Annotated in this window: 105 protein-coding genes, 1 tRNA gene and 1 pseudogene; 52 read left to right on the top strand and 55 right to left on the bottom strand. The window is 69.5% G+C overall.

Translation table 11 applies throughout. From position 1 onward, the window contains the following. The first annotated feature begins 184 nt into the window (after window positions 1–184). On the top strand, window positions 185–1,009 hold the full coding sequence (locus CHB84_RS17845; protein ID WP_089302775.1) for a tRNA (adenine-N1)-methyltransferase: 825 nt from the start codon (window positions 185–187) through the stop codon (window positions 1,007–1,009). A 35-nt stretch (window positions 1,010–1,044) separates the two neighbouring features. On the opposite strand, the gene CHB84_RS17840 is transcribed toward CHB84_RS17845, so the two are convergent. Continuing rightward, window positions 1,045–1,551 (bottom strand): hypothetical protein, encoded by a 507-nt coding sequence (locus tag CHB84_RS17840; protein ID WP_141134722.1) that lies wholly within the window; start codon window positions 1,549–1,551, stop codon window positions 1,045–1,047. A gap of 19 nt (window positions 1,552–1,570) precedes the next feature. Next, window positions 1,571–2,470, bottom strand: coding sequence for a hypothetical protein (locus CHB84_RS17835; protein ID WP_089302773.1), 900 nt, complete (start codon window positions 2,468–2,470; stop codon window positions 1,571–1,573). 405 nt (window positions 2,471–2,875) lie between these two features. Here CHB84_RS17835 and arc point away from each other — a divergent pair, with 405 nt between their 5' ends. The 17 genes from arc (at window position 2,876) to CHB84_RS17745 (ending at window position 21,244) form a co-directional block, all read left to right on the top strand. Next, window positions 2,876–4,705: a proteasome ATPase gene (arc, locus tag CHB84_RS17825; RefSeq protein WP_089302771.1), complete on the top strand. Its 1,830-nt coding sequence runs from the start codon at window positions 2,876–2,878 to the stop codon at window positions 4,703–4,705. A gap of 157 nt (window positions 4,706–4,862) precedes the next feature. After that, window positions 4,863–5,801, top strand: a complete 939-nt coding sequence (locus CHB84_RS17820; protein WP_089302770.1) for an aldo/keto reductase — start codon at window positions 4,863–4,865, stop codon at window positions 5,799–5,801. A 232-nt stretch (window positions 5,802–6,033) separates the two neighbouring features. Beyond that, the gene (locus CHB84_RS17815; RefSeq protein WP_089302769.1) at window positions 6,034–6,714 is read left to right on the top strand and encodes a hypothetical protein; all 681 of its coding nucleotides are present in this window, start codon (window positions 6,034–6,036) and stop codon (window positions 6,712–6,714) included. A 24-nt stretch (window positions 6,715–6,738) separates the two neighbouring features. Then, a complete protein-coding gene (gene dop / locus CHB84_RS17810) occupies window positions 6,739–8,232 on the top strand; it encodes a depupylase/deamidase Dop (RefSeq protein WP_089302768.1) in 1,494 nt (497 codons plus the stop codon). Between the two features lie 98 nt (window positions 8,233–8,330). Further along, on the top strand, window positions 8,331–8,525 hold the full coding sequence (locus CHB84_RS17805) for a ubiquitin-like protein Pup (RefSeq protein ID WP_089302767.1): 195 nt from the start codon (window positions 8,331–8,333) through the stop codon (window positions 8,523–8,525). Window positions 8,526–8,643: 118 nt separating this feature from the next. Beyond that, a complete protein-coding gene (gene prcB / locus CHB84_RS17800; RefSeq protein WP_089302766.1) occupies window positions 8,644–9,495 on the top strand; it encodes a proteasome subunit beta in 852 nt (283 codons plus the stop codon). 81 nt (window positions 9,496–9,576) lie between these two features. Continuing rightward, complete coding sequence (gene prcA, locus CHB84_RS17795; RefSeq protein WP_089302765.1) at window positions 9,577–10,395, top strand: proteasome subunit alpha; 819 nt, start codon at window positions 9,577–9,579, stop codon at window positions 10,393–10,395. A 76-nt stretch (window positions 10,396–10,471) separates the two neighbouring features. Beyond that, window positions 10,472–11,830: a Pup--protein ligase gene (gene pafA / locus CHB84_RS17790; protein WP_089302797.1), complete on the top strand. Its 1,359-nt coding sequence runs from the start codon at window positions 10,472–10,474 to the stop codon at window positions 11,828–11,830. A 188-nt stretch (window positions 11,831–12,018) separates the two neighbouring features. After that, a complete protein-coding gene (locus CHB84_RS17785) occupies window positions 12,019–12,999 on the top strand; it encodes a helix-turn-helix transcriptional regulator (protein ID WP_089302764.1) in 981 nt (326 codons plus the stop codon). Further along, entirely contained in the window at window positions 12,996–13,973 is a 978-nt protein-coding gene (locus tag CHB84_RS17780) for a helix-turn-helix transcriptional regulator (RefSeq protein WP_089302763.1), read from the top strand. Before CHB84_RS17785 ends, CHB84_RS17780 begins: the two co-directional genes overlap by 4 nt. Window positions 13,974–13,996: 23 nt before the next feature. Beyond that, complete coding sequence (locus tag CHB84_RS17775; protein ID WP_089302762.1) at window positions 13,997–14,218, top strand: hypothetical protein; 222 nt, start codon at window positions 13,997–13,999, stop codon at window positions 14,216–14,218. A 72-nt stretch (window positions 14,219–14,290) separates the two neighbouring features. Next, window positions 14,291–14,650, top strand: coding sequence for a Sec-independent protein translocase subunit TatA (tatA, locus tag CHB84_RS17770; protein ID WP_089302761.1), 360 nt, complete (start codon window positions 14,291–14,293; stop codon window positions 14,648–14,650). A 189-nt stretch (window positions 14,651–14,839) separates the two neighbouring features. Beyond that, entirely contained in the window at window positions 14,840–15,805 is a 966-nt protein-coding gene (gene tatC, locus CHB84_RS17765) for a twin-arginine translocase subunit TatC (protein ID WP_089302760.1), read from the top strand. A 55-nt stretch (window positions 15,806–15,860) separates the two neighbouring features. After that, entirely contained in the window at window positions 15,861–18,662 is a 2,802-nt protein-coding gene (locus CHB84_RS17760) for a DEAD/DEAH box helicase (protein WP_245818813.1), read from the top strand. A gap of 124 nt (window positions 18,663–18,786) precedes the next feature. Beyond that, window positions 18,787–19,557 carry a DUF4333 domain-containing protein gene (locus CHB84_RS17755; RefSeq protein ID WP_089302759.1) on the top strand — a complete coding sequence of 257 codons (771 nt, stop codon included), beginning with the start codon at window positions 18,787–18,789 and terminating at the stop codon, window positions 19,555–19,557. A 40-nt stretch (window positions 19,558–19,597) separates the two neighbouring features. Then, window positions 19,598–20,809: a GNAT family N-acetyltransferase gene (locus tag CHB84_RS17750; protein WP_089302758.1), complete on the top strand. Its 1,212-nt coding sequence runs from the start codon at window positions 19,598–19,600 to the stop codon at window positions 20,807–20,809. Window positions 20,810–20,836: 27 nt separating this feature from the next. Further along, window positions 20,837–21,244, top strand: a complete 408-nt coding sequence (locus tag CHB84_RS17745; RefSeq protein ID WP_089302757.1) for a DUF4333 domain-containing protein — start codon at window positions 20,837–20,839, stop codon at window positions 21,242–21,244. A 12-nt stretch (window positions 21,245–21,256) separates the two neighbouring features. Here CHB84_RS17745 and CHB84_RS17740 read toward each other — a convergent pair whose 3' ends face one another. Next, window positions 21,257–22,207: a 5'-3' exonuclease gene (locus tag CHB84_RS17740; RefSeq protein ID WP_245818812.1), complete on the bottom strand. Its 951-nt coding sequence runs from the start codon at window positions 22,205–22,207 to the stop codon at window positions 21,257–21,259. A gap of 148 nt (window positions 22,208–22,355) precedes the next feature. Between CHB84_RS17740 and CHB84_RS17735 the strand changes: the two genes are divergently transcribed. Next, complete coding sequence (locus CHB84_RS17735) at window positions 22,356–23,510, top strand: M24 family metallopeptidase (RefSeq protein ID WP_089302755.1); 1,155 nt, start codon at window positions 22,356–22,358, stop codon at window positions 23,508–23,510. Continuing rightward, complete coding sequence (locus CHB84_RS17730) at window positions 23,507–23,959, top strand: Lrp/AsnC family transcriptional regulator (RefSeq protein WP_089302754.1); 453 nt, start codon at window positions 23,507–23,509, stop codon at window positions 23,957–23,959. Before CHB84_RS17735 ends, CHB84_RS17730 begins: the two co-directional genes overlap by 4 nt. A gap of 50 nt (window positions 23,960–24,009) precedes the next feature. On the opposite strand, the gene CHB84_RS17725 is transcribed toward CHB84_RS17730, so the two are convergent. Then, window positions 24,010–25,089 (bottom strand): GDSL-type esterase/lipase family protein, encoded by a 1,080-nt coding sequence (locus CHB84_RS17725; protein ID WP_089302753.1) that lies wholly within the window; start codon window positions 25,087–25,089, stop codon window positions 24,010–24,012. A gap of 78 nt (window positions 25,090–25,167) precedes the next feature. Then, on the bottom strand, window positions 25,168–26,556 hold the full coding sequence (locus CHB84_RS17720; RefSeq protein ID WP_089302752.1) for a KamA family radical SAM protein: 1,389 nt from the start codon (window positions 26,554–26,556) through the stop codon (window positions 25,168–25,170). A gap of 217 nt (window positions 26,557–26,773) precedes the next feature. Between CHB84_RS17720 and CHB84_RS17715 the strand changes: the two genes are divergently transcribed. The 3 genes from CHB84_RS17715 to CHB84_RS17705 all read left to right on the top strand — a co-directional run bounded on the left by CHB84_RS17715 (window position 26,774) and on the right by CHB84_RS17705 (window position 30,979). Then, entirely contained in the window at window positions 26,774–28,411 is a 1,638-nt protein-coding gene (locus tag CHB84_RS17715; protein WP_217898615.1) for an amidohydrolase, read from the top strand. Window positions 28,412–28,562: 151 nt separating this feature from the next. Beyond that, entirely contained in the window at window positions 28,563–30,212 is a 1,650-nt protein-coding gene (gene lnt, locus CHB84_RS17710; RefSeq protein ID WP_245818811.1) for an apolipoprotein N-acyltransferase, read from the top strand. An 8-nt stretch (window positions 30,213–30,220) separates the two neighbouring features. Then, window positions 30,221–30,979, top strand: a complete 759-nt coding sequence (locus tag CHB84_RS17705; RefSeq protein ID WP_089302750.1) for a polyprenol monophosphomannose synthase — start codon at window positions 30,221–30,223, stop codon at window positions 30,977–30,979. Window positions 30,980–31,053: 74 nt separating this feature from the next. Here the strand turns inward: CHB84_RS17705 and CHB84_RS17700 are convergent, their stop codons facing one another. Further along, window positions 31,054–31,398 carry an RNA polymerase-binding protein RbpA gene (locus CHB84_RS17700; protein ID WP_089302749.1) on the bottom strand — a complete coding sequence of 115 codons (345 nt, stop codon included), beginning with the start codon at window positions 31,396–31,398 and terminating at the stop codon, window positions 31,054–31,056. Between the two features lie 446 nt (window positions 31,399–31,844). Continuing rightward, complete coding sequence (locus CHB84_RS17690) at window positions 31,845–33,269, bottom strand: MFS transporter (protein WP_089302747.1); 1,425 nt, start codon at window positions 33,267–33,269, stop codon at window positions 31,845–31,847. A gap of 263 nt (window positions 33,270–33,532) precedes the next feature. Here CHB84_RS17690 and CHB84_RS17685 point away from each other — a divergent pair, with 263 nt between their 5' ends. Continuing rightward, on the top strand, window positions 33,533–34,258 hold the full coding sequence (locus tag CHB84_RS17685) for a transglycosylase family protein (protein ID WP_089302794.1): 726 nt from the start codon (window positions 33,533–33,535) through the stop codon (window positions 34,256–34,258). 54 nt (window positions 34,259–34,312) lie between these two features. Here the strand turns inward: CHB84_RS17685 and CHB84_RS17680 are convergent, their stop codons facing one another. Continuing rightward, entirely contained in the window at window positions 34,313–35,101 is a 789-nt protein-coding gene (locus CHB84_RS17680; RefSeq protein ID WP_245818810.1) for a glycerophosphodiester phosphodiesterase family protein, read from the bottom strand. A gap of 79 nt (window positions 35,102–35,180) precedes the next feature. On the opposite strand from CHB84_RS17680, the gene CHB84_RS17675 reads away from it, so the two are divergent. Beyond that, on the top strand, window positions 35,181–35,543 hold the full coding sequence (locus CHB84_RS17675; protein WP_089302792.1) for a hypothetical protein: 363 nt from the start codon (window positions 35,181–35,183) through the stop codon (window positions 35,541–35,543). 215 nt (window positions 35,544–35,758) lie between these two features. Here CHB84_RS17675 and CHB84_RS17670 read toward each other — a convergent pair whose 3' ends face one another. The 3 genes from CHB84_RS17670 to CHB84_RS17660 form a co-directional block, all read right to left on the bottom strand. Then, the gene (locus tag CHB84_RS17670) at window positions 35,759–36,634 is read right to left on the bottom strand and encodes an RNA polymerase sigma-70 factor (RefSeq protein WP_089302746.1); all 876 of its coding nucleotides are present in this window, start codon (window positions 36,632–36,634) and stop codon (window positions 35,759–35,761) included. Then, the gene (locus CHB84_RS17665; RefSeq protein WP_089302791.1) at window positions 36,631–37,221 is read right to left on the bottom strand and encodes a carboxymuconolactone decarboxylase family protein; all 591 of its coding nucleotides are present in this window, start codon (window positions 37,219–37,221) and stop codon (window positions 36,631–36,633) included. Before CHB84_RS17665 ends, CHB84_RS17670 begins: the two co-directional genes overlap by 4 nt. 154 nt (window positions 37,222–37,375) lie before the next feature. Beyond that, the gene (locus CHB84_RS17660; protein WP_089302745.1) at window positions 37,376–38,008 is read right to left on the bottom strand and encodes a TetR/AcrR family transcriptional regulator; all 633 of its coding nucleotides are present in this window, start codon (window positions 38,006–38,008) and stop codon (window positions 37,376–37,378) included. A gap of 126 nt (window positions 38,009–38,134) precedes the next feature. Here CHB84_RS17660 and CHB84_RS23020 point away from each other — a divergent pair, with 126 nt between their 5' ends. Genes CHB84_RS23020 through CHB84_RS17645 form a run of 4 tightly spaced genes read left to right on the top strand, consistent with a single transcriptional unit; the run spans window position 38,135 to window position 40,372 of the window. Continuing rightward, window positions 38,135–38,545: a hypothetical protein gene (locus tag CHB84_RS23020; RefSeq protein ID WP_176440022.1), complete on the top strand. Its 411-nt coding sequence runs from the start codon at window positions 38,135–38,137 to the stop codon at window positions 38,543–38,545. Further along, a complete protein-coding gene (locus CHB84_RS17655; RefSeq protein WP_176440021.1) occupies window positions 38,529–38,996 on the top strand; it encodes an ester cyclase in 468 nt (155 codons plus the stop codon). The genes CHB84_RS23020 and CHB84_RS17655 overlap by 17 nt, the downstream gene beginning before the upstream one ends. Further along, window positions 38,996–39,475, top strand: a complete 480-nt coding sequence (locus CHB84_RS17650; protein WP_089302743.1) for a nuclear transport factor 2 family protein — start codon at window positions 38,996–38,998, stop codon at window positions 39,473–39,475. Before CHB84_RS17655 ends, CHB84_RS17650 begins: the two co-directional genes overlap by 1 nt. Window positions 39,476–39,478: 3 nt before the next feature. Beyond that, window positions 39,479–40,372, top strand: coding sequence for an alpha/beta fold hydrolase (locus CHB84_RS17645; protein WP_089302742.1), 894 nt, complete (start codon window positions 39,479–39,481; stop codon window positions 40,370–40,372). Between the two features lie 129 nt (window positions 40,373–40,501). On the opposite strand, the gene CHB84_RS17640 is transcribed toward CHB84_RS17645, so the two are convergent. Further along, window positions 40,502–41,200, bottom strand: a complete 699-nt coding sequence (locus CHB84_RS17640) for a hypothetical protein (protein WP_089302741.1) — start codon at window positions 41,198–41,200, stop codon at window positions 40,502–40,504. A gap of 327 nt (window positions 41,201–41,527) precedes the next feature. Between CHB84_RS17640 and CHB84_RS17635 the strand changes: the two genes are divergently transcribed. Further along, on the top strand, window positions 41,528–41,848 hold the full coding sequence (locus CHB84_RS17635; protein WP_089302740.1) for a hypothetical protein: 321 nt from the start codon (window positions 41,528–41,530) through the stop codon (window positions 41,846–41,848). A gap of 108 nt (window positions 41,849–41,956) precedes the next feature. Here the strand turns inward: CHB84_RS17635 and CHB84_RS17630 are convergent, their stop codons facing one another. Next, window positions 41,957–43,000 carry a site-specific integrase gene (locus tag CHB84_RS17630; RefSeq protein ID WP_089302739.1) on the bottom strand — a complete coding sequence of 348 codons (1,044 nt, stop codon included), beginning with the start codon at window positions 42,998–43,000 and terminating at the stop codon, window positions 41,957–41,959. 101 nt (window positions 43,001–43,101) lie between these two features. Between CHB84_RS17630 and CHB84_RS23015 the strand changes: the two genes are divergently transcribed. Continuing rightward, window positions 43,102–44,289 carry a coiled-coil domain-containing protein gene (locus CHB84_RS23015; RefSeq protein WP_176440020.1) on the top strand — a complete coding sequence of 396 codons (1,188 nt, stop codon included), beginning with the start codon at window positions 43,102–43,104 and terminating at the stop codon, window positions 44,287–44,289. A 90-nt stretch (window positions 44,290–44,379) separates the two neighbouring features. On the opposite strand, the gene CHB84_RS17620 is transcribed toward CHB84_RS23015, so the two are convergent. The 13 genes from CHB84_RS17620 to CHB84_RS17560 all read right to left on the bottom strand — a co-directional run bounded on the left by CHB84_RS17620 (window position 44,380) and on the right by CHB84_RS17560 (window position 55,445). Continuing rightward, entirely contained in the window at window positions 44,380–45,018 is a 639-nt protein-coding gene (locus CHB84_RS17620; RefSeq protein WP_089302737.1) for a LysE family translocator, read from the bottom strand. A 109-nt stretch (window positions 45,019–45,127) separates the two neighbouring features. Then, window positions 45,128–45,769 carry an SRPBCC family protein gene (locus CHB84_RS17615; protein WP_089302736.1) on the bottom strand — a complete coding sequence of 214 codons (642 nt, stop codon included), beginning with the start codon at window positions 45,767–45,769 and terminating at the stop codon, window positions 45,128–45,130. Window positions 45,770–45,848: 79 nt separating this feature from the next. Next, window positions 45,849–46,259, bottom strand: coding sequence for a PPOX class F420-dependent oxidoreductase (locus tag CHB84_RS17610; protein ID WP_089302790.1), 411 nt, complete (start codon window positions 46,257–46,259; stop codon window positions 45,849–45,851). Between the two features lie 88 nt (window positions 46,260–46,347). Then, complete coding sequence (locus tag CHB84_RS17605) at window positions 46,348–47,535, bottom strand: amidohydrolase (protein WP_089302735.1); 1,188 nt, start codon at window positions 47,533–47,535, stop codon at window positions 46,348–46,350. Between the two features lie 79 nt (window positions 47,536–47,614). Next, window positions 47,615–48,430: an ABC transporter permease gene (locus CHB84_RS17600; protein ID WP_089302734.1), complete on the bottom strand. Its 816-nt coding sequence runs from the start codon at window positions 48,428–48,430 to the stop codon at window positions 47,615–47,617. Continuing rightward, complete coding sequence (locus tag CHB84_RS17595; RefSeq protein WP_089302789.1) at window positions 48,427–49,389, bottom strand: ATP-binding cassette domain-containing protein; 963 nt, start codon at window positions 49,387–49,389, stop codon at window positions 48,427–48,429. Before CHB84_RS17595 ends, CHB84_RS17600 begins: the two co-directional genes overlap by 4 nt. Before the next feature lie 231 nt (window positions 49,390–49,620). After that, the gene (locus CHB84_RS17590) at window positions 49,621–51,039 is read right to left on the bottom strand and encodes an SPFH domain-containing protein (RefSeq protein ID WP_425432315.1); all 1,419 of its coding nucleotides are present in this window, start codon (window positions 51,037–51,039) and stop codon (window positions 49,621–49,623) included. 76 nt (window positions 51,040–51,115) lie between these two features. Beyond that, window positions 51,116–51,544: an NfeD family protein gene (locus CHB84_RS17585; protein WP_089302733.1), complete on the bottom strand. Its 429-nt coding sequence runs from the start codon at window positions 51,542–51,544 to the stop codon at window positions 51,116–51,118. Window positions 51,545–51,656: 112 nt separating this feature from the next. Next, window positions 51,657–52,085: an NfeD family protein gene (locus CHB84_RS17580; protein ID WP_089302732.1), complete on the bottom strand. Its 429-nt coding sequence runs from the start codon at window positions 52,083–52,085 to the stop codon at window positions 51,657–51,659. 23 nt (window positions 52,086–52,108) lie between these two features. Then, window positions 52,109–52,930 carry a DUF3097 domain-containing protein gene (locus CHB84_RS17575; RefSeq protein WP_089302787.1) on the bottom strand — a complete coding sequence of 274 codons (822 nt, stop codon included), beginning with the start codon at window positions 52,928–52,930 and terminating at the stop codon, window positions 52,109–52,111. A 104-nt stretch (window positions 52,931–53,034) separates the two neighbouring features. Further along, on the bottom strand, window positions 53,035–53,967 hold the full coding sequence (locus CHB84_RS17570) for an MBL fold metallo-hydrolase (protein ID WP_089302731.1): 933 nt from the start codon (window positions 53,965–53,967) through the stop codon (window positions 53,035–53,037). Between the two features lie 99 nt (window positions 53,968–54,066). Next, complete coding sequence (locus CHB84_RS17565; RefSeq protein WP_245818809.1) at window positions 54,067–54,861, bottom strand: SCO1664 family protein; 795 nt, start codon at window positions 54,859–54,861, stop codon at window positions 54,067–54,069. Window positions 54,862–54,869: 8 nt separating this feature from the next. Next, the gene (locus CHB84_RS17560; RefSeq protein ID WP_089302730.1) at window positions 54,870–55,445 is read right to left on the bottom strand and encodes a DUF3090 domain-containing protein; all 576 of its coding nucleotides are present in this window, start codon (window positions 55,443–55,445) and stop codon (window positions 54,870–54,872) included. A gap of 139 nt (window positions 55,446–55,584) precedes the next feature. Here CHB84_RS17560 and CHB84_RS17555 point away from each other — a divergent pair, with 139 nt between their 5' ends. Continuing rightward, window positions 55,585–56,025 carry a TIGR03668 family PPOX class F420-dependent oxidoreductase gene (locus tag CHB84_RS17555; protein ID WP_089302729.1) on the top strand — a complete coding sequence of 147 codons (441 nt, stop codon included), beginning with the start codon at window positions 55,585–55,587 and terminating at the stop codon, window positions 56,023–56,025. A 247-nt stretch (window positions 56,026–56,272) separates the two neighbouring features. Beyond that, a complete protein-coding gene (locus CHB84_RS17550) occupies window positions 56,273–57,262 on the top strand; it encodes a malate dehydrogenase (RefSeq protein WP_089302728.1) in 990 nt (329 codons plus the stop codon). A 77-nt stretch (window positions 57,263–57,339) separates the two neighbouring features. Here CHB84_RS17550 and CHB84_RS17545 read toward each other — a convergent pair whose 3' ends face one another. Further along, a complete protein-coding gene (locus tag CHB84_RS17545) occupies window positions 57,340–58,041 on the bottom strand; it encodes a histidine phosphatase family protein (RefSeq protein ID WP_089302785.1) in 702 nt (233 codons plus the stop codon). A 150-nt stretch (window positions 58,042–58,191) separates the two neighbouring features. On the opposite strand from CHB84_RS17545, the gene CHB84_RS17540 reads away from it, so the two are divergent. From CHB84_RS17540 to CHB84_RS17530, 3 genes are read left to right on the top strand one after another with little or no spacing between them, the layout of a single operon-like run. Further along, window positions 58,192–59,163: an aldo/keto reductase gene (locus CHB84_RS17540; RefSeq protein WP_176440025.1), complete on the top strand. Its 972-nt coding sequence runs from the start codon at window positions 58,192–58,194 to the stop codon at window positions 59,161–59,163. 50 nt (window positions 59,164–59,213) lie between these two features. Beyond that, the gene (locus tag CHB84_RS17535) at window positions 59,214–60,266 is read left to right on the top strand and encodes a YncE family protein (RefSeq protein ID WP_245818808.1); all 1,053 of its coding nucleotides are present in this window, start codon (window positions 59,214–59,216) and stop codon (window positions 60,264–60,266) included. After that, entirely contained in the window at window positions 60,263–60,514 is a 252-nt protein-coding gene (locus CHB84_RS17530) for a DUF5703 family protein (protein WP_089302727.1), read from the top strand. Before CHB84_RS17535 ends, CHB84_RS17530 begins: the two co-directional genes overlap by 4 nt. On the opposite strand, the gene CHB84_RS17525 is transcribed toward CHB84_RS17530, so the two are convergent. Both CHB84_RS17525 and CHB84_RS17520 read right to left on the bottom strand, forming a co-directional pair. Beyond that, on the bottom strand, window positions 60,507–61,454 hold the full coding sequence (locus tag CHB84_RS17525) for an alpha/beta fold hydrolase (RefSeq protein WP_089302726.1): 948 nt from the start codon (window positions 61,452–61,454) through the stop codon (window positions 60,507–60,509). The two genes, CHB84_RS17530 and CHB84_RS17525, sit on opposite strands and share 8 nt — an antisense overlap. Beyond that, window positions 61,454–62,773 carry a M20/M25/M40 family metallo-hydrolase gene (locus CHB84_RS17520; protein WP_089302725.1) on the bottom strand — a complete coding sequence of 440 codons (1,320 nt, stop codon included), beginning with the start codon at window positions 62,771–62,773 and terminating at the stop codon, window positions 61,454–61,456. Before CHB84_RS17520 ends, CHB84_RS17525 begins: the two co-directional genes overlap by 1 nt. Window positions 62,774–62,921: 148 nt before the next feature. Here CHB84_RS17520 and CHB84_RS17515 point away from each other — a divergent pair. Then, window positions 62,922–63,005 (top strand) — tRNA-Leu (locus CHB84_RS17515). Between the two features lie 88 nt (window positions 63,006–63,093). On the opposite strand, the gene CHB84_RS17510 is transcribed toward CHB84_RS17515, so the two are convergent. From CHB84_RS17510 to CHB84_RS17500, 3 genes are all read right to left on the bottom strand, one after another. Next, window positions 63,094–64,248 (bottom strand): DUF1015 family protein, encoded by a 1,155-nt coding sequence (locus tag CHB84_RS17510; RefSeq protein WP_089302724.1) that lies wholly within the window; start codon window positions 64,246–64,248, stop codon window positions 63,094–63,096. Further along, window positions 64,245–65,258 carry an NAD(P)-dependent oxidoreductase gene (locus CHB84_RS17505; protein WP_089302723.1) on the bottom strand — a complete coding sequence of 338 codons (1,014 nt, stop codon included), beginning with the start codon at window positions 65,256–65,258 and terminating at the stop codon, window positions 64,245–64,247. The genes CHB84_RS17510 and CHB84_RS17505 overlap by 4 nt, the downstream gene beginning before the upstream one ends. A 167-nt stretch (window positions 65,259–65,425) precedes the next feature. Next, window positions 65,426–66,004 carry a TetR/AcrR family transcriptional regulator gene (locus tag CHB84_RS17500; RefSeq protein WP_342743977.1) on the bottom strand — a complete coding sequence of 193 codons (579 nt, stop codon included), beginning with the start codon at window positions 66,002–66,004 and terminating at the stop codon, window positions 65,426–65,428. An 89-nt stretch (window positions 66,005–66,093) separates the two neighbouring features. On the opposite strand from CHB84_RS17500, the gene CHB84_RS17495 reads away from it, so the two are divergent. Then, window positions 66,094–67,131 carry a zinc-binding dehydrogenase gene (locus CHB84_RS17495; protein WP_089302722.1) on the top strand — a complete coding sequence of 346 codons (1,038 nt, stop codon included), beginning with the start codon at window positions 66,094–66,096 and terminating at the stop codon, window positions 67,129–67,131. 6 nt (window positions 67,132–67,137) lie between these two features. On the opposite strand, the gene CHB84_RS17490 is transcribed toward CHB84_RS17495, so the two are convergent. The 5 genes from CHB84_RS17490 to CHB84_RS17470 form a co-directional block, all read right to left on the bottom strand. Next, window positions 67,138–67,458, bottom strand: a complete 321-nt coding sequence (locus tag CHB84_RS17490) for a hypothetical protein (protein ID WP_089302721.1) — start codon at window positions 67,456–67,458, stop codon at window positions 67,138–67,140. 211 nt (window positions 67,459–67,669) lie between these two features. Then, window positions 67,670–68,314: a dienelactone hydrolase family protein gene (locus CHB84_RS17485; RefSeq protein WP_089302720.1), complete on the bottom strand. Its 645-nt coding sequence runs from the start codon at window positions 68,312–68,314 to the stop codon at window positions 67,670–67,672. A 286-nt stretch (window positions 68,315–68,600) separates the two neighbouring features. Then, window positions 68,601–69,221 carry a hypothetical protein gene (locus CHB84_RS17480; RefSeq protein ID WP_089302719.1) on the bottom strand — a complete coding sequence of 207 codons (621 nt, stop codon included), beginning with the start codon at window positions 69,219–69,221 and terminating at the stop codon, window positions 68,601–68,603. Further along, window positions 69,212–69,472 carry a DUF3040 domain-containing protein gene (locus CHB84_RS17475; protein ID WP_089302718.1) on the bottom strand — a complete coding sequence of 87 codons (261 nt, stop codon included), beginning with the start codon at window positions 69,470–69,472 and terminating at the stop codon, window positions 69,212–69,214. The genes CHB84_RS17480 and CHB84_RS17475 overlap by 10 nt, the downstream gene beginning before the upstream one ends. Before the next feature lie 44 nt (window positions 69,473–69,516). Beyond that, window positions 69,517–69,696 (bottom strand): hypothetical protein, encoded by a 180-nt coding sequence (locus tag CHB84_RS17470; protein WP_089302717.1) that lies wholly within the window; start codon window positions 69,694–69,696, stop codon window positions 69,517–69,519. Window positions 69,697–69,895: 199 nt separating this feature from the next. Between CHB84_RS17470 and CHB84_RS24060 the strand changes: the two are divergent. Continuing rightward, window positions 69,896–70,075, top strand: a pseudogene (locus tag CHB84_RS24060) (BCCT family transporter); the annotation flags it as partial. Then, window positions 69,987–70,328: a BCCT family transporter gene (locus CHB84_RS17465; RefSeq protein ID WP_425432314.1), complete on the top strand. Its 342-nt coding sequence runs from the start codon at window positions 69,987–69,989 to the stop codon at window positions 70,326–70,328. The pseudogene CHB84_RS24060 and the gene CHB84_RS17465, both read left to right, overlap by 89 nt. Here CHB84_RS17465 and CHB84_RS17460 read toward each other — a convergent pair. Next, entirely contained in the window at window positions 70,325–70,792 is a 468-nt protein-coding gene (locus tag CHB84_RS17460) for a hypothetical protein (RefSeq protein ID WP_089302716.1), read from the bottom strand. The two genes, CHB84_RS17465 and CHB84_RS17460, sit on opposite strands and share 4 nt — an antisense overlap. Window positions 70,793–70,942: 150 nt before the next feature. After that, window positions 70,943–72,163, bottom strand: coding sequence for an ROK family transcriptional regulator (locus tag CHB84_RS17455; RefSeq protein WP_089302715.1), 1,221 nt, complete (start codon window positions 72,161–72,163; stop codon window positions 70,943–70,945). 189 nt (window positions 72,164–72,352) lie between these two features. On the opposite strand from CHB84_RS17455, the gene zwf reads away from it, so the two are divergent. The 5 genes from zwf to CHB84_RS17430 all read left to right on the top strand — a co-directional run bounded on the left by zwf (window position 72,353) and on the right by CHB84_RS17430 (window position 78,255). Next, a complete protein-coding gene (gene zwf, locus CHB84_RS17450) occupies window positions 72,353–73,831 on the top strand; it encodes a glucose-6-phosphate dehydrogenase (protein ID WP_089302714.1) in 1,479 nt (492 codons plus the stop codon). Next, window positions 73,828–75,714 carry a phosphogluconate dehydratase gene (edd, locus tag CHB84_RS17445; protein WP_217898614.1) on the top strand — a complete coding sequence of 629 codons (1,887 nt, stop codon included), beginning with the start codon at window positions 73,828–73,830 and terminating at the stop codon, window positions 75,712–75,714. The genes zwf and edd overlap by 4 nt, the downstream gene beginning before the upstream one ends. A gap of 20 nt (window positions 75,715–75,734) precedes the next feature. Beyond that, window positions 75,735–76,364 carry a bifunctional 4-hydroxy-2-oxoglutarate aldolase/2-dehydro-3-deoxy-phosphogluconate aldolase gene (gene eda, locus CHB84_RS17440; RefSeq protein WP_176440019.1) on the top strand — a complete coding sequence of 210 codons (630 nt, stop codon included), beginning with the start codon at window positions 75,735–75,737 and terminating at the stop codon, window positions 76,362–76,364. Window positions 76,365–76,588: 224 nt separating this feature from the next. Beyond that, window positions 76,589–78,121: a sodium-dependent transporter gene (locus CHB84_RS17435; protein WP_089302712.1), complete on the top strand. Its 1,533-nt coding sequence runs from the start codon at window positions 76,589–76,591 to the stop codon at window positions 78,119–78,121. After that, window positions 78,121–78,255, top strand: a complete 135-nt coding sequence (locus CHB84_RS17430) for a methionine/alanine import family NSS transporter small subunit (protein ID WP_089302711.1) — start codon at window positions 78,121–78,123, stop codon at window positions 78,253–78,255. Before CHB84_RS17435 ends, CHB84_RS17430 begins: the two co-directional genes overlap by 1 nt. Before the next feature lie 34 nt (window positions 78,256–78,289). Here the strand turns inward: CHB84_RS17430 and CHB84_RS17425 are convergent, their stop codons facing one another. After that, window positions 78,290–79,285, bottom strand: a complete 996-nt coding sequence (locus CHB84_RS17425; RefSeq protein WP_089302710.1) for an LLM class flavin-dependent oxidoreductase — start codon at window positions 79,283–79,285, stop codon at window positions 78,290–78,292. A gap of 152 nt (window positions 79,286–79,437) precedes the next feature. Between CHB84_RS17425 and CHB84_RS17420 the strand changes: the two genes are divergently transcribed. The 3 genes from CHB84_RS17420 to CHB84_RS17410 are packed head-to-tail and all read left to right on the top strand — an operon-like array spanning window position 79,438 to window position 81,794. Continuing rightward, a complete protein-coding gene (locus CHB84_RS17420) occupies window positions 79,438–80,139 on the top strand; it encodes an acetoacetate decarboxylase family protein (protein WP_089302709.1) in 702 nt (233 codons plus the stop codon). Window positions 80,140–80,177: 38 nt separating this feature from the next. Further along, window positions 80,178–81,161 carry a helix-turn-helix transcriptional regulator gene (locus CHB84_RS17415; RefSeq protein ID WP_089302708.1) on the top strand — a complete coding sequence of 328 codons (984 nt, stop codon included), beginning with the start codon at window positions 80,178–80,180 and terminating at the stop codon, window positions 81,159–81,161. A 36-nt stretch (window positions 81,162–81,197) separates the two neighbouring features. Beyond that, a complete protein-coding gene (locus CHB84_RS17410) occupies window positions 81,198–81,794 on the top strand; it encodes a TetR/AcrR family transcriptional regulator (RefSeq protein ID WP_089302780.1) in 597 nt (198 codons plus the stop codon). Window positions 81,795–81,851: 57 nt separating this feature from the next. Here CHB84_RS17410 and CHB84_RS17405 read toward each other — a convergent pair whose 3' ends face one another. The 8 genes from CHB84_RS17405 to CHB84_RS17370 form a co-directional block, all read right to left on the bottom strand. After that, window positions 81,852–82,484, bottom strand: coding sequence for a TetR/AcrR family transcriptional regulator (locus CHB84_RS17405; RefSeq protein WP_245818806.1), 633 nt, complete (start codon window positions 82,482–82,484; stop codon window positions 81,852–81,854). Further along, window positions 82,477–83,310, bottom strand: a complete 834-nt coding sequence (locus CHB84_RS17400; protein WP_089302707.1) for an SDR family oxidoreductase — start codon at window positions 83,308–83,310, stop codon at window positions 82,477–82,479. Before CHB84_RS17400 ends, CHB84_RS17405 begins: the two co-directional genes overlap by 8 nt. 174 nt (window positions 83,311–83,484) lie before the next feature. Then, entirely contained in the window at window positions 83,485–84,642 is a 1,158-nt protein-coding gene (locus CHB84_RS17395; protein ID WP_089302778.1) for an acyl-CoA dehydrogenase family protein, read from the bottom strand. 8 nt (window positions 84,643–84,650) lie between these two features. After that, complete coding sequence (locus CHB84_RS17390) at window positions 84,651–86,705, bottom strand: acetyl/propionyl/methylcrotonyl-CoA carboxylase subunit alpha (protein ID WP_089302706.1); 2,055 nt, start codon at window positions 86,703–86,705, stop codon at window positions 84,651–84,653. 81 nt (window positions 86,706–86,786) lie between these two features. Continuing rightward, window positions 86,787–88,385 carry an acyl-CoA carboxylase subunit beta gene (locus CHB84_RS17385; protein ID WP_176440018.1) on the bottom strand — a complete coding sequence of 533 codons (1,599 nt, stop codon included), beginning with the start codon at window positions 88,383–88,385 and terminating at the stop codon, window positions 86,787–86,789. Further along, a complete protein-coding gene (locus tag CHB84_RS17380) occupies window positions 88,382–89,527 on the bottom strand; it encodes an acyl-CoA dehydrogenase family protein (RefSeq protein ID WP_089302705.1) in 1,146 nt (381 codons plus the stop codon). The genes CHB84_RS17385 and CHB84_RS17380 overlap by 4 nt, the downstream gene beginning before the upstream one ends. Next, the gene (locus tag CHB84_RS17375; RefSeq protein ID WP_089302704.1) at window positions 89,524–91,245 is read right to left on the bottom strand and encodes an acyclic terpene utilization AtuA family protein; all 1,722 of its coding nucleotides are present in this window, start codon (window positions 91,243–91,245) and stop codon (window positions 89,524–89,526) included. Before CHB84_RS17375 ends, CHB84_RS17380 begins: the two co-directional genes overlap by 4 nt. Next, window positions 91,242–92,033 carry a TIGR03084 family metal-binding protein gene (locus tag CHB84_RS17370; protein ID WP_089302703.1) on the bottom strand — a complete coding sequence of 264 codons (792 nt, stop codon included), beginning with the start codon at window positions 92,031–92,033 and terminating at the stop codon, window positions 91,242–91,244. The genes CHB84_RS17375 and CHB84_RS17370 overlap by 4 nt, the downstream gene beginning before the upstream one ends. Window positions 92,034–92,192: 159 nt before the next feature. On the opposite strand from CHB84_RS17370, the gene CHB84_RS17365 reads away from it, so the two are divergent. The 3 genes from CHB84_RS17365 to CHB84_RS17355 all read left to right on the top strand — a co-directional run bounded on the left by CHB84_RS17365 (window position 92,193) and on the right by CHB84_RS17355 (window position 96,320). Further along, window positions 92,193–93,665, top strand: a complete 1,473-nt coding sequence (locus tag CHB84_RS17365; RefSeq protein WP_089302702.1) for a cytochrome P450 — start codon at window positions 92,193–92,195, stop codon at window positions 93,663–93,665. A 271-nt stretch (window positions 93,666–93,936) separates the two neighbouring features. Beyond that, on the top strand, window positions 93,937–95,808 hold the full coding sequence (locus CHB84_RS17360; protein WP_245818805.1) for an EAL domain-containing protein: 1,872 nt from the start codon (window positions 93,937–93,939) through the stop codon (window positions 95,806–95,808). Between the two features lie 56 nt (window positions 95,809–95,864). Beyond that, window positions 95,865–96,320: a peroxiredoxin gene (locus tag CHB84_RS17355; RefSeq protein ID WP_089302701.1), complete on the top strand. Its 456-nt coding sequence runs from the start codon at window positions 95,865–95,867 to the stop codon at window positions 96,318–96,320. Between the two features lie 23 nt (window positions 96,321–96,343). On the opposite strand, the gene CHB84_RS17350 is transcribed toward CHB84_RS17355, so the two are convergent. From CHB84_RS17350 to CHB84_RS17320, 7 genes are all read right to left on the bottom strand, one after another. Next, window positions 96,344–97,261 (bottom strand): LCP family protein, encoded by a 918-nt coding sequence (locus tag CHB84_RS17350; protein ID WP_342743976.1) that lies wholly within the window; start codon window positions 97,259–97,261, stop codon window positions 96,344–96,346. A gap of 508 nt (window positions 97,262–97,769) precedes the next feature. Beyond that, entirely contained in the window at window positions 97,770–98,480 is a 711-nt protein-coding gene (locus CHB84_RS17345) for an alpha/beta hydrolase (protein WP_176440017.1), read from the bottom strand. 10 nt (window positions 98,481–98,490) lie between these two features. Then, window positions 98,491–100,356, bottom strand: coding sequence for an ABC transporter ATP-binding protein (locus tag CHB84_RS17340; protein WP_089302698.1), 1,866 nt, complete (start codon window positions 100,354–100,356; stop codon window positions 98,491–98,493). Between the two features lie 361 nt (window positions 100,357–100,717). Beyond that, window positions 100,718–100,927 (bottom strand): helix-turn-helix domain-containing protein, encoded by a 210-nt coding sequence (locus tag CHB84_RS17335; protein WP_089302697.1) that lies wholly within the window; start codon window positions 100,925–100,927, stop codon window positions 100,718–100,720. Between the two features lie 241 nt (window positions 100,928–101,168). Next, the gene (locus CHB84_RS17330; protein ID WP_089302696.1) at window positions 101,169–102,797 is read right to left on the bottom strand and encodes an ABC-F family ATP-binding cassette domain-containing protein; all 1,629 of its coding nucleotides are present in this window, start codon (window positions 102,795–102,797) and stop codon (window positions 101,169–101,171) included. Between the two features lie 179 nt (window positions 102,798–102,976). Then, window positions 102,977–103,669 carry an acVLRF1 family peptidyl-tRNA hydrolase gene (locus CHB84_RS17325; RefSeq protein ID WP_089302695.1) on the bottom strand — a complete coding sequence of 231 codons (693 nt, stop codon included), beginning with the start codon at window positions 103,667–103,669 and terminating at the stop codon, window positions 102,977–102,979. After that, window positions 103,666–105,234, bottom strand: a complete 1,569-nt coding sequence (locus CHB84_RS17320; protein WP_089302694.1) for a deoxyguanosinetriphosphate triphosphohydrolase family protein — start codon at window positions 105,232–105,234, stop codon at window positions 103,666–103,668. Before CHB84_RS17320 ends, CHB84_RS17325 begins: the two co-directional genes overlap by 4 nt. 91 nt (window positions 105,235–105,325) lie before the next feature. Here CHB84_RS17320 and CHB84_RS17315 point away from each other — a divergent pair, with 91 nt between their 5' ends. Continuing rightward, window positions 105,326–106,492, top strand: a complete 1,167-nt coding sequence (locus CHB84_RS17315; RefSeq protein ID WP_089302693.1) for a lycopene cyclase family protein — start codon at window positions 105,326–105,328, stop codon at window positions 106,490–106,492. The last annotated feature ends 107 nt before the right edge of the window (window positions 106,493–106,599 follow it).

Genomic DNA, 106,599 nt, shown 5'->3' with positions numbered 1-106,599 from the left:
CCTCATCCACGCCGCACAATCACCACACGCCTGACACAGCCGGCACACCACCCCCACCTACCGCGCACACCACCCACACAAACCCGAGGAGAACCTCATTCAGCGCATCCGGCTGTGGGGGATGGGGATCAGGTCTGGGACGATCGAACGCTGCTGATTCGGCGCGACAAGTGGAGGAGATCGAGTGTCCGGGCGAGGGCCGTTTGGAGTAGGGGACCGGGTACAGCTGACGGACCCGAAGGGGCGGCGCTACACCATCGTGCTGTCCGAGGGCGGGGAGTATCACACGCATCGCGGTCTGCTGGCGCACGACGAGCTCATCGGCAGGCCGGAGGGGTCGGTGGTGAGCTCGGCAGGCGGCACGAGCTACCTGGCGATGCGCCCGTTACTCGCGGACTACGTCCGGTCGATGCCCCGGGGTGCGCAGGTCATCTACCCCAAGGACGCGGCACAGATCGTGATGTGGGGCGATGTGTTCCCCGGCGCCCGCGTCCTGGAAGCCGGTGCGGGCTCGGGGGCGTTGACGTGCTCGTTGCTGCGGGCTGTCGGGCACGACGGCAGCGTAATCTCCTACGAGTCCCGCGAGGACCACGCGCGCCACGCCAGGACGAACGTCGAGCGGTTCTTCGGGCAGCAGCCGGAGAACTGGTCCTTGCACGTGCAGGACATCGCCGAGCACACCGGGGAGGTCGATCGGATCGTCCTGGACATGCTCTCCCCGTGGGACTCCCTTCCCACCGTGGCCGCGAACCTTGTCGCGGGCGGGGTGCTGACCGTCTACGTCGCCACCGTCACGCAGCTGTCCCGTATCGCCGAGGCGCTTCGCGAGCAGCAGTGCTGGACCGAGCCGGAAACCTGGGAAACCATCGACCGGCCGTGGCATGTCGTCGGTCTCGCGGTGCGGCCGGAACACCGCATGCAGGGGCATACGGCCTTCCTGCTGACCGCGCGGCGGCTGGCCGACGGCGTAACGCCGCCCCGCGTGCATCGGCGGCCGAGCCGGGGCTGACCGGCCCGGCGTGGCGGCGCCGGGTGGTGGGACGGTCACTGCGCAGCGGTTCGACCACCCGTCACGCACCAGCGCGACCCGTTGCGAACGAGGTGGAGGGTTACTTCCTCTGCGGCCGAGCCCACCTCGGCGAGCACCACGCAGTGCGCCCGGTCGGGGTCGGCCGTATCGACGACAGGGTCGCCGAGCAGCGTGAACCGCGCTTGCGGCGCGATCTCGGCCAGATCCTCCGCGCGGGTACCGGACGGATCACACAGTACCCGCCGGAACCGTGCGAGGTCCCTGGCGTTGGCGGCAGCAACCAGCTCGTCGGCGACGCGCCGTGCCTCGGCCGTGTGCGAGCCGCCCGTGCGTCGCGCGGCCCCGGCATCGCTCCGGCCTTCGGGGGAACCGGGCGGCGGCTCGGTGGCAGCGGCGCGTGACACGGCGGCTCGGGTCGTGCTCGCGTTCAGCAACAACGCGAGGACCCCGATGCCGGTGGCAAGGACCAGTACGACCCCGACGGCGACCCCCAGGGCCATACTCCCGCGCTTCGACCTCATGCCGGCCGCCCTTCCCCAGTCAGGTGACGCACCACCGGCCGGACTCCTTGTTCATGGACAGCTCCCTCGATTCGGTGACCTTCTCACCGTTGTCCGGATCCGTTCCGGTCACCTCGAACGGCGCCGTCGCGGAGTCGCCGTCGATCACCGGATCGCCGGTGAGCCGGAACTCCTCGTCGGTGAAGTCGTCGAACGCGTCGTCCGCCGGCTCGTCGGGATCGCAGGAGACCGACCGGGCGAGCGCGGTATCGCGCTCGTTGAGCGCCTGCATGGCCGTCTCGGCCGTATCCCGCGCTTCCTCCTGGTCCTGGGCACTGTCCTGCCCGCCGTCGTCCTGTCCCTCGTCGGGTTCCTGCACGTCCGGCGCAGGGGGTACGTCCTCCTGCTGACCCCCTTGCTGCTCGGCGGGGTCGTCCTGCTGCTCGGTCTGCTCGGTGGCCTGCTGTGCTTCGTCCTCGGGCTCGTTGCCACCCAGAATCAGGATCAGTGCCACGATCCCGCCGACGACCAGCAGTGCAGCAGCCACGGCGACACCGATGAGGACCCCTCGCTTCCTCCGCTCGCGGTCCGCCTCGTCGAACTCGTCGAACCCGCCGGGAGGACCGCCTGCGCCGGGCGGGCCGTAGCCGCCGCCGTACGGATCCTGCGGCTGCCCGTAGGCACCGGTCGGGCCGTAGTCACCGGTCGGGTCAGCGGGGTACGGCGCCGGCTGGGTGTACTGCCTGGTGGGGTCGGGCCCCGGCGGCGGCTGATGGTGCGGCCAACCACCGCCTGGCCCGCCGTGCTGCGGGGAACCACCCGGCTGCTGTCCGTACCCTGGAGGGTGTGGAGGTTGACCGCCGGGAATGCCATCCCCCGGCTTGGGTCCGTACGGGTCCTGCGGACCGTCCGGTCCCGGCTGTCGCGGAGGCTGCGTCATGGAGATCCCTTCATGGCGTATTGACAAGGATCCGGGTGTCCGGCCGGCGCGCGCCGGTGACGCCGGTGTGGCACGCGGTACGGCATCCTACGCGAAGTCGTTATCCGGCTCGGTGTGTGTGGAGCGTGCCACACTCTCCGTGGCCTTGTCGGCGGGTTCACGGGATCTGCTCGACAATCCGGTCAGCCGGAGGGACTATTCGTACTCGGCCAGCGATGTCCGAGGTTTGCGCGAGATCAACTCCGGGTAGCCGAATACCCGGCCCCCGGTACACGAAATCGGACCATTGCGTCAACGCACCCGCTGTGTTTGGGAGGCGACGCGTCGATTCTGTAATACAGAAAGGGCTTTGATTGCGGAAGATCACCGGTACCGTTGAGGGAAATACGTCCGAGGAGGTGCCGCATGCAGAACGACCACCCCGGTAGCCGGCAGGACGACGCCGAGCCGACTGATACCAGCGGCACGACGAGGGACGCCGCCACTGACAGCGAGCTCGCCGAGGAGCAGGCGCGGCAGATTCGCTTTCTCGAGGAGGAAGTGGCTCTCCTGCGGCGTAGGGCAGCCGGTTCGGCGCAGAGTGACAGGGTGCTCGAGCAGCGTCTCGCGGAGGCGTCGGAGCGGATCAACCAGCTGACCGAACGCAACAACAAGCTCGTCGAGACGTTGCGTGACGCGCGTTCGCAGCTGCTTGCCCTGCGGGAAGAGGTGGACCGCCTCGCTCAGCCGCCGAGCGGCTACGGTGTGTTCCTCGGCGCCTACGAGGACAAGACGGTCGACGTGTTCACGTCGGGACGGAAGATGCGCGTCTCGGTCTCGCCGAACGTCGACGTCGAGAACCTGCGTCGTGGTCAGGCGCTGCGGCTCAACGAGGCGTTGACCGTGGTGGAGGCCGGTGAGTTCGAACGCACCGGCGAGGTGTGCGGGTTGCGCGAGGTGCTCGCCGCACCGAGCGAGGACCAGTGCGCGCGGGCGCTCGTCGTCGGGCACACGGACGAGGAGCGGGTCGTCTTCCTCGCCGACCCGCTCGCCGACCAGGAGCTCAAGTCGGGCGACTCCCTGCTGGTGGACAGCAAGGCCGGTTTCGCGTACGAGCGGGTGCCGAAGGCCGAGGTCGAGGACCTCGTGCTCGAGGAGGTCCCGGATGTGCGCTACGAGGACATCGGCGGGCTCTACCGGCAGATCGAGCAGATCCGGGACGCGGTGGAGCTGCCGTTCCTGCATGCGGACCTGTACCACCAGTACCAGCTGCATCCGCCGAAGGGCGTGCTGCTGTACGGGCCACCCGGTTGCGGCAAGACCCTCATCGCCAAGGCCGTGGCGAACTCCCTGGCGAAGCAGGTCGCGGCAGGACGAGGCGACGAAGGGCTCAGCGACGCCAAGTCGTACTTCCTCAACATCAAGGGACCGGAGCTGCTGAACAAGTTCGTCGGTGAGACCGAGCGGCACATCCGGCTGATCTTCCAGCGCGCGCGGGAGAAGGCATCGGAAGGCACCCCGGTGATCGTGTTCTTCGACGAGATGGACTCGATCTTCCGTACCCGGGGCAGCGGCGTGTCCTCGGACGTCGAGACCACGATCGTGCCCCAGCTGCTCTCCGAGATCGATGGTGTCGAGGGTCTGGAGAACGTGATCGTGATCGGTGCCTCGAACCGGGAGGACATGATCGATCCGGCGATCCTGCGGCCGGGCAGGCTGGACGTCAAGATCAAGATCGAGCGTCCGGACGCCGAGGCTGCCAAGGACATCTTCTCCAAGTACCTCAATGCCGACCTGCCGATTCACGCCGAGGATCTGGCCGAGTTCGGCGGCGACGAAAGCTCGACCATCGAGGCGATGGTCCAGCACACGGTCGAACGTATGTACGAGGAGAGCGACGAGAACCGCTTCCTCGAGGTCACCTACGCCAACGGTGACAAGGAGGTGCTGTACTTCCGGGACTTCAACTCCGGCGCCATGATCGAGAACATCGTGGACCGGGCGAAGAAGGCCGCGATCAAGTCGGTCCTGGAGACCAAGAAGCCGGGGCTGCGGGTGCAGCACCTGCTCGACGCGATCGTGGACGAGTTCGCGGAGAACGAGGACCTGCCCAACACCACGAACCCGGACGACTGGGCGCGTATCTCGGGGAAGAAGGGCGAGCGGATCGTCTACATCCGCACGCTGGTCACCGGGAAGAACCAGGACTCGGGTCGGGCGATCGACACCGCGACGAACACCGGGCAGTACCTCTGAGGGCCCTACGACAACCGACCGCGCGGGCGGCGCCGGGAATCGTTCCCGGCGCCGCCCGTCGCTGTGCCGCCCTCGGCCGGTCACTGTCGGCCACGTCGTTCACCATGGATCCCTCTCGGGTGCGCGGGCATCACGGAAGCCGGCACATGGCGGGGCGATGGCAGACGTGACCCGGTTCGGCGTGGGGCTGGCCGCCGTCGGGAGGCCCGCGTACATCAACCTGGGCCGGGCGCAGGAGCTGCCGGCCGAGCGGAGTGTCGAGGCGATGCGCGCGGTGACGGCCTCGGTGCTGGACACCGCCTATGCGGCGGGGGTGCGCTGGATCGATGTGGCGCGCTCCTACGGAAGGGCGGAGGAGTTCCTCGGCGAGTGGATGGCCCAGCGCGGGTACCCGGCTCTGACGGTCTCCAGCAAGTGGGGCTACGCCTACGTCGGTGGGTGGCGCACCGACGCCGAGGTGCACGAGGTCAAGGAGCACTCGCTTGCGCGACTGACCGCACAGTGGCTGGAGAGTCGCGAGGCGCTCGGCGACACCATCGCGGTCTACCAGGTGCATTCGCTGACCCTGGACAGCCCGCTGTTCACCGACCGGCCGCTGCTGCGGGCACTCGCCGACCTGGCCGCGAGCGGGGTGCGGGTGGGATTCTCCACCTCCGGTGCCGCGCAGGCCGATGTGATCCGGGCTGCGCTGGACCTGGAGGTGGGCGGGGAGCGGGTGTTCACAGCTGTGCAGTCCACCTGGAACGTCCTCGAGCCGTCCGCGGGAGCTGCTCTTGCCGAGGCCCACGCCGCGGGATGCCACGTGCTGGTCAAGGAACCGCTGGCGAACGGGCGACTGGTGGTGGAGCCGCCCGCGCCGGTGACCCGGCTGGCCGCGCGACACCGGGTGGGGCCGGACGCGGTCGCACTGGCAGCGGTGTGTGCACAGCCGTGGGCGGACACGGTGCTGCTCGGTCCCGCGAGCGCGGGCCAGCTGGAGTCCAATCTCGCGGCCGCCGGTGTGACGCTCGACGGCACGGAGCTCGCAGCGCTGCACGAGCAGGCCGAGGCCGCGCACGCGTACTGGCAGCACCGCGGCCGGCTGGCCTGGAGCTGACCCGACCTTCCGGGGTGGGCGAGGCGCTGGAGTGCCCGTCCGGCACGCCGCCGCATGTGATGGGCGAGTAATGACTGCGCACGGCATCGCGGGGACGGAAGCGCCCGGGGCAGTAGCGCGACCCGGCGGGGCGTCCATTATGTTGGATCCTTGCCCGACTCCGGTGCGTGGGAACACGGCGCGGGAGTGCCCCGGATCATGAGGAAAGGGTTGGACGGTGCGTCACGGGCCGATGACGGCGATGGTCGGGGTCGCGCTCGTCGCGGTGGTCTCCGCGTGTGCGGACCGCCCCAATGACCTGGACACCTACTACGACGACCGGGACGGCTCGACCGAGCGGGCGCAGCGGGCCGACGAAACCGGCGGCCCCGGAAGCGACGGTGCGCCTGCCGGTACCGCCGGTGCGGAGGCCCAGCGCACGGCGGGCGCCGCGCTGATGTGGGACGGCGACGTCGCCGAGGAGGGGGTGCAGCGTCGGGAGTCCGGTCCCGGCGCGCCCGAGGGCTGCCTGGCCGAGGTCCTGGGCGGTGACGAGGGAGACGCCTCGGACAGTGCCGGGGACAGCGGTGATACGGACAGTGATGAGGGTGCGGACTCCTACCACGCCGCCGCCTGGGAGTACCCCACCGGTTCGCAACTGGATCACTATGTCACCGCGCTGCCCGCGGACTCCGGCTCCGTCCTCGCGGCTCTCGACTGCCCCGGCGAGCCGCTGGACGTGGACGTAGCGGGCATCGACGAGCACACCGCCCTGTGCGTGCACGTCGAGCAGGAGCACTCCACCTGCACGGCCCTTCTGCAGCACGAGCAGGTCTTCTCGGTGGTACGGGTCACCGCGCGGTGGGCGCCACGCGCCGAGGAAGCCATCGAGCGGCTCGCGCCGATCGCCGCCGACGCCCTGGAACGGCCGTAGGCCTGCTACCCGTAGGCTGGAGTCATGCGGCGGATCATGGGAACCGAGGTGGAGTACGGCATCGCGGTGCCGGGTGACCCCACGGCGAATCCAGTACTGACATCCACACAGGTCGTGCTCGCGTACGCGGCGGCAGCGGACATCCCGCGGGCGCGCCGGGCACGGTGGGACTACGAGGTGGAGTCCCCGCTGAGGGACGCGCGTGGGTTCGACCTCAGCGGGCAGGGCGGACCGCCACAGGACCCCGATGTCGAGGATCTGGGGGCGGCCAACGTGATCCTCACCAACGGGGCGCGGCTGTACGTCGACCACGCCCATCCGGAGTACTCGGCTCCCGAGGTCACCAACCCGCGGGACGCCGTGGTCTGGGACAAGGCCGGTGAGCGGGTGATGGAGCAGGCCGCGATGAAGGCTGCGACGGTTCCGGGGCAGCCACAGCTGCAGCTGTACAAGAACAACGTGGACGGCAAGGGCGCCAGCTACGGCACGCACGAGAACTACCTCATGGCCCGCAACACCCCGTTCACCTCGGTGATCACGGGGCTGACACCGTTCTTCGTGTCCCGCCAGGTCATCACGGGGTCCGGCCGGGTAGGTATCGGGCAGCAAGGCGAGGAAGAAGGCTTCCAGCTCTCCCAGCGTGCGGACTACATCGAGGTCGAGGTCGGCCTGGAGACCACGCTCAAACGCGGCATCATCAACACCCGCGACGAACCGCACGCGGACGCGGACAAGTACCGCAGACTGCACGTGATCGTCGGGGACGCGAACCTCGCCGAGTACGCCACCTACCTCAAGCTGGGCAGTACGGCGCTGGTCCTGGACATGGTCGAGGCCGGCTTCACGTTCGAGGACCTCAAGCTGCACGATCCGGTCCGTGCGGTGCGGCAGATCAGCCACGACCCCACGCTCAGGACGAAGGTGGAGCTGGCGGACGGGCGGCTGTTCTCCGGCCTCGACCTGCAGTACGCCTATCACGAGCGGGCCATGGCCTTCGCCGAGCGCGAGCGCGACGAGACCCGGGATGACGTGCTGTCGTTGTGGGGCGAGATCCTCGACAAGCTTGCCCGGGACCCCTCCGAGTGTGCCGATATGCTGGACTGGCCCGCGAAGCTGCTGCTGCTGGAGAACTACCGGGTCAGGGACGCCCTCGGGTGGGCCGCGCCGCGGCTGCACATGATCGACCTGCAGTACTCGGATGTGCGCCTGGACAAGGGCCTGTACAACAGGCTGGTCACGCGCGGCTCGATGCGGCGAATGGTCGGCGAGGACGAGGTACACGCGGCGATGACCGCGCCGCCGGAGGACACGAGGGCTTACTTCCGGGGACGGGCACTCGAGAAGTACGCGGCCTCGATCGCCGCCGCCTCCTGGGACTCCGTCATCTTCGACGTCGGCAAGGAGTCGCTCGTCCGTATCCCCACGCTCGAGCCGTTGCGGGGCACCAAGGCGCATGTCGGGCAGCTGCTCGACGAGGCCGAGACCGCTGAGCAGCTCGTGGCGGAGCTGACCGGCTGACGGGCAGGCGCGCCGGGGCATTCGTTGTACGAACGAGAACCCCGTACGGCCCGAATACTAGGTAGCCTGGACATGAGCACCGTTGATCAGGAGGCGACATGGCTCAGGAGAAGATCGAACGGCACGGCGGTGGCGACTCCGAGGAGGAGAACGAGGAGGGTGGCCCCGCGGGTCAGGAACGCCGGCAGGAGATGAACGAGGACGTCGACACGATCCTGGACGAGATCGACGACGTACTCGAGGAGAACGCGGAGGACTTCGTGCGCGCCTACGTGCAGAAGGGCGGTCAGTAGCAGGTCGCCGCGTGTCACGCGGCCGGGTCGTGCCCGCCTCGCCGGGTGTCGCGCACTCGCCCGCGTAAGCTCCGTTCCAGCGCACGTCACGTCAGAGAGATGGGAACCGCGAGAACGTATGGACAACACGTCGCCCGCGCACAACCGCGGGGCTCTGCCATCGGGTTACTTGTCAATGGAGTCCTCGTCCTTCACCGATTTCCTTCGCAACCAAGCACCTGACCTACTGCCACACAGCCGATCGAACGGCTCCGCCTCGGAGCTGTACGCACCGCACGGCACCACGATCGTCGCGATGACGTTCTCCGGTGGCGTCCTCATCGCGGGCGACCGCCGGGCCACGACCGGAAACGTGATCGCCTCTCGCGACCTGGAGAAGGTCTTCGTCACCGATGAGCACTCGGCAGTCGGTATCGCCGGTACTGCCGGTATCGCCCTGGAGCTCGTCCGGCTGTACGCGGTCGAGCTGGAGCACTACGAGAAGATCGAAGGGATCGCGCTGTCGCTGGACGGCAAGACGAACAAGCTGGCCACGATGGTGCGCGGCAATCTCGACGTGGCCATGGCAGGCCTCGCCGTCATACCACTGTTCGCCGGATACGACACCGAGGCGACCGAACCGGACAAAGCGGGACGTATCGTCTCGTTCGACGCCACGGGAGGCCGGTTCGAGGAAACCGCAGGCTACCACGCGATCGGTTCCGGATCGCTGTTCGCCAAGTCCTCGTTGAAGAAGCTCTACGATCCCGATGCCGACGAGGACCGGGCCGTCCGGGTCGCGATCGAGGCACTGTACGACGCGGCCGACGACGACACCGCCACCGGTGGTCCCGACCTGGTCCGACGTATCTTCCCCAGCGTGGTGACCATCACGGCCGATGGCGCCGCCCGGTTGTCGGACGAGCGTGCGGCATCCGTCGCCGAGGATGTCGTCGCGGCCCGCACCCGCGCCGAGGGCGGGACGGGCTGACGCCGGACGTCTCGAACGGCATTCGTACGCAGGCCAGGAGTGCGACCAGCAACCTGCTGAGAAGAGTGGAGATCGATCACCGTGACGATGCCGCTGTACGCATCCCCCGAACAGCTCATGCGCGACAAGTCGGAGTATGCCCGCAAGGGCATATCTCGCGGTCGCAGCGTCGTGGCGTTGAAGTACGCCGACGGCGTGCTGTTCGTGGCGGAGAACCCGTCACCGACACTGCACAAGGTTTCCGAGATCTACGACCGGATCGGGTTCGCCGCTGCCGGTCGCTACAGCGAGTACGAGAGCTTGCGCCGGGCCGGCATCAAGCACGCCGACCTGTGGGGTTACTCCTATGACCGGCGGGACGTCTCCGCACGCCAGCTGGCGAACGTCTACGCACAGACCCTGGGGTCGATCTTCACCGAACAGGTCAAGCCGTTCGAGGTGGAGTTGGCCGTGGCCGAAGTCGGAACCACACCGGAGGAGGACCAGCTCTACCGGTTGACCTACGACGGCTCGATCGTGCACGAGCCGAAGTACCTGGTGATGGGAGGCCAGACGGACCCCATCGTCAGCAAGCTCAACGAACGCTACGAGGCCGGTTGCTCGCTGGAGGACGCGGTGCGCCTCGCCGTGACGGTGCTCAGCGCCGCGACGAGCAACGGGTCCAGCAGCGAGCTCGGCAAGCTGGAGGTCGCGGTACTCGAGCGCGCGCGGCCGCGGAGGGCGTTCCGGCGCATCACGGGTGCGACGCTGACCGGCTTGATGCCCGACGCGGGGTCCGGTAAGGGCGACGGGACTGGCGACGAGTCCCAGGACGACACCGATACCTCGGCCGGGTCCGAGTCGAACGGCCCCGAGGGTGGGGCCGAGTCGGACAGCGGCGATGAGGGGGCGGGCCGATGAGCGGGCTGCACGCACCGATGACCCGCAACGCAGGCGGCAGCTCGGTACACGGTCGTCGACGAACCAGGTGTGCGTGATGGAACGTCGCATCTTTGGCATCGAGACCGAGTTCGGGGTCACCTGCACCTTCCACGGGCAGCGCAGGTTGTCCCCGGACGAGGTCGCCCGGTACCTGTTCCGCCGGGTCGTGTCGTGGGGGCGTTCGTCGAACGTCTTCCTGTCCAACGGCTCGCGGCTGTATCTGGACGTGGGGTCGCACCCGGAGTACGCCACGGCGGAGTGTGACGACCTGACGCAGCTGATCACACACGAGAAGGCGGGCGAGCGCATTCTCGAGGACCTGCTCGTCGACGCGGAGCGGCGGCTGGCCGATGAGGGCATCGGCGGTGACATCTTCCTGTTCAAGAACAACACCGACTCGGCAGGCAACTCCTACGGGTGCCACGAGAACTACCTGGTCGGCCGGTCCGGCGAGTTCTCCCGCATCGCCGATGTCTTCCTGCCGTTCCTGGTCAGCAGGCAGCTCGTGTGCGGCGCGGGCAAGGTGCTGCAGACGCCGCGTGGAGCGGTGTACTGCCTGTCCCAGCGGGCCGAGCACATCTGGGAAGGCGTCTCGAGCGCCACCACGCGGTCCCGTCCGATCATCAACACCCGGGACGAGCCGCACGCCGACGCGGAGCGCTACCGGCGGCTGCACGTCATCGTCGGGGACTCGAACATGGCGGAGCCGACCACGCTGCTCAAGGTCGGCGCCGCCAACCTGGTGCTGCAGATGATCGAAGAGGGCGTGCAGTTCAAGGACTTCACGCTGGACAACCCGATCCGGGCGATTCGCGAGATCAGCCACGACATGACGGGCAGGCGCAAGGTCCGTCTCGCGGGTGGCCGGGAGGCCTCGGCTCTGGAGATCCAGCACGAGTACCACAGGCGTGCCGTGCAGTTCGTCGATACGCACGGGGCCGACCCCATGACCAAACGGATCGTCGAGCTGTGGGGCAGGGCGCTGGAAGCCGTGGAGCAGCAGGACTACAGCAAGATCGACACGGAGATCGACTGGGCCATCAAGTACCGCTTCGTGGAGAGCTACCGGGCCAAGCGCGGCCTGGACCTGTCCAATCCGCGCGTCGCACAGCTCGACCTGGCCTACCACGACATCCGTCGCGGGCGGGGCGTCTTCGATGTGCTGCAGCGCAAGGGGCTGGTCAAACGGGTCACCGATGACGGTGAGATCGAGCTGGCCAAGGACACGCCGCCACAGACGACCAGGGCCAAGCTGCGGGGAGACTTCATCGCCGCGGCGCAGGCCGCGCAGCGCGACTTCACGGTCGACTGGGTGCATCTCAAGCTCAACGACCAGGCGCAGCGCACCGTGCTGTGCAAGGACCCGTTCCGCAGTGTCGACGAGCGTGTCGACCGCCTGATCGCGAGCCTCTAGCCCCGGCTGGGTGGGAGCCGAAGGTGACACCGGGCGCCCAAGTAGGCGCCGAACGTGACATTCGGCTCCCACCTCACTGCGGGAGGGACGGCGCCGCCGGCGTGCCGGTAGTGGTCGGTGCGCGGAAAGTCCGTACGACTGGCCCGATCCTGCCGCGCGTGACCAGATGTTGGCGTTAGGCTCGGGGCGTGTCAACCGCACGTGCCGAACGCCTGGTCAACCTGGTACTCGCGTTGCTGTCCACGCGCCAGTACCTCACAGCCGAGCGGATCAGGGCGACCGTCCCCGGCTACGCGGACGCGACCAGCGACGAGGCCTTCTTCCGCATGTTCGAACGGGACAAGGTCGAGTTGCGCGAGCTGGGTGTGCCGCTGGAGACCGGCCGTAGCTCGGTGTTCGACAGCACCGACGGCTACCGCATCGCACGCAGGGACTACGAGCTCGGGGACATCGATCTCGCCGCGGACGAGGCCGCCGCCGTCGGCCTGGCTGTCCGGCTCTGGGACTCGCCGGAGCTGACCGGGCTGGCAGGCAGCGCGCTCGTCAAGCTGCGTGCGGCGGGGGTGGAGGTGGACACGTCCGGCTCCGGGATCGTGCAGCCCCGGGTGCGCACCGAACCCGCCTTCACACCCGTGCTCACGGCGGTGCAGCAGGGTAGGCCGGTCCGGTTCGACTACCGGCGCGGCGACTCCGCCGAGCGCAGGACGCGGACCCTCGAACCGTGGGGCGTCGTGTCCTGGCGAGGGCGCTGGTACGCGGTCGGGCACGATCGTGACCGGCAGGCCGCACGGTGCTTCCGGCTCTCCCGCGTGATCGGGGAGGTCCGCCTGATCGGCAGTCCCGGGGAGGTGGAAGCGCCGCACGGGGTGGATCTGCTCGGCCTCGTCGCGGGTAACCCGGATGACGACGGGGGGCGGGTGAGTACAGCCCGCCTGTGGCTGGCGGAGGGCAAGGCGGCGGGCATCCGGCGGAAGGCCACCGTCATCGGCGGGCGTGCGCTGGGAGGAGAGCCCGGCGAGGAGGTGGAGATCGAGCTGTACTGCATGGACAGCGCTGCCCGGTGGATCGCCGGTTACGGTCCCGATGCCGTGGTGCTGGAGCCCGACGTGCTCGCCAAGACCGTCCATGAGCGACTGGATGCCATCGCCAGGGAAGGGATCCGGGCATGAAGGCTGTCGCGCAGCGGTTGCCGCGGTTGCTGGCGCTGGTGCCGTACTTGCTGGCGCGCCCGGGTATCAAGATCGACGATGCGGCCGCGGACTTCGACGTCACCCCACAGCAGCTGCGCAAGGACCTCGAGCTGCTGTGGATGTGCGGGCTGCCCGGTTACGGCCCGGGTGACCTGATCGACCTGTCCTTCGACGCCGACACCGTGACGGTCACCTTCGACGCAGGGATGCGGCGGCCACTGCGACTGACCGGCAGGGAGGCGACCGCGCTGCTGGTGGCGTTGCGCGCGCTGGCCGAGACGCCTGGTGTACTGGACGCCGACGCGGTCCGCAGAGCGATCGCCAAGATCGAGTCGGCGAGCGGGGAGGCACGACCGGACGGGGTGGTGATCGATCCGGGCGTACGCGAGTCCGACCCGACCGCGTCGACGCGGCGATCGGTCCAGGACGCGCTGACCAGGGCACGCGCGCTCCGGATGCGGTACTACACGGCGTCGACGGACCAGATCACCGAGCGGGTCACCGACCCGATGCGGATGCTCATCGTCGACGGGCACGGGTACCTCGAGGCCTGGTGCCGGCGCGCGGAGGGGGTGCGTATGTTCCGGCTCGACCGCATCGACATGCTGGAGGTGCTCGACGAGCAGGCCAGTGCCCCGCCCGACGCGGAGCCGATGGACGTCTCCGAGGGTCTGTTCCCGCCCCGGCCCGAGCACGGTGAGGCGGTCCTGGTGCTGGCTCCGGAAACGCGATGGATGGCGGAGTACTACTCCTGCGAGGAACTCGATGAGCTGGCGGGCGGCAGGTTGCGCGTCCGGATGCGCTACGGCGACGAGGACTGGATGGTGCGGCTCCTGCTCGGCCTCGGCGGGGACGTCAGCGTCGAGGAGCCGGTCGAGCTGGCCGAACGGGTCCGTTCCCGGGCGATCGAGGCACTGGAACGCGCCGGTCACCTGCCGGTCACCCGGGACTGAGGGGCGGGGAGTACAGTATCGGCGTGGGCGAGGTCACTGTGTTCACCATCCTCGGCGCCGTGCTTCTCGGCGCCCTCGCGACGCTGCTGGCGCTGTCCATGCGTACGTATCGCTCGTTACGCATGTGCCGCACGACGTCGCGGCTGGTTCTCGCAGGTCTGACCGGACACGTCCGGTTACTGCGGGCACGGGCCGCTGCCGTGCGCGTCGGGTTTCGGGAACGGTTCGGTGCTCGTTCGGGTTGATCCTTTTCCTGCTATCCAGTTAGCTGGATCGAGGAACAGTAGAATGGCCGAAAGGCAAGAAAGGAGGCCACGATGGGGCCTTTTTCACCGTGGCAGCTCGCTATCCTCGTCGTCGTGCTCGTCCTGTTGTTCGGCGCGAAGAAGCTCCCGGACGCTGCGCGCTCCCTCGGCAGGTCGATGAAGATCTTCAAGGCCGAGACCAAGGGCCTGCGTGAGGATGACGGTGCGGACTCGACGGCCGGGGCGTCCTCGGAGTCGGCTGCGCCTGCTGCGTCCGACCCGGACATGCGTCAGCTCCCCACCACGCAAGCCTCGGCGACGCGCACCGACAAGTCGGACGGCACGTCGTCGGACGAGCAGATCGCGGACCTGCAGCGTCAGCTGAACGAGATGAAGGGCAACGCTGACGAACCGCACCGGAACGCGAGCTGACGACCCGGCAAGTCGATCCCCGGGTTGCAACGGTGCATGCCGGCCGCACACGCGTCGTGTACCGGTCCCTCGCGCGGTGACGTGTGCCGGGCGAGCGGGCATCCCGTGTGGCCGGCAGTCGGGGTCGGGGTGAACGACGCGAGTGACGTATGTGTATCGGAGAGACATCGTGGCTGAGTTGGGCGGGTCATGAGCGCTGACGCCACGTCCAGACGGACGACGCGGCGGCGCCGGAGCCGTCGCTACAATCCCGACGGGTCGATGACCCTCATCGAACACGTGTACGACTTCCGCAGGCGCCTGCTCTACGCGCTGCTGGTGGTCGTGGCCGGCGGCACGATCGGGTTCCTGTGGTTCGGTACGGGCGTCGGTCCCGTTCCAGCTCTTGGTGACGTGATCAAGGGCCCGTACTGCGACATTCCCCAGGAAGCGCGCCTGGATACCGGCGACGGGTGTCAGCTGCTCCAGACGGCGCCCTTCGAGGCCTTCATGATCCAGCTGAAGGTCGGCATCGCCGCCGGTATGGTGCTGACCGGGCCACTGTGGCTGTACCAGATCTGGGCGTTCCTCGCGCCCGGCCTGTACCAGTGGGAACGCAAGTACGCGCGGATCTTCGTATGCGTGGCGTCGCTGCTGTTCGCGCTCGGCGCCGCGCTCGCCCTCGTCATTGTCCCGCTCGCGCTCGGCGTGCTGGTCGGCTTCGGTGGCGACACCTTCATGACGGCGTTGCGCGGCCAGGAGTACATCTCGTTCATCCTCGCGCTACTGGTGATCTTCGGGATCAGTTTCGAGCTGCCGCTGCTGATCGTGATGCTCAACAAGGTCGGCGTCGTGCAGTACGCGCAGCTCAAGCGCTGGCGGCGCGGGATCATCGCCGGGCTGTTCGTCTTCGCCGCCTTCGTGACTCCGACCGACCCGTTCTCCATGATCGCCTTGGCCTGCGCGTTGACCGGCCTGTTCGAGCTCGCCATCCAGCTCGCCCGGATGCACGACCGAAAGCTGGAACGCCAGCGGGTGGCCGAAGGTTTCGACGGCCTGGCCGACGACGAGGCCGCCCCGTTCACCTATACCCCGACCAGCAGCGCGGGGGAGGACGCCGCCGAGCAACCGGGCTCGGACTCCCCGTCCGGCGGGCGCACCGATGACGTGACATGACGACCCGACGCGAATCCGACTGCGGACACGGTCCCTGGTGTGCAACCCTGGGTGCGTGGCTGAACGCCTAGATCTCTCCCCGGCGGAGGCCTACGTGGCCGCCAAGCGCCGGGCTTCGTATCCGCAGCTCACCGAGTTCGCCGCGCAGATGGCGTTCGAGTTCGACGAATTCCAACGCCGTGGCTGTGAGGCTCTGGAGGACGGGCACGGCGTGCTGGTCTGCGCCCCGACCGGCGCGGGCAAGACGGTCGTCGGCGAGTTCGCCGTGCACCTCGCGCTCGCCGAGGGACGCCGGTGCTTCTACACCACGCCGATCAAGGCGCTGTCGAACCAGAAGTACGCCGACCTCACCGCGTGGTACGGGGAAGGTTCGGTCGGCCTGCTGACCGGAGACACCGCGATCAACTCCACGGCACCAGTGGTGGTGATGACCACCGAGGTACTGCGGAACATGCTGTACGCGGGCTCCTCGGCGATCAACGAGCTCAGCTACGTGGTGATGGACGAGATCCACTACCTTGCCGACCGTTTCCGCGGAGCGGTGTGGGAGGAGGTGATCCTGCACCTGCCCGAACACGTTCGCGTCGCAGGGCTGTCGGCCACCGTGAGCAACGCCGAGGAGTTCGGTGAGTGGCTGGTCGAGGTACGGGGCGACACCGCTGTCGTGGTCGACGAGCACCGGCCGGTGCCGCTGTGGCAGCACATGATGGTGGGCAAGCAGATGTTCGACCTCTTCGCCGCGGACGGCGAGGGACGGGCGCGGATCAACCCGACGCTGGTCAAGCGCACCGAGGAGGCCCGGGCGGCACTCGGGCCCGCGGGGCTTCGCGGGCAGCGCAACCAACGGGGACGGGGCAAGGGCCCGCCGTCGCGGGGCGGGCGAGGGCCGAAGTTCCGGCCGCCGTCACGGATGGATGTGATCCAGCGGCTCGATACCGAGGGGCTGCTGCCGGCGATCGTGTTCATCTTCTCCCGGGCCGGTTGCGACGCCGCGGTCGAGCAGTGCTCGCGTGCCGATATCCGGCTCAACGGACCGGAGGAGGTCGAGCAGGTGCGCGCGATCGTCGACGCGCGGACGGCGGACCTTCCGGAACGCGACCTGGGCGTGCTCGGCTACTGGGAGTGGCGCGATGCGCTGGAGCGCGGTATCGCGGCACATCACGCCGGGCTGCTCCCGGCCTTCAAGGAGACCGTCGAGGAGCTGTTCGTGCGCGGCCTCGTCAAGGTGGTCTTCGCGACGGAGACTCTGGCCCTCGGCATCAACATGCCCGCGCGCACCGTCGTGCTGGAACGTCTTGTCAAGTACAACGGCGAAGCGCACGTGGATCTCACGCCGGGCGAGTACACGCAGCTGACGGGCCGTGCCGGGCGGCGCGGGATCGACGTCGAGGGCTACGCGGTCGTGCTGTGGCAGCCGGGGGTCGACCCGAAGCACGTGGCGGGCCTGGCCTCGACCCGGACATACCCGTTGCACTCCTCGTTCCGCCCCGGCTACAACATGGCCGTCAACCTCGTGGGGCAGGTCGGCGTCGAGCAAGCGCGCGAGCTGCTCGAACAGTCCTTCGCGCAGTTCCAGGCCGACCGTTCCGTGGTGGGGCTCTCCCGTAAGATCGACAGGAACAAGGAAGCCCTCGCCGGGTACGCGGAGGCAGCAGGGGAGGACTTCGCGCAGCTGCGGGAGTACGTCGAGCTGCGCAGGAAGATCTCCGATCGGGAGAAGACGCTCGCCAGGAAGCGCAAGTACGCACGGCAGGACGAGGTCGCCGACTCGCTGGAGCGGCTCCGCAAAGGCGACGTGATCTCGATCCCCAACGGCAAGCGCGCCGGGCTGGCCGTCGTGATCGATCCGGGAACCGATCCGGCGCGTGAGCCCAGACCCGTCGTGGTGACCGAGGATCGCTGGTCGGGACCGCTGTCGGTCGCGGACTTCCCGACCCCGGTGTCCTCGCTCGGACGGGTCCGCCTGCCCAAACACGTGGATGTGCGCTCGCCGAGGGTGCGTCGCGACATCGCCTCCTCGCTGCGCAACACCGGTATCGCCGCGCCGGGCAAGAAGCGGGGCAAGGCGGACGCGCACTCCGATCCGGAACTGTCCCGGCTACGCGACGAGCTACGCGCACACCCCGCGCACGGACTGGCGGACCGCGAGTCCCGCGTGCGGTGGGTCGAGCGGTACGAGCGTCTCGAGCAGGAGAACAACAAGCTGGAGCGCAAGGTAGCCGCGCGTACGCACTCGCTGGCCCGGTCGTTCGACAAGATCCGCGCGCTGCTGACCGAGCGGGGCTATCTCGTGGACGGCGAGTCCGGGGACGGTTCCGGAGGTGGCCGCGTCACCCGGGTCACCGAGCACGGGTACCGGCTCGCCCGGATCTACAGCGAGTCGGACCTGCTGACCGCCGAGTGCATCCGCCGCGACGTCTGGCGTGGGCTCGGCCCTGCCGAGCTGGCTGCGGTGGTCTCGACCCTGGTGTACGAAGCTCGCAGGGACAGCGCCGGGGAACCCAAGGTGCCCTCCGGCGGCGTCGCCGAGGCGTGGGAGCACACCGCACGGGTGTGGTCCGAGCTCGCGGAGGACGAGCGCAGGCACAAGCTGGAACGTACCCGGGAACCGGATGCGGGATTCGCCTGGCCCGTCTATCGCTGGGCGCGCGGTGAGTCGCTGGAGAAGGTGATGACAGCGTCCGAGTCGGCCGGGCAGGAACTGTCCGCCGGTGACTTCGTGCGCTGGTGCCGGCAGGTCGTCGACCTGCTCGAACAGCTTCGCGACGTGCTCGGCAACAGCGACGAGATCGGGAATGCCGCGGGGGACGCCGTGCGAGCGATTCGCAGGGGTGTGGTGGCTGCCGGAGCGACGTAGCCCGCCACCCGGTGGGTGGGTACCGTGCGACCGGTACTCGTCGGACCCCATTGGGGATGCTGCCCCACCTGCTGTGGTTGGATCCCGAGAGAACGACTGGACGGCGATTCTGCGGAGGCGAACGATGAGCACGCCGTACGGAGGCAACGACCCCCAGCAGTGGGGGCAGCAACCCTACGGCGGTGAGGCGCAGGGGGGTCCGTCGTCGGGCGGGTTCCCAGCGCAAGGCCAGTGGGGGCAGCCGGGCTACCCACAGCCGGGCCAGGAGCAGTGGGGGCAACAGCAACCACCCGGTGGCTACCCGCAGCCCGGCCAGCAGCCCCAGCCGGGACAGCCCCAACCAGGGCAACCCCAGTGGGGGCAACAGCCCGGCCAGCCGTACCCGGGGCAGCAGCCCGGCTACCCCCAGCCGGGCCAGCCCCAGCCGGGCCAGCCCCAGCCCGGCCAGCCCCAGTGGGGACAGCAGCCTCCGTACGACCCGTACCAGCAGGGCGGCTACCAGCAACCGCCGGTCGGGTACCCGGGCCAGGGGCAGCAAGGTGGCTTCCCCGGTGGAGGGGACGGCGGTTCGGGCTCGAAGTCCGGCCTGGCGCTGTGGATCGGTGTACTCATCCTGATCCTGCTGGTCGGCACGGTCGCGTTCCTCGGCTTCGTCGCACCCGGGTGGTTCACGTCCACGGTTTTCGACAACGAGGAGATGGAACGCGGTGTGCAGGACGTGCTCACCGAGCAGTACCAGATCGAAGGCGTGGAGAGCGTGACCTGCCCGGACGGGCAGCAGGTCGAGGTGGATCACTCGTTCGACTGCACGGCGGTGATCAACGGCGAGGACCGGTCCGTGAATATCACCGTGACCAGCGAGGACGGCAACTACGAAGTGGGCACGCCGGAGTAATTCCGTGGCGCCGTCGCGGTTGCTGCGACAGGATCCCGGTATGACCGACCGAGTGGTCCGCACCCTGGACCGATCCGAGCATCTGTCCGCGTACGGGGTCTTCGCCGAGGCGCTGCACGCGCCGCGAGGTCCCGACGAGAACCGCGAGCGCATCGAGCGGGCGCATCAGGTCGGGCGCTGCCTGGGTGCGTTCGACGGTGACGAGCTGGTCGGTACGGCCAGGTCGGTCGACGTGTCCGTCGCGGTTCCGGGGAGCGGCTGCGTACCCGCGTCGGCGGTCACCGGGGTCGGGGTGCGGCCGCACCGCACCCGCCGTGGCGTGTTGCGTGACCTGATGAGCACCCAGTTGGGCGCGTTCCGCGAACGCGGCATTCCCCTCGCGGGGCTACTGGCCAGCGAAGGCGCGATATACGGCAGGTTCGGCTACGGCGTGGCCACCGTGGAACGGTCGTTGCGGGTGTGGCGGCACGGCACGCGGGTTCGGGAGCAGGCACCGTCCGGCGGTGACGTCGAGCTGCTCGACACGGACGCGGCGCTGCGGCGGCTTCCCGAGATCTACCGGTCGCTGGCGTCTGCGCGGCCGGGCATGCTCAGCAGGCCGGAGCAGCTCTGGGCCGGGTGGGAAGGCTTCTACCGCCGGTCGAGCGGGGTGGCGCGTGGCGTCGTGTACCACGGCCGTGACGGTGTCGAGGGCTACGCGATGTACTGCGTGGAGCGGGACCGGGCCGGGGGAGACGGCGCGTGCGTGCTGTCCGTCGACGACATGCACGCCTGCTCGGACTCGGCCTTCGCCGAGCTCTGGCGTTTCCTGCTGGGGGTCGATCTGGTCGACCGCGTCGAGGTGTCGAACCGGCCGCTCGACGAGCCGGTCGAGGCACTGCTCGACAACCCGCAGGCGTGCCGTACCACCGGCATGCGTGACCACCTGTGGCTGCGCCTTGTCGATGTGCGCGCCGCGCTCGCGGCCCGGACCTATGGCACGGATACCGCCGTCGTGCTGTCGGTGCACGACCCGGTGTTGCCGGACAACTCGGGCACGTACCGGGTGTCCGGCGCCGGCGTGGAGCGTACGGACCGGGCGCCGCAGCTGCGCGCGGAGGTGGATACGCTGGCTATGTTGTACCTTGGCACATGGCGTCCGAGTGCGCTCGCCGGTGTGGGCAGGCTGGAGGTCGTCGATCCGGCTGCTGTGGAGTCGGCCGACCGCTTGTTCGCCGGGGCCGTGCAGCCCTGGTGCGGGACGGGCTTCTGACGGAGACGGCGTGTCAAGGAGGTTCGCGTGCCCCTTCCCTCCCCGAACCGGTCAACGGGTGGGGCGGTGCGCGGCGGCCTGCTCCTGCTGGTGCCGGTGGTGCCGCTCGTGGTGGCATGCGCGCCCGGCGAGTCGGGGCCGGGCGAGGAGCCCCGGTCGACCCGAACCTCGGCGGCATACGAGGTGCCGGACGTCACCTCCGTACCGGAACAGCAGCCGGTGTTCGACGACGCGGCCGTGCAGGATGACGTGCACACCGTGCTCACAGAGGACTACGGTATCGACGATCTCGATGTCGTGACCTGTCCGCCGGAGCAGGTGGTGGCGGAGGGCAACACGTTCACCTGCACCGCGGTGATCTCCGGGGCGGAACGGAGCGTGCCGATCACGGTCACCAGCGACGAGGGCTCGTACACCGTGGGTCGCCCGGAGTAGGGACGGACCCGATCAGTTCCGGGTCGCGAGGGTGCGCACCGCGTCGCGCAGGCGATCGGCCGACCCACCGAGGTTCCACTGCTCGGCGAGGCGCCCGACGCGCGTCGGGTCCGCGGGCGCGGCAGGGGTGGTCCGGTCTCCGGACAGGTCCACGGGAGCATCGCGCACCACGCCGACCACTCGTGGCGCGACGGTGAGGTAGTCGGCTGCCTCCGCCAGCCGCGCGCGGGTCTTGGCAGGCACGCTCGGCTCGCCGGCACGTGCCGCGTGCAGCAGCTCGGCGAGTGAACCGAACCGGACGATGAGCTTGGCAGCCGTCTTCTCCCCGATCCCCGGCACGCCTGGCAGGCCGTCCGAGGGATCACCGCGCAGCACGGACATGTCCGCGTAGGCCGCGCCTGCGGTGTCGAGCGGCAAGGAGTACTTGTCGGCGAGTTCCCGTTCCCCGAGGATCTCGGCCTTGGCCCAGCCCTTTCCCACATAGATCACGGTGGCGGGTGTGGGCGTGGAACGCACCAGCTGGAAGAGGTCCCTGTCCCCGGTGACGATCTCGACCGGCGCGGCGGTCTCCCGCGCCGTGAGCGTCCCGATGACGTCGTCGGCCTCGTAGCCTGCGGCCTCGGCGGTGCAGATCCCCATCGCGTCCAGAAGCTCGAGGATGATCGGTACCTGCGGGCCGAGCGTGTCCGGTACCTCCTCCACGGCCTCACCGGCTTCGCTGTCCACCCGGTGTGCCTTGTAGCTCGGCAGCAGGTCGACGCGGAACTGCGGGCGCCAATCCGCGTCGAGGCATGCCACGAGCCTGCCCGGGGACCGGTCGAGGATGATCCGCGCGAGGGTGTCCGCGAAGCCCCGCACGGCGTTGACCGGCGTGCCGTCGTGCGCGCGCAGCGACTCGGGCAGGGCGTGGAACGAGCGGAAGTACAGGCTCGCGGTGTCCAGGAGCACGAGGGGAGCAGTCACGTACCGCAGCGTGCCACAGGTGATCACACGCGGTACAGCCTGTTCCGGTCCCGGGTGTCGCGCGGGGTCCGCGGCCGCGCACCCCGCTGCCGGGCGGTGCGTGTCCCTCCCTCGTGCTGCGTGCCGATCGAGCGGATACGCTCGGGCCATGTCGCGTCCATCACCGCACCATTCCGCACCCGACCCGGAAAGCCTGCGTGCCAGGATCCAGCGCGCGAGCGCGGCCGCCGCCGAGTCCGGCACCGACGCCCTGCTGATCTCGCCGGGCGCGGACCTGCGATACCTGCTCGGCGTGGCGGGGGGCTCGTACGAGCGGCTCACCGCGCTCGTCATCCCCGCAGGGGACGCCGCGCCCTCGCTTGTGCTGCCGAAGCTGGAGCGCGCTGCCTACGGTGAGCTGCCTGCCGAGGAACTCGGCCTGGACGTGGTGACCTGGCGGGACGGCGAGGACCCGTACCAGCTCGTCGCGGACCTGGTGCGCATTTCCGCGGAGCCGGGCCGGGTCGCCGTGAGCGACGTGATGACGGCACGCCACGTGCTCGCGCTGCGGGACGCGATCCCGGACGCCGAGCAGGTTCTGGCCGGCACGGTGCTGCGAAGCCTGCGTATGCGCAAGGACGCCGCGGAGGTCGACGCGTTGCGCGCGGCGGCGGAGGCCATCGACCGTGTGCACGCGCGCGTGCCCGACATGCTGCGCGCCGGGCGCACGGAGGCCGAGGTCGCCGCCGATCTGGAAGCCGCCATCGTCGAGGAAGGACACACCGGGGCGGAGTTCATCATCGTCGGTTCGGGACCGAACGGTGCCAGCCCGCACCACGAGGTGTCCAACCGCACGATCGAGCGCGGTGACGTCATCGTCGTCGACATCGGCGGGCCGACAGCCGCCGGGTACTACTCGGACTGTACCCGGACGTACGCGGTTGGCGAGCCCCGTGAACCGGACGTGCGGTCGGCATACGGGGTCCTGCAACAGGCGCAGGAGGCCGCGGTCGCCGCGGTCCGTCCCGGTGTCGCCGCGCAGGACATCGATGCGGCGGCACGGCAGCCGATCGCCGAGGCAGGCTACGGTGACCAGTTCATCCACCGAACCGGCCACGGGATCGGGCTCGACGTGCACGAGGAGCCGTTCGTGATGGAGGGCAACGAGTTGCCTCTCGAGCCTGGTGTCGCGTTCAGTGTCGAACCGGGTATCTACCACAACGGACGGTGGGGCGCGCGGATCGAGGACATCGTCGTCGTCACCTCCGACGGCGTCGAGTCGCTGAACAAGCGCCCGCGTGACCTGTTGGTGGTCGGGGAGTGAGCTCGGCACTCGAGCCGGTGGACAAGGCCATCGCGCGGGAGCTCAACGCAGACGGGCGGTGTAGCTTCACCGACCTCGCCGCCCGGGTCGGCCTGTCCGTGTCGGCCGTTCACCAGCGGGTCCGCAGACTCGAGGAGCGAGGGCTGATCAAGGGCTACACGGCGCGGCTGGACGGGGACCAGATCGGGCTGCCGCTGACCGCGTTGATCTCCCTGACGCCGACCGACCCGGCCGCCCCGGATGACTACCCGCAGCGCCTCGAGCACATCCGTGAGATCGAGGCATGCTACTCGGTCGCAGGGGACGAGTCCTATGTGCTACTGGTGCGCGTGACCTCGCCACGCGCGCTCGAGGAGCTGCTGCGGCAGATCCGGGAGGTCGCCAACGTATCGACCCGGACGACGGTGGTGCTGTCCACGCCGTTCGAAGGGCGCCCCGCTCCGATCTGAGCCGTGCGCAGCCGCTCCGGCCGTGAGCGGCTCGCCTGACGTCGCGCCCGTCAGCTGCCCGGCACGCCCGGTGCCGCCCGCAACGTACCGTCGTCGGTGACCAGGCAGGCCGCCTCCTGCGCGTCGGTGGTCAGGAACTGGGTGAGGCAGCCTCCGATCTGGCGGTGCCCGGCGGCGTTCGGGTGGAACGACTCGCGGATCGCCTGGCGCGCGCGGTCGGCGTCGTCGAGGTCGTCGAACCGCACGGTGAGCCGGGTGAACCACTCGGTGCTCGGGTCCGCGCCGCCGGTACAGGCCTCGCGGCCCCTGCTGGCGCGGGAGAGGTCGAGGAAGCGTGCGCCCGCCGCGTCGGCCGCGGCGCGCAGCCCGTCGTTGAGCTCGGTCACGGCCCGGGAGCTCAACCACTCCAGGTCCTGTGTCAGGAATGGACAGCCACCGAGATCGCGCACGTCCTCGGGGATGTCCGGAGCGATCGGCGGGGCATACGACTGCAGGATGAGCTGATAGTCGTCCGTATCGTAGTGCGCATCGGCCAACGCCGCGCGCACATCGGACAGCGCGGCTTCGACGTCGGGCACCATATCCGCCACGATGTCCGACCACTCCGGGGCGAGTGTCTCGCTGCACGGCGACTCGGTGAAGTACGCCTGGATGCAGTCACGCACCCGGGACGAGAAACGAGGCTCGTCGTTGGCGCCGATCGCGACCACGACTCCGACGACGCGGTTCGTGCGAGCCAGCTCGGTGAGCTGCTCGGCCTGTGACGGTTCGCCGTAGCGCTGCCCGCCACCGAGCCGGACGTGCTCGGTGGTCGCACCCGAGCAGGCCAGGTTGACGGTCTCGTCGACACCCGGGACATCGGTTCTGTGTATCGCCGCCAGCGGCGACCGGCGGCACCAGTTGCCGTCCAGACCGTCGGTGGTCTCGGTGTACTCACCGATGCCGTCGCCGGAGAGGGTGCTGTCGCCGATGCTGACCAGCGTCCGGGGCGCGTCCTCGGGCGGCCCCGGCTCCGGCTCCTCGTCGGGAGCGAAGTCGACGACGACCAGTAGGACCACCAGCGCGGCACCCGCCACGACCGCGAGCGCGGCGTGCCACCAACGCAACCGTGGGGTCGGGAACCTCCGCATCACTGTGCATCGTACGGGCAGCGTTGTATGCCGGCTGTGTGACGGTACGGGTCACTTACCCGTGGGACACGGGTGGGCTCAGTCGGCCGCGTGCTCCCAGGCACGCCTGCCGGACTCGGGAAGCGTGTCGATCGGGTCGTAGTAGGGGTACCGGCGGGTCAGTGCGTCCGGGTCGTCCGTCTCGATGCCCGTGCGGTAGTTCTTCGTCCAGTACGAGATGCCGAGCTCCCGGTCGTACTCGGCGAGCTGGTGCACCCAGCGCTTGCCGACGTAGGGGACGTCGCACACGATGCGGGGTGTGGCGTAGCCGGGCAGGTAGCCCATGATCGCGTGCTGCAGGTGCTGTGCCTGCGCCACGGAGACCCGCCAGTGCTCCGCGTTGGGGATCATGTCGCACATGTAGAAGTAGTAGGGCAGGATGCCCGCTTCGTCCTGCAGGCCGAAACACAGGTCGAGGAGCGCATCCGGGGTGGCGTTCACACCGCGCATCAGGACCCCCTGGTTGCGCACATCACGAACGCCGACCTCGAGGGCCGTGCGTGCGGCCTCCGCGACGAGCGGGGTCAGCGACTGGCCGTGGTTGACGTGCGTGTGGATCGCGAGGTTGACACCACGCCGAGCCGCGGTGCGCGCCACGCGTTCGAGCCCTTCCACGATCCTGGGTTGGAGCCAGTGCTGAGGCAGCCCCGCGAGTGCCTTGGTGGCCAGCCGGATGTCCCGGATCGACTCGATGGCCAGCAGCCGCATCAGGAAGCTCTCCAGCTGGTGCCACGGCACGTTCGCGACGTCGCCACCCGAGACCACGACATCCCGCACGCCGGGGGTGTTGTGCAGGTAGTCGATGATGACGTCCTGCCGGTCGGCCGGTTTGAGCTCGAGCTTGAGCTTGTCGACCTGCGGCGTGGAGTTGCCGACGAGGTCCATCCTGGTGCAGTGCCCGCAGTACTGCGGGCAGGTGGACAGCAGCTCAGCGAGAACCTTGGTGGGGTAGCGGTGGGTAAGCCCCTCGGCGACCCACATCTCCGCCTCGTGCAGCGAGTCCCGCTCCGCATAAGGGTGCGACGGCCAGGTGGGCAGCCGGTCGGACCGCACGGGCAGCATGTACTTGCGTAGCGGATCGGCGAGGAACGCGTCGGTGAACTCGCCTGCTCCTGCCGTAGCAGCCATGGTGTTGAGCATCTGCGGCGGAAGCAGCATCGACATCGTCGCCGTCTGTTGCTGGTCGGCCTCGAGATCGGCGTAGAAGCTCTCGTCGAGCAGGTCCCCCATGAGCGCGCGGAGCTGCTTGATGTTGCGCACGCAGTGCACGCGCTGCCACTGCGCGTCGCGCCACTGGGCCTCGGTGACATCCGACCACCCGGGAAACCGTCGCCAGTCCGGCTCGGCGAGTTCGGTACGCCGGTAGACGTACGGCTGCTCGAGGCTCTGGCCGGCCTGCGCGACGGATCGCTCCGTTACCGCGGTCATGGTGTCCACTCCTCACCGGTCGTGGCCGGGCAGGTCGTGCCCGGCCGCTGACACACTCTTTTCCTCCATACCGAATCAGGATGAAATATCTCCTGTCAAACATCGATAATGACGTAAATATTTTCCCACGTGACGCGTTCGGGTCATGGGGTTGCCGCTGTCACCGCGTGGAGGGGCCATGCGCGCCGTCGAAGCGGGAACCGGCAGACTGCGACCCGTGAACTCATCACGCACGACACTGCTGACCGGCGGGCGCATCCATTCGCCGAGCGCGCCCGATGCCACGGCGATGGCCGTCGAGGGCGCAACGGTGACGTGGCTGGGGCAGGACCGGCCCGGGCGAGCCCTGCATCCGGACGCCGAGGAGATCCCGCTGGACGGCGCGTTCGTCGCTCCGTCGTTCGTGGACGCCCACGTGCACGCCACCGCGACGGGCCTGTACCTGGCAGGGCCCGACCTGACCACCGTTGGCGGGCCCGATGAGCTGCTCGAGGCTGTGCGGGGCTGGTGCGCGGCCGCATCTGTCGGGCAGGTGCTGCTGGCCCACGGGTGGGACGAGGACACGTGGTCGAGCTCGCGCCTGCCGAGCAGGGCCGAGCTCGACGAGGCCTGCGGAACGGTACCGGTGTACCTCAGCCGCGTCGACGTGCACTCGGCCCTGGTGTCCTCCGCTCTCGCGGCCCTTGCCCCCGGAGCCTCCGAGGTAGCGGGGTGGACCGCCGACGGGCCGGTCACGTCCGAGGCGCATCACCAGTTACGCGGCGCCGCCCAGGCCGCGGTGCCCGCCGAGCAGCGCAGGCTGGCGCAGCGCACGTTCCTCGACGCGGCGGCTGCCGCGGGGGTCACGAGCGTGCACGAATGCGCCGGTCCCATGATCTCGGGAGAGGACGACCTGCGGGAGCTGGTCGAGCTCGCCTCGGCAGCCCGGCGGCCGGATGTCGTGCCCTACTGGGGCGAGCTCGCGGGCTCGACCGGCGCCGACGCGGTACGTCGCGCGCGCGAACTCGGCGCGGTCGGCCTGGCCGGGGACCTGTGCGTCGACGGCGCGCTCGGCTCGCGCACCGCCGCACTGCACGAGAGCTACGCCGACCCCGGCGAGCACTCGGCGGGCTCGCGCGGGATCCAGTACCTCGACGCGGCCGAGGTGGCCGCGCATGTCATCGCCTGCACCGAGGAGGGGATGCAGGCAGGCTTCCACGCGATCGGGGACCGGGCGGTCGGCGCGGTGATCGAGGGGTTCGGTGCGGCCGAGCGGGTACTCGGGCAGCGCGCTATCGCCGCGCGGAGCCACCGGGTCGAACACCTGGAGATGGTCGACGAGGAGCAGGCAGCGGAGCTGGCCCGGTGGAACGTCACCGCATCCATGCAGCCGGCTTTCGACGCCCTGTGGGGCGGTGCGGAGGGTATGTACCAGCGGCGGCTGGGCCGGGATCGGGCGCGCGGGCTCAACCCGTTCAGCATGCTCGCGGCGCGCGGGGTGGCGCTGGCCTACGGGTCGGACAGCCCGGTGACCCCGCTGGCCCCGTGGCAGACCGTGCGAGCCGCCGTGCACCATCACACCCCGGGAGCGGGCGTGTCGCCCCGGGCGGCGTTCAACGCGCACACCAGGGGCGGCTACCGCGCGTCGGGGCTGTTCGACGGGCTCAGCGGGAGGCTGGTTCCCGGTGCCCCCGCCAACTACGCGGTATGGGAGGTCGGGGAGCTGTCCGTCGCGGCCCCGGACGCGCGGGTGCAGCGCTGGTCGACCGACCCCCGGTCACGGGTGCCTCCGCTGCCGCGCGTCGACCCCGACGCACCGTTGCCACGCTGCCGGCGCACGGTGCTGCGCGGCGAGACACTCTTCGGGCCCTCGTGACGTTCCCGTCCTCCCGTGACGAGCCGAAGGGCTCCTTGGGTGCATCAGAGGTATCGAAGGGGTCCCTCCCTCGGCTCGCCCGGGTGCCGCGCGGCAACCCGCACGGCGACCCGCACGGCGAGCGTGATCACGTCCTCATAGGCTGAGTCCCGTGAGTGAACGCGAGCGTCGGGACGCTTTCGCCGTCCTGCCGGCGTGGATGCGCGGGCGTGCGGCGGCCTCGGCCATGCGGATGGCGCTTTCGGCCGGGTCCGGCTGGTTGTTGTTCCTGAGCTTCCCGCCCCGCGAATGGTGGTGGCTCGCCCCGCTGGCATTCGCCGGTCTCGGGCTCGCGCTGCACCGGGCAGGCTTCCGCGGCGGTGCGGCCTGCGGGATGGCATTCGGTCTGGTTTTCACCCTGACCCACCTGGCGTGGATCCAGGACTTTCTCGGCGCGGACCTCGGACCGTGGCCGTGGCTGGCGCTGTCGGCGCTGATCGCGCTGTTCATCGCGCTGGCGTGCGCGGCGATGACGGTCGTCGCGCCGTTGCCGGGAGGACCGGTGTGGATGGCAGCCCTGTTCGTCACGCAGGAATGGCTCCGCGGGGCGTGGCCGCTCAACGGGTTCCCCTGGGGCCGGGTGGCCTTCGGCCAGCCGGGCGGCGTGTTCGGCTCGCTGGCCGCGCTCGGTGGGGCGCCCCTTGTGAGTTTCGTGGTGGTTCTGACGGGCCTGTGCCTGGCGCGCCTGGCGCTGTGCATCGCCGTGCGCCTGCGGGGACGCTCGTGGCGCAGCGGCGGGGACGGGCTCGGACCGCGGAGTACGGCACGGCCACTCGGCGCCGCGACGGCAGGGGTCGCGCTTCCGCTGATCGTTGCGGTGGCGACCTGGCCCGCGATCGGTACGGAACCGACGAACGGGACGATCGATGTCGGCGTGGTGCAGGGTAACGCGCCGGATGCCGGGCTGGACCTGCTCGGGGCGCGAGAGACCATCCGGAAGAACCATATCGCCGAGAGCGAGCGGTTCCTGGACGCACTCGCGTCGGGTCGCCACGAGCAGCCGGATCTGGTGGTATGGCCGGAGACCGCGACCGATGTCGTCGACGGTGACCCTGTCGTGGACGATCTGGTGAGCCGGTTCGGCGCTCCCGCGCTGATCGGCGCGATGGTCCATGACCCGGTGCGAAACGAGCGCGAGAACGCCGTTGTCCATTGGAACCCGCACAGCGGGGCGCAGGACTACTACGCCAAGCAGGAACTCGTGCCGTTCTCCGAGTACATACCGATGCGTGCGATCGCGAGCTGGTTCACGCCGTTCGTCGATCACATGGTCGATATGACCCCGGGCCGGGAGCGTGCGGTACTGGATGCCGGGCAGACCCGGGTGGGCGTCGCGATCTGCTACGAGTCGGCCTACGACTACGTGCTGCGCGATGCGGTATCCAGTGGGGCGGAGCTGCTGGTCGTACCGACCAACAATGCCTGGTTCGGGCGAGGGGAGATGACCTACCAGCACCTGGCGATGTCCCGGCTGCGCGCGATCGAGCACGGCCGCGCGGCCGTCGTCGCCGCAACGAGCGGGATCAGCGCTGTCGTCGCACCGGACGGCACGGTCCGGCACCGGACGGAACTGTACACGGCGGAGTCGTTCGTGCGGCCTGTCCCGCTGCGCGACACCAGCACCGTCGCCACCGCGTTGGGTGCCTGGCCCGAACGCATCCTCGTCGGCGGTGGGTTGGCCGCGGTTCTGGTGGCGATAGGGTTGCGGTTTCGCGATCGTGCCGCGTACTCGCGTAGCGCCGACCAGGACAGGAGTGGGTAACCCCGGCGATGGACAACAATGCTGTGCTGGTGGTCGTGCCGACCTACAACGAGCGCGACAACATCGGGTCGTTGGTGACGCGGCTACACCGCGTACGGCCGGACACGCACGTGCTGGTCGTCGATGACGGCAGCCCGGACGGTACCGGCGCGCTCGCCGAGGAGCTCGCCTCGCGGGACGATCGCGTCCATGTGCTGCACAGGAAGGGCAAGGCCGGGCTCGGCGCCGCCTACATCGCCGGGTTCCGCTGGGGGTTGGAGCGGGAGTTCGGCACGCTGGTGGAGATGGACGCGGACGGTTCGCACGCCCCCGAGGACCTGCCGCGCATCCTGGCTGCCGTTACCGAGCACGACCTCGTCATCGGGTCGCGTTACGTCCCCGGTGGCAGCGTGGTGAACTGGCCGCGCCGCAGGAAGGTGCTGTCGAAGGGCGGCAACCTGTACTCCCGGCTCGCGCTCGGGGTGCGGATCAAGGACATCACCGCCGGTTACCGTGCTTACCGCCGGGCGGTGCTGGACGCGCTCCCACTCGAGGAGGCCGACTCGCAGGGGTACTGCTTCCAGATCGACCTCGCCTGGCGTGCCATCCGTGCCGGGTTCTCGGTGGCCGAGGTACCCATCACGTTCACCGAACGGGAGGTCGGCCACTCCAAGATGACCGGCTCGATCGTGCGGGAGGCCGTGCTCAACGTGGGAGCGTGGGGCTTGCGCCATCGAGGCAGGCAGCTTCGCGCGGCAGTGGCGCGCCGGAACGGGCCTCGAGGCTGAACACGACGAGGGCCCCACCGCAGCGGGTGGGGCCCTCGTCACGGGCGAGTAGTGCGTGGCCGGGCCGCGTGATCTCAGGTTCCGCGGTTACGTCGCTCCTGCAGCTCGTTGAGGCGCTCGTTGAGCAACTCCTCCAGCTCGGGGACGGACCGGCGCTCGAGCAGCATGTCCCAGTGGGTCCGTGGCGGCTTGGCCTTCTTCTGCTCCTGCTGGCTGCCGTCCATGAGCTCGGACTCGGTGCCGTGCAGCCTGCACTCCCAGGTCTGCGGGATCTCGGCGTCGTCGGAGAACGGTACTTCGAAGCTGTGGTCCTTGGGGCAGGCGTAATGCACGGTACGCCGCGGAGCGAGGTCGTGATCACGATCAGTCTCGTAGCTGACCGCCCCCAACCTGCTACCGCGGAGAACGCGGTCGGCCATAGTGTGATCCTTTCGGTCGGCTCGGCAAGCGACAGGGTGCTCACACTGTGCAACGAACGGCGCCGTCCCAGGGTTCCCTGATGGAGCAGTGCCGCCTCCGGTGCGCAGTATCTCGGAGCTCGAGGAGTTCCTCTCCACGGAGACATCGCTGTCACCGGCTCATGACGGCCGTTGTCCCCGCGAACCTGCGCGTCGCTGGTTCACAGAGCTGCTCACGCGCGTGCGAGCCGCCTCGGGGAAGCGAACCACCGACCCACAGGTCTCCCACATGCAGGTTAACGGTTGCCGACGGCGCCGCTACGACCGGCCGATGCATGTGCGGGTTCCGGTGCAGTGATCGATCGCCAGTGAGCACGGTTGGTCACGTAACGTGATCAACCTGTGGGTCCGAACGGTAGTCGCAAGTCCACGGATGGGGAATGTCTCTACCGGTCCGGTGCGCGGTCTCACACCACGGCAGGCTCGCTGTTGCCCGCGGCCCGGATGGCCCTGCGGACGGGCAGGAAGGCCAACAGCAGAAAGCCCAGGATGAAGAATACGGCCAGGGCGATGATGGCGGGCCGGAATGAGCCCGACGCTTGCGCGATCAGACCGAACAGCGCGGTGCCGAACTGGGGTGTTCCGCGCTCGGTGACCAGGTACAGGCCGAAGTACTGCGCCTCCTTGCCCGGGGGGATGAGCTGGCTGAACAGCGACCTGGACAGCGCCATGACCCCGCCGAGTACCAGGCCGATCGCGGCGGCCACGGACCAGAACATCAGTTCGTTGCCTGGTTCGAGGTGGTAAGCGGCCACCAGCACGCCGATCCAGAGCAGGAGGCTCGTCATGATCGTGCGCTTGGCTCCGGCACGTTCCGCGACCAGGCCGTGCAGGCGTGCCCCGATGAAGGCGAGGAACTGCACCACGAGGATGGTGATGATGAGCACGTCCTGCTCGAACCCGAGTTGCTCGGTGCCGTACTGCGCCGACACGCTGACCACCGTGGAGATGCCGTCGCTGTAGATGAGGTAGGCGCCGAGGAACCACAGCGTGAGCGGGAACGCGAGGGCGCCGCGCAGTGTCTTGCCCAGCTCCACGAATCCCGCGGTCAGCGGCGATCGGCCCGGCTCGACCGCGCGAGGGACGCTGTGTTGCCTCAGACGGAACAGCGGGATGAGGGTGAAGCCCGCCCACCAGATGCCGGAGCTCAGAAACGCCAGGCGTACGGACTCGGTCTGCGTCAGGCCGACGGCGTCGTGGTTGAGGACGAGCACGAGCTGCAGCGCCAGCGCGATGCCTCCGCCCAGATACCCCATCGCCCAGCCCCGGGTGGAGACGGTGTCCCGTTCATCGGCATAGGCGACCTCGGCGAGGAACGAGTAGTAGACCACGATGGAGCCGCCGTAGGAGACCTGGCCGATCAGGTACATCCCGGCGGCGAGCTGCCAGTTGGTTCCGGCGGCGAAGACGATCATCGATACGGCTGTGGCGCCGGTGAACGCGAAGATCGCCAGGAGCAGCTTCTTGTTGCGGCTGCGATCGGTGATCGCGCCCGCGACAGGAAGCACCAAGAACTGGATCACGGTGGCCGTGGCGACCAGGTAGTTCCACAGCACACCCGCGGGGAGCTGGAGGAACAGCAGCTCGATGTCGCAGGAGACGAGGTTGTTGGCGCTTCCGGCGGCGTCGACACACGGGTCGGGCCCGTTGCGCTCGGTGTCGGCCTGCGCCGAGTCGGAGGCGAGCCCACCGATGTAGGCCGCCCCGAACGTGGTGGTGACCGTGGTGAAGAACGGCTGGTTGGCCCAGTCGTAGAAGTACCAACCGATCTGCTCGCGCCTGCGCCGGGCGGGATCGGCCGCCGGTACCGCCGCGTTCTGGTGACTGGTCATACCACCTCAGCTTGCTGACGCCGGTGCGCAGGGCGCACCCGTACACGGGGGACTGTTATGGCAGCGTACGACCGATGGTGAGGTGCTGGATACATCACGTCGAACGCGCGGACCATTGTCCGGCTCATGTACGGCTCCCTCGCTGTCCGGGTGTGTCCGCCCCTGATCATTGCCGGATACGGGTAACCCGGCTGTGGGAATTGAGGCTGAAGATGCTGGTGTGTGTCTTGTGGCTCACGTGAATGATATCTACCGTGCCGATCATGACGGTTCTACCGGCGCTGCGGCGATTTCCGGCCAGTGCGGCGGTACTGGCTCGGGGGTTCGCCGTTACCGCCGTCCTCGGCTGTGTCGGTGCCGGGGCAGTGGTTCCGGCCGCGGCCGATCCCTCGTATGCGGACTGGGCCGAGCTGCGCATGTGCGAGTCCAGCGACCGCTACGGCGCCGATACCGGCAACGGGTACTACGGCGCATACCAGTTCGACCTGTCGACGTGGCGCAGTGTCGGGGGAGAGGGCAGGCCTGATCGGGCCAGCCCGGCCGAACAGGACTACCGCGCGCTGTACCTGTACCGGATGCGCGGGTGGCAGCCGTGGGAGTGCGCGGGCGCGGGTTTCCTCGAACTGCGTGAGGACATCGACGCGCGCAGTGGTGTTGTGCCGTCCTATGAGGACTCCGTGTATATCGGCGATCCCGAGGCGCCCCAACCCGAGCCTCGCCCGCCCCACGAACCGGACACCGGTCCGGAGACCATGCCACCATGGCCGGGAGTGGTCTACGCCTACGGAGACTGCGCGGCTGCACTACGCGACTTCCAGCTGCGGATGAACGCATACGACTTCGATCACGTATTCACGGGTTCGGGATGCTACTACGAGAAGACGCGGGAGGCAGTACTCGCTGTGCAGCGCGCCAACGGCATCAACGACTCCGGCCGGCTGGGTCCCAAGACGTGGCGCGCGGCATGGGAGGGAGAGCCGCCGAACTGAGGATGCCCGGCGAGGCCACCCGTCGTATGCCCGGCGGGCACGGGGCCGGGCCGCCTAACCGGCGGGCGAGGCCCACAGCCCGCGTTCGCGGAGAACGGCGCGCAGGAGGTCCGGCCGGTCGGTGACGATACCGTTCACGCCCATGTCGAGCAGCCGGCGCATCTGCAACGGCGTGTTGATGGTCCAAGCGTGTACCTCCGCTCCGGACCGGTGTGCTGTGCGGACGAAGCGTTCGTCGAGCAACGCGAACCGCCCGTAGCTCGGTGGTACCTGGGCCATCAGCCCGGTGATCCGGCGTCCCAGCCGGGCCGCACGGAACCGTGACTCACTCCACAGGGTATGTACGGACCACGGCGACATCGCGGTGGCGAGCTTCGGGCCTGCCAGGCGGCGCAGGCGGGCCAGCCTGCGTCCGGAGAACGCCGCGGCGCCGATCCGGTCTATCGCGCCAGTGCGTTCGATGACACGAACGAACGGCTCAACGGCCGCATCGATCTTGACGTCGATGTTGAACAGGACCTCCGGGAGCTCCTCGAGTACGTCCTCGAGCCTGCTGACGGGTTCGATGCCGCCGATGCGCGCCCGGCTCACTTCGGCCCAGCGCAACGAGCTCACCTGTCCGCTCCGGTCGGTGGTCCGGTCGAGCTCACTGTCATGGTGCACGACCACCACGCCGTCCGCTGTGACCTGAACGTCGGTTTCGATGAACCGGTAGCCCTCGGCGGATGCACGCCGGAACGACGCAAGGGAGTTCTCCATGCCGTCGAGGTCGCCGATGTGCCAGCCACGATGAGCGAAGGCGCGGTGGCCCGGTACTGCGAGGTACGGATGACGTCGACTCACACTGATAGTGTGCCTGCCCGGCGTGGCCGCGAGGTAACGAGCCGATGGCCGTATATGGTGCATCGTCGTGGACACGATCATGACCGAAAATTCGTCACGTGACGAATTGAGCACGGGGCAGGGGAACGTCCGGTACTGCGGATGGTGCGGGGCGCGCCTCGCGGATGGTGGCAGCATCGGGCGGAGGCGCCGGTACTGCGGCCAATCCTGCCGCCAGCGCGCGTACGAGCGCCGGATGGCCGTGCAGCGCAGCGGGTTGCCCGAGGACGCCGTCGTGCTGTCACACGCCGAGGTCGCCGCACTGCAGGATCGACTTTTCCAGCTGCGCTGTGCCGCCGAGGACATCGTGACGGCGGCCGACGACCGCGCGCCTGCGGAGGATCTCCGCGAGCTGGCAGGCGAGCTGGCACGAGCCGCCAAGGGAATCGAGCAGCTGCGTTGAGCGGGCGGTCCGGGACGAGGCGGGGTTACCGTCACAGTGACGTTCTGGCAGAAGGTTGTGACCGCTCTCCTCGTACTGCCCGCTGACGCCGATAATGTACATTATGTTAAGTAATGTCCGGCGGATGGCATCCGATGTGGTCACTCGCCGCTCCCCTCTGAGCCGCAGTACAGCCGGTTGATGCGCGCGCCGGGCCCATCCACGCAGCCGTCGCCTCAGCAGGTCCGGCTCAGTCGCATGCTTGTCCCGAGCCGGGCGAGTTTGTGCGGGTTGCGGATCCCGTAGATACGGGTGACCCGCCCCGCGTCGAAGGCCAGGCTGATCGCTGCGTTGAGCTCACCGTCGATGTCGACCCGGAGTGCTGGTGCACCGTTGAGCCACACGGTCCCGACGCGGGCCTCGGGAGCGACCCTGGCGAAGCCGGCGAGCATGCGGGCCACGCGCTCCGCGCCCTCGATCGGCCGTGGGATCGCCGGCACCAGCCCACCGCCGTCGGCGACCAGCACCACGTCGGGCGCGAGCACCTCGAGAAGGCCTTGCAGGTCGCCGGTCAGGACCGCCGAGCGGAACCGCTCCACAGCGGCGTGTTGCTCGGCGCGGCTCACCTCCATGCGGGGCCTGCGGGCCGCGACGTGCTCCCGCGCCCGGTGGGCAGTCTGGCGAACCGCCGCCGGGGACTTCTCGAGTGCGTAGGCGATCTCCTCGTACGGCGCCTCGAACACCTCCCGCAGCACGAACACGGCCCGCTCCGTCGGGCCGAGCGACTCCAGCACCGTGAGCATCGCGATCGAGACGTTCTCGGCGAGCTCGACGTCCTCAGCCACATCGGGACTGGTTCGCAGCGGTTCGGGCAACCACTCCCCGACGTACTCCTCCCGCTGCCGCACCAGGGTGCGGAGCCGGTTGAGCGCCTGCCGGGTCACGGTCCGGACCAGGTAGGCCCGCGGGTCGCGCACCTCGGTCCGGTCGATGTCCGCCCAGCGCAGCCACGCTTCCTGCACGACGTCCTCGGCGTCGGAGGCTGAGCCGAGCATCTCGTAGGCGACCGTGAACAGCAGGCTGCGGTGGGTGACGAACGGGTCGTCGCTCATGCCTGCGAGGCTACGTCGCTCGGCTGCGCAAGGGGCGGCAGGCCGCAGGACGACGCGAAGCCCTGGGCCTCGATGCCGAGAGCGACATTCGTGCGCGCCATCTGGTTCGCCATGGCGGCGAACGCGGTGAGCTCGACCATGGCCGGGGCGCCGAGCTGCTCGAGCAGGCGGGCAGCGAGCTCGTCGGTGACGGTCGGCGGCGTCTGGCTCATCGCCTCGGCATACTCCATCACGTCGCGTTCCAGCGGCGTGAAGACCTGCGATTCCCGCCAGCGCGGCACCTCCCGGGCCTTGCTCTCGTCGAGCCCCTCGTTGTGCGCCTGGAAGTATCCCAGGTCGAGGCAGAACGAGCAGCCGATCAGGGATGCCACCGCCATGTGGGCGTAGGACTTCAGGTTCTTGTCGCACTCCTTCCACTTGGCAGCCTTCCGGCCCAGGCCCATGCTGTCCTTGAGCACCGGTAGGTTGTGCCACATCACTCCGACGGCTTCGGGCACCTCGCCGAACATCTTCCTGCTGAACCTCTTGATCAGTGCGCCGTATACGCCGGTGATCTCGGCTTCGGGGATCCGGGGTGTGCTGGCCATGTCGCCTCCTGTCGTCGCGGCTTCGACATACAGACACCGCAGGCGGCCGTGTTGTGACATCCCGAGGCGGATCCGGTGGTCGAGACCGGGCGAAGGTTCGCGTCTCGAGTTCGGCTGCGCCGCCGTCACCACCACTTCCCCACTGTCGAACAGATCACCGGCCGGAGCTGCTCTGCTGGTCGCCGACCAGCAGGCCGTCACCGACGACATCCGTGGCAACCCGGAGCAGCTGTCGCAACTGCGCTTCGTCGTGCCGTAGGCGGTCCGGGCGCCAGCCGAGACTGATGATGCCGTTCCAGGCAGCCCACAGAACGGTGGCGACCTCCTCCGGGTCGACCTCGCGTAGCTCACCGGCTTCGATGCCCTGGCGCAACGCCGCGACAAGCCGCTTGTTCTGCTCATCCACGGACCGGGCAAGCCGGTCGGCTAGTTCCTGCCCAGCCTGATACTGACCGGGACTGTTGGGGAAGGCCAGCATCCGGAAATAGTCGGGGTAGGCCAGGTAGAACGCGAGATACTCCTCGGCGGCAGCGTAGATCCGTTCGAGCGGAGTCGTGCCGGCAGCGTACGCGCGGTCCATGAAGTCGCGGTCGGCCTGCAGTGCGTGCTCGACGACGGCAGCTTGCAATCCCGCCTTGGAGCCGAAGTGGTTGTAGATGGACCCCACGGCAACGCCCGCCCGTTCGGCGAGCTCCTCGACGGTCACGTCATCGGCTGAGCGTTCGCGAAAAACCTCCTCAGCCGCACGCAACAGCGCGGCGACCGTCCGTTCCTTGCGCCGGTCCATGCCACCCCTTCCTGTTTTGCAACGGTTGCAATAAATCCGGTTTCAGGTTAGCGTACTCGCCAAGTTATTGTAAGCGTTGCAAGATTTACCGGAGGTCGTCATGGGACCAGCCGTGGAGCCGATCCCATGACCGAACCGCGCTGGCACCTCCTGCTGACCGCCCTCGGCGGTGGCTATCTCGCGCTGGCCTTGTGGGCAGCCCTGCATCCGGTCTCCTTCGAAACGGCGATCGCCGACTTCGGCCCCACCAACGTGCACCTGCTTCGTGACTTCGGGGCATGCGCGGCCACATTCGGTATCGGCCTGCTGCTCGCCCGGAACAAGCCGCACTGGCGCCCACCGGTTCTGGCGATGGCCGCGGTGTGGAACGGCCTGCACGCGGTCTCCCACATCGTCCATGTCACGGAGGCGCACCCGGCGATCATCGGACCGGCTGAAGCTGTGGCGCTGGTCGGCGTCACAGTCCTGTTTGCCTGGCTGGCCAGAGCCAGTACCGCTACCCGCCCGAAGGAGCGACCACATGACCTCGGAAAGTGACATCCGGAGGCTCGCCGAGCGCTACGGACCGGCGTGGAACGACCGCGACCTCGACGCGATCATGTCTCTGCACACAGATGACACCGCATTCCGGCTGCACCTGCTCGATGCGCCCGACATCGTCGGCCGGGAGGCCGTCCGCGAGGCGTTCGCCGGCCTCATCGAGGCGTGGCCCGATATCCACTTCGCCACCGAACAGCTCAGCTACGGCACCGGATTCTTCGTGCACCGGTACGTCATGAGCGGAACTCTGGCCTGCCCCATGCCGTTCGGCGCGCTCATCGCGTACCCCACCGGTGACGGAATCTCCCTCACCGGAGCCGACGTCATCACGGTCGTCGCGGGCAAGGTGCACCGCAAGGACACCTACCTCGATATCGCCTCCGCCCAGCAACAGCTCGGCCTGCTCGACGGGCCATCCAACCCGGCACAGGTACAGGGGCGACGGTGATGAGCCGGCAGACCGAACGGACCGACTGGTCGAAGGTGCACGAGCAGGTCGTCGAGACGTTCGCCGGAGGCTGGGCCGACCCACACGTCCACGCCTGGGACGACCTGCTCTCCGAGGACGTCGAGCTCACCCAGCCGCTCCTGGCCGACGCCACAGGGCTGGACAGCTACCACGACGAGGTTCGACGCCTGCTCACGCTCGCCCCCGACGTGCGCGGCGACGTCCTGACCTGGGCAGGTCGCAGTGACGTCGTGTTCATCGAGCTGCGGATCACCGGCACAGCGGGCCGTGCGCGTGTGGACTTCCGCACCTTCGACAAGCTGCATATCACCCGGTCCGCCGTGGTCGTGCGTCGTGAGGCGTTCTTCGACCCCTTACCTGTCGCGAAGGCGTTGCTCACCCACCCGAGCTCATGGCTGCCGTGGTGGCACTCGGGCATCGGACCGCTGACCGGACGACGCCGCTTCCTGAGGAGGTAAGCAGTGACCGGCCATGCACGCTGGAGGGACCCCCGGCTCGGCCGTACCGACGAGGTATGCCTCGATGCCGGGAGAGTCCGCTACCACGAGGCCGGCGACGGGCCCGCGCTCGTGTTCGTACACGGTTATCTCGTGAACGCCAACATCTGGCGCAAGCTCGTTCCCCTGCTGTCCGAACAGTACCGCTGCATCACGCCGGACTGGCCGCTCGGCTCGCACGTGGTTCCCGTGCCGTCCGAGGCCGACCTCTCCCCGACCGGTATCGCGCGGCTGATCGCCGGCTTCCTCGAAGCGCTGGATCTGTGCGACGTCACGCTCGTCGGTAACGACTCCGGCGGTGCCTACAGCCAGCTCGTCGCCGCCCGGCACCCGCGACGGCTGAGCGGCCTGGTGCTGAACTCCTGCGAGACGCCGTGGTGCTCCTGGCCCCCGAACCCCGGAGGGTTCGGCGTACTCAAGGCCGCCGCGCGACATCCGGCCAGCCACCGTGCGCTCTACCAGGCGCTTCGCTGGGAGCGCACTTGGCGGTGGCGCAACACCTATGGCTGGCTGGCGAAGTACCCCATCGATGTCGACGCGATGCGTAGCTACGTCCGGCCGGTCATCACCAGGCGGGACATCCGTCTCGACGGCCGCAAGGCGATCAGTACGGTCTCCGCGCGGTACAGCAGGGATGCCGCGGAGCAGCTCCGGGACACCTTCACCGGACGCGTGCTGTGCGCCTGGGGCTCCGAAGACCGTGTCTTCGCCCTCGACGACGCACGTCGGTACGCGGCGAAGCTCGGTGCCCGGCTGCGCACGATCGATGACTCCTACACCTACACGGCGGAGGACCAGCCCGAGCGCACTGCCGATGTCCTGCGCGATTGGTTGGACGGGACCGACCGCGGGGCGTGACGTGTGGCGGATCGGACGGCTGCTTCGGGGATCCGGCCGCCGCTCCCCTTCCCCGCAACCACATGACCGTGTTGCATCGTGGCACCGATAGCGACCTCGATGTCGCACGCGCGGGCCGGGCATCGCTGCTCAGTCGTGGGAGTGGTCGCTGTCGCCGTGCTCGTCGTGGTCGTCGTTCCGGGTGCTCGGCTCCTCGGATGGAGGTGTGTCGGCGTCCGGCGTGGGCGGCTGCGAGGTGTCCCGCTCCGGTGCAGGTGTCGGCTCGCCCTGCTCCTCGTGGTCGCTGTCGCTGTGGCCGTGACCCGTACCGCCGTGGGTGTGCTCGAGGCCGGACAGCACGCCGAGCGGTGTGAGTGCCACGACGAAGACGGCAGCGCCTGCTGCCGCGAAGCGATAGGCGCCGGGGGCGAACACGGCGGATCGTTCCCTGGGCAGCAGCGACCACGCCGCGCTGAGCACGACGATGGCCTCGAACAGGACGGCGAGCACACCGGCGATACCGATCGCCTCGGGCTCGCCGGCATGCGGTCCGAACGGCACGCCCCAGGTCCGGCTCGCACCCCACAGGGCCATCGAAGCCAGGTTCGCGGCGATCGCGACGCTGACCACCCCGGTGCGCGGCAGCCGTAGGACCGCCCCGGCCCAGGCGAGCTGGAACAGCGCGATGCCGGCGAAGAACACCCCGGCCGGGATCCATTCCTGCCAGTGCTGCGGAGTGACCGCGGCATGGATGAGGCCTGCGCCCACGGATGCGAACGCCGCGACAACGGTCGCCAGCCGGATATCTGTCCTGTGCCGCCGGGATGTGGTGTCGTGCTGCATGTGCATAGGTCGGTGCCCTTCGCGCTCACTTACGTGTGGGTGTGCGCCCGTACGGAGAACGGTCATACGGAATCGTCATCGGCCGGCGATCGCGCCGGTGACTGGATCCGCATGACCTGCAGCTCCCGGACGAGACTGGGCGGGTCGCGCTTGCTCGCAGGCAGCCCGAACACTGCCGGCCGCGTCGGCCGGAGTGTAGGACACGGCGCCTCTGGCCCGCCCACAGCGTGTGTGTGCCCTTCCGTCGTTTCGCTCTCCGTAATAACGATCCCGGGCCTGGTTGTGTCCGCGCTCTCATCGACAGCGCCGGACTCATGCACAATAATCGAACCTGTGTTCGAGCAGCAGCCGGTACCCGAGCGACGTGGCCATCTCCGGCCGGTCAAGCCGCCGAAGGCGGTCTGGGTCGATCTGGGAGCGGTCTACCCGCTCGGCCACCGGCCCCGAGTCTTCGTGAAAGATGGACTGGACCTGCAAACGACAGTGCCGGGCGAGCTGCGGATGTGGGACCGCACCACCACAGGGCACTGGGTCGGCTGGGTGACGTTTCCCATCAGATCCAGCACCGGAACCGCCCAGCAAGGCCAGTGGGTCTTCTCGGACGCACTCACACCGCGTGTGGACGCGCGTGGGAGGTCCCAGCCGGACCCGTGAACCGCTGGCTGGTGGGACCTGGACACCTGGCCGGGGACGTTGTCGAATAGGGCGGTCACGCCAGCCGGCGAAGGCTGCCGCGGGTCTTGCGCGGACCGGCGGCGATCGTCACAGCCCGATACCGCGGACCGGGTTGTCGGTCCAGCGGTCGACGGTGTGGAAGTAGCCGTGTACGGCCTTGGAGCCGTAGACCCAGCCGCCCTGGTCGCAGACCGCCTTGTGGTCGGCGCCGGTGCGGCGCGCCTCGGTGGCCAGGCCCGCGCGCAGCGAGTGCCCGGTGATGCGGAACGGCAGTTCGGCACGCTTCCCGCAGCGGGTGATGATCTCGCCGACGGCCTGCGGGGACAGGCCGGACCCGAACACGTGGTCGTGCCGGTCGATGCGACGGAAAGCGGGACCCTCGGTGATGCCGGCCGCCTCGATCCAGGCTTGCCACGCCAGCACCGGGCAGGTGTCGCGGTGCGCGCCGTGCGGGATCGGCCGCTCGTCCGGCCCGGTCTTGGTGTAACCGAGCGCGGCGACCAGGCCGTGCGTGCCGTCTGCGGTGAGCTGCTCGACGCGCAGCCCCGCGAGCTCGCTGCGCCGGGCCGCGATGGTGAACCCGATCAGTAGCAGCGCCCGGTCGCGGAGCCCTGCGTTGCTCTCCGGGCACGCCCGCACGAGCGCACGCAACTGTGCGAGCGTGATCGGCTGGGCCTTACCCCGCCCCCGTGCCGACCCCGCCTCGGCGAGCCTGCGCTCGTACCCCTTCAGCGCCTGCCACGCCGCCCTGGTCGCGTTCCTGTCCACCGAGACGCCGGACTGGCGCAGCCCCGCCACCGCTCCCGCCAGCCGCGCGTCGACGGTGGCCACGGCGGCCTGCCTCGTCGTCTCCATCCAGCGCACGAACCCGACCAGCGCGCCGACCGTGCCGGACAGCATCGGGATCCCCGCGTCGCGCGTGTAGTCCTCCCACACCTTCCATGCCTCGGCGTAGGCCCGCTGCGTGTTGGCAGGCCGCTGCTCGCGCACGTACGCCTCAGCGACGGCATCCAGCCGCGCCAAGCGCTCCCGTGGCTCGATCGCGTCCCGGCCCCGTGACCCTGCGGCCCCCGCGTCGGGACTTACCGCTCCCCCGTCGTTGCTCGTCGATTCGTCCGATTCCTGACTCACGATATGTGACCTTATCACAGGTTGATTCGACTAGGTTTATCCTAAATACGTATACGTAATAGTAGATTCTGTTTACGTATGTAGTCATGTACAATCGTAGTGTGACGATTCAGCAGGGCACGGATGACACTCGCGAGCCGATGGCCAGCACGGAACACGGTGGGGCCGATGGGACCCGGCTATGCGCCTTCAGCCGGTGTCGCGCTCCCCTGCCTGCGGCCAGCGGGCCCGGCAACCGGGCGCGGTACTGCCAGGACGGCAAGACGTGGGGCGCGAAGGGGGCCAGCTGCAAGCAGGCAGGACATGCCGAGGAGCTGCTGGCCTCGATCTCGTCGACGACCGAGGCGGTGCCGTTGCCGGTCACCGAGCTGGCGGAGCACATCTCCGCCGCGATCGGCCCGGCGCAGCAGCTGGTCGACGCCCTCCAGCAGGTGCGTCAGCAACTGGAGTCGGACGTCGCGCAGGCCCAGCGGGAACGCGACGAGGCCGTGCGGACCGCCGCGCACGAGAGCGGGCTACGCGCCACCGCCGAGGAGCGGGCGGCCGATGCGGACCGGCGTGCCGAGGACGCCGAGGCGGCGCGTGCCGCGGCCGCCGAGAACGAGGAGCGCGCCGTCGCCGGGCGCGACCGTGCGCGCGAAGCCGAGCACGAGGCCGAGCGCGCGCAGCTGCGTGCGGAGACGCAGCGGGACAACGCGCGGGAGCAGGCCGAGCGCGCGCAGGCGCGCGCGGACGAGGTCGCGGCGCATGCCGAGGAGCTGAACCAGCGCCTTGCCGCGGCCACGGCCGAGACGGCGGCGCTGCGCGAACAGGTGACTGCGGCCGCCGAGCGCGCCGATGCTGAACGGGACCGGGCCGAGCGGCTCCGTTCCGACCACGAGGCCGCCCTCGCCCGGCTCCGCGAGGATCATCAGGCTGAGCTGCGGCAGGAGCGTGAGCGCGCCGCCGCGGAGTTGGCCGAGATGCGCGCGGAGCAGCAGTCCTGGCAGGACAGCGAGTCCGCCCGGCACGCTGCCGAGACAGCCGAGCTGAACCGGCAGATCGGGAGTTACCAGCACGAGGTGGCCGGGCTGACCGAGCGAGCCGAGGCGGCGGCCACTGACCTCGCACACCTGCGTGAACTGGTGCGCTCCACGGTCAGCGAGACGATCCCGCGCCTGCCCGAGGAGCGCGGCTCAGCGGATCCGGCCGGGCAGTCCTCCCCCGAGCGTGGTGTCCGCCAGAACCTGCAGGCATTGCTGGAGGCGGTGGAAGGCCGCGCGGAGGCCGGGACCTCCGACTCGGAATGACCGTCGCGTGCTGGGTCTGTCACGCCACGCGGAGGAGGTCCGAGTGGTTGCCTGCGATGTCACGGAACGCCGCGACGCGCCCGGCTGCTACTAATCCTTGCGGCCGGTCAACGCCAGCCCGAGGCCGAGCCCGATCATCGTCAGTCCCGCCGCTCCGCCCATCAAGTCCAGTCGACGCGTCGATCGAGCGAACCAGGAGCGTACCGCGCCCGCCACCGCACCCCAGACGGAGTCCGACGCCAGCGCGATGGTCGCGAAGATCGCGCCGAGGACCAACATCTGCAGACTCGGGTGGCCGGCCGAGGGATCCACGAACTGGGGCAGCACCGCCGCGAAGAAGGCCGCTGACTTGGGGTTTGTGATGCTGACAACGAAACCCTCCCACCACGTACGGCGTCCGCTGAGCGGGCTGACCTGCCCCTCGAAGGCCGCGCGCAGCTGCCGACGATGCCGGATGGCCCGGATGCCCAGGTAGACCAGGTAAGCCGCCCCGGCCAGTTTGAGTACGGTATAGGCGATCGTCGAAGTCTGGATGAGCGCACCTACACCGGCAGCGACCGTCGCAGCCAGCAGGAAGCTGCCCGTAGCGCCGCCGGCGACCGTCAGCAGGGCGGCGCGCCTGCCGTACGCGAGCGCGCGACTGAGGACGAACAACACCGATGGTCCGGGAACCACGATCAGCACAAACGCCGCAACAGTAAACGCGAGCATACGATCGGGCGGCACCATCGGCTGAGTCTATCCCGAGCCGGTAAGGCTCGCTACGAGTCCGCCGCCCCCTGTGCCGACGTCCCGGGCGCGGTAGCCGAGTTCATCGACGCCTTTCTCGCTCGTTCCATCAGGCTACGGCCGCCGCGATACGCTCCTGCACGGTTTTCCAGTGCTCGCGCATCCGCGTCCTGGCCGTGGCATCCGGCAACTTCTCCACGTGCACCGTGAGCCTGGTCTTACCGGAGGCTGCCGCCGCCAGGGTGAGCTGGAGCGTCGCCGGTGCCTGCCATCCGTCGGGTTGCCAGGTCATGCGGATACGGTGCTCCTGCTTGACGACCCTGATCTCCCCCTGTGCCGGTGGTGTGTCGGTCCCGCCCGTGACCTGGTAGCACGCTCCCGGCTCGAAGGCCACCGCGGTTCCGGGTCCCAACCACAGTTCGGGCCTGCTGACGAGGCACTCCCAGACAGCGGACCTGCTGGCCGGGAGGCTGCGCTGGACGCCGACCTGGAAACCGGCGTCCGCTGTCTGCCCGGGTACTCGTTTGCCGCGCGCCTGCTCGTAACCCACCGCGATGGACTGGCGCCACCATGCCGTTGTGGTCTCGGCGTGCTCCTGCTCCAGGTGGCCCACGATCTGCTTGTGGTCCCACTGCTCGGCTCCCGCGCTGTCCAGGGTGGCCAGCCAGTCAGTCCAACCTCGTCCGGTCGCCGCGCGCAAGGCCGACGAGGACACGCGCCCGACCGTCAGTTCGTCGTGCTCCGAGGTCATGTGGCCAGTGTAGTCCGCGGTGACGTCGAGTACCCGGCGAACCGAGAACCCGACGGGTCCGTCCGGCGCGGCGCGCAGTTCAGCCGGAGCGGTCCGGTCCCGCGCGTGTGATGGTGACCGTGACGAGTACGCGTTCCTCCTGTCGCATGGCTCTGCGGTACTCCTCCCAGTCGGGATGTTCCCCGGAGAGCCTGCGGTAGTAGTCGATGAGCCCGTCCATGGCCTCGGGAAGCGACGTGATCCGGGCGGTGCCTTCGACCTGGATCCAGTCGCCGAAGAACGCCTCGGGAAGCACGCACAACCACACCCGCGGGTCACGCCGAAGGTTGCGCACCTTGTAGGCGTACTCCCGCGTGCTGATCAGGACGGCGCCCGCATCCTCCACGGTGGTCAGTACGGGTGACATCTGTGGTGTTCCGTCCGCGCGCATGGTCGCGAGGACCGCGCGGCTCTTCTCCCGCAACACCTCGACGGCGTCGGATACATCCATACGGCTCAGCATGCCCGTGGTCGCATACCTACGCGAGCGGGCGCGCCGCGTGGTCCGCACCGAGATCGGCTCACCCTGACACCTGTGGTCACAGCACCAGCTCGCCGTCCCCGGCCACGATCCGGCCACCGGCCATCACGAGCCGCCTGCGGGGCGTGCGTACCAGTGCGTCCGGGACGTTCTCGGCGTCGAGCAGGACGATGTCGGCGCGCGCGCCGGGAGCCAGGTCGTGGCCGGTGCGGTGGACGAAGTCGCCACCTGCGGTACTCGCGAGACCCACAGCGCGGGTGAGATCGTCGTCGGCCCGGAGGCGGTGCAGCTGTGCGAATCGCTGGGCGGTGCGCAGCATATCGCCGTCACCGTACGGGGACCACAGGTCACGGATCCCGTCGGTTCCCAGGCCGAGGGGCATCCCTGCCTCGCACATGTCGCGCCACGGCAGCGGTGCCGACGGTACCGGTGCCACCGTCGTCCACGAGATTCCTACCTCGCCGAGCGCGTCCAGCAGCTCACCCTGGCGCTGCGCAGGGAGCTCACCGAGGGCGAACCCGTGCGCGATCGTCACCCTGCCGTGCAGACCGGCCCGCCGGGTGCGGTCGATGACGAGTTCCATCTGGAAGGCGCCCAGCTCGCCACCATCGTGCAGATGGATGTCGATCCCGACACCGCGGCGCTCGGCGATCTCGAACAGGCCGTCCAGCTGCGCGACCGGGTCGCGGTCGATCGACGCCGGGTCGATTCCACCGATGTTGCTCGCCCCTGCCGCGGCAGCCTGGTCGAGCAGGTCCAGGACACCGGGACGACGCACGACGCCGTCCTGTGGAAAGGCGACGATCTCCACCTCGACGGCGCCGTCCAGCGCGGCAGCCGCCGCGCGAACGTTGTCGATGCCGCGCAGACCGATACCGAGGTCGACGTCGACGTGCGTGCGGGTCGCTGTCGTACCGTGGCGCAGGAACTCCCGCAACACCGCGGTGGCACCGTCGACGCTCGGGATTCCGTACTTGTCGCGTTCGGCACGCTCGTGCGCGATTCGTCCCTGCGTCGTGGCCTCGCCCCCGTACGAGACCCATGGTTGCCCCCACCAGCTCTTGTCCACGTGCGCGTGCGCATTGACGAACCCTGGTAACGCGAGCAGGCCACGCCCGTCGACGGTCTCGCCGGAGGTATCAGCGGTACCGGCCGCCACGACATCCGAGATCGCGCCGTCCGTGATCATCACGTCGACAGGGGCGGCGTCCCACGGGCGCACGTTGGTCAATGTCAGCGAAGCCACGACACGCGAGCATAGACCGGACCCGTGTCATGCTCGCGTGGCATGCCGGTACGACCCCATCGGGCCCCGTCGGGCGCGCTCAGACTCTCCGCTTCAACGCCCACACCGACAGCGGCGCGAAGACGGCGAGGATGACTCCCGCCCACACCAACGACTGGACGACCGGTACCGCGACGGCGCCGGTGTACCAGGGGTCGCCGAGCATCAGACCGCGGCACGCGTCGGTCAGGATACTGATCGGGTTGACGTCGACGAAGGCCTGCAACCAACCGGGCATGGTCTCGGCGGGAACGAAGACGTTGCTGACGAACGTGAGCGGGAACAGCGCGGTGAACCCGAAGATCTGCACCCGCTCCGGATCCTTGGCCACCACCCCCACCAGCACAGCGACCCAGGAGAATGCGAGCGCGAACACCAGCAGCAACACAACGGCACCGAGCAGCCCGGCAACGGACGTGCCGAGCCGGAAACCCAGCAGCATGCCGACTCCGAGGACCAGCACGATCGACCACGCCTGCTTGACCTGGTCCGCTGCGATGCGCCCGGCGAGCGGGGCCCACCGCGCCACCGGCAGCGACCGCAGCCGGTCGAAGACACCCTTGGTCAGGTCGGTGTTGAGTCCCTGCCCCACGTACAGCGTGACGAACAGCATGTTCATCACCACCATCCCCGGCAACATGAACGTCAGGTAGTCCGAGGTCGACCCGGCGATCGCACCACCGAACACGTAGGTGAACAGCAGCACGAACATGATCGGCTGGATGCTGAAGTCGCTCATCTCCCACGGGTTGTGCCGGACCTGCACCACGGTGCGCCAGGCGAGGGTCAGGCTCTGGCGCAGCCCCTCGACCGGGCCGACGCGGGGGCTCACCTCGGGGATCGTCGCAGTGGTCATGCCGGGCTCCCTTCCGACTCGTCCTGACTCCCGGCCGGATGCCCGGTCAGGGTGAGGAACACTTCGTCGAGGCTGGAACTGCTCAGCGTGAGCTCGGTGACCACGACCCCTGCCTCGTCGAGCCTGCGCACCACGGCGGGAAGCAGGTGCGGATCGGAGACGGGCACGGTCACGAGGTCACCGGTGACGTCCGGGCTGACCTCGGCGAGCTCGCCGACGATGGACACAACGGCAGACAGGTCGGACGCCTCGGCTGGCCGCACGGCCAGGCTCTGCCCACCGGTCTTGGCCTTGAGCTCCTCGGGTGTTCCTGTCGCGATCACCCTGCCCTCGTCGATGACGACGATCTCGTCGGCGAGTGCGTCGGCCTCGTCGAGGTACTGCGTGGTCAGCAGCACCGTCACGCCCTCGGCGACCAGGTTGCGGATGAGCTCCCACAACTCGCTGCGCGCACGAGGATCGAGTCCGGTGGTCGGCTCGTCGAGGAACAGCAGCGGTGGCCGGCCGACAAGGCTCGCCGCGAGGTCGAGCCTGCGCCGCATGCCACCCGAGTAGGTCTTCACCGCACGGTCGGCCGCATCGCTGAGGTTGAACTGGGCAAGCAACTCGTGCGCACGCTGCTTCGCGCGTTTGCGGGGCATACCGAGCAACCGGCCGATGAGTACCAGGTTCTCCACCCCGGTCAATGCTTCGTCCACCGAGGCGTACTGGCCTGTCAGCCCCACGAGCTGGCGGACCTGATGGGCCTGGCGGACCACGTCGTATCCGCGTACGGCCGCGTGCCCTGCATCCGGCTGAAGCAGCGTGGCCAGCACGCGCACGGCCGTCGTCTTACCGGCCCCGTTCGGGCCGAGCAGGCCGAGCACCGTACCCGGGCGCACCGCCAGGTCCACCCCGTCGAGCGCGGTCGTCTGCCCGAAACGTTTGACCAACCCCTCGGCCCAGATCGCATGTTCCATGGTCATCGCTCCTCAATCCCGGTCGGTCAGCCCAGCATGCCGGACATCCCCGACACTGTGCGCGTGATTTTCGCTCGGTCCGGCTCATACGGTCCCCGAACGGACCCGACCGTCTCTGGGCGCGACTCTAAATATTCGAGTTAACTCGAAGTCAATAGCGGAACGCGTGCACGGGAAAGGCGCGTCGCCCCGGGTCACGAACTCGGAGCGACGCGCCTTTCCCGTGCACATCTAGCGTTGCGGCGGTGGCCCTCCCTGGGGCCCTCCCTGGGGCCCTCCCTGGTGGCCGCCGCGTGGTGGCTCCTCCCCCTGCTGCGGAGGAGGTCCCTGCGGGTTCGGTGGTTGCGCGAACGGGAACTGCTGACCTTGCGCGCCGCCCTGCTGGGACGGGCCGGACGAGCCACCGGCCTGCGGCGGCTGCCCGGGCTGTCCGGGCGGCTGGATCCCGAGCTGCTGGGACGCCTCCGGCGAGAGCTGGCTGGGGTCGCCCTTGAGCGCCTCTGCGGCGGCGGACGCGCTCTTGCCTCCCCCTGTTCCACCCGGGCCGATCGGGCCACCCACTTCCTTGCGAGCCACGGCCTCGGCCGCGCGCACGGCCTCGGCGACCTCCGGGTCGGTCGTGGTGTCGAACCAGCTCGCGACCTCTTCCTCGTCGAGCTCGGGAGGGCTGGCCTCGTACTCGGGTGGCTCGTAGCGGAAGACACCGTCCTCGCCAGGGGTGCCGAGGTTGCGCGCGTATCCTTCCAGGGCCTTGCCGTACTCGCTGGGGACGAGCCACACCTTGTTGGCGTCGCCCTGCGCCATCTGGGGCAGGGTCTGCAGGTACTGGTAGGCGAGCACCTCGGGAGTGGGCCGCGCAGCCTTGATCGAGGCGAACACCTTCTCGATAGCCTTGGCCTGGCCTTGTGCCTGCAGGTAGCGAGCGGCACGCTCACCCTGCGCACGCAGGATGCTGGACTGGCGCTCGGCCTCCGCGCTGAGGATGGCCGCCTGCTTGGAACCCTCCGCGTCGAGGATCTGGCCCTGCTTCTGCCCTTCGGCCTTCTTGATGGCCGCCTCGCGATCACCCTCCGCGTTGAGAATCATCGCGCGCTTCTCCCGGTCGGCGCGCATCTGCTTCTCCATCGAGTCCTGAATGGAGGGCGGGGGGTCGATGGCCTTGAGCTCGACCCTGGCGACCCGGATCCCCCACCGGCCCGTCGCCTCGTCGAGCACTCCGCGTAGCTGCTGGTTGATCTGGTCGCGGGAGGTCAGCGTGTCCTCGAGGCTCATCCCACCGACCAGGTTGCGCAGCGTCGTCGTGGTCAGCTGCTCGACACCGGTGATGTAGTTCGAGATCTCGTAGGTCGCGGCCCGGGAGTCGGTCACCTGAAAGTAGACGACCGTGTCGATCGACAGTGTGAGGTTGTCCTGCGTGATGACCGACTGCGGAGGAAAGGACACGACCTGCTCACGCAGGTCGACTCGGGAGCGCACCTTGTCGAGGAAGGGAACGAGGAAGTTCAGCCCCGGGGGCGCCACAGCCTTGAACTTGCCCAGCCGCTCCACGACGGCTGCCTGTGCCTGCGGGATGACCATGATCGCCTTGAAGACGACGACCACCACGAAGAGCACGATGACCGCGAGGAGGATGATCGTTGCGGTTCCCAAGTCTCTCTCCTGTGTGTTCAGTTGACTCGCGGGGTAAGCGAAGCGTTACGGGCGGTTTCGTACGACGATCCTATGGTCACGGCTCCATGGACACCACAGCGGTTGCTCCGGATATCTCCAGGACGGTGACGGGCGTGTCGGGCTCGATGACCTGGCCGCTGACGTAACAGCGGGCGGACCACTCCTCGCCGTTGAGCTTGACCCTGCCCTGCTCGGCGTCGACCGTGGACAGCGTCACCGCCCGCGCACCGACCAGCGCGTCCACATTGGTACGCAAGCCGGGCCCGTGCAGGAAGCGTCGCTTGAGCGCGGGGCGGGCCAGCACGAGCAACCCGATCGAGGTCACCGCGAACACCCCGACAGAGACGATCACGCTGTCGGCCAGGACCATCGACCCGGCCGCCGCGAGCGCCCCGGCCCCCAGCATGACCAGCACGAGATCGCCGGACAGTACCTCCGCCGCCAGCAGGGCGATGCCGACGATCAGCCAGATCAGCGCACCCATGGTGTCATGGTCTCAGAGAATGCACAGCCCTGCGCCAGGTTTCGTGGCCGACGTGATCAACGCGTGACCTTCCCACTCGCGATCACCCGCGGCCACGCCGTGTGCCGCCGCGTTACGGCCCCGGTGAGACGATCGCCATCGCTCCGGATATCTCCAGGACGGTGACGGGCGTGTCGGGCTCGATGACCTGGCCGCTGACGTAACAGCGGGCGGACCACTCCTCGCCGTTGAGCTTGACCCTGCCCTGCTCGGCGTCGACCGTGGACAGCGTCACCGCCCGCGCACCGACCAGCGCATCGACGTTCGTGCGCACGCTACGGTCGAGCAGGAAGCGCTGTTTGAGTGCGGGGCGGGCCAGCACGAGCAACCCGATCGAGGTCACCGCGAACACCCCGACAGAGACGATCACGCTGTCGGCCAGGACCATCGACCCGGCCGCCGCGAGCGCCCCGGCTCCCAGCATGACCAGCACCATTGAGCCGGACATCGCCTCCGCCGCCAGCAGGGCGATGCCGACGATCAGCCAGATCAGCGCACCCATCGCCCCATGGTGTCACATGATGATCACGGGGACCCGGTCTCCACGGGTTCGGTGACGAAGTCGATCAACCGTTCCACCGCCCCGATGAGGTCGGGCTCGAGGTCCCGGAAGCTGCCCACGGCGGCGAGGACGCGCTGCCAGCCCTCGTGCGGCTCGCCCCACCCCAGCGCCGCGCACACACCCTCCTTCCACGGCACCGACCTCGGCACCTCCGGCCACGCCGGTATCCCGAGCGAGGCGGGCTTGACCGCCTGCCAGATATCCACGTACGGGTGGCCCGTGACCAGTACATGCGGGTCGCGGACCGCGGCCGCGACGCGGGACTCCTTACTGCCCTCCACCAGGTGATCGACCAGCACTCCGAGCCTGCGGTTCGACGCGGTACCGAAGGCCTCGACGTGCTCGTCGAGACGGTCCACGCCGCGCAGCTCCTCGACGACGACGCCGTCCACCCGGAGGTCGTGTCCCCAGACCCGTTCCACGAGCTCGGCGTCGTGCTTGCCTTCCACCCAGATCCGGGAGTCCCTGGCGGTACGCGCCCGCAGTCCCGCCACGCGCACCGACCCCGATGCCGTTCGTTGTTCGGCCGCGGCCGAGCGCCTGCAGTGCGGAACCAGCGTCACCGGCGAGCCGTCGAGCAGGAACCCGGCAGGCAGGAACGGAAAGACACGCTGGTTGCCGTGCCGGTCCTCCAGCGTGACAGCGCGGCGATCGTCACGGACGACAGCGCCGCAGAACCCGCTCCCGCGCTCCTCGACCACGAGGCCCGGTTCGGCCTCGACCTCAGCCGGAGCGGGCTTGCGGGAACGGGACAGTACATCGCGACCGTAGGAGTGAGCACGCACGATCGCCAACAGTACCGGGCACGCGTGCCCCGCTCCGGCAGGCGCGGGCGCGTGTCCCGACTGCGCCGGACCGGCGTGCCGGCCACCCCCGCTTCCGGGGCGGTCTACTCGTCGCCTGCGCCGAGCGAGCGTGTCTCCCCGACGGCGAGTGACCACAGGTTCGCCGGGTCCCCTCCCGCTGCGGCCCACTCCTTGCGGACCAGCTGAAGCGGCTCGTCCACCGGCTCCTTGGTCAGGACGAACGTCCCCCAGTGCATGCATGCCATGGTGTGGGCTCCGAGGTCGGCGACGGCCCGGACCGACTCTGCCGGGGTCATGTGCACGTAGCGCATGAACCACCGCGGTTCGTACGCACCGATAGGCATCATCGCCACGCCGATACCCGGGTACCGCTCGCCGACCTCGACGAACCTGTGGCCGTACCCGGAGTCGCCCGCGTGGTACGTCCGGGTGCCGTCGGGTGCGGTGATGACCCAGCCACCCCACAACGAGGCGCACGTGTCGAACAACCCGCGCCGGCTCCAGTGGTGCGTCGGGGTGAAGTCGAACCGTACACCGGCGATCTCGGTGTGCTCCCACCACTCGAGCTCGGTAACGGCATGGAAACCGCGTAGCCGGAACCACCGCCCCAGCCCGGCACCGACCAGGATCGGTGTGCTCCTCGGCAACCGGCGCAAGGTCGGCGCGTCCAGGTGGTCGTAGTGGTCATGGCTGATCACCACGGCGTCGATGGGTGGAAGGTCGTTCCAGGGCAGCCCCGGGGGCGTCAGGCGCGGCGGAGTTCCCGGTATCCGCGCCGACCACACCGGATCGGTGAGGACGCACAGCCCCCCGATCCGTACGAGGTAGCTCGCGTGGCCGATCCAGGTCCAGCTCGCCGCGCCGGGTGGCAACGGGGGCAGGCCCGTGCGCATCACCGGGATACGATCCGCGTTGGCGGTCGAGCCGCGGAACCCGCCCTCGCGCATGATCTTGACGAAGTCGCGCGGGCCGGGCAGCGGGGATGTCAGCCTGTCCCGGTACGAGTGCCGTCGCATACCGCTCAGTGTTCCAGGATCCCTCGTCGCTACGCCGCACGCGTAGCCGGTGCGTGTGCCGCGCGTCGCGGGCCCGGCTGTGCGCCCGGAAGCAGGCCCTCAGAAGAGCGGCCAGGGCACGGCCCTGGCGTCGTCGACAGGAAGGGGAAACGCGCCCTCCCCGATCAGTGCGCCCGCGCGCGAACGCACGGCCTCGACCTCCGCCGCTGTCAGGTGCGCGGTCAGTTGCTCGCCGAGGGTGCCGTCGAGGTCGGCGAGCAGCTTACGCAGCTTCTCCACCGCATCGGCAGGCAGGTCCTCACCGGCCCATCCCCACAGCACGGTCCGCAGCTTCGGCTCTGCGTGCAGGCAGATGCCGTGGTCGAGCCCGTACACCTTGCCGTCCGTGCCCTGGACGACGTGCCTGCCCTTGCGGTCGGCATTGTTGAGGACGGCGTCGAGCACGGCCATGTCACGCACCTGCGGGTGATCGCTGTGGGCGACCACGACGGGCGAGCCCCCGCGATCGTAGGCGTGCAGCACCGTGCGCCAGCCGGGCGGTACCTCATCGGGATCGAGCACGTCGACGAGCTCGGCCTCGCTGGTGTCGACCCACAGCTGGACCATGCCCTCGCCGAGCGGACCGTCCCGCAGTACCGTCGGTGGGATCGTGCTCAGCTCCGCCGAACACGCCAGCAGGTAGCTCGCCACTTCACGCCCGGCGAGCGTGCCTTCCGGGAAGTCCCACAGGGGCCGCTCACCGCGGACCGGCTTGTACACGGCGGGCGCGCTGACCCCGTTCAGCTGCACGGTGCAGTAGAGCGTGACGTTGGACGCGTCGAGCAGCCTGCCTTCGATCTCCAGGGCGCCGTCGGTGACCAGCTGGAGAGCCTCGGAAGCCTGCCACCCGTACACGCGCGGCCTCAGCCCTCGGTGAACGGGTTGTCCCGCAGGAAACCGTTCTGCCGTGGGCAGATGTGGCCTTCCGGATCCAGCGGTTCGTCGCACAGCGGGCAGGGTTTGCGGCCCGCGTTGATGACACGCTCGGCACGCTCGGCGAAGGCACGGGCGTGCGCGGGGCTGAGGAACACACGCACGGCGTCTGGTCCTTCCTCGGTGTCGTCGAGCACGATGTTCTCGTCGACCTCCCCCTCGGTGATGGCGAGCAACTCGATGACCACCGAGCTGCTCTCGGCGTCCCAGCCGAGCCCCATGGTGCCGACCCGGAACTCCTCCTCGACAGGGACGTCGAGTGGGTCGGTGTCGGTGAGCTCCTCCGGTGCCGACGGCGGGACCTCGGTGTCGAACCGGCTGGCGACCTCTTCGAGCAGCGAGGTGAGCCGTTCGGAGAGCACGGTGAGCTGCTGCTTCTCGAGCGTGACGCTGACCTGCTTGGACTCCGAGCTGGCCTGCAGGTAGAACGTGCGCTCACCGGGTTCACCGACGGTGCCGGAGACGAACCGATCGGGATGACGGAAGACGTGGATGACACGAGCCATGGCACCCCCGACCTTAAGCCACGCCCCGTGACTCGGCATCCGCCGCCCCTGGGATCGGCCGTCGCACCGCGAGGGGACCTGGTGTGCGCACCCGTGCGGCGGCCCGAGCGCGCCGTAGGCGGCGATTACGGTTGCGGGTATGCGGCTGAGTGAGGAACAGGCCCGCGAGCGGTTCCAGCGGTCCCGGGTGGCTCGGCTGGCGACCGCCGACGCCGAGGCGGTACCGCACGTGGTGCCGGTGACCTTCGCGCTGGCCGCCGGCAGGCTGTGCTTCGCGGTCGATCACAAGCCCAAGAGCACGACGGCGCTGCGCCGGCTGCGCAACATCGACCGGAACCCACCGGTGAGCCTGCTGGTCGACCACTATGACGAGGACTGGACGTACCTGTGGTGGGCGCGCGCGGACGGCACCGCGACGATCCTGCCCGCAGGCACCGCGAGCGCTGCGCGCGGCGAGCTGGTCCGGGCGTTGTGCGACAAGTACGAGCAGTACGCGGCGCACCGGCCGCAGGGGCCGGTGGTGCGAATCGATGTGAGTCGCTGGAGCGGCTGGTGTGCTTCGTCCCACGCGGCAACGTGACGGAAGGCTCCCCGTGCGGCACGCGGCCTGTGATATCCGGCACCGTCCGGCCCCGGCGTGGCCGGGCGGAGGCGCGCGAGGCGAGTCGCGGGATGCCCGTGACCGCACCGCACGGCGCGGGCACACGCTCCTGGGCAGCGGATCAGCCGGCGGTACCGTTGCCGCCGACGCGAACGACCGCCGCTCAGCGCGCCGGATAGCATCATCTCGCGTGCAACAGTCGTATACCCGCTAGCAGGAGAACGTCATGACCCAAGCTCCCGTCAACGTCACGGTCACCGGCGCAGCCGGCCAGATCGGTTATGCGCTGCTCTTCCGAATCGCGTCGGGCCAGCTGCTCGGCGCCGACACCCCCGTGCGACTCCGCCTTCTCGAGATCCCGCAGGCCGTCAGCGCGGCCGAGGGCACCGCGCTCGAGCTGGAAGACGGTGCGTTCAGCCTGCTGGACGGTGTGGACATCTTCGACGACGCCAAGCGCGCGTTCGAAGGCTGCAACGTCGCCCTGCTCGTCGGAGCCCGCCCGCGCACCAAGGGCATGGAGCGCGGCGACCTTCTCGAGGCCAACGGCGGCATCTTCAAGCCGCAGGGTGAGGCGATCAATGCGGGCGCTGCCGCGGACGTCAAGGTCCTTGTCGTGGGCAACCCCGCCAACACCAATGCGCTCATCGCGCAGGCTCACGCGCCGGACGTTCCTGCGGGCCGCTTCACGGCCATGACCCGCCTCGACCACAACCGGGCGCTGGCACAGCTGTCCGGCAAGTTGAACACCCCGGTCTCGCAGATCAAGAAGCTCACGATCTGGGGTAACCACTCCGCGACCCAGTACCCGGACGTCTTCCACGCCGAGGCAGCCGGGCGGAACGTCGCCGAGGCCATCAACGACGAGAAGTGGCTGGCCGAGGAGTTCATCCCGCGGGTAGCCAAGCGCGGCGCCGAGATCATCGAGGCTCGCGGTGCCTCCTCGGCGGCGTCTGCGGCGTCTGCGGCGATCGACCACATGCATACCTGGGTGAACGGCACGTCAAGCGATGACTGGACGTCCATGGCCATCCCCTCGGACGGCTCGTACGGCGTGCCGGAAGGCCTGATCTCGTCGTTCCCCGTGCGGTGCTCCGGCGGCAACTACGAGATCGTGCAGGGTCTGGAGATCAACGAGTTCTCGCGTCCCAGGATCGACGCCTCGGTCAACGAGCTCGTGGAGGAGCGCGACGCCGTTCGTAAGCTCGGACTGGTGTGAGGCACGCTGCTGGCGCCCGCTCGCCGGGGTGGGCGCCAGCAGCGTGCCTGCGCCGGACCTGCTCGCAGCGACTCGGGTCATTCGGCGTCGGCCGTCGAGGCGCCTGCGCCCCCGCCGACCGCGGCATCGGACCCGGTTGCCGCGCTGTCGGCGACGAAATCGGACACCCCTGCGCCGGTGTCGTTGATACGCAGCACGAACGGCCGTAGTTCCGTGTACCGCACGACCGAGAGCGAGCCCGGGTCGACGACCAGCCGTTGGAACAGGTCGAGGTGCATCCCCAGCGCGTCGGCCAGGATGGACTTGATCACATCACCGTGGCTGCACAGCAGCCACACGGCAGAGTCCCCGCCTTCCGCGCCGAACCTGCTGTCATGGCTGCGAACGGCCTCCACCGCCCTGTGCTGGACATGTGACAGCCCTTCGCCTCCCGGGAACCGGGCCGCGGACGGGCGGGCCTGGACGACCCTCCACTGCGGCTCCTCCTGCAGCTCGGTGAGCGAACGCCCGGTCCAGTCCCCGTAGTCGACTTCGCACAGACCGTCGTCGACGACCGGGTCGATGCCGCGTGCCCGTGCTAGCGGCTCCAGTGTCTCCGCGCAGCGCAGCAGGGGCGAGCGCACGATCCCGGCGAGCTCGACGCCCGCAAGGCGTCCGACCAGATCGACGGCTTGGCCCCGTCCCGTGTCGTCGAGGTCGACGTGTGGCGTCCGCCCGGCGAGCACGCCCGACCCGTTCGCGTCGGATCGCGCGTGCCGCAACAGGATGACGGTTCCCACGCCACCAGCGTAGTCACCCGTGGCGAGCGTGTTCGCCACGCATCCCGACCAGCAGTCGTGGCCGTCACCGGATCAGGCGAGATCCCGTACCTCGCGATCGGCGTACCCTCCGACGCGCCGCTGAGCGTGATCGTCGATAAGCTCACCGCCATGGAACTGCGAGCTCTCGGCGGGTCGGGCCTGCGGGTATCCAGGATGGGACTCGGCACCCTGACCTGGGGCGGTGAGACGGGCAGCGATGAGGCGGCCGACAAGCTCGCCGCGTTCGTCGAGGCAGGCGGGACGCTGGTCGACACCGCGGACGTGTACAACGAGGGCGCCGCCGAGGAGATCCTGGGCTCGTTGCTCGGCGATCATATTTCCCGCGACAGCATCGTGCTGGCCACCAAGGCGGCGGCGCGCCGCGCCGATGGGCCGTTCGGTGGCGGGGCCTCGCGTGGGGCGTTGCTGGCGGCGCTCGACGCTTCGTTGCGCAGGCTCGGGACCGAGTACGTCGACCTGTGGCAGCTGCACGCCTGGGACGGCGCGGTACCGCTGGAGGAAACGCTCGGAGCGCTGGACGCCGCGGTGTCGTCCGGCAAGGTCCGGTACGTCGGGGTGTGCAACTACGCGGGCTGGCAGCTGGCGACCGCTGCCGAGCGCCGCCGTGGCGCGAGTCCGGCGAGTCCGATCGTCTCCGCCCAGATGGAGTACTCCCTGCTCGAACGCGGAGTGGAGCGGGAGCTCGTCGCGGCCGCGGAGCATCACGCGATCGGGCTACTGCCGTGGGCTCCGTTGGGCAGGGGCGTGCTGACCGGGAAGTACCGGTCGGGGACGCCCGCAGACTCGCGCGGCGCCTCCGCGCGGTACGCGGCCTATGTGGAGCATCACCGCACGGAGCGGGCGGCGCGGATCGTGCAGGCGGTCACCACAGCAGCAGACGGTCTCGGCACATCGCCCCTCGCGGTCGCGCTGGCGTGGGTGCGTGACCGGCCGGGAGTGACCGCGCCCATCGTCGGAGCGCGGGACACCGGCCAGCTCAACGGGGCGCTGCGGGCCGAAGAGATCGTGCTGCCGGCCGAGATCCGCTCGGCATTGGACGACATCAGTGCCATCGAGCTTGGCTACCCGGAGCACCACTGACCTCGCGACCTGTGCGCGGTCGTGTCACGGCCGTGCGGGATGCTTGTGCCGTGCACACCACACAACGATCGTCCGCGCGCCGGGCACGCGGCATCCGGGCCGCCGCGCTCGCCGTCACCTGCGGGCTGCTGCTCGGCGCCTGCGCCGATGTCGAGGGCCAGGGTGATGCGTTGCAGGTCGTCGACGACCCCGAGGCGGTGGGTCCGGTCGACTCGCCCGAACAGACCTCCGAGCCCGACGGAACCGTGATCGACGTGCCTGCCGGTGTCTCCGACGTGGCCGTGCACGCCGAGTCCGGCACTCTCGCCGCCGCGCTCACCGCCGGCGGCGACGCGGGGGCTGCGGTGCTCCTTTACCCGCTCGACGACCTCCCCGAGCCGCTACGCGAGATCGCGGTTCCCGGTGACGTCGAGCAGCTCGTCCCCGGCGAGAACGCGTTCCTGGCCACCGTGCCCGGACAGGACGAACTGCTCCACCTCTCCCCGGAGGGCGGCGTCGTCGGGCGCACCGGGATCGAGGGGGCTCCTGCCGGTGTCACCGAGCACGGCGATTCGCGCATCGTGGCGAGCCGGGAACGGGCCGAGGTCGACGTGTTCGAGCACGAGCAACGCACCGCCAGCATCGGCGACGACATCGCCAGCGCCGATCGGGTGATCAGTACCGGTGACGCCGTGGTCGTCCTGGACCGGTTGCGCAGCGCGGTCTTCGAGGTCGACCTCGAGGAGCGCGATATCGGCCTCGGGTTGCGAGCGGGCCAAGGGGCGACGAACGCGACGGCGGACGGCTTCGGTCGCGTGCTCGTGACCGATACCCTCTCGGACGGCCTGCTCGCCTTCGCGGCGGACCCGCTGGTGCTCGTGCAACGCTACCCGGTGCACGGAGGCATCTACGCGATCGCCTACGACGCCGAACGCGATCTCGCGTGGGTCACGCTGACAGCGCGCAACGAGGTCGTCGGGTTCGACGTCGCGGGCGGGCAACCGGAGGAAATCCACCGCTTCGACACCGTTCGCCAGCCGAATTCGGTTACCGTCGAGAACCAGGACGGCCGTGTGGTCGTCGGATCTGCTGCGGGCGAAGGGATTCAGGTGATCGAACCATGAGCGAGGCGGTGAGCGGCGAGGCCGACAGCGACGGGTCCTATCTCAACGACGGGCGCTGGGAGTACCAGAGGCTACGCCTGCCCTCGAGCGTGTCGCGCCCGGCCGCGGTGACCCAGCTGTCGATCCACGCCGAGTACGCCGACTGGGAGCTGTCCACGGTGCGCCTGTACGGCGACGGCAGCCGCCGGGTGTGGCTCCGGCGTCGCTACCAACCCAGCCGCGCCTGCCTGCCCGGGCTGATCACCTAGCGTCACCCTGGTTCCGGTGGGCGGCATGAACCGCCGCGACGATGCGCGGGATGACCTGGGCCGGCCGCTCCAGGGGCAGCATATGGCCGGCGTCCGGTAGCACGATGAGCTCCTCGGCGCGGTCGGCTCCCAGCAACGCGCTCGCCTGCTCCGGCTCGACGAGCCTGTCGCGCTCCCCCACCATGCTGATCACCCGGGTGTGTCCGGGAACGTCGAGCTGCGCCTGCTTGATGTAGGCGTCCAGCCCCGGGCGGAACAGGGCCATCGTCTCCGGCCAGTGCGCGCGGATCATGCGGAGGGTCAGCACCACATCGTCCGGGTCGGGGTCCTCGCCGAACATCGACCACCGCATCGCGGTCACGGCCGCCTTGTGCGCGCGGTCGGTCACCAGGTCCACCAGCCGGGACCCCAGCACCACCTCCAGGTCCTGGATGACCTTGCTGAGCAGGTTCGGCGGTGAGCGCGATCCTTCAACGGCCAGGCCGGTCGCGGCGCGCGCCTCCGCGGCGACGTCACCGACCCCGGTGGACAGCAACACGATGCCTGCGACCCTGGCCGGCTGATCCGGCGTGCGTCGCGCGAACAGCTGCGGATGGCGCCTGCCGAGTGCCAGGGTCGCGAGCCCTCCCATGCCGTGCCCCACGACGACCACGGAGCCTTCGGGAGCCACGTCGGCGATGATCTCGGCCAGGTCGTCGGCGAGCTGTTCCACCGTGGCGGTGCTCTCCGTAGCCCTGCTGGACGAGCCGTGCCCGCGCAGGTCGCAGCTGATCACACGGACGGGCCATTCGACCGCGGTGGGGACGACCCCCGCGATGTCCTGCCAGCAACGATGATCCACGGCGTAGGCGTGCGCGAACAGCACCGTCACCGAGGCCTCCGGGTCGCCCTCGCACTCCAGGTGCAGGGTGGTCCCGTCGGACAGGGTGAAGCCGGACATCAACTGCTGCGCAGGAACCGGTCGAGGACACGGGTGCCGAAGTGGATCGCGTCGACGGGCACGCGCTCGTCGACACCGTGGAACAGCGCGGAGAAGTCGAGGTCGGCAGGCAGCCGTAGGGGTGAGAAGCCGAAGCCCCTGATCCCGAGCTTGTCGAATGCCTTGGCGTCGGTGCCGCCGGAGAGCAGGTACGGCAGCGTGTGGGCCTCGGGGTCCTCTGCGACGAGCGCGGCGGTCATGGCCTCCACCAACGCGCCGTCGAAGGTGGTCTGGACGGGAGGCAGCTCCATCCACTCACGCTCGACCTCGGGGCCGAGTATCTCGTCGAGCTCGGCGTTGAACGCCTCCATCCGGCCAGGCAGGATGCGGCAGTCCACGCTCGCCTCGGCCACGGACGGGATCACGTTCGCCTTGTACCCGGCGTCCAGCATCGTCGGGTTCGCCGTGTCGCGCAGTGTCGCGCCGATCAGCCGGGAGATGTTGCCCAGCTTGTCGAGGGCGCCGTCGAGGTCGTCCTCCGGGAACTCCCAACCGGTCAGCTGACCGAGCCGGTCGAGGAACTCGCGCACCGGCTCGGTCAGCACAAGCGGGAACTGGTGGTTACCCAGTCGCGTCACGGCCTCGGCCAGCGCGGTCACCGCGTTGTCCCGGTGAATCATCGAGCCGTGCCCGGCGGTTCCGCGCACCCGTAGCTTCATCCACCGGATGCCCTTCTCCGCGGTCTCGATCAGGTATGCGCGGTGGTCCCCGAAGGTGACCGAGAACCCGCCCACCTCGCTGATCGCCTCGGTCGCACCCGCGAACAGCTCCGGGCGGTTGTCCACCAGCCACTGGGCCCCGTACGACCCACCGGCCTCCTCATCCGCGAGGAACGCGAAAATCAGGTCGCGGGGTGGCACGATCCCGTTGCTCTTGTAGTAACGCGCCAGGGCCAGGCACATGCCGAGCATGTCCTTCATGTCGACCGCTCCCCTGCCCCATACGTACCCGTCCCGCACCGCGCCGGAGAACGGGTGCACCGACCACTCGGACGGGTCCGCAGGCACGACGTCGAGGTGCCCGTGTACCAGCAACGCACCACGTGACGGGTCGGCTCCGGGCAGTCTGGCCACCACGTTGTGCCGGTCGCGTCCTCCCGACTCGACGTAGCTGATCTCGTAGCCGACCTCGGTCAGCTTCTCCGCGACGTACTCGGCTGCCGCCCGCTCACCGACCACCGTGTCCGGATCGCCGGTATTGGTGGTGTCGATCTGGATCAGCTCGCTGGTCAAGCTGACCGCTTCGGCCGCGACGTCTTCGATGGTCAACAGGTCAGTCACCAGTCCTTCCTATCATCATCCGCCAGCGCCGAGCGTGTCGCGACCGCGCCTGCGCGCCGTCTGCCGAGGACGGCTCTACTGCTCATCGCGACCGGGTACCCCGTGTATCACCGGGAGCACCGGATCCGCTACGCTATCGGGGCAGCACGTCGGAGTGGCGGAAAGGCAGACGCGCTAGCTTGAGGTGCTAGTGCCCGTAACGGGCGTGGGGGTTCAAGTCCCCCCTCCGACACGGCACAAGGGCCCGGGTCGAACGCGACCCGGGCCCTTGCTCGTCGGCCGGGCCTGCTGTGTGCCCGCCGACCCGTTCACGAACACGCTCAGTCGAGCAGGTGGACGAACAGTCCGCTACGCGCTTTCGGCTCGAACCAGGTCGACTTCGGTGGCATGACCATCCCGTCGTCGGCTACCGCCATCACCTGCTCGGCCGTCGGTGGGTGCAGGATGAAGCCGATCTCGTTGTTCTCCGCACATCGCGCGGCGATGCCCTCGGCCCCTGCCGTACCGGATACGGGTGTGACGCGCGGGTCGGATGAGACGTTGCCGACTCCGAGAACGGGAGCGAGGATGCGCTCGGTCAGCGCTACGATGTCGAGCGAGGAACGCGGGTCCGAGTTGCTGATGCGGCGACGCAGCTCGAGCCGGTACCAGGACCCGTCCAGATACACCCCCACCACGCCGGGCGCGGTGTGCACCGCGGCGTCCCGGTCGCACTCGCGCAGCCTCGCGCAGCCGGGGCTCGTCCGGATCGCGTGCAGGAAGTCCGCGGCAGGTACGGCGTCCGGCAGCGCCACGCAGCGGTGGTACCCGAGAACGTGCATGTCCTCGTACGGGAACAGCGCGGCCAGCACGAAGCGGGAGGCCGTCGGCTGACCGTGCAGCTCGGCCCGCCGCGCGTGCCGCGCGGCCGCGCCCATCCTGTGGTGCCCGTCCGCGATGTGCAGCGTCGACAGGGCGGCGAGCTCGCTGTGCAGTGCGAGCTCGGCGTCGGGGTCGGTGACCCGCCACGCGCGTTGCACGACCCCGTCCGCCGAGGTGGTGTACGTGTCCGGCGTAGCCGTCATGGTCTCGGCCAGCCGCGCGCGCAGCGCGGGCAGCGCATCGAACATGAGGGTGACGGGCACGAACGCGGCACCCAGTTCCTGCAGCGAGGTGGCCAGCGCCCGTTCCCGCTCGGGTGAGGTGTCCTCGTGTGGCCGGATCCGCCCCTGCCGGTAGGCATCGACGGAGATCTCCACGACTACCCCTGTCAATGTGCGCCCTGCCGAGGCGAGCTGGTAAACGATGTAGGAGTGCTCCGCGTGCTCGTGAAATGCTCCATCGCTGAGCAGCCGCGTCAGAGCCGTGCGATCGTGTTGCGCCTGGTCGAGCGCATCGTTTCCATAGCCGTCCGGGACGAGCAGGCGCACGTTCGGGCGGCGGAGCAGGCCGGTGTCTGTGGCCGGTCGCGCGGCGCGGGTCTGCAGATCGGTCATGACACGGCCGCCGCGTGGTCCGACCGCATCGGTACAGCGGTCACGGCTTCCGGGTTCACGCAGTGCAGTATCGTGCCGCCTTCCAGCGAGTCGATCATACTCAGCACCTCCTCCGCGATGGCGTGCTGTGCCTGCTCGGTCGAGGCGCCGATGTGGTGCGTGCCGTACACGTTGGGATGCCGGGCCAGCCGCGAATCGATGGTCCCTGTGCTGTGCTGCGGTTCTCCGGCGAATACGTCGACCCCGGCGCGAATGCCCTTGCGGTCCATCGCCTCGAGCAGGGCGTCCTCGTCGATGACCTCGGGGCGGGCTGTGTTGAGAACGATGGTTCCCGGCCGGACCCGTTCGAGCAGCTCGCTGTTCACCAGCCCCCTGGTGCTCTCGCCTGCCGGAACGTGTAAGGACAGCACGTCACACATCTCAGCGAGCGTCGGCAGGTCGGCGACCAGCCGGATGCCCGTGGCCTCGATGCGTTCGGCAGTCTGCCGGGAACGACCGGCCTTGCCGACGGCGAACACCTCGGCGCCGAACGCGGCAGCGCGTTCGGCGAAGGCCAAACCGATCTCGCCGAGTCCGACGACACCGATCTTGCGGCCAGCGATGCCGCGTGCGCGGGCGTATCGTGCCTTGTCCCAGTGCCCGGCGCGCAGGTCGGAGACGTTGTCGGGAATGCTGCGATCGAGCGCGAGCAGCAACCCGAAGGTCAGTTCCGCGACGGCGACGGCGTTGCGTCCCGGTACGTTGCAGACGGCGACCCCCGTCCGGGTCGCGGCGGCGGTGTCGATGGTGTTGGTGCCGGAGCCGGCGCGGATGATCGCGCGGAGCGAGTCGGCCTCCTCCAGCACCGGCGCGGTGACGCGCGTGCTGCGGACCACGAGAACCTCGGTGCCCGGCATACGGCCCGCCAGGCCTTCCGTTGCCAGCTCGGGTTCGTAGCTGACCCGGTGCCCCCGCTCGGTGAGACCGCGGACGTGGGCCTCCGGGAGGGCGTCGGCGAGGAGTATGTGCATCAGCCTGCCCCCTTGGGCTCCGATGGGCGTGCAACGGAGTCGGGAAGCCGCCCTCGGGCGGGTGCGCGCGACCCGTGAGGCTCAGCTCCCGGCCAGCACCAGCGTGACAGGTCGTTGCTTTACGCGCAACCGTCTCGCTATTCGCAACAGATACTCACGTGATCCCGTCATGCGCCGGCATGGCCCGCGACGAGCAGCGACTCCGCGATCCGCTCCGCGCTGTGCAACAGGTGCGTGTCACCGTCGATGGCACGATGCGCGATCGCGCCTTCGAGCAGCAGGAACAGCTGCTCGCTGGTGGCATGCGGATCGGGATCGTCCGGGCGGTCCTCCGTGACGAGGTCGGCGAGCAGGCGACGTACAGCGGACTTGTGGTCGCGGATGACTGCGAACCCGGGATGCTCGACCGGCAGCTCGGCGGCCCCGTTGAGAAACCCGCACCCGCGGGAGAGATCCAGGGCCGGATGGTCGAGATAGACGCGGTAGAGCACCAGCGTTCGCAGCGAGGTCGCCTCGTCGAGGCGCTGCTGCAGGTACGTCCACCAGCGCTGGTGGCGGTCCTCCAGGTATGCCGCGACCAACCTGGCCTTGGAGCCGTAACAGTCGTAGAGCGTCTTCTTGGTCACCCCGGCCGCGTCGGCGATGGCGGCTACCCCGACGGCGTTGATGCCCTCCCGGTAGAACAGCTCGGAGGCTGCGGCGAGCAGGCTCCGCCCGGCTTCGGTCATCTCGTTGCGTTCGACCACACGCTCACTATACCTACCGGTGAGTTGACAACGTTCCGGCGCGCGGGCATGCTTTCCCTAAACCGACTGGTATAGTAGGGAGATCGTTGATGCGTGCCGTGGTGCTGACCGCGTTCGGAGGACCCGAGACCCTCGAGTACCGCGAGGACGTGCCCGACCCCGGGCCCGCGGAGGGCGAGGTACTCGTTCGGGTCGGTGCGGCTGCGCTGAACAACACCGACATCTGGACACGTGAAGGCGCCTACGGCCTACCCGGTAACCCGCACGCGCAGGCAGGATGGCGCGGTCCGGTCACGTTCCCGCGTATCCAGGGCGGCGACGTCGCGGGGACGGTGACCGGCGTCGGGCCGGGCGTCCCAGCCGAGCGGCTCGGCCGCCGCGTGCTCGTCGATCCCGCGATCTACCGGGGAACGGGGTGGCACGCGCCGCCGATCGGCCTGCTCGGCAGCGAGGTCGATGGCGGGTTCGCCGAGTACGTGGCCGTCCCGGAGACGCATGCCCATGACGTCACCGGCTCCCCGCTCACGGACGAGGAGCTGGCATGCCTGCCGGTGGCCTACGGCACGGCCATGGGGATGCTGGAGCGGGCGGGGTTGCGTGCCGGTGAGACGGTCCTGGTGACCGGGGCTTCGGGTGGCGTCGGGCTGGCGCTGGTCCAGCTGGCGGCCGCGCGGGGATCCGAGGTTCTCGCGGTGACCACATCGTCCAAGAGTGACCGGGTGCGCGAGGCGGGCGCGGACCACGTGCTCCTGCGCGATACGGACGACCTCGCCGTCCGGCCCGCCGAGTGCGCGCCGGACGGCCTCGATGTGGTGGCCGACGTTGTCGGTGGTGACGGCATCGAGCAGCTGATGCCCCTGCTGCGCGAGGAGGGCCGCTGGGTGATCGCCGGCGCCGTCGCGGGGGCCGTGGTGCCCGTCGACCTGCGCCGGTTGTACTTGCACAACCGGAACCTTGTCGGCTCGTCCATGCACACGCGCCGGCATTTCGACAGGCTCGTCGAGCTCGCCAGGGCCGGCAGCGTGCGCCCCCGCATCGCCGGACGGTACGCGCTCGACGGAATCCATGAGGCACAACGGGAGTTCCGCGCGGCCAGGCACGTCGGCAAGATCGTCCTCGTGCCCTGAGGCGCGCTAGCCGCCGCGCTGTGCCAGGTGACGGTACGGGTAGCTCGGCGAGGCCGGCACGCAATCGAGCTGGTGCGGATCGTGCTGGTTGACCGCCACCACGAACGTGGTCCCGCCGGGGTCGTTGCGAACACCGTCCCAGGACTCCACCCAGAACCTGTGCCGTGCGCCGTAGCCGTTGGCGCTGAGCATCTCCGCGATGAGGTGGCGGTTGGCCTGTGTCACGTCGACGAGCCGGAGGCCGAGTTCCTCCAGCTCCCGGCGCGACCCCGCGAGGTTACGGGGGACTCCGTCGAGCATCACTATGTCGGAACCGATCGCCTGCATCGAATCGCTCCTCGCCTGCAAGGGAGTACCCCCTCGGTCGGCACACGAACGAGCCGGCAGCCACGCGCCGCACCATCGTGACGGCCCTGCCTGCCGGCTGGTTCACGACCCTTCCGAGGTGATTACAATGAGCATTGTCATCGCTTCATAGCGTAATGAAAATCCCTCGCAGGTGGCGCATCCCTGGCTGTCCTTCCCGAGGAACCGGAGGTCACCACCGCACGTGGTGGGTGAACCACTCGCCTGCGTACTTCGTCACCTGCTCCAGGGTGTGCGCGTCACTCTCGACGTGGTCGGCGCCCGGCACCGTGCGGACATCGTGGGCCACCATCAGCGCCGCCGCGTTGTGGTTGAGCTCGAGCAGGTGTTCGTCCCGCTCATCGACGACGAACAACGTCGGCGCGCGCACGCGCGTCAAGGCGGCACCGGCCAGTTCCGGCCGGCCGCTGTGCGACACGACCGCGCGCACCATGTGCGGCACGCGGGCCGCGGCAAGCAGTGCCACCGCCGCGCCCCTGCCGGAGCCGAGCAGCCCGACGGGCATGGCTTGGAGCCCCTGGCCGAGCCAGACCCTGTCGAGGCTGTGGACGAGGCGTGCGGCGAGGAACTCGACGTCGAGCCGGTAACCACCCGTACGCGCATCGATACGTTCCTCGTGCGTACTGAGCAGGTCGAGCAGCAGCGCGCCGAAGCCCTCCGCCTGTAGCCCCCTGGCCATGGCGCGGATCCGGGGACTGTGCCGCGAGCTGCCGGAGCCGTGCACGAAGACGACGAGCCCCTTGTCGACGCCGTCCGGCGGCATCATGGCGCCGTGCACCGTCGCTGCCCCGATATCGATCTTCAGCGGCACGATCATGGCAATGCCACCTCCCGGCGTATCCGAGCACGCACCGTTGCCTGACCCGGCTGATCGTTCCCCACCGAATGCTTCGTCGGGACACCGCCGTGCGTTACGCGACCGGTGAACGGCACAGGCACCCTGCGCATGGGCCGCCTGTGCCGGAAAACGCCCGAAAGTCCCCCTCTGGCAGGTCTGGTGTGGACACGACCGCCCTACACGATGACCGATCCCGTAGCTCGACCTCAAGGAGGTTCGCACGGGTGGAGCAGCACAGGAGCGCCGTTCACCGGTCGCCGGGCGGCTATCGGGTGCCGTCGAGGCCGTTGAACGTACTGGTGATCCGATCGACCACATCAGGATGACCGAGGGGCAGGGGCGGCGGCAACCGGTCCCTGCGGCCTCCGGAGCTGTGCGCGACCGTGCGTACTGCCACACCCGCGGCGGCGAGTGCCGCGATGTGTGTCCGGTGCCGCTCTTCCCAGGCGGCATCCGCCGCCAGTGCTTCAGCGCCGGGCGACTCCGGGACGCACATGCCTCGCGTGTCGTGCGCGAGGCGGGCGCCGGAGGCGGCCGGATCGACCAGCAACAGTGCCCGCACCGCATCCGCCCGGGCACGTACGAGGTCCATCGCCGCGGCCGCGTCGGGACCGCTGGTCACCACGTCGACCGTGACGTGCCGGTCCGCAAGCTCGGCGAGCGCCTCCCCTGCCGAGGACAGGGCGTCCCGTGCGGGCATGCGACACCACACGACGTACCTGCTGCGCAGCAACCCGTGCCAGCTGGCCGGGATGTCCTCGTGCTTGGCGGCGCCGGCCGGATCGAGCACGAGAACCGCGGGCGCGTTCCCCGGACCGTCGCTGACGAGCGTCGGCCCCTCGCCTCGCGGGTCCGATTCGTACTCGGACACGGTCCTCACTCCCATGCCCGACCACCTTCGTACATCAAGACAGCAACCATGACGGCGATGGTCCCGATGACGACGAGCGACCCGTCGAACGAGACGATGCCGGCCACCGTGAGTAACACGCCGGGGACACTGGCGATCAGATGGCCGGGTACCGCTCGTGACCTGACCGGTACCCCGTCGTCGAGCGAACGGCTGAGCCGGGGGTCGGCGGCGTCGAGCTGTTCCTCGAGCTCGCTGAGCTGTTGGTTCTCGTCCTCGTTGCGCATGTTCGGACTCCGTGCACCAGGTGACGGTGCCGCGGGCGATCGGATCACGCCCGCGGCTGTTGGCGTCGGCTGAACGGGGGAACCTCGGGGTCGTCCTCCGCCGGGGGCTCCGGGTCCCGCCACTCCTGGGCCCGCGCGGGACGGTTGCCACGGAGCAACCCGGCGAGTTCCTCCTTGCGTTCCTCGTCCTCCCTTGGACTGCGTTGCCCACTCTCGCGTCGCATGGACCGCCCTCCCTGTCGACGATGTCGAGGTACGGGAAGCACGTATCCGGTCATATGTGGTTACCCCGTGGGCACGATGCCCAAACCAGCGGGTACGTACCGGAGCCGGCGCCGGGTGATTAGACGGCACACGAACGTGGGAACGCGCTCACCAGAACTGAGCTGATTCCGCCCCGCGTGCGGGTGCTCGCGGCCGACAGTGACGCTGAGGAGGTCGGGGCGGAGCGGCCTCGGCCGCGCTGGACTTCTTCGGGGTCTTCGAAGCCCCGTTCCACATGCCCCAGGCCCCTGTGGTCACGCAAGGTGGCCAGCAGGGGCGGTCGACGCGATGCGTTACATCATCTTCCACTGGGGCTTGCACCCGTGGGCGATATACATCGTGTTGGGACTGTCCATGGGGTACTTATGCTTCCGAAAGGGGCCTTCCGCTGCGTCCCGCGGCCGGGCTGTACCTGCTGATCGGCGACCGGATCTATGGCTCGGTCGGCAACCTCGTCGTCATCCTCGCCGTCTTCGGTACGTTGTTCGGCCTGGCGACCTCGCTGGGCCTGGGCGCGCAGCAGGTCGATGCCGGTCTGTCCGAAGTGTTCGGGCACGCGGATGCGTGGAGTCCTTCGGCTCGACCCGGCTAGCGGGACTCCCGGCCCGGTTCCCGTAACGACTCGGCGAGCGAACCCCCCGCCTCGTCGGCGTGCTGGTCGTGTCGCTCACCGTGTGTCGGTATCGCGGGTATCGGCTGTCCGGGGTCGATCTGCTCGGTGTCCTGGTGCACGTCGTCGACGGCCTCGCTGAGCTCGCTGTCGGTGCGTTCGAGTGGTTCGGGCGGTACCGCCTCGTCGGGGACCTCCGGGTCCGGTTGCTCCTGCCGTACCCGCTCGTCGAGATCCTCGCCCTGCCGGTGCTCGAACGGCGTCGTGCCGAACCGGTCGGCCGCCGACCACCCTTCCGGCGGCTCAGCGCCCTTCTCCAAGGGATCCAGCCGGAGCTGGTCCTCATCGAGATCCTCACTGCTACTCAGCGCCACCGGGTCGGACTCGACCTCATCCGGCGCGCCCGTGTCCTGGGGTGGTGTCACGGGGTCCTCGTAGTCAGCCATCCGGCCTCCAAGCCGAGACATCCGGGTACACATCGTTGCTCCACCGGGGTAGACAGTGCCGGCGGGTACCGAAACGCGTGGCGCTGTGCCCACCGGCGCCCGGATCGGCCGAGGATCCCGCCGCCGTGCTGGACCGGCTGCGGCCGGCCCTCATTCCGGACGGCGGGGGCGGCTCCGCGTGAGCTCACCGTCGCGGCGGGCGATCACCTCGTCCACGGCGCGTGGCGCGAGCACCGACTCGAGCGCCATCACCGCCGAGGCCATCACACCGGCCTGCTCCTCGAGCGCGCTGCGTTCGATCCGCAGTCGCTGCGTAGCCATCGCGGTCGCGCGCTGGTAGATGCTCTCCCGGACTCCGGCCACCAGCGGCTCGTAGGCGTGCGCGAGATCGCCGCCAAGCACGATCAGCTCCGGGTTGAGCAGGTTGACCGCCCCCGCCAGTACCTCGCCGAGCGCCCGCCCCGCGCTACGGACCAGCCGGCCTGCCTCGGGGTCGCCGGTACGCACCAGCTCGGCCACGTCCCGGGTGTCGGTCAGTTGCCTTCCGTGCGCCGACAGCGCGTGCACCAGCGCCCACCCCGCCGCGAGCGTCTCCAGGCAGCCGGTGTCACCGCAGCGGCAGGTGAGGTCCTCGGCACCGGTCACCTTGATGTGCCCGATCTCGCCTGCCGCCCCCAGCGTCCCGCGGCGCAGCTGCCCGTCGCTGACGATGCCCGCTCCGATCCCGGTCGAGGCCTTGACATAGAGCAGGTCCTGCACGCCGGGGTGCTTACGGTACTCGGCAAGCGCAAGGGCATTGACGTCGTTGTCGACCACGACGGGTGTGGCGAAGCGCGGTGTGAAGTGCTCGACGATGGGCACGTCGCCCCAGCCGGGAAGTACCGGTGGGCTGAGGCTCCGTCCCGTGCCGACGTCGATGGCACCGGGGATGCTCGCGCCGATGCCCCATACCTGCCCGGGGTCGCCGCCCGACTCCTTCATCAGGTCTGCCAGCTCGGTGGCCACGGCGTCCAGCACGGCCTCCGGACCGTCCGCGAGGTCGACGGGCAGGGTGCGCAGTACCTTCACCGTTGCCGCGAGGTCGCAGACGGCGACCTGGGCGCGACTGCCACCGAGCGCGACGGCCAGCACCGTCCCGCCACCGGCGTCGAAGGCCAGCCGCACCGGCGGACGACCACCGGTTGACCCCCCGTCGGGGCGTTCGGTCACCAGTCCGGTCGCCAGCAGCTGCTCGACACGCAGGGTCACAGCGGTGCGGGACAGGCCGGTGAGTCTCCCCAGCTCGGACCGCGTCTGTGCCGCACCGTTCCGGATGAGCTGGAACACGTCCCCGCTCGACGGCGCGCTCGGTGCCGCTGTCGCTCGTCGCATATCGGCGCCTCACCCCACGATCTGCGTATCCGCGCGTGTCCCTGCTGTTCCGGTTCCCAGCTCTGTTTGCGAGCTGATGTTCGCCGAGTCTAGCCAACACTAATGTCTTTGAAGTGCAAAAGTATGCTTGTAATAGTGCATAAGGGTCACTAGTCTGGACGTGGCGCCCCTACTCGGAAGGACGTACTGATGACTGCCCTACCGCAGGTCGAACCGTGTGACATGGTCGTGTTCGGCGGAACGGGCGATCTCGCCATGCGCAAGCTGCTGCCCGCGCTGTACCTGCGCGCGCGGGACGGTCAGCTGGACCCCGGCTCGCGCATCGTCGCGGTGTCCCGTTCCGGCCTCGACGACGCCGGCTACCGCGACAAGGTCGCCGCGGAGCTGCGGGCGAGCCTGCCTGCCGAGTCCGCGAGCGCCGAGGCGGTCGGCGACTTCCTGCGGCACCTGCACCACATCACGATCGACGTGTCCGAGCACGCCACGTTCGGTGCCCTCGGCGAGATACTCGGCACGGACACCGAGCGCGTACGGGTGTTCTATCTCGCGTGCGCGTCACAGCTGTTCGGCACCATCTGTCGAGGGCTGGACTCGGCGGGCCTGGTCGACCCGCGCTCCCGCGTCGTGCTGGAGAAGCCGATCGGGCACGACCTGGCCTCTGCCAGGCGGATCAACGACGAGGTCGGCACGGTCTTTCCCGAGGAACGGATCTACCGCATCGACCACTACCTGGGTAAGGAAACGGTCCAGAACCTCCTGGTCCTGCGGTTCGCCAACGCGCTGCTCGAGCCACAATGGAACTCCGGTGCCATCGACCACGTGCAGATCACCGTCAGTGAGTCGCTCGGGGTCGGTGGCCGTGCCGGATACTACGACCGCGCGGGGGCGCTGCGCGACATGGTGCAGAACCACCTGCTGCAGCTGCTGTGCCTGGTGGCCATGGAGCCGCCGACCGCGCTCGACAGGGAAGCCGTGCGGGACGAGAAGCTCAAGGTGCTGCAGGCCCTGCGCCCGATGGTCGAGGGCGACGTCGCCAGGGCCACCTGCAGGGGACAGTACGGCGCAGGGCTGATCGACGGCGCCGCCGTTCCCGGCTACCGGGAGGACCTGGACGGCGCACCGAGCCGCACGGAGACGTTCGCGGCGCTGCGCGTGGACATCGCCAACTGGCGGTGGTCGGGCACACCCTTCTACCTGCGTACCGGCAAGCGCATGGAACGGCACGCCTCGGAGATCGTGGTGCAGTTCCGGCCGGTACCGCACTCCATCTTCCCCGGTACGGAAGGCGGCATCTCCCCGAACCGGCTCGTGCTGCGGCTGCAGCCGGACGAGGGCGTGCGGCTGCACCTGGTCACAAAGGAACCCGGCCCCGGCGGGGTGCGGCTGCGCCCGGTGCCACTGAACCTCAGCTTCGCGGAGACCTTCCAGTCCCCGCTGCCCGACGCGTACGAGCGTCTGCTGCTGGATGTCATCCGCGGCAACCCGACCCTGTTCATGCGGCGCGACGAGGTCGAGGCCGCATGGGCCTGGACGGAGCCCATCCTGGCCGCCTGGGCCGCATCGGGTGAGGAACCCCAGCGGTACGCCGCGGGCACCAGTGGCCCGCCCGGCGCCACCGCCCTGATCGAGCGTGACGGACGTACCTGGCACGAGGAGGATTTTCAGTGACGGCAGACCTCCACCCGGTCGTGCGCGCGGTGACCGAGCGAATCCGGGAGCGCAGCGACCAGTCACGGGCCGCGTACCTGGCACGGGTACGGCAGGCTTCACGGCAGGGCCCCGCCCGCGGGGAGCTCGCCTGCGCGAACCTCGCGCACGGTTTCGCCTCCGCGGGCGATGTGGACAAGCAGGCGCTGCGGCGTACGAGGAAGCCGAACATCGCGATCGTCTCGGCGTACAACGACATGCTCTCGGCCCACAAGCCGCTGGAGGACTTTCCTTCCGCCCTCCGCAAGGCGGTAACCGACGGCGGCGGTATCGCACAGTTCGCCGGTGGCGTTCCGGCGATGTGCGACGGGATCACCCAGGGCCGCGCGGGTATGGAGCTGTCGCTGTTCAGCCGCGACGTCATCGCGATGGCCACGGCGGTGGCACTGTCCCACGACATGTTCGACGGTGCGTTGCTGCTCGGCGTGTGCGACAAGATCGTGCCCGGCCTGGTGATCGGAGCCCTGTCGTTCGGTCACCTGCCAACCATCCTGGTCCCCGCTGGGCCGATGACCTCCGGGCTGCCGAACAGTGAGAAGAGCAGGATCCGGCAGCTGCACGCCGAGGGCAAGGTCGGCAGGGAGGAGCTGCTCGAGGCCGAGTCGGCTTCCTACCACGGCCCGGGGACCTGCACGTTCTACGGCACAGCCAACTCCAACCAGCTGCTGATGGAGGCGATGGGGCTGCACCTGCCCGGGACGAGCTTCGTCAACCCGGGCACCGACCTGCGGGCGGCCCTGACCCACGAGGCAGGCAGGCGGGTAGTGGGACTGACCGCACCGTCCGGCGAGGACACCGCGCACCCCGGCTACACCCCGCTCGCCGACGTCGTCGACGAGCGTGCCGTGGTCAACGGGGTGCTCGCGCTGCTGGCGACGGGTGGATCGACGAACCACACCATGCACCTTGTGGCGATGGCAGCCGCGGCCGGTATCGACCTGCGCTGGGAGGACTTCGCGGAGCTCTCCGCGGTGACCCCGCTGCTCGCGCGCATCTACCCGAACGGTCAGGCCGATATCAACCACTTCCACGCGGCGGGCGGTATGGGGTTCCTGATCGGCCAGCTGCTGGACGCGGGACTGCTGCATCCCGACACGCGCACCGTCAGCGGGCACGCGCTGTCCGATGCCTACCGCACCGAGCCCGCGCTGGACGGCGTATCCCTCGTGTGGCGCGACGCGCCTGCCGAGAGCCTGGACAAGACCGTGCTGCGCGGCGTGTCCGACCCGTTCTCCCCGGAGGGTGGGCTCCGGATGCTTACGGGCAACCTCGGAAACGCCGTGGTCAAGACGTCCGCGGTACGCGACGAGCACCGCGTGGTGCAGGCACCCGCCCGGGTGTTCGACGACCAGAGCGGGTTCCTCGCCGCGTTCGAGGCCGGCGAGCTCGATCGTGACCTGGTCGCCGTGGTGCGCTTCCAGGGGCCCCGGGCCAACGGGATGCCGGAGCTGCACAAGCTCACCCCCACGCTCGGTGTGTTGCAGGACCGCGGTCACACGGTCGCCCTGGTCACCGACGGGCGGATGTCCGGTGCCTCCGGCAAGGTCCCGGCCGGGATCCACCTCACCCCGGAGGCGGCGGACGGCGGAACGCTGGCTCGGTTGCGCGACGGCGACCCGATCCGCCTGGATACCACGTCCGGCACCCTGGAGGTGCTTGTCGACGCGCACGAGTTCGCCGCCCGCGAGGCCGACGCCGCTCCCCCGCCGGGCGCGGGCACGGGGCGGGAACTGTTCGCCCCGATGCGGGGCACGGTCGGCGCCGCGGACCGCGGTGCCACCGTGTTCGGGTTCGAGGAGCGGTCGTCACCGCAGGCGCAGTGCACGGCGCGGCGAACACAGTGAGCACCCGGAGGAGGAAGGCCGTGTCAGCACCGGTCACCGGATCTGTACTGGACATATCACCTGTCATCCCGGTGGTCGTGCTCGGCGATGCCGGCGAGGCGGCCCCCCTCGCGGGTGCACTGTCCCGCGGCGGGATCGGCATCATCGAGGTAACCCTGCGCTCGCCTGCGGCCCTGGAGGGTGTGGGGCGCATCCGGGCCGAGGTACCGGAGATCACCGTCGGCGTCGGTACGGTCACCAGTGCGGCCCAGGTCGGCGAAGCTGTCGACGCGGGGGCCCAGTTCCTGGTCAGCCCCGGCAGCACGCCGGCACTGCTGGATGCCATGACAGCGTGCCCGGTGCCGTACCTCGCCGGCACCTCGACCGTCTCGGAGATGCTCGAGGTGTTGGACCGGGGGGCCACCGAGATGAAGTTCTTCCCCGCCGAGGCCTCGGGCGGGCTGGACTACCTCAAGTCGGTGGCTGGACCGCTGCCGCACGCGCGCTTCTGCCCCACCGGTGGTATCTCGGCGGACAACGCCCCGCGCTACCTCGCCGCTGCCAACGTCGGTTGCGTGGGCGGGTCCTGGCTCACCCCTGCCGATGCCGTGACCGCTGGCAACTGGCAGCGCATCGAGCGCCTCGCCGCCGAGGCCGCGCAGCTTGGCTGAATGACGCTTTCAGTCCACACCGGTGGTTGAATGACGCTTTCACTCCGTCAAATGGACTGAAAGCGTCATTCAGCATGCCGGGGGCGGACCCAGCTGTGCCGGGGGACATACCGCTCAGTATCGTCGGGCGCTGCCGCGAACCAGCGGCACGAACCAGCGGCATGGCCGGTCGCTGCGGCGACACCCGCGGCAGCGATGGAAGGTATGAACAAGGAGCCTCGTACATGGCAAACCAGGTCCGCGAGCAATGGGCTACGCGAGCCGGATTCCTGCTCGCCGCCATCGGGTCGGCGGTCGGGCTGGGCAACATCTGGCGGTTCCCCTACATCGCCTACGAAGGCGGCGGTGGGGCGTTCCTCGTGCCCTACCTGATCGCTCTGTTCACAGCGGGCATCCCCCTGCTCGTGCTCGAGTACGTCATCGGCAACCGGTACCGGGGCTCCCCGCCGATCGCATTCCTGCGGATGTCCAGGCCGACCCAGGCACTGGGCTGGTGGCAGGTAGCCATCTGCTTCGTGATCGCCGCCTACTATGCCGTGATCATCGCCTGGGCGGTGCGTTTCACCGGCTTCTCGGTCGGCCAGCAGTGGGGGGACGATCCGGAAGGCTTCCTCAAGCAGGACTTCCTGCAGGTCGCCGCCGAGCCGGGCATGGTCTCCTCGTACGTCTCCGGGGTCCTGTGGCCGCTGATCGCCGTCTGGGTGGTGACGCTGGTCATCCTTGCGTTCGGCGTGCGGCGCGGCATCGAACGGGCGAACAAGATCTTCATCCCGCTGCTCGTCGCGCTCTTCCTCGTGCTCGTGGTGCGCGCGGTGACGCTGCCCGGCGCGATGTCCGGGTTGGACGCGCTGTTCGCCCCCGACTGGTCGGCGATCACCGACAGCGCCGTGTGGGTGGCTGCCTACGGGCAGATCTTCTTCTCCCTGTCCATCGGCTTCGGCATCATGATCACCTACGCGTCGTACCTGCGCCGCGGCACCGATCTCACCGGTTCGGCCCTTGTCGCCGGGTTCGCCAACAGCTCATTCGAGATCCTCGCGGGCATCGGCGTGTTCGCGACACTGGGATTCATGGCCGTCACCGGCGGGATGGCGCTCGACGAGGTGGCCACCGACGGGATCGGGCTGGCCTTCGTCGCGTTCCCGGAGATCATCTCCAACATGCCGGCCGGCTCGCTGTTCGGCCTGCTGTTCTTCGGCTCCCTGGTTGTGGCCGGGATGTCCTCGCTGATCAGCATCGTCCAGGTGGTCGTGGCCGCCGTGCAGGACCGCACCGGCATCGACCGGGTACCCGCGGTGCTGTGCGTCGGCGGGGCGATCGCGCTGGCGTCCATCCTGCTGTTCCCCACCGAAGAAGGTCTGTACCTGCTCGACGCCGCGGACCACTTCATCAACCAGTACGGCATCGCGCTGGCGGGCCTGGTCGTGGTCGTGGTCGTCAGCTGGGTGCTGCGCAAACTCCCGGAGCTGCAATCGCTCGCGGACGCGGCCTCGGCCATCCGGCTCGGCTGGTGGTGGCCTGTCACGCTCGGCGTCATCACTCCACTGGTGCTCGGCTGGATGATGTGGGACAGCCTGCGCACGGAGATCGCGGAGAACTACGAGGACTACCCCACGTCGTTCCTGCTCTCGGCAGGGTGGGCGATCGCGATCGGCGCCGTGGTCTTCGGCGTGATCATGTCCTTCCTGCCCTGGAAGCGTGCCACCACCGAGGCCGCTGAGGAGCCCGCCGACGATACGTCGAAAGTGAGCCGTTGATGTCCGTCAGTGCCGTCATCATGATGATCATCGCCATCACCCTGATCTGGGGCGGGCTCGCCGCGTCCATCGTCCTGCTGCGCAGGCACATGCGGCGAGCGGCGCAGGACACGGACAGCACCGGGGCGCCGTAGCGATCAGCACGGCCGCCCCGGTACGCGAGCCGGCTCAGCGTGCGAGCTCGGCGAGCAGGTCGTAGGAGTGCCGACGATCCTCATGGTCATACACCATGGTGGTGACCATGAGCTCGTCGGCGCCCGTCTCGGAAAGCAGGTCCTGCAACCGGGCTCGCACGGTGTCCGGTGATCCCGCGATGCTCTTCTCCAGGCGTTTGTCCACGTACGCGCGCTCCTGCTCGGTGAGCTCGACCTGCGCGGCCGTCCGCGGGCTCGGCAGCGGGATCGGCCGCCCGCGGCGCAGGCTCAGCTGCGCGAGCAGCCCCGGCACGGCGAGCGTGCGGGCCCGCTCGTCGGTGTCCGCGCCGATCACGGACACGCCGAGCAGGACGTACGGGGCGTCCAGCACGGACGACGGCTGGAAGGCCTCCCGGTACGCCCGTAGCGCGGGCACGGTGTTCTTCGGGCTGAAATGGTGGGCGAACGAGAACGGCAACCCGAGCCTGCCCGCGAGCCTCGCGCTGAAGTCGCTCGACCCGAGCAGCCACACCGGCGGGGCGTTGCCCTCCGCGGTGACGGCGTTGACCGCGCGGTCGCCGTCCCGGTCGAAGTAGCCCACGAGCTCGCTCAGCTGCTGCGGGAACTCCTCCGGCGAGACCATCCGGCCGCCGCGCACGGCATGGGCGGTACGCGGGTCGGTTCCCGGTGCCCTTCCGAGGCCCAGATCGATGCGGCCGGGGTGCAGCGCCTCCAGGGTGCCGAACTGCTCGGCGACCACAAGCGGCGTGTGATTGGGTAACATGACGCCGCCCGAGCCCACCCGGATCCGCTCGGTCGCCGCGGCGATCTGGCCGACGAGTACGGCCGTGGCCGCGCTGGCGATGCCGGGCATGTTGTGGTGCTCGGCCACCCAGTACCTGTGGTAGCCGAGGTCCTCGACGCGGCGGGCGAGATCGACGGTGTTGTGTAGTGCCGCGCGCGCGTCGCCGTCCTCGGTGATCGGCGCGAGGTCCAGCACGGACAGCGGCACATCTTGCAGTGCACTCACACCCCGGCTCAACGCGCGACCGTGCCGGTTGCTTCCCGATCGGTGCGAGCCGTGGCCTCGATCACGCCACGGGGCCGGCTGAATGACGCTTTCAGTCCACGGGAGGGAGTGTATGCGTCATTCAGCACGCGCTGCTGGCATAATGCCAATAAATGCCGTCTCGACGAAGGGTTCCCGTGCAGGCAGAACACTCCTATCCTCCCGAGCCGTGGCCGCTGCGCGGGCAGGCACACGTATCGCTGTGGCGAGTACCTGCAGGGCGGCTGCCTGCCGCCGTGCAGCGGGCGGTGCCGCGCGGGGCCACGCCGTTCCGGTTCGGGGGCAGCTTCCTGCTCGCCACCGCATGGGTGAGCTACCAGCGTGGCAGCGTGCTGGAGTACGAGGAGCTGATGTGTACCGTCCTCGTGCGGCGTGGCGGGCGGTTGTTCCCGACGATCAGCCACATCTGGGTCGACAGCGCCGCCTCCAGGGACGGCGGACGCGCCCTGTGGGCCATCCCGAAGGAGCTGGCCTCCTTCGAGGTCTTACCGGGAGCACGCCTGCGGGCGCGGGAGGCCGGTCCCGGCGAGGCCGTGCTCGCCGAGGCCGGCATCGACGTACTCGCCACCCTCCCCCTCCGCGTGCCGTTCGCGCTCGGCGTCCTCCAGTCGCGGTCATCGACGCCGCAGCTCAGCCGGGTTCGTGGTACCGCGCGCCCGGCGCTGAGCCGCGCACGCTGGTCCGTCGAGCATGCCGGCCCGCTCGGGTTCCTGTCCGGTCTGCGCCCGCTCGGCACGGTGAGTATGCGGGACTTCCGCATGTGGTTCGGTGCGCTCGACACGCCGAACACGTCAGAGAGGTTCGCGGGCCCGTAGGATCTACGCATGGGTAGCGTTCCCGGCGAGGATCCACGATGACGGATGATCAGCTGAAAGACCACCTGTGCACACTCGGGTTGGATCCCGCGGCCGTCGAGGTCTACGTGTGGCTGCTCGCCTCGGGCCCCGCCGGGCACGAGCGGCTCGCCACCGAGCTGGACCTGTCCCCCGACATGGTGCGGCAACGGCTCGCCATCCTGTATCAAACAGGCCTGGTCACCACGATAGGGCCCGAGGACGGCACCGCGAGCCCGGTCGAGCCCACCGCCGGGTTGCAGCGTCTCGCCCGCACGAGGGAGGCGGAGCTGCGGGCCGCCGAGGTCGCAGCGGTCAACGCCTACCGCTCGTTCAAACGTGAGGTGTGGCAGCACTCGCCGGACGACATCGTCGAGGTGATCACGGCACCGCACGTCGCCGAACGGGTCGAATTGGAGGAGAGCACGGCCAGCAGCGAGGTGCTCCGGTTCGACTCACCGCCGTACTCCACACCGTCCGGGCCGAACGACGTGGAGGTGGCCAACCTGCGGCGCGGTGTCACGTACCGGGTGGTCTACGCCCGCGCTGCCGTGCGCCAGCCGGACTACTACAACTCGAACATCCAGCCGTGCATCGGCGCGGGCGAGCAGGCGCGCGTGCTGCCGACGGTCCCGGTCAAGCTCACGATCTACGACGGCAAGCTCGCCATGGTGTCACTGTCCGACACCGGCGCCGAACTCAACCGCTCGATGCTGCTCGTCCGGCAGTCCAGCCTGCTCGACGCGCTGTACGGCCTGTTCGAGACGTCCTGGCGCGCCGCGTTGCCCATGCATCTCGGCACGAAGGAGCCGTCCACGCTGCGGCCGGTCGAGCGCAGGATCATCGAGCTGCTCGCGAGCGGGATCACCGACGCCGGGATCGCCGAGCTGCTCGGCATCAGCCGACGCACCCTTTCCCGGCACGTGGAGAGCCTGACCACGCGTGCCGGGGTCGTCAGCCGGTTCCAGCTGGCCGTGTACGCGTGCCGCAACGGCTGGATCTGAAACGCCTCCCACGAGGGGCTCGGTAGGGTGGTGCGCATGGCCCGTCTCACCCGTGCGGAAAGCCAGGCGCGCACCCGCGAGCAACTCGTCAGCACAGCCAAGGAGCTCTTCCTGGCCGAGGGCTACTGGGCGACCTCGCTGGAGAAGGTCGCCGACGCCGCAGGTTACTCCAAGGGCGCGGTGTACTCGAACTTCCGGAACAAGGACGAGCTCTGCCTGGCCGTGCTCGACGCGATCCACGCCGAGCAGGCCGAACGTATCGTCCGCGCCATGGCCGGGAAGGAAACGCTGGCCGAGCGGCTGGACGGTTTGGAGAAGTGGGCCGAGGAGACCATCGGCGACCAGAGCTGGACCGCGCTGGAGGTGGAGTTCGCCACCAACGTGCGCAGGGACGAACGTCTCAGGGCGGAGCTGGCCGACAGGGACGCCACGATACGGGGCATGCTTACCGACCTGATCAGGGAGAACCTCACCGAGTTCGGCGTCGAGCTTCCGGTACCCGCCGAGGACGTCTCCGCGGCGGTGCTCAGTCTCGGCATCGGGTTGGGCGTGCAGCGGGCGATCGACCCGTCGATCCCGGTCCGCGTGCTCACCGACACGATGCGGATCGCGCTGGGCCTACCCGTGCGCTGAGGGATCCCGCTGAATGACGCCTTCAGTCCATTTGGCGGAGTGAACGCGTCATTCAGCTCACCCGCCGCGTGCGGCCGCGGCGAGGGTGGGCTCGATCAGCGCCGTCCACTGCCGAACGATCTTCCGGCGGCGGGCGACGTCGTCGCTGAGCAGGTTCGCCAACCCCAGGCCGCGCGCGAGGTCGAGGGTCGCCTGCACGGTCTCTCGCACCCCCTGCACGGACTCGTCGACCCCGAGCAGCTCGACCGCTGTGCGGTGCGCCTCACGACCGACGTGGGCCTCGAGGGGCCGTACGATCGCGCCGAGCCGGTCCTCCGTCGATGCGGCCACCCACAGGTGCAGGGCGGCACGAAAGGTCGGTCCGGTGTACAGGTCGAGCAGCATCGCTACGACGGCCTCGGTCCGCACCGGACCACTCGGCAGCTGCGCCACCTTCTCGTGCAGCTCCGCGACCTGGACATCGGAGATGTGCTGGACCGCGGCGGTGACCAGGTCCTCACGCGCCGGGAAGTGGTGCTGAGCCGCGCCGCGGGAGACGCCTGCGCGCTCGGCGACGACCGCGACGGTCGTGCGTGTCCATCCGAGCTCCGGGAGGCAGGCGGTAGCGGCCTCCAGGAGTCTGCGGCGCGTCGTCCTGCTGCGTTCCTGCTGCGGTTCCCGCACCGCGTTCGGCTGCACCTGGTCAGGCACGTTCCACCCAGAAGTCGAGCTCGAGGTCCTCTTCCCGGTCACCGATGCGGTAGCGGGCGAAGTCGGTCACACCCGCGGCGGCGAGGACCTCGTCGTCGATGAGGAACTGCCCTGTGGTCTCGGCGCTCGGCCGTGTCACGATCGCGTGTGCCGCGTCCGCCATGATGTCGGGTGTCCGTGACCGGTCGGCCAGCTCCGCGCCCACCACGTTGCGGATCGCAGCGGTGTCGATGGTCGTCCGCGGCCACAGCGAGTTCGCCGCGATACCGTCCGCACGGAGCTCCTCGGACAGCCCCAGCGTCACGAGGCTCATCCCGTACTTCGCGATGGTGTAGGCCGTGCCGATCGAACCGAACCATTTGGGGTCGACACTGATGGGTGGCGACAGCGTCAGGATGTGCGGGTTGCCGGACTGCCGAAGGTGCGGGATGGCGCTCTGGGACAGCAGGAACGACCCGCGCGTGTTGATGTCCTGCATGAGGTCGTAGCGCTTCATGTCGATCGACGCCGTCGGGGTGAGGTCGATCGCACTCGCGTTGTTGACCACGACATCGATCCCGCCGAACTGCTCGGCGGTCTGGGCGACCGCCGAGCGGACCGCCTCGTCGTCGCGGATGTCCCCGACGATCGGTAGTGCCTGTCCGCCTGCGTCCTCCACAGCCTTGGCGGCGGTGTAGAGCGTGCCCGGAAGCTTCGGATGTGGCTCCGCGGTCTTGGCGATCATGGCGACATTCGCCCCGTCGGCGGCCGCGCGCAGCGCGATCGCCTCGCCGATTCCCCTGCTGCCACCGGACATGATCAGTGTCTTACCTGCGAGCGTGCTCATGGGTCGCCCTTCGTTCGCGTTCGCGGTCACACGGTCGGCGCGTGTCTCGTCCGCTCCGACACTATGCGGGCGGGCGGTGCCGCCCCGTGGCGGGCCCGTAACCGGCCCGAACCCGGCCCGAACCGGTACTGCCTCGGCATCCGACGGATGCCCGACCGGTGCGGTGCCTGCTGCTCAGTACGATTTGGGAAGCCCGAGGCTGTGCTGTGCCACGAAGTTGAGCACCATCTCCCTGCTCACCGGCGCGATACGCCCGACACGTGCTGCCGCGATCATCGCGCCGAGCCCGTACTCGGAAGCGAGCCCGTTCCCGCCGTGGGTCTGCACGGCCTGGTCCACCGCACGCACCGCCGCTTCGGCAGCCGCGTACTTGGCCATGTTCGCCGCCTCTCCGGCACCCATGTCGTCACCGGAGTCGTAGAGTGCCGCGGCTTTCTGGGTCATCAGCTTGGCCAGCTCGATCTCGACCTTGATCTCCGCGAGCGGATGGGCGATGCCCTGGTGCGCGCCGATGGGCGTATCCCAGATCTTGCGCACCTTCGCGTACTCGGTCGCCCGATCCAGCGCGAGCCTGGCTATGCCGAGCGAGAACGACGCCCCCATGATCCGCTCGGGGTTGAGTCCGGCGAACAGCTGGGCGATCGCGGCGTCCTCGGAACCGACAAGCGCGTTGCCCGGCAGCCGCACGTCGTCGAAGAACAGGCTGAACTGCTTGTCTGCCGAGGTCAGATCCATCTCGATCGGCTTGGCCTCGAGACCCGGGCTGTCGGTCGGCACGATGTACAGGGCCGGTTTGAGATTGCCCGTGCGTGCGTCGGTGGTACGGCCGACCACGAGCACCGCATCGGCCTCGTCCACCCCGGAGATGAACACCTTCTGCCCGTTGAGCACCCAGCCGTCGCCGTCGCGCCGCGCCGTGGTCGTGATGTTGTGCGCGTTCGAGCCCGCGTCCGGCTCGGTGATCGCGAACGCCATCCGCACCTGACCGGTGGCGAAGCCCGGCAGCCAGTGGTCTCGTTGCTCCTCGGTGCCGAACCGGGAGAGCACGGTAGCGCAGATCGCAGGCGAGACCACCATCAGCAGCATGGGTGTCCCTGCCGCGCAGAACTCCTCGCACACCGCGGAGAGGTCGCCGATACCCCCTCCCCCGCCGCCGTACTGCTCCGGTACGGCCACTCCGAGGTAGCCGAGCCGGCCCGCGGCATCCCACAGCTCATCGGTGTGCCCGCCGTTGCGTGCCTGTGCGAGGTAGTAGTCGTGACCGAAGGAGCTGCCGAGGTCGAAGACAGCCTTGCGCAGCGCGGTACGTTCCTCCGGCTCGGTAAAGGTCATGGTTGTGCTCATGAGGTACCCGCTTCCTGACGAGGGTTGTGGTCCTGTTCGTCCGCCGGTCGCACCACCGCGAGTACGGCGCCGAGATCGACCTGCTGACCGGCTTCCACGTTGAGCTCGCTCACGACACCGTCGGTCGGTGCCGTGACCTGGTGTTCCATCTTCATCGCTTCCAGCCACAGCACGGGCTGACCCGCGGTTACATGCTCGCCACGCTGAACGGCGACCCGCAGTACGGCTCCGGGCATCGGTGCGAGCATCGAACCTTCGGCGACCGTGGCCTCCGGGTCGGTGAACCGGGGCAGCGGTCGTAGCGCCACAGGCCCGAGGGGGGAGTCCACGCAGATGAGCCCCGGATGGTGCGCGACCTCGAAGTTCCTGCGCACGCCGTGCACCGTCAACGTGACGTTGTCCGGGCCCGCATGGACGAGATCGACGCCGGCGTACTCGGCAGCGTGCAGTCCGGACCGCGTCAGCCGGTACTCGACCTGATAGGTCCGCTCGCCCGCGGTGAAACTCTTGCGTTGCGGCTGGGAGGCCACGTTCCGCCACCCGCTCGGCAGGCCGCGCAACACCGTCGCCCGGTCGCGATTGATCGAGGCTGCCGACAGCGCAGCAGCCAGCGCGGACAGCCGGTGCGCCTCCTCGCCTGCCAGCGGGGACGCCAGCGTCGCGAGGTCGTGCCGGGTGAGGAAGGCCGTGTCCGTCTCGCCCGCGAGGAAGGCCGGATGCCGGAGAATGTTCACCAGCAGGTCGCGGTTCGTCGCCAGGCCGTGAACGGAGGCTTCCGCCAGCGCGGTTGCCAGCGCGCGTGCGGCCTCGGCCCTGCTCGGCGCCCACGAGATCACCTTGGCGAGCATCGGGTCGTAGTGCACGCCGACGACGGAGCCGTCGCCGACGCCGGAGTCCAGCCGCACCCCGAACCGCGGCGGCAGCGCGAACTCCGCGGTGACGCGCGGGACGCGCAGCCGGTGCACCGGGCCGCTCTGCGGCTGCCACTCGAGGCCGTCGCCTGCGGGGACGACCGTCTCGGCGTAGAGCCGAACCTCGATGGCGTGCCCGTTCGGGCGCTCCGCGCGGGCGTCCGGGTCGGTTAGCCGCTGGCCCTCCGCGATCCTGATCTGCTCCGCCACCAGGTCGATTCCCGCCGTGCACTCCGTGACCGGGTGCTCGACCTGCAGGCGCGTGTTCATCTCGAGGAAGAAGAACTCCCCGTCGGCGGTGGCGAGGAACTCCACGGTGCCCGCCCCGCGGTAGTCGATGGCCCCGGCGGCCTTCCGCGCGGCATCGAACAGCTCGGCGCGCATCCTCTCGTCCACGAACGGGGACGGGGCTTCCTCGACGACCTTCTGGTGCCTGCGCTGGATGGAGCACTCCCGCTCCCCGACAGCCCACACCGAGCCGTGGTTGTCCGCGAGTACCTGCACCTCGATATGGCGGCCGGTGTCCACGTAGCGCTCGCAGAACACCGTGGAGTCACCGAACGCCGAGCCCGCCTCGGCCTTGGCGCCTGCGACGGCGTCGGGCAACTCGTCGAGGGCGTGTACCACCCGCATCCCGCGGCCCCCGCCGCCCGCGGACGCCTTGGCCAGGAGCGGAAGGTCGGCCTCGGTGACATCCGCCGGGTCGAGCTCGGCCAGTACCGGCACCCCGGCCTCTGCCATGATCCGCTTCGACTCCACCTTGGAGCCCATCGCCTCGATGGCCGCAGATGGAGGACCGATCCAGGTGAGTCCCGCGTCGGTGACGGCGCGCGCGAACTCGGCGTTCTCGGAGAGGAAACCGTACCCGGGATGGATCGCGTCGGCCCCGCAGGCGCGGGCGGCATCGATCACCAGGTCGGAGCGCAGGTAGGTATCCCCAGGAGTGTCGCCGGGCAGCCGAACCGCTGCCGAGGCCTCGGGTACGTGGGGCGAGTCCGCATCCGCGTCGGAGTACACCGCGGCAGAGGCGATCCCGAGCTCTGCGCAGGTGCGGAACACGCGGCGCGCGATCTCGCCACGGTTGGCGACGAGCACGTTGGTGATCTGGTTGACCGGCACCGCCGGTGACTGGCTGCTCATGACATCCTCACTGTGTATCCCGGGATACCCGCGCCCGCGCGGGCGGGCGGTACGCCGAACGCCGTGTGTGTCACAGGTCCCTCACATCCTGAAGACGCCGAACCGGTCCGTCCCCCGCACCTCGGCGTTGTGGATCGACGACAGGCTCATACCGAGCACGGTCCTGGTGTCCCTCGGGTCGATGATGCCGTCGTCGTAGAGCATCCCGGACAGGAACATCGGAAGGGACTCCGCCTCGATCTGCTGCTCGACCGCCTGGCGCATGGCTGCGTCGTTGTCCTCGTCGTATGTCTCGCCGCGACCCGCAGCGGACTCTCTGGCCACGATGGACAGTACACCCGCCAGTTGCTGCGGTCCCATCACCGCGGACTTCGCGCTCGGCCAGGCGAACAGGAACCGCGGGTCGTACGCGCGGCCACACATTCCGTAGTGGCCCGCCCCGTACGACGCGCCCATCAGCACGGAGATGTGCGGGACGGTGGAGTTCGACACCGCGTTGATCATCATCGCGCCGTGCTTGATGATGCCGAGCTGCTCGTACTCCTTGCCGACCATGTAACCGGTCGTGTTGTGCAGGAACACCAGCGGTGTGTCCGTCTGGTTCGCGAGCTGGATGAACTGGGTGGCCTTCTGCGACTCCTCACTGAACAGGACCCCGCGCGCGTTGGCGAGGATCCCGACGGGGTAGCCGTGGATATCGGCCCAGCCGGTGACGAGGCTGTTGCCGTACAGCGGCTTGAACTCGTCGAAGTCGGAGCCGTCGACCACCCGTGCGATGACTTCCTTCGGGTCGAACGGCACTTTCAGGTCGTTCGGTACCACCCCAAGGAGTTCCTCGGGGTCGTAGTACGGCCCGGTGTACTCGCGCCTGGGCTCGGGTCCGAGCTTGTCCCAGTTGAACCGCCGGACGATGCTGCGCCCGATACGGATCGCGTCCTCCTCGTCGACGGCGAGGAAGTCGGCGAGCCCGGAGGACCGTGCGTGCATCTCCGCCCCGCCGAGCGACTCGTCGTCGGACTCCTCCCCCGTGGCCATCTTGACCAGCGGTGGTCCACCGAGGAAGACCTTGGCCTGCTCGGCGACCATCACGACGTAGTCCGACATCCCCGGCAGGTACGCGCCACCGGCCGTGGAGCTGCCGAACACGAGCGACACCGTCGGCACCCGCTGGGCCGACGAACGCGTCAGGTTGTGGAACGTCCTGCCGCCCGGGATGAAGATCTCCTTCTGCGCGGGCAGGTCCGCCCCACCCGACTCGACCAGGTGGATCACGGGCAGGCGGTTGCGTTCGGCGATCTCGGCGGCGCGCAGGCTCTTCTTCAGACCCCAAGGGTTCGTCGCGCCGCCCTTCACGGTGGGGTCGTTGGCGATGAGCATGCACTCCACGCCTTCCACCACACCGATCCCGACCACGACGCTGCCGCCGACCCGGTACTCGGAGCCCCATGCCGCCAGTGGGGAAAGCTCGAGGAACGGCGAGTCCTCGTCGATCAGCAGCTCGATGCGTTCCCTGGCGAGCAGCTTGCCCCGCTCCTTGTGCCTGGCGACGTACTTGGCTCCGCCACCCTCGATGGCCTTGGCGTGCTCGCCCTCGACCTCGTCCAGCTTGGACAGCATCGCGTCCCGGTTGGTGACGAACTCCTCCGCCGAGGTGTCCACCATGGATTTGAGTACGGTCATGATGTGAATCCCAATCGGTTCGCGGCCAGGGACGTCATGATCTCGTTGGTTCCTCCGCCGATGCCGAGGATGCGCATGTCGCGGTACTGCCGTTCGACCTCGGCCTCGCGCATGTAGCCGAGCCCGCCGTGCAGCTGCACGGCCTCGTGGACGACCCACTCACCCGCCTCGACGGCGGTGTTCTTGGCGAAGGCCACCTGCGCGATCATGTCCTCGCCCGCGGCGTGGCGCACGGCCACATCGCGGGTGTAGGTGCGCGCCACGTCGATCCGCCGCGCCATCTCGGTGAGGGTGTGCTGCACCAGCTGCCGGGACACCAGCGGGCGCCCGAACGTCTCCCGGTCACGGCACCACTGCACGGTGAGGTCGAGTGCCCGCTGCGCGGCCGCGTAGGCCTGCACCGCGAGCCCGAGACGCTCGCTGACGAAGTTCTGCGCGATCTGCACGAAACCGCTGTTCTCCTCGCCGACCAGGTTCGCGGCGGGCACCCGGCAGTCGGTGAACGTCAGCTCGGCGGTGTCCGAGCACTGCCAGCCCATCTTGTCCAACTTGCGGCTGACCTCGAAGCCAGGGGTGTCACGTTCGATCACCAGCAGCGAGATGCCGTGCGCGCCCGGCTCGCCGGTGCGCACGGCTGTGGTGACGAAATCGGCCCTGGTGCCCGAGGTGATGAACGTCTTGGCGCCGTTGACCACGTAGTCCGCGCCGTCCCGCTTGGCCGTGGTCCGCAGCCCGGCCACATCCGACCCGCCGTCCGGCTCGGTGATGGCCAGCGCGCCGATGGCCTCACCTGCCAGCGTGGGGCGCACCCAGCGGTCCAGCTGCCGGGGATCGTTCGCGGCGACGATGTGCGGTAGGGCGATGCCGTGGGTGAACAGCGCGGCGATCACACCACCAGGGGCTCCCGCGTAGAGCATCTCCTCGGTCACCACGAGGGAGTCGATGATGTCTCCCCCACCGCCGCCCGCCGACTCCGGGAAGGCCACCCCCAGCAGGCCGAGCTCGGCTGCCTTGCGATGCAGCTCGCGCGGCAGCTCCCCGGCGCGCTCCCACTCCTCGGCCGACGGCAGCACCTCGCGCTCGGTGAACCGCCGCACAGTCTCGCGCAGTGCGCGGCGCTCGTCGGTCTCGAACTCGTTCACAGCAACTCCTCGGGTATCTCGACGTGTCGCGATCGCAGCCACTCGCCGAGAGCCTTCGCCTGGGGATCGAACCGGGCCTGCGATGCAACGCCGTCCCCGAGAATGCCGTCGATCACGAAGTTCACCGCGAGCACGTTCGGCAGTAGGTACCGGCGCACCGGAAGGTCGGCTGTCTCCGGCAGGAGTCGCCTGAGCTCGTCCACGGTCAGCGTGCGCACCAGCCAGGGCCACGCCTCGGCGTTGCGAACCCAGACACCCAGGTTCGCGGCGCCTCCCTTGTCCCCGCTGCGCGCCCCGGCGATCGTTCCCAGCGGCGCCGTGCGGGTCGTTCCGGACCCGGCGATCCCGGTGGGTTCCGGCGAGACGGGCTCGTCCGGATCGGCGACCTCCCGCGTCTCGGGCGCGGGCGCGATGTCCACGCGCCCGCCGTCCGGTAACACGGCGACGTGCGGTACCTCGGCCGCGCCGACGAACGCCGTGCCGAACGCCCCGTACGGGGTCGCGTCGGCCGGGGGCGCTGTCACATGGAAGCCGGGGTAGCTCGCCAGGGCCAGCTCGATGGCCGCACCGCTGAAGGCCCGCCCGACGACGGCGGAGTCGCTGTCCTTGACCACGCAGTGCAGCAGTGCGCTGGCGCCCTCCTCGGTATCGGCGTCGGTGCTGTCCGTACGCGCCAGTGACCAGCGCAGCTCACCCGGAGCGGTGTCGAGCGCGGCCACCAGCTGCCGTTGCACGAGCTCGGCCTTGGCCTCGATGTCCAGGCCGGTGAGCACGAAGGTGACCTGGTTGCGGTACCCGCCGAGCGCGTTGAGACCGACCTTGAGACGAGCCGGGGGCTCCTGCCCGCGCACCCCACTGACGCGGACCCGGTCGACGCCCTCGGGATGCAGGTCGATCGTGTCGAACCGGGCCGTGACATCGGGACCGGCGTAGGAGGGGCCTGCGATCTCGTAGAGCAGCTGAGCGGTCACACTGTCCACGGTGACCGCACCGCCGGTTCCCGGGTGTTTGGTGATCACGCTGGACCCGTCGCTGTCGACCTCCGCGATCGGGAAGCCCGGCCGGGTCAGGTCGTCGACCTCGGTGAAGAACGCCAGGTTGCCCCCCGTGGCCTGTGCCCCGCACTCGATCACGTGTCCGGCCACGACAGCACCGGCGAGCGCGTCGTAGTCGGTTCGTCGCCAGCCGAAGTGTGCTGCCGCTGGTCCGACCACCAGCGAGGCGTCGGTGACCCGGCCGGTGACGACGACATCGGCGCCCGCTCCGAGTGCCTCGGCGATGCCCCAGGCGCCGAGGTAGGCATTGGCGGTCAACGGGGCCAGCTCCCGCCCATCTGCCGTGTGCACGGCCAAACCCAGATCCTGTGCCCGCTCTCGCAGGTCATCGCCCTCGACGTGCGCGACGGACAGCGGAACCTCGAGCTCGTCGGCCAGCTCACGCAGCGCGGTGGCCAGCCCTGCCGGGTTCAGCCCCCCGGCGTTGGTCACGATGGACACCCCGGCCTGCTTGGCGAGAACGAGGTTCTCACGCATCTGGCGCAGGAACGTCCTCGCGTAACCCCGGGACGGGTCCTTGAGCAGATCTCGCCCCAGGATGAGCATGGTCAGCTCGGCCAGGTAGTCGCCGGTGAGCACGTCGAGCTGCCCGCCGGTGAGCATCTCGCGCACCGCGTCGAACCGGTCCCCGTAGAAGCCCGATGCGTTCCCGATCCGGATCATGCGAACTGTCCCGCCTTCCGTCCCTGCCCGGGTGGTCCCGCGAACGCCTGCGCGATGCCCAGCCAGCGACGGGCCTCGTCGCCCTCGGCAGCGAGCGCGGTGTCGTCCGGATGCCGCCGCTGCGTCACCACCAGGCAGAACTCCAGCGCACTGCCGGTAACCCGCTGGCGCGCGTCCCCGGGCCCCCACGTCCACTGCTGGCCCGTCGGCCCCTCCAGCTCCACGCGGAACTCCTCGGCAGGAGGCTGCAAGGAGTGCGCGTGGTAGGCGAAGTCACGGGTACGGACCCCGATGTGGGCGACGTGCCGCAGCCGGTCCGTGCCGGTCCGCACCACGCCGAGCGCGTCCGCGACGTCCTGACCGTGCGCCCACGTTTCCATCAGCCGCGCGGTCGCCATGGATGCGGGCTTCATCGGCGGCCCGAACCACGGAAGCCTGGTCCCCTCTGGCAACTCCGCGAGCGCGGCGCGCAGCCGCGATCGGCCGGTACGCCAGGTCGCGAGCAGTTCCGTCACGCCCTTGGCCGCTCCCCGCTCCGCGGCCCTGTCCACGAAGCCGTCCGGATCGTTCGCCGCCAGGTCCAGTTCGGACCGGAACTCTTCCGGCCGCGTTGCCGCCAGCAGCGCCACCTCGTCGGTCCAGGCGAGGTGGGCGATCTGGTGTGCGATCGTCCACCCTGGCGCGGGAGTCGGCAGCCTCCACTGCCCGGCCGGCTGTTCGGTGACCAGAGCATCCAGGTCGGCACCCTCGGCGTCGAGGTCGTCGAGAAGTTCCACCAGCTGAACCATGCATGTCTCCTTCGGCGATGCCGGAAGCATGGCATCGTCACAAGAAAAAAGCAAGCATGAGTGCTTGTTTATTCGGGTGAGTCTGCACGGGCACTCTTGACGTGCTGTCAATTGCGGCGGGACAGTAGCCGTGGGACGGGGACCGGGAGGTGAGAGGTCATGGTGACCGCGCTCAGCAGGGCTACCGGTGCCGTGCGCACACGGGTGCCGCCGCTGACTGCCGTGCCCCTGCCCCGTGCGGTCGATACCCGGTTGCTCGCGCCACGCGGGCGGAGCGAGCCGCTGGCCGATCCCCCGCCGGGCAGCGGGCTGGCCGCAGTGCCCGGCGACTTCGGCCCACCGTTCGTCGGGCACAGCCTCACCGCGATGCGCTTCGGTCCCGACTTCGCCCTCCGCCGCTACGAGCGCTACGGGCCGGTGTCCTGGATGGGCATGTTCGGGCAACCCATGGTGGCGCTCGCGGGCCCGGATGCGACCCAGACCGCCCTGATCAACAAGGACAAGGTGTTCTCCCAGCAGGGCTGGAACTTCTTCATCGAGCGGTTCTTCCACCGCGGCTTGATGCTGCTTGACTTCGGCGAACACCGCATGCACCGCAGGATCATGCAGGAGGCGTTCACCCGCGATCGCCTCGCCACCTACACCGACGAGATGACCCGGGTGGCGCGCGAGGGCGTCCGGCAGTGGCCGACCGGCAGTACGATGCGGCTGTACTGGGCGCTCAAGCAGCTCACGCTGGACATAGCCGCTCGCGTGTTCATGGATATGCCGCCGGGTGAGCAGCGTGCCGACGAGATCAACAGGGCGTTCGTGGACACGGTGCGCGCGGGAACCGCGCTCATCCGGTATCCGGTGCCCGGCGGTCGGTGGTCGGCCGGGCTGAGCGGCAGGAAGGTACTGGAACGGTTCTTCGCCGAGCGGCTCGCGGACAAGCGCGCCGGATCGGGCAGTGACCTGTTCTCGGCGCTGTGCCACGCCACGGACTCCGATGGCGAGCGGTTCGGCGACGAGGACGTCATCAACCACATGATCTTCCTGATGATGGCGGCGCACGACACCTCGACCATCACCAGTACAGCGGCCGCCTACTACCTCGGTATGCACACCGACTGGCAGGAGCGTGCCAGGGAGGAGTCCCGCGCGCTCGGTACGGGATCCCCCGACCTCGAGGCCCTGGAGTCGCTGCACACCCTGGACCTCGTCATCAAGGAGTCCTTGCGCATGGTGGCGCCGGTACCCAGCCTGCCACGTAAGGCGTTGACCGACACCGAGGTGCTCGGCCACTACATCCCGCAAGGCACCCTCATCGGCGTCTCGCCGGCCGTCAACCACTTCACCCCGGAGTGCTGGACCGACCCGATGACGTTCGACCCGGAGCGTTTCGCACCCGACCGGCGCGAGGACAAGTCGCACCGGTTCGCCTGGATCCCGTTCGGCGGTGGGGCACATAAATGCATCGGCATGCACTTCGGCACGATCGAGGTCAAAGCCCTGCTGCACGAGCTCCTGATGCATTACACGTGGTCACTTCCACAGGACTACCTTGCCCGTTGGGACTATGTCGCCCTGCCGGTACCTGTCGATGGTCTCCCCGTTCGGCTACGGCCAGTGACGGATCGCGCCCACGCGTGATGTGGTGACCGGCAAGCCAACCTGCTCCTTTCCCTGTGTGAGCGTCGTGCACCGGTGCCCATCTTGATAACGTTATGTATCCGTGCGTGTCGCTCGCGTCACTCCTTTGGCCGGTAGACATCCCCACCTGTTCGTGGTCGTTTAGCAAGGTCACTGCTGGACCAAGTAGTGCGGTCAAGTGGGTCGGGGACGATCGCGGCGGCGCCCGCCGTGAGTGCACGACAGTTCGGGGCCGGAGCCATGGCCAGAGAGGTGACCAGAGAGGTGAACCGTGGACGACCATAGTGAGGCCGAGCTCACGAGACGATGGTCGGAGGCGCTGACGCACACCGAGGGCGTCGATCTCGAGCGGGACGAGCTCGAGCGGTTGATCGGCCAGATCATCACCGAGGCGCGTGAAGGCCTGCGGACCGCGCACACTGCCGCGGTGGAGCGGTTCGCCCGGATCTACGCTCACGCGCCGGTGGGCATCGCGCTGACGGACGATTCCGGCACGATCGCCGAGGCCAACGCGGCGCTCGCCACCGTGCTCGGCGACTCGCCGGAGCAGCTCCGCGGTCAGTGCCTTCCCGACCTGGTGACGACAGGGGACGGTGCCCAGCTACTGCGGGAACACCTGGCCGACGTCCAGCACGGTGGCGAGCCGCGGCAGCTGCACGTCGACTTCCGGCACAGCACGGACGAGGAGCATCGCACCGTCGTCACCCTGACCACGCTGCCCGCAGACACCACGGAGCGCGAGTACCCGGTGGTGATGGTCCAGGACGTCAACCAGGAGCACTCCCTCGGCGAGCGGTTGCTTCACCAGAACGTGCACGACCCACTGACCGGGTTACCCAACGCCGGGAGCTTCGAGAACCATCTGGAGGCGTGGCTGGCCGACCGCTCGTGCTCCCGCATCGCGCTGGTCTTCTTCGACCTCGACGGGTTCCGGGTGATCAACGACGGGCTGGGCTCCGGGGTCGGAGATGCGCTGCTCCGTGCCGTCGCAGGCAAGCTCACCGACACGTTCGACTCCGCCGACACCTTCGTCGCGCGCCTGACCGGGGACGGCTTCGGTGTCCTCGTTCGCGGCGAGCTGACCGCGAACGAGGTGATCGAGCAGGTCAGCGGCGCGTTGAACGAGCTGAGCGAGCCCATCTACATCGGCGGCGAAGCGGTCGGCGTCAACGCCAGCGCGGGGATCGTGGTCCAGGACACCGGGGAAGGGCAGGCACGCGACCTCAAGCGTAAGGGCGAGACCACGCTGCACCGCGCGAAGGAGCGCGGCCGGGCGCAGTGGGTGCTGTACGAGCCCGATGCCGACGCCGCCGACCGCGACCGCTACCGCATGGCGGCGTCGCTGGCAGGCGCTCTGGAGAACGGCGAGTTCGAGCTGGTGTACCAGCCGACGGTCAAGTTGGACGGCAGCGGTGCCCTGCCCGTGGTCAACGCGATGGTGCAGTGGAACCACCCGGAATGGGGCCGGCTGCCCAGCGACGAGTTCCTGCCCATGGCCGACGCTACCGGGATGACCCTGCCGATCGGCCGGTGGATGCTGACCGAGGCACTGTCCACGCACGCGCGCTGGCGTGACAGCATCGGCGACGGCGGCACGGTTCCCGACCTGTGCCTCCGGCTTCCCACGCGCCTGGCCATCGACCACGACCTGGTGGGAATGGTCAAGCGCGATCTCGAGCACACGGGTGTACCTCCCCAGTCGCTCCGGCTGTGCGCCGCGGCCGAGACCGTGCGCGACCCGCGCGGCGAGGTACTCGACTCGCTCGGTGTTCTGCGCGAGCTGGGCGCCCAGCTGGTGCTGGAGGTCTCGTCGGCGGCCGACCTCGAAGTGATCCACAGGCACTCGCTGCCGGTCAACTACGTCGTTCTCGCCGGCTCCATCATCGAGGGGCTGGGGCGCCGTACCGACGACGAGCCCCGCTCGGCGATCCGGCATATCGACCACCTACTCGCCACCGCGGCCGAGCTCGGTCTCCGGGCCGGAGCCGAAGGCGTGCGCACCGCCGAGCAGGCACGCAAGCTCGGCGAGCTGGGCGTGATCGCCGCGCGCGGACCGTTCTACCTGGAGTCGGCGTCTGCGGAGCGGATCGAGACATTGCTCACCGGCTCCACGAGTGAGGTCGCCCGGACCGGGGGTTGGTGACGGGACCGTCCCCGACCCCCTGGATCATGCCGAGCGCGGTAGGCAGGATTGTCCGCATGAAGGTCGCAGAGATCGCCCCCGAATTCACCCTCCCCGACCATACCGGCGCCGAGCGGAGCCTGTCCGGGCTCGTGGCCGCAGGCCCTGTCGTGCTGTTCTTCTACCCGGCCGCCATGACACCCGGATGCACCGCGGAGAGCTGTCACTTCCGGGACATGGCCGCCGAGTTCGCACAGGTCGGCGCCCAGCGTGTCGGAATCAGCCCCGACCCGGTCGACAAGCAGGCGACGTTCGCCGACAAGCACCGGTTCGACTACCCCCTGCTGTCCGATCCCGACGGCGAGGTCGCCGCGCGGTTCGGGGTACGGCGACGCTTCGGTCCGTTGCTGACCAAACGCCAGACCTTCGTCATCGACACCGACCGCCGGGTCCTCGAGGTCGTCAAGAGCGAGGTCCGGATGAGCGTGCACGCCGAGAAGGCGCTGGCGGCCCTGCGGAGCAGGTCCTCGTGACCGCGCGCACGCCGCGTGGCACGTCACTCGAAGACCAGCTCCTCGGGGACCGGCTGGTCCGCCCGTAAGGCGTCGAACAGCTGCTGTGCCCGCGCCTCGTCCATCGCCGACGCCGCCGCCGATGCCACCGGCACCGTCGTGGTCACCACGGACCCGTCGGAGATGCCGCGCATGGACCATGCCAGCCGGACGAGGTGGTGCAGCCGGTCGCTGTCGTCCACGGTGAGCGCGTCCGGTCCGGCGGACAGCAGCGGAACCAGCCGGAACGGGTTGAGTACCGTCGCGGGGCTTGCGGCCTGGTCGGCGAGCGCACCGATGAACCGGCGCTGGTTGGCGACCCTGTCCAGGTCGGAGCGCGGTGTGGCGTCGCTGTGGCGCATGCGCACGAAATGCAGCGCCTCCTCGCCACTGAGCTTGCGCTGTCCGGCCTCGACAGTCCGTCCCGTCCGGGTGTCGTGCATATCGGACTCGATGTTCATCTCCACGCCGCCGATCGCGTCCACGATGTCCTCGAACCCCGCGAGGCCGATCTCCGCGTAGTGATCGATGCGCAGGCCGGTGGCCAGTTCGACGCTGCGGACCAGGGTGGGTGCGCCACCGAGTGAGTAGGCCGAGTTCACCCGCCCGGACCCGTGACCGGGAATGTCCAGCCGCAGGTCCCTCGGCACGCTCATGAGGGTCGGCCGGGTGTCGTTGTCCGGCAGGTGCGCCACCATGATGGTGTCGGCCACCCTGCCGCCGCTGTCGCCGGTGGACAGTCGCTGCTGGTCCTCCGGGTCGAGCCCTTCCCGGCTGTCCGACCCCACGATGAGCCAGTTCGTCCCCGATGCGGCCACAGGTCTGCCCTCGTAGTCGTTGACGGCCTCGACGCGGTCGAGCGAGAAGTCCACGTAGACCCACGCAGCGACCAGCGCCAGCAGCAGCACAAGGAACACGCTCATCAGTACACGTCCAGGGCGCCTGCGCCGCTTGCGCATCCGCTTCGGCCGCACCGGAGGGCGGTGCGGCCGCTGGGACGGAGGTTGCTGGCCGCCCTGCCCCCGGCCGCCTGCCGCCCGAGCGGACCCGTGCCCTGGTAGCGGCATCATCTGGGTCGGCTGGTGTTCGCGTCGCTGCCCCCGCCTGCCACCCCCCTGCCAGCCGGGCTGGGTGCGGGGCGCACCACGATCCGCCCTACGGTCATCGCCTCCGCGAAAACTCATCACGGTCCCTTCCGTGCGGCCGCTTCCCGTGCGCGTGGGCGGCCCATCCGGTCACGCACACAGGTGCCTTCCCGACGGCGGGGTGCCATCGGACCAGGCGCCGGCGGACGCCCACAAATGTGACGCACATAATCCCACCGTACGGTCACACCGCGTGCAGCGCCCCTGCGCGCGCCGACGGTGGTAGCCCCCGGACGCGCGGCCGCGGTGCCGACGGTGGTAGCCCCCGGACGCGCGGCCGCGGTTCCTATAGCGCGATTTCGAGACGTTGGGCGGCGGGGTACGACCTGGCTCGTTCGAGGACTCCGTCCGGGTGAGTCACCGCGAATGCGTCCCTGGCGAAGGCTCGCACGACGTGGCTCCAGACGCCGGGGCGGCGCAGCATCCGATGCTCCTCCCCGACCACGACGAACCGCAGCACATCGCTTCGGGCGCAGGCGCGTTCGGCGAACGAGTACGAGCTCCCCGGGCTGGTCACGCTGTCCTCGCTGCCGTGAACCAGTACCGTCCGGACCGACTCCAGCGGGCTCGTCCAGTCCTTCTCGGTCGTCCAGGGAGCGAGGCCGCAGACCGCCGTGACCGCCGGGTCGTCCGCGAGACGGACGGCGACCCGGCCGCCCATGGAATGGCCGACCAGCGCGACGGGCACCCCGGGCCGGAGCGCGTGCAGCCGCGCCATCGCCATACGGCCGTCGTGCACCGGGTCCAGCCGAGGTGCGTTCCAGCCGCGCACCCGGTTGCGGAGCAACCACACCTCGATGCCCTGCGCGGCCACCTCGCGCCAGATCACACCGGCAAGATGCGCCATCCGCAGGAACGGCGGTGACCACGGCCGGACCTGGTGCACGCCGTGCTGCGCTCCGCCGTGCAGGACCAACACCGCCCCTCTGGTCGAGCCACGGGCGGGCAGTACCGACAGTCCGGGGCGGCGGATCACTTCGCGGGGCCAGGGATGCACCCCGCCATCCTCACGCGGCAGGCTCCGACTCCGCGAACTGGGTCCGGTAGAGGTCCGCGTAACGACCGCCCGCATCGAGAAGCTCCTGGTGGGTGCCACGTTCGACGATGGTGCCGCCGTCGACGACAAGGATCTGGTCGGCGGCGCGGATGGTGGACAGCCGGTGGGCGATGATCAATGCCGTTCGCCCGTCGAGCGCGTCGGCGAGCGCGGCGGCGACCGCGGCCTCGGACTCGGCGTCGAGGTGGGCCGTCGCCTCGTCGAGCACGACGACGCGCGGCTGAGCCAGCAGCAGTCGCGCTATCGTCAGGCGCTGCCGTTCCCCGCCGGAGAGCCGGTACCCGCGATCCCCGACGACGGTGTCCAACCCGTCGGGCAGGGAGGCCACCAGCGATCCGAGGCGCGCGCGGCCGAGCGCGGCGTATATCTCGTCCTCGGTGGCATCCCGGTTCGCGTAGGCGAGGTTCTCCCGGATCGTGTCGTGGAAGAGGTGGCCGTCCTGAGCCACCACCCCGACCGTCTCGCGCAAGCTGGCGAAGCTCAGCTCGCGCACGTCCACTCCCGCCAGCCGCACCGAGCCCGTGTCGACGTCGTACAACCGCGGTACCAACGAGGCGATCGTGGACTTGCCCGCGCCGGAGGCGCCGACCAGCGCGACCGTCCGACCGGCCGGCACCCGGAAGTCGATACCGTGCAGAACCTGCTCACCTTCGCGGGTGTCCAGCGTGGCGACCTCTTCGAGAGAGGCCAGCGAGACCTGTTCGGCAGGCGGGTAGGCGAACCGTACATGGCGCAGCTCCACCGACACCGCGCCCGCGGGGACCCGCCGTGCGTCCGGATGTTCGGTGATGCCCGGCTCGAGGTCGAGCACCTCGAAGATCCGCTCGAAGGACACCAGAGCAGCCATGATGTCCACCCGCAGGTTCGCCAGCGCCGTCAGCGGTGTGTACAGGCGCGTCAGGAGCAGGGCCATGGCGACCACCGTCCCGGCGTCCAGCGCACCGCCGAGGGCCAGCCAGCCACCCAGGCCGTACACCAGGGCCAGGGCGAGCGCCGAGACCAGCGTCAGCGTGGTCATGAACCAGCGCGTCAACATCGCGGTGCGCACCCCGACATCACGCACCTGTGCGGCATGCTGCCCGAACTCGACGGCCTCCGCGCGCGGGTCACCGAGCAGCTTCACCAGCGTGGCACCCGACGCGGAGAACCGTTCCGTCATCTGGGTGGTCATTCCGGAGTTGAGCCGAGCCGCTTCGCGTTGCAGGTGTGCCATCCGCCGGGCGATGCGGCGGGCGGGAACCACGAACACCGGCAGCAGCACAAGGGCAAGCGCGGTGATCTGCCAGGACAGCGTGACCATCACCGCAACGGCGAGTATCAGCTGGACCGAGTTGGTGACCAGTCCGGACAGTGTCGCGGTGAAGGTGCGCTGTGCGCCGATAACGTCGTTGTTCAGCCTGCTCACGAGCGCACCGGTGCGGGTGCGATGGAAGAACGCCACAGGCATACGCTGGACGTGCTCGAACACCGCGCGGCGCAGGTCGTAGATCAGCCCTTCCCCGATCCTGGCGGACTGCCACCGCTCGGCGAGGCCGACTGCCGCATCGACACACGCGACGGCCGCGATCACCAGCGCCAGGATCACGACCATCCGGGTGTCTTGCCTGTCCACGATGGTATTGACGACCTCGCCCGCCAGCAGCGGGGTACTCACCGCCAGCACGGCACCGATCACGGTGAGGACGCCGAAGACCGACAGGTGGGCCCGGTACGGCCGGGAGAACGCGGCTACCCGGGAGATCGTGCCCGCGCGGAGCCGCGCCGGGGCGTCGACGCCGCGCATCGTGCTACTCAGCAGTGACCATGTGTTGTCCATCGCCCCGGCACACCTTCCGAAGTTAAGCAATACTCGAAGTTTATGCGCTTCCTGAGCAGGTTAACGCATCATCGAGTCGCATTGATTCCCGGAAGGCACAATCAGGCATGTACGGGCGCGCACGGCCACACGGATCGCACGCGCCCGGCTGGTCCCGCCCCGTCGAGCATCGCCTGCGGACCGCGCAGAAGAACGGCCGCGCCGGGCCCGATCCGTCCCCGCCACCGGGCCCGGCGCGGCCGCAGTGCTCACACCGGCGACGCGGCAGAGCCGGGCGGTGTAGCCGCTGGTACTGCTCGGGGCATGGTCGGCGATGGCGGACCGGCCCGCCACCCTGGCACGGCCCGCACTCCTGGCAGAGCTACTTCTTCCTCGTCCGGGTAGCGCCACCACGTCCGCGTAGCTGCACACCGGACTCGCAGAGCACCCGGTGCACGAACCCGTAGGAGCGCCCGGTCGACTCCGCGAGGCTCCGGATGCTCTCGCCCTTCTCGTACTTCTTCTTCAGGTCGGCCGCCAACTTGTCCCGTGAGTCACCGGTGATGCGCGCGCCCTTCTTCAGATCAGCCACGATTTCCCGCCTCCTACCGGAGAGTGGTGTGGGCCACAGCCAGCCCCTTATGTCGCAATGATCGAACACTGCGCCGCTGAACGCCAGACGGGAGACGAAAATGCCCTGGAAGATCACCCACGGACGGCCTAATCACGTCCGTGGAATCCACCACGCCGCCGCACCAGGGCCGCAGGTGTACCCACGGTCGGGCCAGAGCTGGAAGCGTGGCCGCTGCCGGGCCGACCGCAGTCCTGCGGTGTTATGCCAGCTCCACCAGTTCCCGGTACTCCTCGGACCAGAAGTCCTCGTTGCCGTCGGGCAGCAGGATCACCCGTTCCGGGTCGAGCGCGTCGACGGCTCCGGGGTCGTGCGTGACAAGCACGACCGCGCCCGCGTAGCTGCGTAGCGCATCGAGGACCTGCTCCCGGCTTGCCGGGTCGAGGTTGTTCGTCGGCTCGTCGAGCAGCAGTACGTTCGCGGCGCTGGAGACCAGCCCCGCGAGCGCCAGGCGTGTCTTCTCCCCACCGGAGAGCGTCTCGGCAGGCTGGTTCAGCTGCTCACCGGAGAACAGGAACGTGCCGAGCAGGGTTCGTAGCTCCTGCTCACCGGTGTCCGGGGCCAGGTGCCGGATGTTCTCCCACACGTTCGCCGAGTGGTCGAGGGTCTCGTGCTCCTGGGCGTAGTACCCGATACGCAGGCCGTGCCCGGGCACGGTACGGCCGGCGTCGGGTCGCTCCAGCCCGCCGAGCAGCCGGAGCAACGTGGTCTTGCCCGCACCGTTGAGGCCGAGGACCACGACCTTCGAACCCCTGTCGATCGCGAGGTCGACACCTGTGAAGATCTCCAGCGAGCCGTAGGACTTCGACAGCCCCTCCGCGCTGAGCGGCGTCTTCCCGCACGGCGCCGGGGCGGGGAACGTGATCGACGCGGTCTTGTCCTCGGTGCGCTCGGACTCCAGGTTCGCGAGCATCTCGTCGGCCCTGCGCGCCATGTTCTTCGCCGCGACCGCCTTGGTGGCCTTCGCGCCGAGCTTGGCAGCCTGCTGCTGCAGCGCCGAAGCCTTGCGCTCGGCGTTGGCTCGCTCGCGCCTGCGTCGCTTCTCGTCCGTCGCTCGGGCGTCGAGGTAGCGGCTCCAGCTCATGTTGTAGACGTCCAGCTCGCCGCGCTGGGCGTCGAGGAACCACACCTTGTTCACGACCTCGTCCAGCAGGTCGACGTCGTGACTGATCACGACGAGGCCGCCCTCGTGGGCCTTGAGGAAGGCACGCAACCAGCTGATCGAGTCGGCGTCGAGATGGTTGGTCGGCTCATCCAGCAGCAGGATGCGGTTCGACTTGGCACCGAGCCCACCCTCTGTCGCGGCGAACAGGATCCTGGCCAGCTCCACCCTCCTGCGTTGCCCGCCGGACAGCGTCTCGAGGGGCTGGCCGAGCACCCGCTGCTCCAGTCCGAGGTTCACGCAGATGCGGGTCGCCTCACTCTCGGCCGCGTAGCCGCCGAGCGAGGCGAACCGCTCCTCCAGCTTGCCGTAGGTCCGCACGGCGCGTTCCCGCGCCGTGTCATCGGCGAGCTCTGCCATGGCGACCTGGGACTTCTCCATCTCCCGCGCGATCTCGTCGAGGCCCCGTGCGGACAGCACGCGGTCGTTCGCGGTGACCGACAGGTCACCTTCTCGCGGATCCTGCGGCAGGTACCCCAGCTCGGTGGCCCGGGTGATCTCACCGGCGTACGGTTGCGCCTCGCCTGCCAGCGCGCGCAGCGTGCTCGTCTTGCCCGCGCCGTTGCGGCCCACGAGACCGATGCGGTCCCCTGGCTGGACGCGTAACGCTGTGTCGGTGAGCAGGATGCGTGAACCGGCGCGCAGTTCCAGGCCGGTAGCCGTGATCACAAGCGACTCCGTGTGCTGACGATCGGTGGTCGGGTGGGTATACGTTCCCGCCGGAGCTACGACCCGTTCGGGGAGCCTCAGGCGGGTACGGTGCCTATATCCGTGACTATTCCAGGCGAACGACCATCACCTCAGTGTACGGACCACCGACGGTTCGTCGCGGCGGGGCGTGCGCAGGCTCACCCTCCGGCGGTGCCGGGATCTCTGATCACGATCTCCACTGCGCGGGCCCGCGCGGCGGCCTCGTCCAGGACCCGGCGCCGCGGCTCGGGCACGTCGAGCACCTCGCCCCGCACCAGCGCGAAGACCGGACGCAGGCGGGAGTCCGCCCGCAGCTCGTCCAGCGCCGCCCGGTCACCGCCGAGAACCACCGCGTCCAGCCGGTCGACCTCGGCGAGCACGACCTCCGCGGCATCGTCGGCCGCCCTGCGTAGCGCCTGCCGTGCCTGCCCTTGCCGCCTGCGCGCGAACCGCTGCTGGGACCAGCCACCCGCGGAGGTGCGGCCCTGCACGTGATGACGGTCGGTACGCGAGGTCACCACGGAGTCGCCATCGGCTATGCCGACGCTGTGCGCGCCGGCGCGGACCAGGATCAACCCGATACGCCGGTTCCGGCAGGCGTGCTCGACCAGCTCGTCCACGGCGAGGCCCGCCACAGAGGTGTGCCCGCCCTCGCGTGGCGGGAGCGGGGCGAACGGCACAGTCGCCGTCGCCGTGGTTCCGTTTCCACCGGTGACGGTGACCGCGTCCGGGGTGCGCTCGGTGCCACGGATACCGTCGTTTCGGGTAGCGAAGTTGTCGAACCACCGTCGTAACCGTTGCGGTGCGACCTCCACCGCTCGGCCGCCGCCCGCGACCTGGCGCGCCTTCACAGGACGAACGACTCCGACCACGGTGTGGTGGCCCGCCCGGAAAGCGAGTCCAGCAACGCGACTCCCTGCTTGTCCGTCAGTGACGCCACGAAGTCCACGATGGCACGGCCCCGCGCGAGTGTCCGGATGTCGTACTCGCCTCCGGCCCCGGCCGGGCGCGAGAGGCGTAGCAGCTCGGGGCGGTCCCTCTCGAGTCGCTGGTACTCGGTCGTGGCCAGCTCGACGAGATCGTGCAACCTGCGCGGGATGCGGTACCATTCGCTGCCGTCGCGTACCCACTCGTCCAGCTCGCCGACCAGGTTCCGCAGCAAGGCAGCCTGCCCCCGCTGGTGCAGCGCCAGGTCGGGACGCAGCAACACGAACCGGCTGTGTACCCATTTCAGGATCTGCACCTCGTGCCACTGCTCGGCGCGCAGCGTCACGTGCCCCGACCGGGTGGACGGGGACTCGGTGAGGACGATCCCCTCCACCAGCCGTTCGGTCCAGCGTGTCGAGAACTCGGCGATCGCCTGCTCGGCCTCGACCGAACCGTCGAACACGGCGGCGAGCAGGCCGTCCACCAGCTCACGGCGCACCCGTGCCACCGCGTACGCGAAAGCGTCGTCGTCGACGATCCACGAGTCCTTGGCGTGCAACCGGCGACGGAGCCTTTCCAGCGAGTACCCGGACCGCCCGTCCCGGGTAGCCATCCTCGACTCGGGCACCGTCGACAGCTCGAGCGCGTGCCGGGTCCACTGCTGCAGCTCCCCCGCCACGCTCGCCTGCTGGAGCACGCCGATGCGGTGGAAATCCTGCAGATCGTGGATGGCGTAGGCGATGTCGTCGGCCGTATCCATCACCGAGGCCTCGACGGTCTGTTGCCACGGCTCGATGTACCGCCGGAACGGCTCGCGCGCCTGGTCGACGTCGTCGAGCTCGGTGAAGTAGGCCGAGTACTTGCTCGAACCGGTACCGGGAGCCTCGGCGGGCTCACCGGCCCCGCGGGGCGGCACCGCCATCGAGGACGGGTGTGGCTGGGGTACACCGAGGCGCGCCCACGGGTACTTCAGCACGGCGGCGCGCACCGCAGCGGTCAGGTCGAGCCCCACGGCCGTCGGGCCGCGTACGTCCGTGGTGGTGAGGATCCGGAAGGTCTGCGCGTTGCCCTCGAACCCGTCGGTGAGCCCGAAACGTTCCCGCGCCAGCTCGTCGAGCACCTGCTCGCCGAGGTGCCCGAACGGCGGGTGCCCGAGGTCATGCGCCAGCGCTGCGGCCTCGACCACATCGGGGTCGCAGCCACCGAGCTTGTCGAGCACGGCGGCGTCGCTCGCGGTGGCGGAGAGCCGATCCGCGATCGCGCGCGCGACCTGTGCCACCTTCAGGCTGTGCGTGAGCCTGTTGTGCAGCAGGCCGGAGTCGGTGGTACTGACCACCTGGGTCACGCCGCCGAGCCGGGCGAAGAACGGGGACGTGGCGATGCGGTCCCTGTCGATACGAAACGCAGCGTTCGAGCTCTCGGCCGCCGCGGCCGTCGCGTCCCTGCGGGCTGTCCGGGCTCCGGCGGCATCATCGGTACTGCTTGTCATCCCACTCACCCCCTCTACCGTAATCCTCGCCTCGCTGCCACGCGTGAAGCTGGACCGGGACCGGCAGGCACCGGTGGCATAGTCTCGAGGCGTGCTCGATATCGCGGTACTCGGTGGCGGTCCAGCGGGCTGGGCGGTGGCACACGCCTGCACCCGCGCGGGCCTGCTGACCGCGCTCGTCGACAAGGACCCGCACCGATGCTGGCCCGCGACCTACGGCGCCTGGCACGACGAGTTGCCCACCTGGGCCCTTCCCGCCGTCGCCGTGGCACCCGCGCGTACGCGGGTACGCACGTCCGGATACCGCTCCCTCCCCCGCCGCTACACGGTGCTCGACAACGCACGCCTCGCTGACCTGCTACGCGACAGCGACGTCCGGACGGTCGCGGCGTACGCCCGGTCGCTGCGCCCCCTCGGGCGCGGTACCGAGATCGACCTCACCGCCGGCGGCACGCTACGGGCCCGCGTCGTGATCGATGCCACCGGGACTCCCCACCGCCGGCCACGACGGTGGTCGCGGCTGTCCCGGCGCGCGGAGCAGACGGCCACCGGCGTCATCGCGACCGCCGAGGAGGCGAGCTCACTGGTCCCGTGCGCCGGATCGACCGCGCTGTTCATGGACTGGTCCCACGCGCCGACCGGAGGCGAACCGGCCAGCTTCCTGTACACGCTCCCGCTACCGGGGAACCGGGTGTTGCTCGAGGAGACATGCCTGGCGCACCGGCCGGGCCTGAGCCACGCCCTGCTGGAGCGGAGACTGCGTACCCGGCTTGCGGCGGCCGGCATGAACCCCGAGGGACGCGCGGCGGAACGCGTGCGCATCCCCTTGGACGTCGGTACCGGCCGTGCCGGTCCGGTGGCGCCACCCGACCCCGTGGTGCCCTTCGGGGTGGCAGCGGGGTTGGTACACCCTGCGACCGGCTACCACCTGGCGACCGCGCTCGAGCTCGCCCCGCGCGTGGCGGCGTCCCTCGCCGACGGCCTGCGGCGCGGCCACCGGCACGCCGCCCGTGCCGCCAGGAACGAGGCGTGGACCCCGGCGGCCGTGACGGTGCATGCATTACGGCGTAAGGGCATGCATGCCCTGCTGGCGATGCCGGGCGCGGCGCTACCCGAGTTCTTCGAGCTGTTTTTCGACCTGCCCGCCGGGCACCAGCGCGCGTTCCTGTCCGGGCGGGAGGACACGCTCGGTACGGTCGCGGCCATGCGCGCCGTGTTCGCCGCCGCACCCTGGCGTCTGCGGCGGTACCTCCTGTAGGGCGCTGAATGAGGTTCTCCTCGGGTTTGTGTGGGTGGTGTGCGCGGTAGGTGGGGGTGGTGTGCCGGCTGTGTCAGGCGTGTGGTGATTGTGCGGCGTGGATGAGG

Origin of the sequence: Haloechinothrix alba, from assembly GCF_900188115.1 — a bacterium.
Taxonomy (GTDB): Bacteria; Actinomycetota; Actinomycetes; order Mycobacteriales; family Pseudonocardiaceae; genus Haloechinothrix; species Haloechinothrix alba.
Note: the sequence above shows the minus strand (reverse complement) of the source record. Positions and strands in the feature narration are given on the sequence as shown.

Coding starts and splice junctions, on each gene's coding strand:
- CHB84_RS17840 (WP_141134722.1), bottom strand. CDS start 1,551: ATGAGGTCGAAGCGCGGGAGTATGGCCCTGGGGGTCGCCGTCGGGGTC.
- CHB84_RS17835 (WP_089302773.1), bottom strand. CDS start 2,470: ATGACGCAGCCTCCGCGACAGCCGGGACCGGACGGTCCGCAGGACCCG.
- arc (WP_089302771.1), top strand. CDS start 2,876: ATGCAGAACGACCACCCCGGTAGCCGGCAGGACGACGCCGAGCCGACT.
- CHB84_RS17820 (WP_089302770.1), top strand. CDS start 4,863: ATGGCAGACGTGACCCGGTTCGGCGTGGGGCTGGCCGCCGTCGGGAGG.
- CHB84_RS17815 (WP_089302769.1), top strand. CDS start 6,034: ATGACGGCGATGGTCGGGGTCGCGCTCGTCGCGGTGGTCTCCGCGTGT.
- dop (WP_089302768.1), top strand. CDS start 6,739: ATGCGGCGGATCATGGGAACCGAGGTGGAGTACGGCATCGCGGTGCCG.
- CHB84_RS17805 (WP_089302767.1), top strand. CDS start 8,331: ATGGCTCAGGAGAAGATCGAACGGCACGGCGGTGGCGACTCCGAGGAG.
- prcB (WP_089302766.1), top strand. CDS start 8,644: ATGGACAACACGTCGCCCGCGCACAACCGCGGGGCTCTGCCATCGGGT.
- pafA (WP_089302797.1), top strand. CDS start 10,472: ATGGAACGTCGCATCTTTGGCATCGAGACCGAGTTCGGGGTCACCTGC.
- CHB84_RS17780 (WP_089302763.1), top strand. CDS start 12,996: ATGAAGGCTGTCGCGCAGCGGTTGCCGCGGTTGCTGGCGCTGGTGCCG.
- tatA (WP_089302761.1), top strand. CDS start 14,291: ATGGGGCCTTTTTCACCGTGGCAGCTCGCTATCCTCGTCGTCGTGCTC.
- tatC (WP_089302760.1), top strand. CDS start 14,840: ATGAGCGCTGACGCCACGTCCAGACGGACGACGCGGCGGCGCCGGAGC.
- CHB84_RS17755 (WP_089302759.1), top strand. CDS start 18,787: ATGAGCACGCCGTACGGAGGCAACGACCCCCAGCAGTGGGGGCAGCAA.
- CHB84_RS17750 (WP_089302758.1), top strand. CDS start 19,598: ATGACCGACCGAGTGGTCCGCACCCTGGACCGATCCGAGCATCTGTCC.
- CHB84_RS17735 (WP_089302755.1), top strand. CDS start 22,356: ATGTCGCGTCCATCACCGCACCATTCCGCACCCGACCCGGAAAGCCTG.
- CHB84_RS17725 (WP_089302753.1), bottom strand. CDS start 25,089: ATGCGGAGGTTCCCGACCCCACGGTTGCGTTGGTGGCACGCCGCGCTC.
- CHB84_RS17720 (WP_089302752.1), bottom strand. CDS start 26,556: ATGACCGCGGTAACGGAGCGATCCGTCGCGCAGGCCGGCCAGAGCCTC.
- CHB84_RS17705 (WP_089302750.1), top strand. CDS start 30,221: ATGGACAACAATGCTGTGCTGGTGGTCGTGCCGACCTACAACGAGCGC.
- CHB84_RS17700 (WP_089302749.1), bottom strand. CDS start 31,398: ATGGCCGACCGCGTTCTCCGCGGTAGCAGGTTGGGGGCGGTCAGCTAC.
- CHB84_RS17690 (WP_089302747.1), bottom strand. CDS start 33,269: ATGACCAGTCACCAGAACGCGGCGGTACCGGCGGCCGATCCCGCCCGG.
- CHB84_RS17685 (WP_089302794.1), top strand. CDS start 33,533: ATGACGGTTCTACCGGCGCTGCGGCGATTTCCGGCCAGTGCGGCGGTA.
- CHB84_RS17675 (WP_089302792.1), top strand. CDS start 35,181: ATGACCGAAAATTCGTCACGTGACGAATTGAGCACGGGGCAGGGGAAC.
- CHB84_RS17670 (WP_089302746.1), bottom strand. CDS start 36,634: ATGAGCGACGACCCGTTCGTCACCCACCGCAGCCTGCTGTTCACGGTC.
- CHB84_RS17665 (WP_089302791.1), bottom strand. CDS start 37,221: ATGGCCAGCACACCCCGGATCCCCGAAGCCGAGATCACCGGCGTATAC.
- CHB84_RS17660 (WP_089302745.1), bottom strand. CDS start 38,008: ATGGACCGGCGCAAGGAACGGACGGTCGCCGCGCTGTTGCGTGCGGCT.
- CHB84_RS23020 (WP_176440022.1), top strand. CDS start 38,135: ATGACCGAACCGCGCTGGCACCTCCTGCTGACCGCCCTCGGCGGTGGC.
- CHB84_RS17655 (WP_176440021.1), top strand. CDS start 38,529: ATGACCTCGGAAAGTGACATCCGGAGGCTCGCCGAGCGCTACGGACCG.
- CHB84_RS17650 (WP_089302743.1), top strand. CDS start 38,996: ATGAGCCGGCAGACCGAACGGACCGACTGGTCGAAGGTGCACGAGCAG.
- CHB84_RS17640 (WP_089302741.1), bottom strand. CDS start 41,200: ATGCACATGCAGCACGACACCACATCCCGGCGGCACAGGACAGATATC.
- CHB84_RS17620 (WP_089302737.1), bottom strand. CDS start 45,018: ATGGTGCCGCCCGATCGTATGCTCGCGTTTACTGTTGCGGCGTTTGTG.
- CHB84_RS17615 (WP_089302736.1), bottom strand. CDS start 45,769: ATGACCTCGGAGCACGACGAACTGACGGTCGGGCGCGTGTCCTCGTCG.
- CHB84_RS17610 (WP_089302790.1), bottom strand. CDS start 46,259: ATGGATGTATCCGACGCCGTCGAGGTGTTGCGGGAGAAGAGCCGCGCG.
- CHB84_RS17600 (WP_089302734.1), bottom strand. CDS start 48,430: ATGACCACTGCGACGATCCCCGAGGTGAGCCCCCGCGTCGGCCCGGTC.
- CHB84_RS17595 (WP_089302789.1), bottom strand. CDS start 49,389: ATGGAACATGCGATCTGGGCCGAGGGGTTGGTCAAACGTTTCGGGCAG.
- CHB84_RS17585 (WP_089302733.1), bottom strand. CDS start 51,544: ATGGGTGCGCTGATCTGGCTGATCGTCGGCATCGCCCTGCTGGCGGCG.
- CHB84_RS17580 (WP_089302732.1), bottom strand. CDS start 52,085: ATGGGTGCGCTGATCTGGCTGATCGTCGGCATCGCCCTGCTGGCGGCG.
- CHB84_RS17570 (WP_089302731.1), bottom strand. CDS start 53,967: ATGCGACGGCACTCGTACCGGGACAGGCTGACATCCCCGCTGCCCGGC.
- CHB84_RS17560 (WP_089302730.1), bottom strand. CDS start 55,445: ATGGCTCGTGTCATCCACGTCTTCCGTCATCCCGATCGGTTCGTCTCC.
- CHB84_RS17555 (WP_089302729.1), top strand. CDS start 55,585: ATGCGGCTGAGTGAGGAACAGGCCCGCGAGCGGTTCCAGCGGTCCCGG.
- CHB84_RS17550 (WP_089302728.1), top strand. CDS start 56,273: ATGACCCAAGCTCCCGTCAACGTCACGGTCACCGGCGCAGCCGGCCAG.
- CHB84_RS17540 (WP_176440025.1), top strand. CDS start 58,192: ATGGAACTGCGAGCTCTCGGCGGGTCGGGCCTGCGGGTATCCAGGATG.
- CHB84_RS17530 (WP_089302727.1), top strand. CDS start 60,263: ATGAGCGAGGCGGTGAGCGGCGAGGCCGACAGCGACGGGTCCTATCTC.
- CHB84_RS17525 (WP_089302726.1), bottom strand. CDS start 61,454: ATGTCCGGCTTCACCCTGTCCGACGGGACCACCCTGCACCTGGAGTGC.
- CHB84_RS17510 (WP_089302724.1), bottom strand. CDS start 64,248: ATGACCGATCTGCAGACCCGCGCCGCGCGACCGGCCACAGACACCGGC.
- CHB84_RS17505 (WP_089302723.1), bottom strand. CDS start 65,258: ATGCACATACTCCTCGCCGACGCCCTCCCGGAGGCCCACGTCCGCGGT.
- CHB84_RS17495 (WP_089302722.1), top strand. CDS start 66,094: ATGCGTGCCGTGGTGCTGACCGCGTTCGGAGGACCCGAGACCCTCGAG.
- CHB84_RS17490 (WP_089302721.1), bottom strand. CDS start 67,458: ATGCAGGCGATCGGTTCCGACATAGTGATGCTCGACGGAGTCCCCCGT.
- CHB84_RS17485 (WP_089302720.1), bottom strand. CDS start 68,314: ATGATCGTGCCGCTGAAGATCGATATCGGGGCAGCGACGGTGCACGGC.
- CHB84_RS17480 (WP_089302719.1), bottom strand. CDS start 69,221: ATGGGAGTGAGGACCGTGTCCGAGTACGAATCGGACCCGCGAGGCGAG.
- CHB84_RS17475 (WP_089302718.1), bottom strand. CDS start 69,472: ATGCGCAACGAGGACGAGAACCAACAGCTCAGCGAGCTCGAGGAACAG.
- CHB84_RS17470 (WP_089302717.1), bottom strand. CDS start 69,696: ATGCGACGCGAGAGTGGGCAACGCAGTCCAAGGGAGGACGAGGAACGC.
- CHB84_RS17460 (WP_089302716.1), bottom strand. CDS start 70,792: ATGGCTGACTACGAGGACCCCGTGACACCACCCCAGGACACGGGCGCG.
- CHB84_RS17455 (WP_089302715.1), bottom strand. CDS start 72,163: ATGCGACGAGCGACAGCGGCACCGAGCGCGCCGTCGAGCGGGGACGTG.
- zwf (WP_089302714.1), top strand. CDS start 72,353: ATGACTGCCCTACCGCAGGTCGAACCGTGTGACATGGTCGTGTTCGGC.
- CHB84_RS17435 (WP_089302712.1), top strand. CDS start 76,589: ATGGCAAACCAGGTCCGCGAGCAATGGGCTACGCGAGCCGGATTCCTG.
- CHB84_RS17430 (WP_089302711.1), top strand. CDS start 78,121: ATGTCCGTCAGTGCCGTCATCATGATGATCATCGCCATCACCCTGATC.
- CHB84_RS17420 (WP_089302709.1), top strand. CDS start 79,438: ATGCCGTCTCGACGAAGGGTTCCCGTGCAGGCAGAACACTCCTATCCT.
- CHB84_RS17415 (WP_089302708.1), top strand. CDS start 80,178: ATGACGGATGATCAGCTGAAAGACCACCTGTGCACACTCGGGTTGGAT.
- CHB84_RS17410 (WP_089302780.1), top strand. CDS start 81,198: ATGGCCCGTCTCACCCGTGCGGAAAGCCAGGCGCGCACCCGCGAGCAA.
- CHB84_RS17400 (WP_089302707.1), bottom strand. CDS start 83,310: ATGAGCACGCTCGCAGGTAAGACACTGATCATGTCCGGTGGCAGCAGG.
- CHB84_RS17395 (WP_089302778.1), bottom strand. CDS start 84,642: ATGACCTTTACCGAGCCGGAGGAACGTACCGCGCTGCGCAAGGCTGTC.
- CHB84_RS17390 (WP_089302706.1), bottom strand. CDS start 86,705: ATGAGCAGCCAGTCACCGGCGGTGCCGGTCAACCAGATCACCAACGTG.
- CHB84_RS17385 (WP_176440018.1), bottom strand. CDS start 88,385: ATGACCGTACTCAAATCCATGGTGGACACCTCGGCGGAGGAGTTCGTC.
- CHB84_RS17375 (WP_089302704.1), bottom strand. CDS start 91,245: ATGATCCGGATCGGGAACGCATCGGGCTTCTACGGGGACCGGTTCGAC.
- CHB84_RS17370 (WP_089302703.1), bottom strand. CDS start 92,033: ATGGTTCAGCTGGTGGAACTTCTCGACGACCTCGACGCCGAGGGTGCC.
- CHB84_RS17365 (WP_089302702.1), top strand. CDS start 92,193: ATGGTGACCGCGCTCAGCAGGGCTACCGGTGCCGTGCGCACACGGGTG.
- CHB84_RS17355 (WP_089302701.1), top strand. CDS start 95,865: ATGAAGGTCGCAGAGATCGCCCCCGAATTCACCCTCCCCGACCATACC.
- CHB84_RS17350 (WP_342743976.1), bottom strand. CDS start 97,261: ATGAGCGTGTTCCTTGTGCTGCTGCTGGCGCTGGTCGCTGCGTGGGTC.
- CHB84_RS17340 (WP_089302698.1), bottom strand. CDS start 100,356: ATGGACAACACATGGTCACTGCTGAGTAGCACGATGCGCGGCGTCGAC.
- CHB84_RS17320 (WP_089302694.1), bottom strand. CDS start 105,234: ATGACAAGCAGTACCGATGATGCCGCCGGAGCCCGGACAGCCCGCAGG.